We start from the raw sequence: 114,960 nt of genomic DNA, 5'->3' as shown, positions 1-114,960 counted from the left end.
ACCACGATCGTATAAGTGCCATCCGGGTTTTCGATGGACTGGCTGACGTTGAGGCTGGTCTGCTCGTCCCAGTAGTTGTTCGTGATCGTCCAGTCGTTGGTCACCGGCACGCTGAAGTACCGCGCCTTACCCGGGTCGATCGTCAGCACCAGCGCTTCATCGTCGGCGAGCTGGAAGTACCCGACGCTCTGTAGCTGGGTGGCCAGGAATGACGCGTTGTGGTCGGGATCGGAGAACACGTTCGGAGCCTTGGTCTGACCGGTGGTGGCATCTTTGGTGGCGACCCCCATGTACTTGTCCTCGCCACTGATCCCGAGCAGCAGCATGATGACCGCCGCCTCGACCGACTGCAGCAGGCGTGGCGCCGGCAAAGGCGGGATGATCGAAACCAGTGACGTCAGCAGTGGATTACCCGACACCAGTGGGCCGATGACCGGGATCGCGAAGCCCCCGACTTGGCTGAACAAGCTGTTCGGCGGGCCGCTCACTCGAAGGATCGACAGGCTCATCGGCTCTTCGGTATTCCAGTCCGCCAACGTGTTTCGCGTGGTGATCAGGCTGGTCCCCGGCGGCAGGTACAGGTGGTTGGTCTGGCCGGGCGCGGTCGGGGTGGAATCCACCGTGATGGTGAAGCTGCCGTCGGCGTTGAGAACGAGGTCCTTGCCGTTGATGTTGTCGGCGGTGTCGCCGTTGAGACCGGTCAGCACGCTGAAGTTGGTGTCGGCGGGCAGGGTGCCGTCGAACTTCCCGGTGATCACATACGAGGACGCGTTGTTGACGCCGACGAAGCGGTAGATGGTGTCGGGGTTGTCGTACCAGATCCGCGTGCCGGTGAAATTCTGCAGATACCAGTTGTGACTTGGCGCGACCTGCTGAAAGAACCTGGGCGCGTTGGAATTCAGCAGAAGAACTTCCATCGCCGCCTGGTTCGCGTACTCGGTGATGGCCTGGTCCAGCTGGGCCATGTTCTCTTTGTCCGGGCCACCGATCATGCTGAAGTTCTTCTGCGCGGCCAGCCACCACCCGACCTTCAACACTTCCTTGGCCAGCCGGACGAACGGTGAGTTCGCGATCTGGGTGACCGTCTGTTCGGCGTTGAGCTGATCGGTGGTGGACAACACCGACGTCGGCTCCGGGCTGCCCGGGTTTTCCAGAACGGTCACCTTCGCCGTTGCGGTGGATCCACCGTTGGGCGCGAAAAACGTTGCGAGACCGTGCCAATGGGTCTGGTTGCCCGGTTGGTCGTCGGCCACCACCGCGAAGGTGTCGGTGCCACCGCGGACAACGAACTGCGCGTCGGGGGTGTAGGTGAAGGTGCCGTCGTCGTGGATGTCGACGGTGCCGTGTTGCGGTTCGGCGGAGAGGGTGTAGGTGAGCGCATACCCGTTGGCCTGTTTGGCGTTGAGCGTGCCGGTGATGGTGCCGTCACCGGCTTGGACGTTCTGGGCGGCGTTGTAGGCCATCGTCGGCCGACGGGCGAAGAAGATGTTGCCGACGGTCGCGGCGGGCTGCTGTGTGGTCTGTTCGGCTTCGCGACGGGCGTAGCCGAGCACATCGGTGAGGGTGGCGGCATCGCGAGGGGCCGACGGGTTGGTTCGCGCCGTAGAAGCGACGCGCTTCGGCGCGCTGCGGGCCTTCTGGGGCCCGGCCTTGACGGATTGTCGCGCCGAGTGTGCGGTGGCATTCGACGCGCTGCCAGTGTCGGCGACTGCGACGGCCGGGCTGTTGGCCACCGCCACCCCGACCCCGAGAGCGAACGCCAGCGCCCCGACCCGGCCGACGTAGCGGGCGTATCGGCTGGATGTGGTGTGCGTCACACAGGGACTTTAAATTGTCGCCGCCATCCATTACTATCGAACACATGTTCGAATCTCTGGTTGCCATCGACGAAGGTGCCGACCAATCGGCACTGGTCGAACGCATCGGGCAGCTTGAACGGCTGAAAGCCGCCGCCTCAGCGGCGCAAGCCCGGCTGACGGCGGCGCTAGATGCTTCGCGGCGTGCCACCGAGGCAGCGTCGGGAATTCCAGCCGCCCGGCGAGGGCGTGGGTTGGCGACCGAAGTTGCACTGGCTCGAAGGGATTCCCCGGCCCGAGGTGGACAGCATCTGGGCTTCGCCAAGGCTCTGGTGAATGAGATGCCGCATACGTTGGCCGCCCTAGAATGTGGCGCATTGTCGGAGTGGCGAGCCACCCTCCTTGTGCGGGAATCAGCCTGTCTCGATGTCGAGGATCGCCGTCGGCTCGACGCGGAATTGTGTTCGGATACGAGCAAATTGGACGGTGTTGGGGATGCCGCATTGGTTGCGGACGCGAAGGCGATTGCTTATCGGCTTGATCCGCACGCGGTGGTAGATCGTGCGGCCAAGGCTGTAGGCGACCGAAACGTGACCATGCGACCGGCGCCGGACACTATGACGTATGTGACGGCGCTGCTGCCGGTGGCTCAGGGTGTCTCAGTCTATGCCGCGCTGAAGCGGCAGGCCGACATCTGCTGTGATGGGCGGTCGCGAGGCCAGGTTATGGCCGACACCATGGTGGAGCGGGTGACGGGGAGACCGGCGGACGAAGCCGTCCCAGTAGCAGTGAACGTGGTGATCTCGGACCAAGCGCTGCTCGGCGCGGAGCAGGCGGCGGCAGTCGTCGCAGGCTACGGGTCGGTACCCTCGGCAATCGCGCAGAAGATGATCCTGGACGCCGTCACCGACGAGCGGTCAAGGGCTACACTTCGCCGGCTCTACGCCGCCCCGTCCACCGGCGCGCTGGTTGCACTGGAGTCGCGATCACGGCTCTTTCCAAGAGGGTTGGCCGATTTCATTGAGTTTCGTGATCAGCGTTGCCGCACTCCGTACTGCGATGCGCCGGTTCGGCACCACGACCACGCGAGGCCGCATCGGCGTGGCGGTCGGACCAGCTCGGTCAACGGCCAGGGGCTGTGTGAAGCCTGCAACTACGCGAAGGAATCGGCCGGCTGGAATGCGGCCACGAAGGTCGATGAAAGCGGCCGCCACACAGCCGAATTTGTCACGCCGACCGGGGCGCACTATCACTCCACCGCGCCGCCGATGCCCGGCACACCACGAATGCCGATGACAGCCGCCGAGATTTACCTCAACGGCGCGCTGTTGCAGGTAATCGCTGCCTGACCTGGTTACCCGCGTCTGGCCATCTTCTCGGCGTCAGAGGAATAGAACTCCCATGGCGCCGTGGGCAATACGTCGCCGGTCTCTAGCAGCGTCTTGAGGTTAGCGAAGACGGTCGGCCAGCCCTGCCCGATCGACTCGCGGTCCGCCGCCGACTGCAGATTCGTATGTGTGACAGTCAGTTTGACGATGTCGCGGAACGGCTCGATGTCGAACGCGACGACGCTCTCCTCGGCTGTTGGATCGTCGCTGGGCTCGCCGAAGCCGAAGACCAATCTGCGCGGCCGGTCGACCTCCATGACGGTGCCTGCGACATCGACGACGCCCGACCCGTCGGCCCGGACGTGCTCGACGCGGCCGCCGACCCGCCAATCCGAGACTTGCGCGTGCCCCCAGAATTTCGCGGTCAGCTCCGCGTCGGTGAGGGCGTGCCACACCTGCTCGGGGGTGGCATGGATGTAGGTGGTGTAGACGTAGTCGGGAATGTCAGACATAGCGTGTCCCTCCGCGTGCTGCTTGATCATGTCCAGGGCCGCCAGGCGCGGCTCCTCGAATTTCCAGATCCAGCGGGTCTGGAGTTGGTGGATCGGTACCGGATTCAGGTAGTGGAGCTTGCGGCGGCCGTCGCGCACCGACGTCACGAGGTTGGCGGCCTCGAGAACATCGATGTGCTGGCTGACCGACTGCCTGCGCATGTCGAGCCCGTCGCAGAGCTCACCCAGAGTCAGCCCGGCCCGCTCATGAAGCATGTCGAGCAAGCGCCGCCGGCCGGGGTCGGCCAGCGCTTTGAAGACCGCGTCTGCATCCACGATCCAATTATGCAGGTATTTACCTGCCTATCGCAACGGTCCAGGTCAGCGACGCTGCGCCGCAGCCAGCCGGGCCTTGAACTCCGGCGACTCGATCGAGGTGGCCTGCGGGTCGAGTTCAATGTCTTTGGCCGCTTCGTGATGGTCGGTGTCCAGGAAGCCGGGGATGGCGGTGGCCCGCATGGACGCCTTGGTCGACAGCACGACCTCGCGCGGCGCCGCGGCGGGACCGGCGGCCAGCTCGAGTGCGGCGGCGACCGGATCGTCGGCGACGGTCAGTGCGAGACCGTGCCGAACGGCGGCCTCGGCGTCGAAGCGCATGCCGAACAACAACGCGGCGCGGGCGACCTGCGGGCCGACCGCGCGCTGCAACATCCAGGTGGCGCCCCCGCCGGGATGGATGCCGAGCTTCTGGAACCGGGGATCGAACAGAGCGTGCGGCCCGGCGATGCGGACATCGGCGGCGAGCGCCAGATTCAGCCCGGCGCCCACGGCGGCGCCGTTGACCGCTGCGACGGTCGGCAACGTGCAGCGGCCGACGGCCATGAAGCCGGCATAGATCCGCTCGAGCCCTTCCTTGGCGGCGGCACCGAGGGCGGACAGATCCGCGCCGGCGCAGAACGCCTTGCCCGCACCGGTGATCACCACGGCATGGGCCTCGGCCTCGGCGGCCTCGACCGCCTCTCGCAACTGCTGGGACATCGCGTCGGTGACGGCATTGCGCCGGTCGGGATCGTTGACGGTGATCAGCGCGACCCGCTCGCGGACTTCGTAAAGAACCAGGTCAGACATTCCGAGTCTCCATCTTCGGGAGGCTAGCAGTTAGGGTTTGACCATCATGGCGGCACCGCATCAGCAACCTGTCCGGGTAGCCGTCCTGGGACCCGTGCGAGCCTGGCACGGTTCGGCGCCTGCGGACGTGGGCGGACCGCGGCAGCGGTCCCTGCTGGCGCGGCTGGTGCTGGCCAAGGGGCAGGTGGTGTCGGTCGACCGCCTCATCGACGATCTGTGGCACGGCGAGCCGCCGCCGAAAGCGCTGTCCGCGCTTCAGGCCTACGTATCGCATCTGCGTCGGGTGCTCGAACCCGGGCGGGAGCGGCGCGCGCCCGCCGCGGTCATCGTCAGCGCCGCACCCGGCTACCGGCTGGCACTGCCCACCGATGCCGTCGACGCGTGGTGGTTCGACGATCAGGTGCGCGCGGCCCAGTCCGAAACCGGCCCGTCGCGGCGGGCGGAACTGCTCACCGCGGCCCTCGAGAAGTGGGCGGGTGAGCCGTACGCCGAGGTTTCCGATGCCGCATGGGCCATCGCCGAGATCGCCCGCCTCACCGAATTACGCCTCGCCGCAGTCGAATTGCGAGCCTCAGCCGAGCTGGAGCTGGGCCGTCACAGCGCCGTGATCGGCGAGCTGGAACACGTTGTCCGCGAACATCCCACCAGGGAGGGCGCAGCCGCCATCCTGGCCACCGCGTTGTACCGTGCCGGTCGTCAGGCGGCCGCGCTCGACGTCCTGCGGGACACGCGTAGTCACCTCGCCGACGAATTGGGCCTGGAACCGGGCCGGGCGTTGCGCGACCTGGAACGCGACATCCTCAGCCACGCGCCACATCTCGATGACGAACAACCCGCAGCGGTGCCGCTCCCGCAGCCGACCCAAGTGGCGAGTATCGCCGAACAGCCTGTGCCGCATGGCCGTTCCCGTGAACTCGCCGCGATCGACGACGCGGCCCGGGAGGCCCGTCTCGGCGGCTGCCGGCTGGTGTGGATCAGTGGCGAGGCGGGCGCCGGGAAGACCACCATCACCACCGCGGCAGCTGCCCGGTTGCGCGCCGCCGGTTGGGCCGTCGCGGCGGGCAGGTGTCCCGAGGTCGACGGTGCACCGGCGGGATGGGCGTGGACCGAGGTGTTGCGGCACTTCAGCGATTCTCTTGCCGCCGCCGACCCCCGCTACGTTCGTGCCCTCGCGCCTCTGCTGCACGAAGCCGAAGCCGGCGACGACGCCCAAAGTACCTTCTGGACAGCGCATGGCGTCGCCGATGTGATCGGTCGGTCGGCCGCCGCCCAGCCGGTCGCGATACTCCTGGACGATCTGCACCGCACCGACGGCCTCACATTGGAACTGCTCCGGTTGGTTGCCCACGAACTGCAGGACCGGCCGGTCCTCGTCGTCGCGACCTACCGGCCGTCGGAGTCGGGCACCGAACTGGCCGCGGCCCGCGCGGCACTCGCGGTCCGGACTGTCGCGCACCTGAGCATCGGTGGCTTGGACGGGGAGGCGACGACGGCGCTGGCCGCCGACTGCGGACTGACCGCCCTCACCGAGGAAGAATCGCGGCTGTTGCACGACCGCACCGGCGGCAACCCGCTCTTCGTACGGGAACTTGCGCGCCTGATGATGTCCGAGGGACTCGACACGGCGCGCGTGACGGTACCGGTCGGCGTGGGTGACGTGCTGCGGCGCAGGCTTGTTCGTCTGCCAGGAGCGACGGTGACGGCGCTGCGCCAGGCGGCCGTGCTCGGCCGGGACGTCGACATCGACCTGCTTGCCGATCTCGCGCAACGCGACCCCGACGACGTCCTCGATGCGCTGGAGCCCGCGGTGCTGATCGGTCTGCTCGAGGAGCCCGGCCCTGGCCGGGTCCGGTTCGCGCACGCCCTGGTGCGCGACACCCTCTACGAAGACACCTCCTTGCTGCGCCGGTCTCGACTACACGGCGCCGCCCTGGAGTTGCTGATGACGGCAGGCCGGACAACGGATCCCGCGGCCCTGGCGTATCACGCCGTCGCCGCGGCGACACCGGCCACCGCGGCGGCCGCCGCGGAACTGGCCATGGCCGCCGGCCGTGACGCCGACCGGGTCGGCGCACCCGTGGAAGCGGCCCGGCAATGGCAGGCCGCGGTCCGCATGCTGGCGTTGGCCAATCGCGCCGAGGCCGGGCCGCCCGATGTCGAGCAGACCGTCGAGGCCTACTGCGGGTGGGTGGCGGCCTCGGCCCGCGTCGGCGACGTCGTCGCTGCCCGCGACGCGCTGAAAGAGGCTCTGCCCCTTGCCGATGACTCCGACGATTTCACGGCACGGCTGCTGACGGCGTGGCATGCCCCCTTGATCTGGCGGGTCCGGATCAGTGACGACGCCGACGGCGACATCGTCGGGCCGCTGCAGCGAGTGCTGCGCGGAGAGCTGGCGCCGGACGTCCGGGTGCGGTTGCTCACCACGCTGTTCGCCGAACTCGAAGGCGCCGACCACGCTGCCGCGCTGGCCGCGAGCGCCGAGGCGCTCATGCTGGCTCGCGCCCTGTACGAACAGGATCCGCGGGCGCACGGCCGGGTGTTGTGCGCGGCACTGAACGCACGCGCGTACGCCGCCCTCGGCCCGGACCTAGCGCACGAACGCGAGCACCTGACCGATGAATTCCTTTCCGTCGCAGATGCATCCGCCGCCGTGGACTATCAGGCCGTTGCGCATTGGCTGGCCTTCCTGTCTGCCGCCGGGCGCTCGGATCTTGTTGCAGCGCTTGATCATGTCGACCTCGCGGTGGCCAGAGCAGGCACCGGCCAGCTCGCGTCTCTGTTGACCGTGCTTGAAGTGTTCATTGCTGAGCTCACGGTTCTGGCCGGCCGGGTCGACGAGGGCGAACGCCGCTACATCGCGGCCGCACGCCAGCTCGTCGAGCGCGGCACCGCCAACGGAGCTCAAATGAGCCTGGTCGGCCGGTTCACCGCGGGGTTGGCCCGTGGTGACCTGACGCCGCTGGCCGATGACCTGCTGGCCGTGCACACCTACGTCTCGACCACGATCGCCGACGGCGCGATCCTGGCACTGCTGGGCGCCGGCCGCGAAGCAGAAGCGCGCCAGATCTGGGCCAGCCGTGAGCCGGTGGAGCGGTCCTACTACTGGCTGGCCATGACGACGCTGCGTGCCCACGCGGCCGTCGCGCTCCGTGACACCGACGCCGCACGCGAGACTGCCGAAGAGCTGCAACCGTTTTCAGGCCGGATGGCCGGGCTGGACAACGGCAGCCTGCTGACCGGCGCCGTGGATGATGCCCTGGCGGCGATCGCCGAGTTGGTCGGCGACGAAGCCGACGCACGACGGTACCGGGCCGCCGCCACCACGCTGAAGGATCAGTTGGCGGTCGAGGCGGCCCGGCTCGTCGACCGAATCAGCCGCTGAACACCTCGTCTTCGAATTTGCGGTGCCGCCAAGCCAATACGGTCAGTAGCAGCCGCAGAACCGGGCTGACCTCCTTGGCCAAGGCGGCGCGTTCGTCGTCGGTGGCCGCCCCGACCGTCCGCGGCCCGTCGAACGTCAGCCGGCCCGTGCGCTGGGCGGTCTTCTCGACCTCCTGCCAGTCGGCGACCGACACATACTGGCGAATCACCGGGAAGATGTCGCGCTCCTCTTCGGCGATGTGCTCGGTGAGCAGATTGCGCAGATCGGCCAACTCGGCGCCCAGCAGTGCCGCAGTGCGCCGATCGCCGGCCACCCGGAAGGCGTTCGCCCGGTGGCCGATGATCTCTAGCCGCGGATCCAGCGCGGCATGGTCCTCGGTCAGCTCGGTGAGGTCGACGATGTCCTTCGCGCAGGCGTCGATCACCGGCCACAGCACCGTGTCCTCGACGGTGTGATGGTGGTGGATGGACTCGCACAGCAGGTCGGTGTAGCGGGCGATCGCCTGGGCCCGCCGGGTCGAGCAGCGCTGCCGGCCCTCACCGATCGCGGTCACCGCGGCGGCGAGGCGCCCGACGTCGGTGAGCATCGCCCGGTGGGCCAGCGTGATGCCGATCAGGTCGGGCTCGGGGTCGTGGGGCCGGCGGGGAGTGACGGTGACAGGTTGCGGTGTTTTCATGCGACGACCATGTCCGGTCGCACTTGCAGGGCACTTGCGATCGACTTGCGGTCCGTCGGTGGAGATTGTTTACACCGCGGAAATCTCCACCCGCGCGCACGACCGCCGGTTTACGTTTCAATGAATCCGCCAGTACGGGCGGCTGAAGGGAAGCACAGGTGGCCACGATCAACGCGGAGCCCTTCGCGCTGGACTTCGACGTGTCGAGCACCGCGCTGGTGATCATCGACATGCAGCGCGACTTCGTGCTGCCCGGTGGGTTCGGGGAGGCGTTGGGCAACGACACCTCGTTGCTGCTGGCCGCGGTGGAACCGATCGAACGGGTACTGGCGCGGGCCCGCGAGATCGGCATGCTCGTCATCCACACCCGCGAAGGGCACCGGCCCGATCTGTCCGACTGTCCGCCGGCCAAGCTGCACCGCGGCGGCAAGACGTTCATCGGCGAAGCCGGGCCGATGGGCCGCATCCTGGTCCGCGGCGAGCAGGGCCACGACATCATTCCCCAGCTGTATCCGATCGACGGCGAGCCGGTGATCGACAAGCCCGGCAAGGGCAGCTTCCACGCCACCGACCTGAGCCAGATCCTGGCCGACCGCGGCATCAAGACTCTGGTCGTCTGTGGGGTGACCACCGAGGTCTGCGTCCACACCACGGTCCGCGAAGCCAACGACCGCGGCTACGAATGTCTGGTGCTGAGCGACTGTGTCGCCTCGTACTTCCCGGAATTCCAGCGGGTGGCGCTCGAGATGATCAAGGCTCAGGGTGCCATCTTCGGGTGGGTCTCCGACGCCGACGAGTTCATCGCGGCGACGTCCTGACGCATGGGCATCGGTTCTCGGTTCTACCCCAACCTCTACAAGGACTCGGTGTCCTTGATGACGGTGTCGGCACGGGTGACGTCGATCCCCGGCATCGAGGCGGCGTCGGTGGTGATGGCCTCACCCACCAACGTCGACAACCTCGCCCAGGCCGGGCTCGGTCAGTTCGAGGTGCGGCCCAACGACCTGATCGTCGCGGTGTCGGGCAGTCAGGAGGCGTGCGACGAAGCACTCGCGGTCGCCGACAAGCTGCTGTCGGCGTCGCCCGGTGACGGCGGCGAAGAGACCGCGGCCGCGCCGATCACCAGCATCCAGATGGCCGTCGCAAAGGATCCCGCGCTCAACCTCGCGTTGATCTCGGTGCCCGGCGACTACGCCGCCGCCGAGGCGATGAAGGCGCTGCGGCTGGGTCTGGATGTCATGGTGTTCAGCGACAACGTCAGTCCGGACGCCGAATTGGCGCTCAAGGAGTACGCCCGCGAGACCGACCTGATGGTGATGGGGCCGGATTGCGGCACCGCGATCGTCAACGGCATCCCGCTGGGCTTCGCCAACGTCGTGCGGCGCGGCCCCATCGGGGTGGTCGGCGCATCCGGCACCGGAACCCAGGAGGTCACCGTCCGGATCCACCAGAACGGATCCGGGGTATCGCACGCGCTGGGCACCGGCGGCCACGACTTGGCCGACGCGATCGGCGGCATCTCGATGCTGCACGGTCTGGCCGCTCTCGACAGCGATCCGGCCACCACGGTGATCGTGCTGGTGTCCAAGCCGCCGTCGCCCACGGTGGCCGCGAAAGTCCTTGCCGCGGCCCAGGACAGCGACAAACCCGTCGTCGTCATCTTCTTGGGCGCCGATCCCGCCGCCATCACCCGCGACGGCGTGTACGGCGCGGCTACGCTGGCCCAGGCGGCGGATATGGCCGTGGAACTTGCTCGCGGCCAGCAGCCGAGCACCCCCGACTTCACCGTCTCACCCGAAATGGGCAGTGCCCTCACTGATCTCGCCGACGCGATGTCGCCACGCCAACGCTACGTTCGCGGCATCTTCTCCGGTGGCACGTTCTGCTACGAGGCGCAACTGATCCATCAGGCGCACGGCATCACAGTCCACTCCAACACGCCGGTGGCCGGTAACGCTGCGTTGCACGACATCCGGGTCAGCCAGGAACACACGATCGTCGACATGGGTGACGACGAATTCACCCGCGGTAAGCCGCATCCGATGATCGACCCGTCGCAGCGGGATTGCCGCGTGCGTGACGAGATCGCCGATCCGGCGACGGCTGTCGTGCTGTTCGATGTGGTGCTGGGATACGGTTCGGCCGATGATCCGACGGCACAACTGATGTCGATCATCTCCTCGGCGCGCGCTGAAGGAAGCACCGTCGCGTTCATCGGGCACGTATGCGGCACCGACCTGGATCCGCAGGACCGCGCCCACGCCGTTGTCGGCCTGCAGTCCGCCGGGGTGCTGGTCGCATCGAGCAACGCCGAGGCAGCCCTGTGGTCGGCCACCCTTCTCGCCGCGCGGGGAGGGAACTGATGAAAGAGCTTCTCCAGCAGGACCTCAACGTCGTCAACGTCGGTTTGCAGGGGTTCGCGTCGAATATCACCGCGGCCGGGGGGCAGGTCACAAATATCACGTGGGCGCCGCCGGCGGGCGCGGATTCCGCACTCGGCTGGACGCTGGCCACCCTCGTCGGTGACCCACGCATCGAGGCGGCGAACACGATCGCTTTCGATCGGTATCTGGCCGCGCAGCCCCTCCTGATCGATCTGGTCCGCGCCAACGAGGTGATCGACGGCCTCGGTCCGGGGGAGCGCCGCATACTGCACTCCGGGCCGCCGATCGACTGGGCCGAGATGTGTGGACCGCAGCGCGGTGCCATCGCCGGTGCGATCCTCTTCGAGGGCTGGGCCGACGATCTCGATGCTGCCGAAAAGCTCGCCGACAGTGGGGAAGTGGCCCTCGAACCGTGCCACGAGCACGGCGCGGTCGGACCGATGGCCGGCATCATCAGCCCGTCGATGCCGGTGTGGGTGGTGGAGAACACCGCGGCCGGCAACCGGGCATACAGCAATCTCAACGAGGGGCTGGGCAAGGTGCTGCGGTTCGGTGCCAACTCACCCGATGTGCTCGACCGGCTGCGCTGGCTGGGCGGCGACTTCTTCGCCACCATGCAGGTCGCGGTGCGCGGACTTGCCGATGCGGACCTCAAACCGCTGATGGCCCAGGCGCTGCACATGGGCGACGAACTGCACAACCGCAACGCTGCCGCATCCGGGTTGCTGTTCAAACGCCTGACCCTGTCGCTGCTGAACGCCGACCTGCCCTCCAATGCGGTGCGTCGCGCACTGGAGTTCGTCGCCGGTAACGACCACTTCTTCCTCAATATCTCGATGGCAGCGGCCAAGTCGATGACGGACGCCGCGGCCGATGTGCCGGGCAGCAGTATGGTCACCGTGATGGCCCGCAACGGCGTCAACTTCGGCATCAAGCTCAGCGGCACCGGCGGTCGATGGTTTCAAGCACCCGCCAATCCCGTTGACGGGTTGTACTTTCCGGGCTACTCCGTCGACGACGCGGCCGCCGACCTCGGTGACTCCGCGATCACCGAAACCAACGGGCTCGGCGGCTTCGCGATGGCGGCCTCACCGGCGATCGTCCAGTTCGTAGGTGGCACTCCCGCCGATGCGACCGCCAACAGCCGCCGGATGCTGTCGATCACGCTGGGCGCCAATCCCGCATTCACCCTGCCGCCGTTGAACTTCGGTGGCACCCCGGCCGGAATCGACGCCCGGCTGGTGGTCGATTCGGGTGTGCTGCCAATCATCAACACCGGCATCGCGCACCGGCAGGCCGGCGTCGGACAGATCGGGGCAGGTATCACCACCGCCCCGATGGAGTGCTTCAGCGAGGCGCTGGCGGCGTTGGCGTCAGCGCTTGATGGGACCACATGAGCACCGCGATCGTCGCATTCGGCGGCAACGCCTTGGTCACCGATGCCGACCACGACTCGATTCCTCAGCAGTACGACACGGTTGCCCGCACAGTCGGCCCGCTGATCGACATGGTGGAGCAGGGCTGGAAACTCGTTGTCTCCCATGGCAACGGGCCGCAGGTGGGGTTCATTCTGCGCCGTTCGGAACTCGCCCAGGACGAAGTCGATCCGGTTCCGGTGGACTACGCCGTCGCCGACACCCAGGGTGCGATCGGCTACATGTTCGTCAAGGCTTTGCGTAACGAGCTCGCCCGCCGCGGATTGACGACGCCGGTGGTTGCGGTGGTGACCCACTCAGTGGTCAGTCTCGACGACCCGGCGTTCGGCAATCCCACCAAGCCGGTCGGGTCGTTCCTGACGGAGGACCGCGCCAGGGCACTGGCGGACAGTCTGGGGTGGACCATCGCCGAGGATGCCGGTCGCGGTTGGCGGCGCACGGTGGCGTCGCCGCGGCCGACCACTATCCTCGAGACCGAGGTGATCCGTCGGCTGCTCGACGACGGAGTGATCGTCATCGCGGCCGGCGGTGGAGGCATCCCGGTCGCGCTCGAATCCGACGGCACGGTGGTCGGCGTTGAGGCCGTCGTGGACAAGGACATCGCCTCGGGTCTGCTGGCCCACGATTTAGGGGCAGAGATGCTCCTGATTCCGACAGGCGTGCCTCGGGTCGCCATCGGATTCGGGACGCCGCAGCAGCAGTGGCTCGACACGATTTCTGTGGCGCAGGCCCGCGAGTACATCGCCTCCGGCCAGTTCGGTGCCGGGTCGATGGAACCCAAGGTGCAGGCCGTCACCGACTTTGTGGCCGCGACGCCGGGCGCCGTCGGTGTCATCGGTGCCGCCGAGGAGATCCCGGCAATTCTGGCCGGGACGTCGGGAACTCGCATCGTCGGCGGTTCCCAAGTCGATGAGTGAAAAGGAGAGTGCCGCAGTGCTATTGGCCGTCAACGGAACGCTGATGCGGGGACTGAAATTGTCGCCGAACATGGCCGCCGCCGGTGCCACGTTCCTCAAAGAGGCGGTCACCGAACCGGTTTACCGGCTGTGGACGATCAACGACGAGCATCCCGCAATGATTCGCGTCACCGATGGCTCCGGGGTCGGGGTGGCCGTCGAGGTGTGGGAAGTGCCCGCGGCCGGTCTGGCCGGAATCCTGCTCAACGAGCCACCCGGTCTGTCGATCGGCAAGGTCAATCTCGACGACGGTTCGACGGTGCTCGGCGTGATCGGGGAGCCCGCACTGGTGGAGGGCCAGCGCGAGATCACCGAATTCGGCGGGTGGCGGGCGTACATCGCCGCCACCGGAGACGCGTGACGAGACGGCTATAGCGACCACCAGGCCCGGCCGCTACTATCCGCAAAGCGAAATGAGTTGATCGAGCCAAGGGCATTGTCATGGGTGAGCGCGAGTTCGCCATCGCCACCGCGGTGTTGCGCGCTACCGGCTATCTCACTGCGATGCGCATCTTCATCGGTGCGGCGTGCATCTGCTTGGGACTGCTCAGCTCGCTGGAGCAGATCCAATCCATCCAGCCTGTCGGCCCGCACGGCGCCGTCGCTCGCAGCATCCACCTGGCGCTGCTGATATCGGCTCTGCTGATCGGCGCGTGGTGGCTGGCGACTCCGTGGCCGGGATATCGGCGAGCCATCATGTTCGCCGTGTGGGGCGATGTCGCGCTGGCGGTGTCGGGCGCCACGCTCGCCGTGCCCGAAGCGCGGTTGGCGGCCACCGTCTACATGTGCCTGATCGGCGTTTTCGCCGCCGTGCTGCTCGGCTACAAGATGCTGTTCCTGCATTGCGGTTTCGCGACGGCGACGATCCTGGCGTTCACCTGGGTCGGGGTGCGGGTCGATGGGGCGCGATTAGCGGAGCTGTCGCTGTACTTCTTGCCCGCGCTGGCGACGGTCGTGGTGATGCCGACCATCGCCGCGATGGTCGTCGAGGGCACCCGTCGCAGCCTGAGCGTCACGGCTTACGCGGCGAATCGCGACTCCCTGACTGGTCTGCTGAACAGGCGCGGGCTGTACGCCGAGACCGGAACGACGTGGGCCCGCAGCCCCCGCGGTTCGGTGCTGGCCGTCGTGGTCATCGACCTCGACGGGTTCAAGCAGCTCAACGACCACCACGGGCACGGCACCGGTGATGCGACGCTGCGGGCGGTCGCCGACCAGCTGACGGCGCTGATCCGGACCAGAGATCTTGCCGCGCGCATCGGCGGCGACGAATTCGTGCTTGTGGCACGCCTTTTGGACGAGCATGACCTGGACAGCTTCGTCCGGCGCGTGCAGGCGCTGACACTGCGCAATTCGACGGGGCTCGCGCTGCGGTCGAGCGTGGGCGTCACATGGCAACACGTCGACGGTGTCGAGCTCGACCTCGACGCGATCCTGCACCGTGCCGACGAGGCGATGTACCGCGCCAAGCGGGTCGGCGGCGGCACGGCTGTGGTGGTGGAGCCGCCGCAGGCCGATGAACAGCAGACCGCTGTCTGAGGTCGGGATCAACCTCGCTCGCCGGCGCCCTCGCGCCGTCGGACACCGGCGAGCACGCCGGGCTCGGCACGGAACTGGAGGCGGCGCACCTGCCCGTCCTCGATGGTGAAGTCGAACGCGACCTTGACCTCGCCGCGGTGGATCCAGGCGGATCCCGGACGGTCTTCGACGAACACCGGGAACGCCGCTGCGGCTGCGCCGTTGAAGAAGGTGGCCACCTCGTCGCGGCCCTCCATATGGGCTGGCGTGCCGAGTGCGGCCGCGGCGGCGTCGGCGGACACCATCACATCAGGGGCGAGCAGCTGCAGCAGCCGGGTGAAATCACCTTCGCGCGCCGCGGTCATGAAGGCGTCGACGACCTCCCAGTCGGCGAGGGCATCCTCGGGCGAGGCCGGGCGTACCTTGCTTCGAGCCCGCGAGGCCAGCTTGCGAGCCGCAACGGGTGTCGTGTCGAGCATCGAGGCGATCAGGTCGAAGTCCACCCCGAAGCTGTCGTGCAAGACGAAGGCCACCCGCTCGGCGGGCGTCAGTCGATCGAGCACCACCTGGAGGGCGATGCCGACCGTGTCGGCCAGCACCACGTCGTCGGCGGGATCGGGGGCTGTGGCCTCGATATCGATCGACTCGGTCGGCACCGGGGTGCGTGCCCGCAGCCGGTCCAGGCACAGCCGCGAGGTCACCGTGGTGAGCCAGCCCGCCAGGTTGTCGATCGGTTCGTCGGTGGCGTGCAGTCGCAACCATGCTTGTTGCACGACGTCTTGAGCTGCGTCGGTGTCGCCCAGGATCCGGCCTGCGATGCGCTGGAGCCGGGGTCGCTCGGCCTCGAAGTCGTCGAGGAGCTGATCGTTGTCCACCAAGGCGGTCACACTTTCGTCGTTGGGTGCGTCAACATCTTGACGCGCCCGGACGGCCGGGTGTGACAGCGACAGGAGGAGTAACACCCGTGAAGACCATGACCTGCCAGGACCTGGGTGGCCCATGCGAATTCGTGCATCGAGGTGACAGTGCCGACGACATCATCAAGGCGCAGGACCAACACCTCAAGGACGTGGTGAAGGGCGGCGATGACGCTCACGTGCCGGCCCGCGAGGGCATGAAGGGCCGGTGGCGTCACCCGATCAAGTCGATGGGTTGGTACAACGACGTCAAGAAGCGGTTCGCTGAACTGCCCGAGGTCTGACGGCTAGCTGCCTCGATCCACCCCGTCGAACACCTGTAGTGCGTGCTGGAAGGGCGCCGGTGTAACGCCGAGTTGGTGGCCGAAGGGGTGGTCGAGCCAGAACACCACGAAGAGCAACAAGCCGAGAAGGATGGCGACCGCACTGGACAGCAGGATGTGGCCGCGCCTGCTGTCCATGCGGATGAAACCCAGTAAACCCAGGACGACGAGACCGCCGAAAAGCAAGCCGGTCCACAGCAAGCCGGGTATGCGCGGGCGGGCGTCCAGAATTCGGGTGTTGCGTTGCGACGTCAGGACTGTCAGCTGGCCGAGGAAATCGCCGCTGAGCGGGTTCGGCGCCGCCGGCTGGCTCTGGGTGCCGAGTACCCGGTACATGTCGGTGATCGCGCCCCGGGAGGTTTCCGCGGCGCGGTCGCGGCTTTGGGGATTCCATTCGTCCTGGACCGCCGTCGTATAGGTGCGCAGGAGTTCGCGCATCTTGCCTTGCTCGGCTGCCGGCATGCCGACGGTTTGGCGGTACATCGTTGCCAGGGTGGATGATTCGCTCGTCACGTTCATCTCGGCTGAGGAGAACTGCTCCCAGGCGACCACCACGGTGAATCCCAGCAGTGCCCCGTACACCAGGCTCACGGTAGTGAGGAACGGAGACAAGGACGCGTTGTAGCCGGTGCCGTGCTCGGGCACTCCTGTCCGGTTGGCCAGCCAGATACTTCCTACGGCCAGCGTAACGGACACTGCCACAACAACAATCAGGAACAGCCACAACCCCGGTAGGCCCATCCCGGCCACTGACTACCTCCTGTTGGAGTGCGCGCTTCCCTGTGCTTTAGTGCGTCCACTCTGCCCGGTTGAGCTGGTTTTTGATGTGCTGTCAGCGGTGGGAACCTTCTGAACAGCAGGCGATTTGGTCGCGACGCGGTTCGTCGAGGCCGCCGGGGGCTCGGGGGATGTGGCGGTCGCGGTCACCGGCTTCATCCTCTGACGGAAACTGTGTCCGGTTGCCTTCGTCGTGGTCGGCGGGGTCGGCTGCGGGACGGGGTCGGCGGCAACCTTCGCGGGTTGGCGGGCAGCCAACGGCAGCGGCGGCAGGGGCGGGAGCGGCGGCAGGAAGAAGTTCCACTCGTCAATGCCTAACTGCACCAGCGCATTCCAGCTGTCCCGCGCCACGTTGGTCAAACCTTGGATGAACGGCAGCGGGCCGAACAGCCAATCGGCGACGTTGAAGGTGATGCTCCGGGTGATCCGTTCACCGAAGTTGTAGAAGATCATGATCTGCCCGGACAGCCACCCCACGTACGGCACCCAGCCCACGGCGTAGGTCGCCAGCTCGAAGCCATAACGAACCCACGGCTCGACGGCGTTGTAGATGTTCTTGATGGCCGTGTTGGCGCTCGTCGTTCCCGGGATCGGGGTGACCGGCGGTGGCGTCGGGGGTGCCTGGCCGAGGCTGGGAATGATGACCCCGTGCCCGATGAGGTCGAACAGCGACGGGCCGTCGTATGGGTCATACGGCGTGGTCGGCAGCGCCGCCGCGGTCAACGTGACGGCGTGCGTTGCCACCGGTGGGGGAGCGGGAGGCGCAGTGGACGGAGCCCAGGCGACGGCTGTCAGTGCGGTGATCGCGATTGCTCGGGTCGCACAACCACTCAATGAAACTGTCATGACACCCACCCCCTTGACAGGCTTGATGACCAAATTACGCCTGAGTCGACCGCCGGACCACAATTTGCGAGAAACCGTCACTCTCCGCGCAGAACGGTGGAAATTGACTGCAGCGCAACAAGTTCAGTGCTGCGCCCTCACATCCACAGCGGGGAGTGGATCAGCCAGTTGAGGGTGTAGAGGCCGATGGGGATCTCGATCGGCAGAGCGACGATGAACAGGGCAGTAGCGACGACGCTCCCGACGCCCCCGACCACCGTTTGCACGGCGTTGACCACGGTCTGAACTGCGTTGTGGGCGGCGGCCGATACTGCCTGTTCGGCGTCGTGGACGGCAGCACCGACGTCGAAGGTCTGGATCGCGCTGCCCAGCATGACCAAGCGCCCAAGAACATCAACGAGGCTCGGTGGCAGCAGGTTCTTATGAGCGATCGGTGGGGCACTGCTCGCGGTTGCCGGCTTGGTGATCGCTGCCGCCGACGTGGGCTTGCGGTCCGCGACGCCGGTGACGGTGCTCGCGGCTATCAGCGCCGCCGAGGGTTTGGGTCGGGGTGCGGAGTGGGCAGTCGGGCCTGCGGAATGAGTCGTGGAGACGTTGTGCCGCGCTGAGGTCCCTGTGCCTGCGTCGGCGCTGGCTGCTGCCGAACACGCCAGAGCGGCCGCGCCAAGGCCGATGGTGAGTGCGCCCGCACCCAGCCAGGCTGAATATGTACTCACAGCAACCCCCCGATGCACCGCTCCATTGTCGTCGCCAGAATAGACCGCTGCATTCCCGAAATGGAGCAAATTGCTGTTCGGCACTGCGTCCGTCGCGGCACCCGCAGGTCCGAGCTCTGGCAAGATCGGATTCCGACACGAACGCGGAAGGTAGATGTTCGATTGGCAACACTGAGCGCTGAGACCGGAGACGGCGATCTGGTCGGGGGCGTCCCGCGCCGGCGGATCCTGATCGCCTCGATGGTGGGCACCACGATCGAGTTCTACGACTTCTACATCTACGCCACCGCGGCGGTCTCGGTGTTCCCGAGTCTGTTCTTCCCCAAGGGGAATTCGACCACAGCGCTGCTGGCGTCGCTGGCCACGTTCGGCCTGGCGTTCGTGGCCCGGCCGGTGGGCTCAGTGCTGTTCGGTTACTTCGGTGACCGCATCGGCCGCAAGGCCACGCTGGTGGGTTCACTGCTGATGATGGGCATCGCGACGTTCGCGATCGGTCTGCTTCCCACCTATCACCAGGTCGGTCTGCTGGCGCCGGCGCTGTTGGCTGTCCTGCGGTTCACCCAAGGCCTCGCCCTCGGTGGGGAGTGGAGTGGTGCAGCGCTGTTGGCCACCGAGACGGCGCAACCGGGCAAGCGGGCCTGGGCCGCGATGTGGCCCCAAATGGGTGCACCGCTGGGATTCCTGTTGGCCAACGGAGTGTTCCTGCTACTGATTCTTTCGCTGGGGCACAGCGCCGCCAGCCCGGACTTGAACGGTGCGTTCCTGACGTGGGGGTGGCGAATCCCGTTCCTGCTCAGTGCGGTGATGGTCGTGATCGGGCTTTATGTGCGGTTGCGAATCACGGAGACGCCGGTATTCGCCCGCGCCGTCGAACGCGGCGAAAAGGTCAAATGGCCACTGGCAGAGGTATTTCGGAGCAGCTGGCGCCAGCTGATCATCGGCACCTTCGTCATGCTGGCGACCTACACACTCTTCTATGTCGTCACGACCTGGGTGCTGAGCTATGGCACCGGAAAGCGGCCGCCGAGTGGATATGGTCTCGGCTTCAACTACATCGACTTCCTGCAGTGGCAACTGATCGCGGTGCTGTTCTTCGCCGCGATGCTGCCGGTGTCGGGTGCGCTGGCCGACCGCTTCGGCCGCCGAGCGACGCTTCTGGTGGTGACCGCCGGCATCGTCGTCTACGGGGTGCTCTTCGCGCCGCTGCTCGCCGCGGCGGCCCATTCGCCGTACATGATGCTGGTCTTCCTGATCATCGGAATGACATTGATGGGGTTGACGTTCGCGCCGATGAGCGCGGTCCTGCCCGAACTGTTCCCGACGAACGTGCGCTATACCGGTTCGGGGATCGCCTACAACGCGGCGAGCATTCTTGGTGCGGCGGTGGCTCCGTTTCTGGCGACCTGGCTCGCTACCCGATACGGCGTGGGCTGGGTCGGGATCTATCTCGCCGCTGCGGCGCTGCTGACGTTCGTGGCGCTGCTGGTGATGCGGGAGACCAAGAATGCCTCGCTGGATTCGGTGCCGGCTCCGGTGCTCGGCTGAGCACCCCGGACGTCACTTCTCGAGAGTGAACTGGTTGATGTCGATCGAGCCGTTGCGGAACAGGTCGGCGCAGCCGGTCAGATACTTCATGAACCTGTCGTAGACCTCTTGCGACTGCACCTGAATCGCGCGATCGCGGTTGGCCGCCAAGTTGGCAGCCCAATCTTCCAGCGTCCGAACATAATGCGGCTGCAATGACTGGGTCCGGGTCAAGCTGAACCCCGTCTTGGCGACATGTTCTTCGATCAGTGCGGCCGACGGCAACTGGCCGCCCGGAAAGATTTCGGTCACGATGAATTTGATGAACCGGCACATCTCGAAGGTCAGCCGCAAGCCTCGGCGGTGCATCTCGTACGGGTGAAAGCCGCAGATGGTGTGCAGCAGCATGACACCGCCGGTGGGCAGCGCGTCGTATGTCTTGTCGAAAAACGCGTCGTACTTGCTGTGGCCGTAGTGCTCCATGGATCCGATGGAGATGATGCGGTCGACCTTCTCGTCGAAGTCTTCCCAACCTTGCAGCCGTACGTCGACACTGCGTGTGGTCGGGATGCGGGCCAGCCGGGCCTCCGCGGCGTCGCGCTGCGCCCGGCTCAGCGTGAGGCCGATGACGTTGACGTCGTAGCGTTCGATGGCCCGCTGCATGCCGGCCCCCCAGCCACAGCCAACGTCGAGCAGTGTCATGCCGGGCTCGAGCCGCAACTTGGACAGCGCCAGGTCGAACTTGGCGATCTGGGCCTCGTCGACGGTCGTGTCGTCGTGCTGGTAATACCCGCAGGTGTAGCCCATGGTCGGGCCCAGGAAAAGGGCGTAGAACTCGTCGGAAATGTCATAGATCGACTGCATCAGGTCGAAGTCGGCTTCGAGCGCAGTCATCGTGACACCCCCCTGGTTGACGTTTGCTGGTTAGTTTGCCAACAATCGTAGACGACGGTTCCCGCGGGGGAGCTATCTGAGCGAGCGCCCCAATAGTCGTGTCAGCGCTTTGAGCTGCCGGGGCAGTCGGGGCTGGATAGTTAGTCCGCCGACTTAGCCTGAGCTCGGCAATCGGTTGCTCGGCTGCGACCGTGCTAGGTGACCCCGGGCATTGATTCCCGGCCGCGGACGTCGGGCGGAAGTTGGCGATGATCCTGCGCTAAAAGTTCGGGCCGCCGATGTGCAGCGCGGCGCCGGTGGGGATCACGGCCAACGCGGCGATGACGCAGAGGAAGATCCGAACGTGGTGCCGGTTCGTGGGTTGATCGATCTCTGGCCGGGTGATCGTGTACAGGATGCAGACCAAGGCGACGTTGAAGGTGATCAAGACCCACCACCGCGTCCAATCGACGGCAGTCATGAACAACGGCACCATGGCGGCGAGCCCCAGAACGGGGGCGGTCAACTTGCCGCGCAACTCAGCGAGAAGTGTCGAGAAGCGAACACCCGAAAACGATTGCGTCACCCAGATACTGACCGCGAAATACAGCACACCCACGATGAATGAGGCGAGCAGGGGGCCGACGCCGAAGGTGCCAACTTTGTGGAGCCCGTCGGTCAGGCGGGCATCCAGGATGGAGGGCTCGAGCTTGCACACCCAATCGTGGAAGTCCGTTGTGATCGGGATTCGACCGGCCAGGTAAGCCGTGCCGTCCGTCATGTTGGACGCGGCCGAGTATGGGTTGTCGATCTGCCTATGGGGAGTCTGGTGACACACCTGCGCCCCCACGTCGTGACGCGAGAATGCGGCGATGGCGAGTACCGCCAGGAGACCTGGCCCCACCGCGGCGACCGCGCACAGTCGCCGTTGCGCGGGCCCAAGAGCGGGCAGCACAGACAACGCCAGGAGGGCCCCCAGCGCGACTTCCAGCGGAATTCCCTCGTGGACAAGCGCCAGCACGGCAATCGTCACGCCGTACACCGCACTGACGATCAGCATTGAGCGATCCGAGCGGAGCCGCGTCAATGCAATGCACAACACCACCAGGGCGGACATCGCGTACAGCTCAGGTCTCGGCGTGTACACGGCGTAGGAAAACGCAAAAGGCAATACGGGCACGAGGATGGCCAGCATCACCCGTCGCGCCGATTTCTCACCGCTGGACAGGATCAGCGATATCAACACCGCGAGCGTTATCACCCAGACGACAGCGGGCGCCCACATCATCGTGTACGCGGCAGTGAAGTAGTCGGCGTCGGGCAGCATATGGATAAGCGCACCGCCGAGTCCGCGGCGCACAAACCCGAACTCGTAGTTGGGGACGTAGTAGGTCATCCAGTAGATCGCGGTCGGATAGAGAACCAGCGTCACGAACAGATGGCAGGCGGCCGCGGCAACGACGAATCCGGTTGCCGTCCATACGAATAACTTCGTGTGCTTCTCGACGACCACCTGGTTGCTCACGGTGCGATCACCGTCAGAATCCACGACGGCGATTTCACAGGGGTTGGGGAGAACCTCGGCCACGGAACTACCTCCCGGATGAAACACCCACACGAACAAGCGGAAACTCACCCGGCACCCCAAGCGCCGACACGGGACAATGTCCTTCAGCACCACCCGCGAAAGCTGCGAAACCCACCGATAAACAGCGCATCTGCCGGAAACCCACAGGAGACTCGAAGCCGGCAGCGTGCTAACCGCGCGCCGGCGTCTCAGCCGGGCTGCTGGCCGGTCGCCTCTCAGCTCGACGTGCTCGCCACCCGCAAACGCTTGACACCCGGTATTGAGGACCGCACAGTCGTAGCTCGTACGGGAACCGCTCCCAGCTTGGCTCGGCGAATGTCGAATTGACGGCACCCTGATCGTCATCACGATGACCACACACCCGAACGTGAGGACGACACCATGCGCTACTGCCTGCTGATGCACTACGAAGAGGGACCCTCGGTCGGCTTGACCGAGGCGGACATGGCTCCGGCCATGGCGGCTTTCGCCGCCTACGCCGACGACTTGTCCGCGGCCGGGGTGCTGATCACCACTGACGTCCTGGACGTAGTGGCCAACACCACGACCGTGACAGCGCGCGGAGGGGTGCCGGAAATCCAAGACGGTCCTTTCGCCGACACCAAGGAGAAGTTCGGCGGCATCTTCGTGATCGAAGTGTCTGACCTCGACGAGGCGCTGGCGTGGGCTCGACGGAATCCGGCAAACGGCTGGGGATCGATCGAGATCCGGCCCGTGGCAAGGACGTACGCCCCCGGCCGCGGGTGGTATCAGCCCTGAGCGCCCGGCCGTCGCGGGCGGCGCAGGCCGTCGCGTCGATCGCCCGCGATTCTTACGGACGGCTGCTGGCGGTGCTCGCCGCTCCCGGTCGTGACCTGGTGGCGGCCGAGGACGCACTGGCCGATGCCCTCGAGCGAGCACTCACGCGCTGGGAGACCGATGGTGTACCTGCCAAGCCGGAGGCCTGGGTACTGACGGTGGCACGAAACCGCCTGCGGGATCTATGGAAGTCGTCGGGGTATCGGCTGAACGCACCCCTGGAGGGCATCGATCCGGTTGCCGAGGAAATCGACGCTGCGGAAATTCCCGACCGCCGCCTGGAACTGATGCTGGTGTGCGCCCATCCCGCCATCGCCGCGGCGGTGCGGACGCCCTTGATGCTTCAGACCGTGCTCGGGATCGACTCGGCAGCGATCGCCGCAGCCTTCGCCGTCGAACCTGCGGCGATGGCGCAACGTCTGGTCCGGGCGAAGCGGCGTATCCGCGACACCGGCATACCGTTCGCGATGCCCGCGCGCGAAGATTTGGCGGCGCGACTGCCGGCGGTGCTGGAAACGGTGTACGGGGCGTACGCCATCGATCGCCGACGTGAACCCGGCGGTGCACCGCAGGAGTCGCTGTCAGCGGAGGCACTGCACCTCGCATTGACTCTGACCGAGTTGTTGCCCGACGAACCCGAAGTGCTGGGGCTCGCGGCGTTGGTGTGCCTTGCGGAGGCTCGACGTTCGGCTCGTGTGGACGCCGATGGCGTCTTCGTTCCGCTTGATGAACAAGATCCGTCGGTGTGGGATCGTTCGTTGCTTCATCGCGGAGAGGATCTGCTCGCGCGGGCACATCGATGCGGTCGGCCCGGTCGATTTCAGTACGAGGCGGCCATTCAATCCGCCCATTCGAGCCGTGCGTTCGGTGTGCCCGTCGATCCCCACGTGGTGCGAAAGTTGTATCGGGCGCTGGTCTTGGTCGCGCCGTCGCTCGGTGCCCGAGTGGCGCTAGCGGCCCTCGACGGCGAGATTGATGGCCCGCTGGCGGGTCTGCGGAGTCTTGATCGGCTCGACGCCAAAGATTTTCAGCCCGCCTGGGTGGTGCGCGGACACCTCTTGACGGCAGCCGGTCGCCTGGCCGAGGGCGGGGCGGCGTACCGGCGGTCCGCCGGTCTGACGACTGACCCCGCCGTGGTGGAGTATCTGGTTAAGCTCATGCAGGCTAACGACATTCGACCCTGACGTGTGTCCTGTACGCCGGTCGGTATTCGCACGATCAGCTCTGATACGCCTCCGGCGTGAAGCGGCCGGCGAATCCCCGCAGCGGCACGTCGGCGCTGGTCAACAGCCCTGGTTTGGCCGCGACGACGGATGTGATGACGTTCAGGGCAGGCATGCCGGTGACAGTCATGCCGATCGAAGCGAAGTTGTCCGGATTGGACAGGTCGACTCCCGGCTTCGGGAAAATCATGTGTTTGTTGTAGATGTTGGGGTCGCCCTTGATCTGAGTGATGTAGCAGCCCTTGATGTTCCAACTCGGGTCGGTGTGCGGCGTCATCTGCCACTCCAGGTGGGTCTCAACCCGCGGCACACCGTTGACCATGCCCTGGTATTTGATGTAGTTGCCGCCGAGCGAGCCCTTGGGCAGTACGTACCAGCCTAGGTCCACGTCCTGGGTGCAGGCACCCAGTTCATAGTCGAACTTGACCTCGTCGAGTTCAAGGCCGAAGCAGTCGGCCATCATCAGCACGCTGTCGGCGAAAACCTCGGTGTACTTTCGGAGCTTGCCCGGGATCGACGGGTCGTCCACTGGCAGCCCGTAGCCCACCTCGATCCAGGTGTCCTTGGAGTGGTGGCACGACACGTCGACGGACTCGATCGTGGTGACGTTCTCGATTTCGGCGACATCGGCCGAACAGACGACACCGAGGATCTGGTTCAGACCGGGATTCATGCCGGTGCCGTAGAACGTCGCCCCGCCCTTCTCGCACGCTTCGGCCAGCACCTGGGATACCGGCTTGCCCGAGGGGTGGGGATGATTGGTATCGCGATGCCAGCCGGTGATCCAGTCGGCGGTCGTCACGATGTTGATCCCCGCTTCGAGGATCTTCACATAGAGATCTTCGTCGGGGAACACGCCATGGAAGGTCAGGACATCCGGCTTGGCGGCGATGATCTCCTCGATGCTGCCGGTCGCGGTGACTCCGATCGGTCCGATACCCGCCAGCTCGCCGGCGTCGCGGCCGACCTTGTCCGGCGAGTAGCAGTGCACCCCAACCAATTCCAGGTCGGGCTGGGTCTGCAGGCGCTTGATCATTTCAGAACCGACGTTCCCGGTGGCAACTTGGAATACCCGAATGGGTGTGGTCATGCCGATGTGCCTTTCGATTGGGGTTACGGAGTTGAGGTTGTCTTGAAGCGGCTTGCGAAGCCGCGGAAGGTGATCACCGGCGGTTCGGTCATCGAGCTTCGGCGGCCTTCAATGCCGCGGCGCTGCCGCCTTTGCCGTCGGGGTAGAACTGAAGAGCCCATTGCCGAATCGCGGTGAAGCCCTGGTATTCGGATTGGGCTAGTGCAGGCGGGTCGGAGTAACGCTGGTGGGCCCAGATGTGGATGTCTTGGCGGAACTGACGAATGACTTCGAGGCCGAACTCCTCGGCACGGGCTGCGGCCCGTTCGGTCTCCTTGCCGGGGGTGCGGCCGATGTAGACCATGAATCGCACATCGGAAGTGCAGTCGTCGACAGGGGTGATCGCGGAGATCGTGCGGTTGTCGATCATGCCCCAGCTCTTGGTGACCGCGATGCCCAAGCCCCCGTTAATCGCCTCAACGCCGCTGCTGACGTCTTCGATGCGCTGGCCGTCGTCTCCCTCGAAGGTGATCGTGAAGTCCACGTACGACACGGGTTCGTCAAAGTCGTGGCGGGTGAAGATCGGGTTGATCGGTGTTCCGTGGACGTACTTGAAGTGCGCGAAATCAACGCCGTTCTCCAGGACGTATTGCGGATGCATTTCGTGGCCCTGCTCGAACAGGCGCTGCTGAGGGTAGTAGTCGGCCTCGCTGCTGCCGTCCTCGAAGGATGCGAAAACGTCTGGGGCATCAAAGAATGGCTCGCGGCCGTCGATGTCGTGCCAGATGTAGACGGAGCTGTTGCGTTCCACCACCGGGTAGGTGGTGATGCGGCGGCCGCGGTTGGGGCGGTCCTCGTAGGGGATACAGACATTGCGGCCCTGCTGATTCCACTGCCAGCCATGAAATGGGCACTGCAGTACCTCGCCGACGACCGAACCGCCGAAGCCCAGATGCGCGCCGAGGTGTTCGCAATACGCGTTCATCACGGTCAGCTGCCCGGAGTCGGCGCGCCAGGCGATCATCTCCTGGCCGAAGTACTTCATGCGGTGGACGGCGCCCACGGCAATCTCATCGGACCAGGCAACCTGAAACCAGCCGGTCGGCGTCATCGACAGCGGTGGCTTGGCCACAGCGGTCCTCCCTTCGGAAGCGGGCGGCGAAAGACCCGCCTCGAATCATAGGAGGCACTACGAAAAAATCATAGTGGTGCCAATGAAAATGTCGATCGCGGTCTAAGATGCTGATGATGACCGACCTGGTGGAGCCCGTCCGTCGCCCGAATCGGCGCGGTTTAGCCACCCGGGCCGCCATGCTCGACGCTGCACTTGCCGCACTCTCCTCCGGAGACCCCCGGGCGGTGTCGGCCAATCGCATCGCCAAGGACATCGGCGCGACGTGGGGAGCGGTGCAGTACCAGTTCGGCGATGTGGACGGCTTCTGGTCCGCAGTACTGCACCGAACCGCTGAACGCCGAGCCAAGGCCATGACCTTTGCGGCAGAAGATGATTCAACGCTGGAGGACCGTGTCGGGGCCATCATCGACACGCTCTACCACGGGTTGACGTCGCCGGATTCGCGGGCGATCGAGAACCTGCGGGCGGCGCTCCCGCAAGACCCGCGCGAGCTGGAAAGGCTGTACCCGCGCACCGCCGCTGAGTTGTCCTCATGGGCTGCCAGTTGGCTCAGCATCTGCCAAGGCGCGTTCGCCGGTCTTGATGTCGATCCCGAGCGCGTGCGCCATGTCGCGACACTCATCCCGGGCGCGATGCGCGGCCTGGTCTCGGAACGCCAATTGGGTTCGTACGCCGACCTGGACCTCGCCCGAGACACGTTGACCAAGGCATTAGCCGGCTACTTGAAGGGATGAGTGCCGCTGCTGCCCCCACGTAGCAGCAACGGTGCGTCTGCGTCGAGTTAGCCGATCGAGTCGGCGGCGTCTGCCGTGTACGGCGGGCCGAGGAATCGCCGCACCATGTGGTCTTCGGTGTCGGCATCGTCCATTGGCCAGTACCACAGCGCCAGGAATGTACGGATCAACCATTGTGCGGCAAGAGGATCGGGATTCTCGACACCGATCATCTCGGCGGCCAAGCGGGTAACCACAGGCGATGTGGTGAGCCATTCCTCGCCAGGAACCGGGGCCATCGATCGCATGATGATCGCTAACGGATCGGTCCGCATGCGCTGCAACGCGACCGTGGTGGCCGTGACGATGCGTTCGGCACCTGTCAGCCCGGCGATGGCGTCGCGGACCGACTCGAGTATGCGTTCGGCTTGCCGGCTCAGCACGGCGTCGCGGATGGCGGTCTTGCCCCCCGCATGGCGGTAGATGGTCGCGGGTGAACAGTGAACCTTGGCGGCCAGGGCGTCGATGGTGAAGCCGTCGTATCCGTTCCGGGACATCAGTTCGGCGGCTGCGGCGTAGATGCGTTCGGCAGCCTCGGCATGGCGATCCCGCCCGATCAGCCAGTCACCCGTCGCAGGTGCCCGCCGCGAATCCATCGCCCCGTTTTATCACCGTGAGAAGAACTGCGGTCATTTTCTCAGAGAATGCGCTGATTATGCGGGTGCCGTGAGAGGCCCGGGGCCCCGGCCGTGCCGGGCTCGGTTTCATGTTCGTCCCAGGTCGTTGACGCAACGTCCGAGCGACGTCCACCCTGACCTCATGACCGTCTTGGCGGACGCAACCGAATTCTTCACTGTCGCTTTGCAGGACCCGTACCCGCTGTATGACCGAATGCGCGACGAAGCGGGCGTGCAACGCATCGGCGACTCCAGCTTCTATGCGGTGTGCGGCTGGGATGCCGTCATGCAGGCCGTCAACCGCGTCGACGACTTTTCCTCCAACCTCACCGCGACGATGGTGTATCGCGACGGCGTCGTCACACCGTTCGATATGGGGCCTCTCGGCGGGCCTCAGAATGCATTGGCCACCGCAGACGACCCGTTGCACGACGCCCACCGCAAGCTGCTTGTGCCGCACCTGGCCGCCAAGCGAATACGCGTGATCGAAGAGTTCGCCGAAGCGACCGCGATCCAACTGTGGACTCAAGGAGTCATCGACGGGCAGATCGAGTGGATGAGTGCCATGGCGAATCGGCTCCCGATGATGGTTGTGGCTGACCTGCTGGGATTGCCGCAGGGCGATGTCGACAGATTGATTCGACTGGGCTACGCCACCACCACGCTGCTCGACGGCGTCGTGAGCCCGAGTGAGCTCGAGGCGGCCGGCATGGCAGCGATGGAGTTGTCGGGTTACGTCATGGAGCATTTTGCGCAGGCCGGGGAAAACCCTGCGCCGGGACTGATCGGTGACCTGGCAGCCCGCTACGCCTCCGGCGAGGTGGAACATATGCCGGCATTGGCGATCATGCTGACGTTGTTCAGTGCCGCTGGTGAATCCACTGCGTCGTTGCTGGGCAGCGCCGCGTGGATCTTGGCCACGCACAACGATATTCAGGAGCAGCTGCGCGCGCAGCCCGAACTGCTGGGTGCGTTCATCGAGGAGACGCTGCGGTATGAGTCGCCGTTTCGCGGCCACTACCGCCACGTCGTCCGGGACACCACTCTGGCAGGAGTCGACCTGCCCGCCGATTCGCGACTGCTGCTGATGTGGGGTGCTGCCAACCGGGACCCTAAACAGTTCGATAGACCCGACGAGTTCCGCTTGGACCGCAGCGGAGGCAAGGGGCACATCGCGTTCGGCAAGGGCGCTCACTTCTGCGTCGGTGCCGCACTGGCCCGCTTGGAAGCCAAGATCGTGTTGCAGACGCTGCTGCAGCAGACCACCTGGATCGAGGCCGTCGAGGTTGGTCAGTGGCTACCCAGCATCCTCGTGCGCCGACTTGATCGTCTGGAACTGGCCGTCCGATGACTCAACACGCCGACTTGGTCGCGTGTCACGAACTGACGCAGGCCAAGGCCAAATACTGCCGAACACTCGACACCAAGGACTGGAATGGCTTGGCGGCGTTGATGGTCGACGACGTCGAGTTCGGAATGAGCGACGGAGAGTCCGAACCGCACATGACGATCGGTCGGGACGAGACGTTGGCGCTGCTGCAATCTCTCGTCAGCGGCGCGAGGACCGCTCACCAGGTGCATGCACCGGAGATTGACCTCAATGAGGATGAGGCGCAGGTAATTTGGGCCGTGCAAGACCGCGCCGTATTCGACGACGGGACTTCGGTCACCGGCTACGGTCACTACACCGAGCGTTGGGTACACCAGGGTGACGCGTGGAGGCTCGCGTCGCTCCTACTGACCCATCTGATTACCGACGTTCATTAGAGACGCAACCTGAGGGCTCAACGGTGCCGGCAATGTGGGCGCATCGAGCGGATCCCCCGTTTTCCCAGGAACTCCGGGCGTATGTCGGGCGCCTAAACAGTTCTCGTGAGTACCAAAGCCGCTTCGTCGTAGGGGAACAGGCGGTAGAACAGTCGGGGTGCGGGTGTAACGAGGGGGGCGGCCTCGGACTTGCTCACAATCCGCGGGCTGGTTAACGCTATTGCTGTGCCCCGTTTGTGCAGGGCTATTGGGCCGCCGGCCAAGACGTTCTTGAGCCAGTCCGATTCAAGTCCGTAGCCGATCAGAATGACGTAACCGTCGCGGGTCTTGAACACCAAGAGCGGCGTTCGATAGCGCTTGCCGGACTTGCGTCCGGTGTGCTCGAGCGTCCCTAAGCAGGGGAGCCACGGAGTGAGGGAGCGAGCCATCGGGTTGGTGACGGCGCGATTGAAGTTTGCGACAGCACGAGGCACCCGCATGAACGTCCCTTCTTGTCCGCTGGCAGTCCTAGTCAGCCTGCGATGACTTTATTCGCTCGGCGTGCATGCTGTGCCGTCAAGATCAAGCTTGGGCCAATCCCATCCGGGCTCAACCAATTTGGAGCGTACTGCCCCCGCTGGCCGGTGAGCGGGCTGAGATAGCGGTAGGCATTGGTCGACTCGATGCCGAGTTCCTGGCGCCCGGCGCGTTGACGGTCAACCAAAGCGGGAATCTTCATCGAGACAACCAACGGACGCCGCGATCAGGTCTGGCGTTTTCTTGAAGTGCTCGGCCGTGCTCGATGCGTTCGCAGAACGCGCCGGCCGACGCGGTTGATTGGTCCGCTTAACTCGGTAGCGAAACTTTTCGAACCAACCGCCGTTGCGACATCCAGCTAATCTCCGGTGAATTCACAGCTGCGAGCAGGGAAAATGCGACCGCCCTCCCAGGCGTCCTCAGCGGGCTCTAAGCCACTGAGTGAGAGCGTGCAGCATGCAGAATCCGGGTCGAACGCGGCGGCGCGGGAGTGCCGGTGCCTAGCTGCAGGCAACGTTTTCCGGACGCCCAAGTAACTGCAGGCCAATTTCGCTCGGGTGCACTTCCCGTTTGTCGAGTCCCGCGGCCTGTTGGACGCCGTGGAGTCCCGGCTCAGTCAGCCGCGGAGGGACGCACCAAGTGCCCGTGCCCGGGCAGGCGCGGGATACGCCCACGTCGCCACACATGTGGGGCGCGATCGCAGTGGCCCGCTCGCTGCGGTCGAGGCCGGGGTCGGGATAACGACCACCGGTGTGAACACGAGGAAAGGATCGCCACGATGATGGTGAACCAACAGAAAGCGCGCCGCGCGTCCGGGTCCCGCCTCAAGGCCTTTGGGACGATCGTTGGCTTCGGCGCCGTGCTGGCCGCTGCGGCAATCACCCTGGCCCAGCACGACAACAGCGTCGACCGAGGCAACGTCCCCGGGGGAGTCGGTGTGCTAGTAGCGAGCGGTAACCACAATTCAACCTTCGATCCACCGAACGTACCGGGCATGAACATGGGCGGCACCGTTGTCTCGACGACACCGACCGACGTGCTGCCGGTCGAAAAAGCGGTCCCCCAAGTAAAAGCCGGTCACTAGCACGATCGCGACGAATACGAGCTTTGGTGCTGCCGAGGCATCGGCTTTCGTCGACGATGCACGGGTGCGTCGGTATCTCGGTGCCGGGGTTGGCTGTTGTGAGGTGGTTCGACTGGCGGGCCTTTATCTCGGCAGCCGAAAGTGATGGCCCCGACGTTCTGGGCAGCAAGGCGTGCGGCCGGGTGCAGACTCGGTTTTCAGCGTCCTCTCAGCGCCTTGGTGCGATGCTCGCGGCCCGGACGTTCAGCGCTGAACGCCCGGTATTGAGTGACGCGCCCGCTCGTGCGTTTACGACCGCGGGCATGGCTCGGCTGATTTCACACGGTGACCGGCATACAGGTGCGGTCGCGACAAGGGTGACGGAGGAACATGAAGATCATCGGTCGAGTGCTGGTGGCGATGATCGCTGCCGTCGCGGCGTTGTTCGTCGGGACAGGTACCTCGCACGCAGGTTTGGACAACGAGCTGAGTCTGGTTGACGGCGGTGGCCGCACGATGACGATTCAGCAGTGGGACACCTTCCTCAATGGTGTGTTCCCCCTGGACCGCAACCGGCTCACCCGTGAGTGGTTCCACTCCGGCAAGGCCGTCTACAGCGTGGTCGGCCCGGCAGCGGATAAGTTCGCGGGCACCTTGGAGCTGGGCTACCAGGTCGGCTTCCCGTGGTCGCTGGGTGTGGGTATCAACTTCAGCTACACCACCCCCAACATCCTGCTCGACGACGTGAGCATCTCGCCGACGAACTTCAACCCGCTCGCCCAGGTGATCACCCCGAACCTGTTCCCGGGTGTGTCGATCTCCGCCGACCTGGGCAACGGCCCCGGTATCCAGGAAGTCGCCACTTTCTCCGTGGACGTCTCGGGCCCCAACGGCTCGGTGGCCGTGGCCAACGCCCACGGCACCGTCACCGGCGCCGCCGGCGGCGTGCTGCTGCGGCCCTTCGCCCGCCTGATCTCCAAGGCCGGCGACAGCGTCACCACCTACGGCGAACCCTGGAACATGAACTGACCTTGATAGGGGACCCGGGCCGTTCAGCGAACTCTCAGCACCGTGCTGTCATCCTCAGCAGCGTCGGAAGCGACGAGTCGGGGCCGGCTCAACGCCTCGGACCTCTAGTGGGTCAGCCGACGGAGGCCGGCGCGCCGTAGTGGAGATCTGCTCTCGTTGACCCCGTGCGGATACTCTGCCCTAGCAGTGGCGCGCCGGCCGTCCGGCGTTGCGGTACCTACGTTGGTGCGATGCGGTCGGAGGGGCCACGTGAGATGAAGATTCTGCTTGTCGAAGATGAACCGCATGTGGCATCCAGCCTGAAGCTCGGGCTCGGCGCGGAGGGATTCATTGTCGTGCATGTCGCGACGGGCACCGAAGGCTTGTGGGAGGCGACCGAAAACCATTTCGATGTCATCGTTTTGGACATCATGGTGCCGGAGTTGAGTGGGTATGAGGTGCTTCGCCGACTGCGTGCCCGCAGCGTGTGGACCCCTGTGTTGATGCTGACCGCCAAGGACGGCGAATACGATCAGGCTGACGCTTTCGAGTTGGGGGCCGATGACTATCTGGTCAAACCGTTTTCTTTCGTGGTCCTGGTTGCTCGGCTGCATGCACTGGCTCGCCGTGGCGCGCCCGAGCGGCCCGTTGTGATGACCGCCGGCGATCTCACACTCGACCCCGTACGCCATGTGGTCGAACGTGCCGGCGTTCCAATTGATTTGAGCCCTAGGGAATTTAGCCTGCTCGCCTACCTGATGCGCAATAAGGATGCGGTGTGCACCAAAGCCGAGATTCTTCACAGAGTGTGGGACCCGCATTACGAAGGGCCCGACAATATCGTCGAGGTCTATGTGCGTTATCTTCGCCGCAAGATCGACATTCCCTTCGGCACCAACACCATTGAGACCATTCGGGGGGTGGGCTACCGGTTGGAATCCGGCGTCATCGCGGCGGGCAACTGAACCCTCACCACCGTGCCGCCACCCGGTCGGCCGGTGATAGATATCTGTCCGTGGTGCGCGGCGACGATTTCGGCCACGATGGACAACCCCAATCCGCTTCCACCGCCGCCACGAGACCGAGAGCTGTCCAGGCGCACGAATCTGTCGAACACGCGTTGACGGTCCTTGGCGGGGATCCCGGGTCCGTCGTCGGCGACAGTGAGGATCGCTGCGCCGTTTACGCTACGGACTTCGACATCGAACTGCGAGGTCGCGTGACGCGCGGCGTTGTCGAGCAAATTGCGCACCACCCGCGACAACGCGGCCGCATCCCCGTTCACGTCGACGGGGTCCGCGGTGATGTGGACCGCATGTCGGCAGTTGCGGCGCAGCCGGATCACTTCACCGGTGGCGACCTCGTCGAGCCGGGTCGGTTCGCGAGGGAATGTCAGTCCGCGCTCGTCGGCGCGCGCCAACAACAACAAGTCCTCGACGAGCGCGCGCATCCGTTGCGCCTCGGGAACCAGTGTGTCCTTGGCCAAGTCGACATCGAGCAGTTCGGGATGCGCGACGGCGACATCGAGAGCCGAGATGATCGCCGTCAACGGGCTCCGCAACTCATGAGAGGCATCACCGACAAACTGACGCTGCGCCACATGGCCGGCCTCGATGCGATCCAGCATGTGATTCATGGTGACCGCCAAAGCGGAAATCTCGTCGCGACCTGGAGGCACGGGAACACGCTCGGCCAGGTCGGCGCTGCTGATCGCCGCGACACGCGCGCGCATCGCATCCACCGATCGCAGCGATCGCCGAACGAGGCGATACGTTGCGCCAGCCGCTACGGCGACGACCACCGGGGCAGCCAGCAGCAGCACAATGATTGCGGTACGAACGGTGGACTCCGCGGCGTCATCACCGCCGGCGACCACGACGTCGAAAGCCCCCTTGGGCGTGGTGATCGACTGGGCGCTGATCCGCATATCGGCGTCGGGGGAGTTTGTTGGCGCCATCCCCGTCCGCAAGGTGGCGCTCACCTCATTCAGCGGGACCAACGGGGTGTCGGAGACGCTGTCCGACCGGCGCAGCACTGTGCCGTCAGGAGCGATGACCTGCACCGCGTCGATACGTTGATCGGTTGCCAGCAACGGGTCGTCGAGATCGGCCGGTGCATCCTCGATCAGACCGGCCGACACATCGCGCACTCGCGCCGCCGCGGCGGCGTCCACGCCAGCGATCAGCGAACGATAGAAAACCCCGGTCAAAGCTGCCCCGGTCAGTGTGAACGCAACGAAGACGACGGTACCGGCGACGAGGGCAGAGCGGGCAGCGATGCTCCACTGCGGCATCCGCAGTCGCAGTCGTGCGGGCGCCAACGGCTGCGACAACTCAGACGATGGGATGACGGCGCCGTTCACTCCATCACTGTATTGGCCCGATTGCGTCGCCGTCCGGCAGTAAGACCGCACCGCCAAGCCACCGGGCAACAGTGGCGGTCCGGGAATCAAGCAACCGTTGGTGTCACCGGTGTGGGCCAAGGGTTCCACGATCGCGTGATCGATTGCGGCGCCATCATGCTCCGGCGGCAGTGATGATCGCGTCAGTGGCGAAACCCGCCACGACTCCGATGAAGACGCCCCAGGCCGTCAACAATTTGAGGTTGGCGTTCCGGGCCACGGCGAGAAGTTCGATGACGACGTACAGGATGGAGCCGGCCGCCAGGCCGAGAAACGCGACCGACACTGTTTCGCTGACAAAGCGCTGCCCGACAAGGGTGCCGATGAAAGTCGGCCCACCTCCGATGAGGCCCAACACCATCAACAAACCCCACGACGGCCGCTGTCCCGCCAGGGGCGCGACGATACCGAACCCTTCGGTCGCGTTATGCAAGGCGAACCCGACGACGAGCAGCACCGCCAGGGATAACTCGCCGCTTGCCGCCGAGTTGCCGATCGCCAAGCCTTCGGCGAAATTATGCAGCCCGATCCCGCTGGCAATCATCAGTGCCAGACGGCGTGTGTGCGTCGCCGTCGCGGTGCCGGGGGTGTCGGTGGCGGAGGCTTGAACGCTGCTGGGAGCAGCCGCCTTTCGGCCTCGCAACCCGTCCACCCAGGCCAGCCCCAGAAGACCGATGCCAAAAGTCGCTGCCAACAGCGCGCCCATCACCAACACATCGGCGACCCGGCCAGCTGCCAGCGCTCGGTCGACGGGCTCCCACGCATGAGCCAGCACGTCCCACAGCAGGAAGACCAGAATGCCGATCGCGACCGCGTTGAGCCCGGCCTTCAGCGTTGGCATCGGCGTGCGTAAGCGCCCGATTGGCAGGCCAATGAAAATCGTGAACCCGGCGAAGGCGCCGAGTAGGGCGATCTGGCTGGCGGACATGCTCCCCGCTTCGAACGATCAATTACGACTGATGAACCCACCGATAATGGTGAGCCTCACCTAAGCACATCGGCTCCAGCCCGGCCACTGCCTCTCAGCGAGTACTCAGCGACCGCCACCTACGGTCCGTGACGTGACGGAGACGACCAGGACTGGCACGCCGAAGACCGGGCGCACCCTGCTCAGCAAGGTCCCCGAAGTCACCCTGTGGTTCTGGCTGATCAAGGTTCTCTGCACCACCGTCGGCGAAAGCTTCGCCGATTGGATCAACATGACGCTCGGCGTCGGATTGATCGCTACCGCACTGATCTTCACCGTCGTGCTCGCCATCGTCCTCGCCTGGCAGGTCAGGCTGAGTCGCTACGTGCCGTTCGTGTATTGGCTGACTGTCGTGGTGCTGTCGGTGACCGGCACGCTCTACACCGACATTCTCACCGACCAGTTGGGTGTCCCACTTGCGTTGAGCACCAGCGTCTTTGCAGTGGCACTGGGTGTTGTGTTCGCCGTGTGGTATTCGCGGGAGCGGACGCTGTCGATCCACAGCATCGTGACACGACCCCGAGAGCTCTTCTACTGGCTTGCAGTGCTGATCACCTTCGCCCTTGGGACGGCTGTCGGTGACTGGACGCTGCAGATCACCGGTTGGAGCCCCGGCTTTGCAGTACTACTGCCCGCAAGCCTGATCGTCGCGATCGCCCTCGGTTGGCGTCTAGGCGCCAACGCGGTGCTGTCCTTCTGGCTGGCCTACATCCTCACGCGGCCGCTGGGCGCGAACCTCGGTGACTGGCTGGGCTTGCCATGGTCTCAGGGAGGCCTCGGCATCGGCACCGCCGTCACCAGCGCCGCCTTCCTTGCCGCAATCCTGGCGATGGTTGGCTATCTCACGTTCAGTCGCATCGACGTGGTGGAGACCTACGACCGCAGCCATGCACCGATCGTCACCACCACCCCTGGTCGAGAACGTGTCCTACTTGGCTACTACCTGATCGTGGCGGCGGCCACCGCAGCAGTGCTCACCTGGGCCGGCTCTCAACCACATGAAACCACCGGCAGTGACGAAGAGCCAGACGCCCCGACCGTGAGTGCCCCGGCGCTGCCCGGGAATCCGGAACCCGCAACTGCCCGCTTTCCGGCACCCGAGATCGCGCGACTGCGCTCGATCGTAGACTCCACACTCGCAAAAGTTAGAGCCGGCGACCAAAGCGGCGCGAAAACCACGATCACTGAGCTCGAAACCGCTTGGGACGCCGACGAATCAACGCTGCGACCTATGAACGAGTCCGCATGGAGTCGCCTCGACACCCAGATCGACCAAGCCCTGCACGCTGTGAGGGCAGCTAAGCCTGACCCGGCGAGTGAAATCGCCAGCCTTAACGCCCTGACCAATTCGCTTCGCTGACTTTTCTTTACGTAGTCGGTCACTGTCCCGCTCATGGGGCATGGCCTGTGCGATGGATAGCACCCCGGGCGATCAGCTCGAGTGTGACGGCGACGGCACACGTCTGGGACAGCAGTATGGACAGCAGAATCAAGATTTGAACCGCACCGGCCTGGATTGCCGAACCCGTGCTCAGCAGCACGCCGACGAAGGCGCCGGGAAGCGTCACCAGACCCACCGTCCTGGTCTGATCCAGGTTCGGCAGGAGTGCGTCGGCAGCCGTAGGACCGATCATCTCCATTCGAGCCAGCCGATCGGTGAATCCCAAGCTGAGTAGCGCTTCCACCTCGCCAGCACGCGTGCCGAGAGTGTCCAGTGCACGGCGTGCGGCCACCGCGACCGCGGTCATGGTACTTCCCAGAAGGATTCCGACTATGGGCACCAGAGCGACGCCCGTAAGCGGCACTAGCCCCGACCACAGCAGCAGGGGTAGCACCACGGTCATGCCGGTCGCGAGTGCGGCCGTGAGAAGCCACGAGCGATTGGACTGGCTGCGTCGCGCCGCAGTGACCGCCGCCGCGACGAACATCACCGCGAGCACGCCCACTGACGTCCCCAGATTGCGCAGCGCAGCCGTGAGAATCGCGGCCACAGCGGCCAGTTGCACGACTGCACGAGTTGCTGCACGCGGCACTGTCCACGCTGAGCCCAGGGCTGTCGACCAATAGATCGCCGCGGCGCCGATCACCATCACCACGCAGACGACGATCAGCGTCGGGCCCACGATGTGTTGCGACAGCTGCACTCCATCCATTCTGTCGGATGGTCTGCTCTAGCTGGTCATGCGCCCACCGGGGCGGCAGCTGAAGTGGCGGGAGTTGCCCAGGTGTGGCACCTATCAGCCCGCTGTGCCCGCCACTATCGTCGAGCTGGAAAATGGCTGGGCGCAAAGGGGTCCTGGTGACACCAGGACGCTCACACCGCTTCCCGACTCCTGTAGCGCCATCAGTCTGCTCGGTCCTCTGCCCGTTCTCGCCCACTCCCAGCGCATGCTCTTCTACTCTCAATTCATCTCAGTCAGCTTGTCCCCGTACACCTCTCACTGATTTCTCAGCGCGAAATCCTCTGGGGCGGTTACCCATTGAGGTGGTCATCCTGCTGGGACGGTGATGACTTCACCGTTGGGGCGCTGCGGTTGCCCCGTGCGGCGGTTCAACGGCAACGGCAACGGCAACGGCAACGGCTCTAGGGGATGGCGGCGGATGTCGAGCGCTTGGTAGCCCACCAGTACCACCAACGCGGCGATGAGCACCGCGGAGGCTCCCGCATTACCCCAGTTCAGTCCGCCATGATCGCGGCTCTTGCTCAAGACATTGCCCACCTCAGCGCCCCAGGGGCGGGTCAGGATGAAGGCGATCCAGAACACCAGCACGCCGTTGATGCTGGTGAAGTAGTGCGCGGCCAACAGCGCCAGCATCGCCGCCGTCAGCACGAGCACGGCCGGTCGCAGTCCCAGGCCCAACCCGCCCGCGAGGTAGTCGCCGGTGGATGTGCCGAGGCTGTTGGAGAAGACGACCGCGATCCAGAACAGCACCTCACCGGTGCGGGTGGCGACGTTCTCGACGTTGAGGGTTTGGCCGCTGCGCCACCAGACCAGCATCACCACAGCGAGGCCACTGCCCAGGATCAATACGCCGGTGGCCTGCCCCAGGTGCGAGGTGTAGTTGATGTAGTCCGAGATCGTGGTGCCCGCGGTACTGGTGAGGATCACCACGGTCCAGAACAGAGCCGGGTGGAAACGCCTGGCGCGCAATTGGATTGTCACGGCCACGAGGAAGACGGCGAGTAGCAACACCGCGGAGCGAAGGGTGCCCAAACCGAGTGTCTGGGAGAAGTAGTCACCAGCCGTCTCGCCGAGCGTGGTGGCCAGGATTTTGAGTGCCCAGAACAGCGCGGTGATATGTGGCAGTTTGCGCAACACGTACTGGCCGGGCATTAGGGGCCCGCCTGGGTAGACCTCAGACGTGCCGGTCATGTCGATTTCCCTTCGACCTGATGATGGTCTGAAGTGTCTCAGGCTGGCGCGCGAGCGACACGCACAAGATCGGCGCGCCGCCTGTTGACACAGCGACTTCCCAGGTAGGTGATATGGCGGGCGCGGAAGGTCATCCGGAAGTGCATCGGCAGTGGAATCTGGTTGGTGCAGTGTTGATTTCGCGGCACCGATCGTGTCTCACGCAGACTCCAACGACCGAGGGCGTCCCACGAGCACGACGAGTTCGGCAAGCTGGCAGGTCGCGCGGATCGGGGCGTTCGCCAACCGTCGGCCTCCTCGGCAGACTCGATCGGCCTCGAAACCTTGGTCATGTCATTGGGGGACCAGCTGTTCACCGACAACTTCGGTCCGGCTCTTCAGCACAGCGACATGCCACCCCTGACCAGCGCCCCCGGCAGTGTGGTGTTTCAGGACATCGGAATGGGGTGTCTCAAGACATCGGAATAGGTGGTGGGCCAGTTTCGGCTGGTGTCGAAGGCTCGGTTGGTCATCACCGCGGTGCTTGTTGAGGGCCGCTCACAGTCGCAGGTCGCCCGGGATTACGGGGTATCGCAGGGCTGGATCTCCCGGCTCATCGCCCGCTACACCGAAGAAGGCGAGGCAGCGTTCAAACCTCGCTCACGCCGGCCCCACAGCAGCCCCACCCGACTACCGCAGGCCACCATCGATCTGATCATCGAATTGCGCGCCACCCTGGCCGGCAAAGGCCTCGACAACGGTCCGCACACCATCGCCTGGCACCTACAACACCACCACCAACTGATCGTGTCGGCAGCCTCGATCAGCCGACACCTCCACGCCGCCGGCCTGGTCGAACCCAACCCGCGTAAACGACCCAAGACTTCCTACATCCGCTTCGCCGCCGAACAACCCAACGAACGCTGGCAAGCCGACTTCACCCACTGGTGGCTCACCGATGGCACCCACACCGAGATCCTGTGCTGGATCGACGACCACTCCCGCTACGCCCTATCCGTGACCGCCCACCGCCGCGTCACCGGGCCCATCGTCCTCGACGAATTCCGCAAAGCCGTTGCCCGCCATGGCATCCCATACTCAACACTGACCGACAACGGCATGGTGTTCACCACCCGCCTCGCCGGCGGCAAAGGCGGACGCAACCACTTCGAAGCCGAGCTGCGCCACCTGCAAGTCCGCCAAATCAACTCCACCCCCAACCACCCCACCACCTGCGGGAAAGTCGAGCGCTTCCACCAAACCCTCAAAAAAGCACTCACCAAGCAACCACCCGCGGCCAGCATCACCGAGCTGCAAACCCAGATCGACGCCTTCGTCGACGAGTACAACCACCGCCGCCCACACCGATCACTACCCCACCGGGCCACCCCCGCCACCATCTACACCAGCCGACCCAAAGCCAACCCAGCAAGCCGCATCGACACCCACAACCGCGTGCGCACCGACCGCGTCGACCAAGCCGGGTCAGTCACCCTGCGCGTCAACGGCCGCCTGCACCACATCGGCATCGGACGCCACCACTACCGAACCCGCGTCCTGATCCTGGCCCAAGACCACCACATCACCGTCATCAACGCCGCCACCGGAGAAGTACTGCGCGACCTCATCCTCGACCCCACCAGGGACTACCAACCCACCGGAGCCCCCAAAGGCCCCAAACGGAAAAAGCCCTGAACCCAAAGCAGGCTCAGAGCTATTCCGATGTCTCGAGACATCACACACAGCGCCCCCGGCAGGAATCGAACCTGCGACCTAGGGATTTGGAATCTGGGGGTCCGATAGGTTCCGGAAATGGGTTCGTTTGTGCTGGTAGACAGCGGTTTCTAGTTCTGTCTGATTCGGCCTCGAACTGGCTGAATCCGGTCGATTCTTGGTCATAATCGCCGAATAAACGGCAACATCATCGGGACAGTTTTGAGCCGGGATGTAGCGACAGGCCGGCCGCGGAGAGCCACGCCGTGGCGGCTCCCGTCCGCTGGCGCTCCCGTCCGCCACCACGGACCGGATGATCCCTACCGGATCGAAGCTGTGGGAACGTTCTCTACTGTTGTCGAGCGCTGGTCGAGTCGCCATCGATATCAGCTCTGTGGCCGATCTGGCACCCGAAAGTTACGGAATGCTGCTCGTACAGCTACCCGGTTGCTGTCAGTGTCGATGCGTGACATCTCAGAAGACCGTGAAGACCGATAGTCGGCTGGCCGCTCGGTGCGCCGCTGTCGCCTCCATCGGTGCGGCGATCATCCACTTTGCTGTCGCACCGATGCACTGGAAAGATTGGATGCCTTCGGGGGTTTTCTTCGCGTCTATCGCTGTGTTCCAGCTCCTTTGGGGACTGCTCGCGTGGGCACGACCGATGATGTTGTTGCTCATTGCTGGCGTGCTCGGCAATGCGGGTTCAGCCGCTCTGTGGGTCCTGTCCCGGACTGCGGGCGCGCCGTTGGGTCCCAATGCAGGTGAGCCTGAAGCCGTGGAAGCCGCCGGAATCTGTGTGCTTCTACTGCAGAGTTACGTAGTCATGGGTGCGGGATGGGCGTTGCTTCGACGCTATCGGGCAGAGGAGGTTTCGGGCTTCGGGCGGGCTCTGGTGTTGTTAGGCGCCAATTCCGTCATGGCTGCAGCGGTCACGGTCGGCCTGGCGTCAAGCCTTCAGGGCCACCATCATCATCACGGCGCCGAGGTCGAGGCAGAAGCCGAAGAGGAGTCGGCCCACGACGGACATATGGCAGGCCATCAGCACGGTGAGGATCCCGTTGCTCCGACCGACGCCGGGCTGACGCAACCTTCTCCTGCAACGGCACCCGGCGAGTCGGGGCGACCGCTGACGGACATGAGACTGAGCATTGACGGTGACCAGTCCCCGGAGTCGCCTGCGCCACCGGAAGCCGGGGGGAGCCAGCCGAGTTTGGGGTCGCCTGCTTCGGAGACGGGGCTTGAAGGCGAGGGTCACCAGCATCACCACGGCGACTGACGCCGCGACACGCTACGGGATGGGTGTCCTCTCAGTGCTTGTGCTCGAAGAGCACGAGGGTATGCACCAGAGAGCCATCGACGAAGTAGGCCCGGCAGTCGAAGTGGTCGTGAAGTGTAGAGCCGACTTCGGTGGGCGCACTAGACGCTCCCTACGATGATGCGTGATCTGTGGGCGCTTTCAAGAGCTCTTCGAGGGTCAATGAGAACTTGTCTCGATCGTCGACGGCCGGGCTGCTCGCCTCAAAGTAACGGCCATGGTGCTGACGGGGTCAACGACGCTCCGGCGCTCGCGTAAAGCTGACCGCGGAGCGGCCGTTGGGGCGGGGCCCCGACGTTGCGATCGGGACTGACGACCTGGTGTTGAATAGCTCCGACCCGCGTGACAACCCGATTTGCGCAAATCGGGCGCGGAACCTCGGGGCAAGACCTGCCGATATCTCCGGTGGCCGGGCGGGCCACAGCATGATTGCGTTGCCCATCCCCGCAGGCGTCGTCGAACCAGTAATCGGCCTTCGGCCGGAGATCGCGGCGTAGTCGGTATCAAGCGGAGGTCATTGCCGCATTCGACGGTCGATACCCGATCGTCTGAAGCTCCCGAGGCTCCGCCCGGAGAAATCGGTCTGAGGCCACTGGGTTGAGAATGCCGACCCGTCTTTAATCATGGGTGCGAGCTATCGTCTCAATTGCGGCGCGCAGCTTGGCTTTCACCTCGTCGGCCACCGTCTGCAACCCCGATTCGCCGGTCACCTGAACCAGGAGCTGCGGGTCCATCGCTTCGACCAGTACCTGCGTGTTGTCGGCCGGATCGGTCCGCACGATGACGTTGCACGGCAAAAGCAACCCGATTTGGCGATCGATGTTGACAGCGCGGTGGGCAAGCGGAGGATTGCATGCCCCCAGAATCAGGTAATCCTCCATGTCCTCACCGAGTTTCGCCTTCAGCGTGGACTTCATATCGATCTCAGTGAGAATCCCGAAGCCTTGGTTTGCCAGTGCCTCACGGGTGCGGGTCACCGCATCGGAAAACGAGGACTGCAGCGAGGTGGAGATCGCGATGGTCATCCAATACCCTTCCGGCCTACGTCGGCGTTGTGGTCAGCTCCACAGTACGACGGGCGAGTAACAGTGCAGAAAGCGACCAAGTCTGGGTGGATCGTACGTATGTAGTCGAACGGTAGATAATGCGATGCATTGAGCGTGCTGGTGCATGTGCTTGGTCACCTTCAGATTGTCGTCTGCGCCAGCTTGAACGGATCTCCGGTCGGCAGCCTGACGGAACGAGCGCGAGCGGCTCCCGGGCGGGTGCACGGCCAGTGGGCGATGAAGCGCCTCGCGACGCACCAGGATTTCACAGCGGCCATATCGGTCGGCGCGCTGTCACATCGGTCAGGCGCAGGCTGGATAGGTTGGGCCACTCCTCTTCGGAAAAGCCTACGTCAACTCGGCACCGGCCTCTTTGACGGCTTCACCTACGATGCGGGATAGTACAACGGTCGAGCGACGAGGGTGCAAAGTCTGCCGGCTCGTTTGCGTGCGGGCGGGCCGCCGGGATATTCGTCACGGTGACGCCTGCCGGTCGCTGCAGCGGTTGCCGTGAAGTGAGCTTGGAGGGTCAGTGCGCGTCCGTGGGAAAGGCTTTGTGCAGTGGTGGCAGGTTAGTGCGCTAATCGCGGTCGTGATTGTCGTGTCCGGGGCCATGGTGTTTGCAGCACGTGAGCAACGAGCCGGCGATCCGGATCACGTCGACTGTAAGCAGGTCAAATGTGTGGCGCTGACCTTTGACGACGGGCCCACACCATTCACTGATCGACTGTTGAAGGTGTTAACCGCTGACGGCGCCAAGGCGACATTTTTTCTCATCGGGAACAAGGTGGCTGCAGATCCCGCCGCCGCGCGGCGGATTACCGACGCCGGCATGGAGATCGGCAACCACACCTGGGAACACCCGAATATGAGCACAATCCCCGTGGGAGACATCGCCTCTCAGATTCGTAGAGGAAGCGAAGCAATCGCTGCGGCAACCGGGCGGGCGCCACAGATATACCGTCCGGCGGGTGGCCTGTCATCGGACGCGGTGCGCGCCGAAGCGGGCAGGCAGGGTCTGGCCGAGATCCTGTGGGACGTCATCCCCTTTGACTGGATCAACGATTCCAATACCGCAGCCACGATCTACATGCTGAAGACTCAGATCAAGCCCGGCTCGGTGGTGCTCCTTCACGACACCTATTCCAGCACTGTCGACTTGGTCTATCAGTTCTTGCCGGTGCTTATCGCCAACGGCTATCACATGGTGACCGTGGACCATCTGCTCGGCCCACGGGCAGCGGGCAGCAGCTATGGGAGTCGCGTCAACGGGCCGCCGGCCAACGATATCGTGGACCTGCCCGCACGCCGGATTCCTCCGCTGCCAGGTACACCTTCCCCCAAGCCGGCTCCCAATCTACCGATCACCGACATCCCGAACCAAAGCCCCGGGGGCCCGGCGCAGCAGTAGTCCGTTCGCGGTTGAACAACCAGCGCGGAGCTGGCACGGTCAAAATCTCCGGATTGGCGGAGCTGACCGACGCGGCCACAGCGACGTCGGGCCACGCGGCTCTATCTCGCCCCGTGCGGGTCCGCGCGCCGACGCTCGGCGCTCGACGGTACGAACACCATCTAGGCGCACCCTTAACGCTGGACGGCTGTACGGTGACGAGAGGCGTCGGGCACTACAAGCAGTCGCGATCGATGGCGCGCTTCACGGCCGGGAGGTGTGGTGCTCGTTATCAGTTGGGGTGTGGTCGCTGCCGTGACCGCCGTGGCCGGAACCCATCGAACCCATCGAACCCATCATGAAGAACATCATTGCGGGGCAGACCAACACGGCCAGCCCGATCAGGACGGTGGTGGCGGATGCTCCGAACGCGATCGCTGCGACGACCGCGGCGGCAACGATTGCGAGATACCCCCAAAAATATTTCGGCATGGTCGGATCCTTTCCTGAAGGTGCTGTGATTATCCAGCGTGCGCTTCCGCCGCGGTATGTACTACGGGTCACGGGTCCCCTGGTGCAGGGACCAAAGTCATTGGCCAAGCCAGCCGGTCCATAAGTTACTACGATGTGCCTTAGTAGGTGACGATGCAACGCCCGAGGGGTCGTAAGCGGATGGAATCGATCGGTATCGCTGTCGCACACGGCCGGCGCGGGGCGGCGTCCATCGCGAGGACAACTGCTCTATCGCTGACTCTGGAGTGGAAGGACCCGCCGCAGCTCGAAGCGGCCGGTCTTTTGCGGTTTGCCGGGATTGTGGAGCGCCGTGGCGGCGGGGCGGTATAGGACATGTCCGGCGTGCAGCACTACCGCCGAATAGCCGATACTCTGGCCCGTCATGGTTTTGGCGCATTCATCGGGGTCGCGGGATTGCAGCGTTGGGTACCGCTGCATCACGGATTGTTGGGCCATGAGCGCCGCGGGCAGCCGTACTCAACTCCAGAGCACTTGCGCTTGGCGCTCGAAGAGCTCGGCCCGACCTATATCAAGTTGGGGCAGGTGTTGTCGACACGCCCGGATCTGCTGCCAGACAACTACCGTCAGGAGTTGGTGGCCTTACAAGACGATGCGAAACCGGTGGCTGCGACACAAATCAGCGAGGTGATCCATTGCGAATTGGGTGGACCTCCGTCAGAAGTGTTCGCGTCTTTCGAACTGAAGCCGTTGGCCAGTGCATCGCTCGGACAGGCGCACGCGGCGACGTTGCGCGACGGCACCGAAGTAGTGGTGAAGGTCCGCCGTCCTCATGTTGTCGAGCAGGTTGCCGAGGACTTGGAGACGCTACGTAACTTGGCTGCGCGAGCGAGCCGGCGTTCGGATCTGGCCGCCGACTACGATTTGGTCGGTATCGCCGAGGAGTTCGCGCACACATTGCGCGCTGAGCTGGATTATTTGCAGGAAGGGCGCAACGCTGAGCGGTTCGCCGCCAACTTCCTCAACGATCCAACAGTGAGGGTACCGCGAATCTATTGGGAGACAACCACTTCCCGGGTCTTGACCCTTGAACGAATGCATGGCATCAAAGTCAACGATGTAGCGGCGCTGGACGCCGCCGGCATCGATCGGGCGGCGTTGGCCTCCCGGGCAGCCCGAATCGCAACACAGATGATATTTCAAGACGGGTTCTTCCATGCTGATCCGCACCCGGGGAATCTCTTCGTTGAGAATGACGGCGGAATCGCCTTGATCGATTTCGGGATGGTCGGCGAAGTTGACGAGCAGCTGCGTGACCGGTTGGGCGCGTTACTGCTTGGGGTCATCAGGCGCGATCCCGGTGCGGTGGCGGCAGCAGTCAGTTCGTTGAGTGCGGGTCGGCGCGCGGATGTGTCTGCGCTGAGGGCAGATCTGTCCCCGATCATCAAGCGTTACACCGACGCGGATCTGGGGCAGATTCCGATCGCGGAAGCGACCCAGGACGTTCTTGGGGTGGCGCGGCGTCATCATCTCGTGCTGCCGCGCGAACTAGCGCTGTTGTGCAAGACCCTGGTGATGGCGGAAGGCCTGGCTGAGGAGCTCGATCCGAAGTTCCAGTTCGCTGAGGTCATCGCTCCCCAGGCCGAGCGTTTGATCGCCGCCCGGTACAGCCCCGAGCATCTTGCACGCCAGCTGCGGAGCGCGGGCGCCGACGCCCTGGAATTCCTCGCGGATGTTCCCGACCGCCTTACCGAACTGCGGCAGGCCGTACAAGCCGGCCCGGACCTGCATCTGCGTGCTGAGGAACTCGAACCGCTCATTAGCCGGCTCGAGGCCACCGGCCGACGGCTGGCATTGGCGGTCATCCTCGCCGCAGCAATCCGCTCCCTCGCCGACCTCAGATGGCTCAGGCGGGCGATGTCAATACCCCGAAAGGCGGGGCGCGAGTAGTGGCCCGGGGCGCAGAATACCGAGACCGGCCGCGACGGCTCGGCGCCGACGATCGGCACGTACGCATGCGCATGATGGTGCCGCATGCCGCGGAGGTGGCAACTACAAGGGTCGGAAGGAACAGAATCTTGTCGGACAGACAAACTGAGGCGGGACGTTCGCCCGCCACCGGTGGCGAGGCGAGACGATGACCACGACGGTAGTGCTGGATGTGCACGGGTTGACGTGGGCCAGTTCTGCGACAGTTATCGAGTCGACCCTGCTGCGCCGCCCGGGGGTGTCCGCGGTGCAGGCCAATGCCGTCAGTCAAACCGCCACTGTGGTGTACGACCCTTCGATCACCTCAGTCGCCGCGTTGTCAGAGTGGGTGCGTGACTGCGGATTTCACTGTTCAGGGCGGTCAGTCCCGGATCACGTATGCGATCCCATGTCGGAACCTACCGATCGGCCGACACAGCACGTGGCAGGGGTTGAGCATGGACCGCACGCCCATGGTGCGACACCCCAACGGGCCCCGCAGGAGGTGATGGGCCACGGCGGGCACGCCGGGATGTCGATGGATGCCATGGTCCGCGACATGCGTAACCGCTTTCTCGTCGCGCTCGTGTTGTCCATCCCAATCATGCTCTGGTCACCGATGGGCCGCGACATGTTCGGCTTCACCGTTGCCGCTCCATTCGGGATGCGCGACGACGTATTCACTTTGTTGCTGAGTCTGCCCGTGGTCTTCTACTCCGGCTGGATCTTCTTTGATGGCGCGTGGCGGGCCTTGCGAGCCCGCACGCTGGACATGATGGTGCTGGTTGCCGTCGCTGTCGGGGCGGGCTGGCTCTATAGCGTCGGCGTGACATTGACCGGCGGGGGCGATGTGTTCTACGAAGCAGCCGCCGTGCTGACAACCTTTGTGCTGCTGGGACATTGGTTCGAAATGCGCGCCCGTGGCGGCGCCAACGAGGCGATCCGCACCCTGTTGGAGTTGGCTCCCCCAATGGCCGTTGTGGTGCGTGAGGGCGAGACCGTCGAGATCCCGACGGCTGACGTCCTTGCAGGCGACCTGCTGCTCATTCGTCCCGGCGCCAAGATTCCCGTCGACGGCACCGTCGAAGACGGCATCTCCGAGGTCGACGAGTCGATGGTGACCGGGGAGAGTCTTCCGGTGCACAAGTCCGAAGGGTCAGCAGTGATCGGTGCGTCGATCAACACCACCGGGACACTCCGGGTTCGCGCCACCAAGGTCGGATCCGACACGGTCTTGGCTCAGATCGTGGCGATGGTCCAGGAGGCGCAGAACTCGAAGGCACCCGGGCAGCGTCTGGCCGACAGAGCAGCGTTCTGGCTTGTTTTGGTGGCACTGGTTGGGGGGACGGCCACCTTCCTGGTGTGGTGGGCCGTCGGCGCAGGGGTTCAGGCGGCGCTACTGTTCGCTATCACGGTGGTGGTCATCACCTGCCCGGACGCACTGGGCCTGGCTACGCCCACGGCGATCATGGTGGGCACGGGTTTGGGTGCAAAGCGGGGCGTCTTGTTCAAGAACGCCACTGCGCTGGAGACCTCTGCGCGCATTGACACCGTTGTCATGGACAAGACAGGCACGTTGACCAAAGGTGAACCGGAGGTCACCGACCTGGTTGTCCAGGGCATGTCCGAGGAGGAGCTGCTGGCTCTGGTCGCTGCGGTGGAAACTGAGTCCGAACATCCCCTGGCCGCTGCGATCGTGCGCTACGCCGTTGACCGTGGCATCAGCCCGGCCCAACTGACGAGCTTCCGCAATGTGCCTGGTCAGGGAGCTATCGCTACGGTGGCCGGCCGAAAGGTAGCGGTGGGGAACCGCAAATTGATGCTCGAGGAGGAGGTGGATTTCGCCGATATGATGGTCCGCCGCGACGAGTTGGCCGCTACCGGACGCACCGCGGTGCTGGTGTCCGTCGACGGTCACGGAGTCGGAGTGGTCGCCTTGGCTGACGCGGCGCGGGAGACCTCTGCCGCAGCCGTCACCGCACTGCATGAGTTGGATGTGCAGGTCGTCATGCTCAGCGGCGATAATCAAGCGACCGCCGCCCGCATCGCCGATCAGCTCGGCATCGACACCGTCATCGCGGAAGTGCTGCCTGGGGACAAGGCGGCCAAGATCGCGCAGCTGCAACAGCAGGGCAAGAAAGCGGCCATGGTCGGCGATGGCGTCAATGACGCGCCCGCGCTGGCCCAAGCCGATCTGGGCGTCGCGATCGGAGCGGGCACTGACGTCGCTATAGAGACTGCTGACCTGGTGCTAATGCGTTCCGACCCCCTGGACGTACCGATCGCCCTGCGGATCGGCCGCGGTACGTTGCGCAAGATGCGGCAGAACCTCGGCTGGGCCGTGGGCTACAACGTTATCGCGCTACCAATCGCGGCAGGGGTCTTTCAGCCGCTGTTCGGGCTGGTCTTGAGACCGGAAATCGCGGCGTTGTCGATGTCAGGATCGAGTTTGATCGTGGCGGTCAACGCGCTGATGCTTAAGCGCCTCAAACTGCCCTCCCCGCCACCCGCGGATTCAGCTGGGGCACCGGAGCATGTCGAAATGCGGACGTGATGTCGTAATCGAGCTTGGCTCTGCGGTTGGCTTCAAGTCTATTTCGCCCGACAGCCGAAACTGTTGTACATCAACGCTTCCCGGGTGCGCGGTGGAATGCACAGTACCTACCCTGTTCCCTGTCGAATCTCAATCGACCGGCCGGCGCCGAGTGGAGACATCGCCGCGTGCTAAGTATGCCTACCGACGACCGGCAGGGGATGCCCGACGGGGCCACCGAGGGGTCCTCTGCCGCAGCATCTACTGTCTGGCTGCGGACATGGTCCGCACTGCCGCGCACGGCCGAAGTGGCCAAAGACCCCTGTGCGCAGGGCGATAGGCCCTGCGTACAAGGGTTCGGGTGTCGCACACTGGAAACGAGAACCGTCGAAGGAGTGATCATGATGTTCTGGTACGACCACAATATGGGTTGGTGGGGCTATGCAGGCATGGGAATTGGGATGATTCTCTTCTGGGCGTTGCTGATCGTTGGCATCGTTGCGTTGATCCGTTACCTCAGCGATAGTTCGCGAGACGCCTCGGCTGCACCGCCGCCTACGGCATCGTCACCCGAGCAGTTGCTGGCCGACCGCTTCGCCCGCGGAGAGATCGACGAAGCGGAATTTCAGCAGCGGCGAGCGGTGTTGCGCGATCACATCCGCCACTAGGCAGCTAGCGTGAGTGGCCAAACGGATCGTCGGCCATGCCAACACCCCTGAGCAGCAGAGACTTTGGTCCTCACACTCATCTGAATGCTCGCAACTGCTGAGCGAAGGGCCGCCCCCCGGCGACGCTTGGACAGGCGTGCCAGCGCGGCGTCAAACTTGCCGACGCTGGCTGTGAGGCACGGGCTGTCAGCCGCAGCAGCAGCCGCCCGGTGGATCGGCCAACGGCAGATGCGGCGTTTGAGACGCGTGATCCGATCCTTGAACGGCGTACCCTGCATCGACGATGCTCGTGGTGATCGCAGAAAGGTCGGCATCGCCGTCTACAGTCACCGTGCCGGTGGCGAGATCGACACTGGCACCTTTCACCCCAGCCACTGATGAAAGCGCGTGCTCAATGGTGCTGACGCAGTGTCCACAAGTCATTCCTGCAACCTGAACTACAACGGTCATCTTTACCTCCTCGCCGTCAGTATATACCCTCTGGGGGTATAAGCGGATTGGGTTAACGGGCTCTTGATGACCCGTTCGTTTCACCCCCAGGCGCTTGCGCGGTCGACAGGATGGTATGGCTGACAACGCAGTTTCCTGAAGCTCCGCCGGTGTGACCAGCCCGAGGCCGATCTGTTACCGGTTTGCGCCCGGGGATGCTGTGACCCTTGTTCTCTTTGAGATTGATGTGATGTACGTTGCGATTACGTACGGAGTTTCTCCATACATCGCTGAGTCGACCGGCGGCCACGCGGGTCATCAGGACGCATCAGGAGGGATCGATGTGGCGCACGGGTAGATGGGTTGCCGTGACCGTGATGTCAGGATGCCTCACGGCCGGCGGGACCGGCGTCGCGACGGCGACCCACCTGCCATCAGAATCCGGTCCCTCGAGTGTGACCGCATTGGTAGCCCAAGTGGCCGAGGCCGATCAACGGCTCGCAGACCTAGGTGCCCAGATTCAAAGCCGCACCGAGGCCGTGAATCAAGCAATCGACGAGGTCGGTCGGGCTCGAGACGCCGCCGCGGCCGCCCAGAGCGACGTGCAAAAGCGCGAGCGTTCGGTAGCGCAGGCAACCCAGGCCATTCGCGGGGCGCAGGAACGCTTTGACGCCTTCGCCGTCGCAGTTTACGTTCACGGTCCGTCCGAGACCTACCTGCTGCCAGCGAGCCCCGAGGATATTCTGGCCACCGCCTCGGCTGGCGAGGTCCTGTCGCGAAGCTTCCAGCAGACGATGGCTGATTTGCAGCGCGCGCGTCTCGAAGCGGTCAATCAGGAATCAGCGGCACGCGCGGCTCAGCGCGATGCGGAGCGGGCTGCCGATGACGCTCGACGGGCCCAGGACCGTGCCGTCGCGGCTCTCGCCGAAGCCAAAACTACCTTCGCTGCCCAGCAGAACGAAGTCACTCACGTTGTGCAGCAGCGCAATTCCGCACAAGCTGAGCTGACTTCCTTACGGGCGGTGAGCGGCACGCCATCATCTACAACAGACAGACAGGCCGTTGCGGATCAGTGGGACCGCGCGAGTGCGCCGATGGGCTCGATTGCCTCGCACGATGTTGGCCAGTGGGACACCACCTTGCCGATGGTGCCCAGTGCCAATATCACCGGGGATCCGTTAGTCATCATCAATTCGGTGCTGCAGGTGTCGGCGAACTCGGCGAAAGCCACCGCCGACTTAGGGCGAAAGTTCCTAGTGAAACTCGGTATCCTCCAAGAGCCCGCCGCGGCGGCCGACCCAGGTATAACCAACGGGCGAATTCCAACGCTGTATGGCCGGCAAGCCTCCGAATACGTTGTACGCCGCGCCATGTCACAAATTGGCGTGCCCTACTCGTGGGGCGGGGGCAACGCCAACGGCCCATCACGGGGGATTGATGATGGCGCAGGCACCGTCGGTTTCGACTGTTCCGGACTAATGCTCTATGCCTTCGCCGGGGTCGGTATCAAGTTACCCCACTACTCCGGCAGCCAGTACAACGCGGGGCGCAAGGTGCCCTCATCACAAATGCGCCGAGGCGACCTGATCTTCTACGGTCCCAACGCCAGCCAGCATGAGGCGATGTATCTCGGCGACGGAATGATGCTCGAAGCTCCCTATACCGGATCGAGCGTCAAGGTCTCCCCAGTTCGCACCAGCGGCATGACACCGTATGTCACCCGGATGATCGAGTACTGACGCCGCCGATCGCGCGAGCTGGTGCACCGGCGGGTCATCGGCATCTAGGGTGGCCCAATCCGCGACCGTGACCACCCCTGAACTCGAATATCCGCACGAACGTTCGGCGTCCTGGCGGTCAGGGGTCGAAGAGGCCAGATGCCCTGACTCGGAGGGCCGAAGGCCTCTACCTACGTGGCCACGATGGGGCGACAGTGTGCAGGGACAGACCGACAGCCACCGGGATGTTCGCACTGGAGGTGGCACTGTGGCAAAGCAACTGTGGGCCGCTCATCGGGCCAAAGGTGGGTCGCTCCTGGCCCTGGCAACGCGGACGGTCTGGGACAGAGGAGGTTTTCATGTCCGGTAGCGACATCGCTGTGGTGCTGATAGCGGTTTTCGTCGTTATTGCATTGGCCTGCTACTTCTTTGCACCCCGCCGTGTCCATAACGCCGAGATGAGCGGGGGAGTGCAGCGTGCGTTGGTAACCGTGCGCGGTGGTTACACCCCGAGTGTCGTTCGGGTCCACCAGGGTCTTCCGGTGGAAATCGAATTTGACCGCCAGGAATCGGGGGACTGCACATCGCGGGTGGTGTTTCCTGACCTGCAGCTCTCGGCCACACTGCCAGCCAATGAGCGGACCGTTGTGCGGTTCACCCCTGAACGCGCGGGCACGTTCGGCTTCGCGTGCGGCATGAACATGATCCACGGCACGTTGGTCGTCAGTCCGAATGACGGTGATGACGGGGTGCGCCACGAGCGCTCGGCGGCGCCGGGAGTCGGAGCGACGCCACGGCCGGCGGAAGACGTCGAAGCCGCGCAGCGCGCCGCACAACACGCCGAAATCGCCGACCTGACCCGGAGGGTCGTGGTCGGCGCCCTGTTAACCGCGCCTGTTCTGTATGCGGTGATGGCCGCATCATTTGACGCCCGGTGGGTGCCGGCGCTGCTACTCAATCACTGGGTGCAGCTGGCGTTGACGACCCCCGTGATGTTCTACGTTGGCTGGCCCATTCATCGCACCGGATGGTTGGCGCTTGCCCACCGCAGCGCCGATATGAATAGCCTGATCACCCTGGGGACCGCGGCGGCGTACGGTTACAGCCTGCTGGTTACCGCGGCTCCGGCAGCACTGCCAGCCAACCTCCGCGAGGTGTATTTCGAAGCCGTTGGTGTCATCATCACTCTGATCATGGTGGGTCGACTGCTGGAGGCCCGCGCGAAAGCCGGTACCGGAGAAGCTATCCGCGCTCTCTTGGGCCTTCAGGCCCGCACTGCGCGGGTTCTGCGCGACGGGACCGAGGCTGAGATCCCTGTCGGAGAGGTCGTCGTCGGGGATGAGATCCTCATCCGGCCTGGAGAAAAGATTCCTGTCGATGCCACTGTCGTAACCGGCGAGTCCGCAGTCGATGAATCGATGGTGACCGGCGAGTCGATGCCGGTCACAAAACACCCCGGTGACACCGTGATCGGTGCGACGGTCAATACCACTGGCTCATTGCGCGTCTGCGCCAGAAAAGTTGGGGCTGACACCATGCTGGCCCAGATCATCCGGATGGTGCAGCAAGCCCAAGCATCTCGGGCGCCCATTCAGCGGTTGGCGGACGCGATCTCGGCTTACTTCGTGCCGGTGGTGATCGCCATCGCCATCGCCACTTTCGCCGTGTGGTTTGTGGCCGGCCCAGCTCCGGCGCTCACCTTGGCGCTGGTGTCGGCGGTGGCCGTGTTGATCATCGCCTGCCCGTGCGCGCTGGGGCTGGCCACACCATTGTCGATCATGGTGGCTACTGGTAAGGGCGCGCAGGCCGGCATTCTGATCCGTTCAGCTGAGGCTCTGGAGACCGCGCATCGTCTCGACACGATTGTCCTGGACAAGACCGGCACCATCACGGCCGGCAAGCCCGCTCTGACGGATGTCGTAGCGATTCACCCCTTCAGTGACCGCGACCTGCTCTCCCTGGTGGCCTCCGCAGAGGCCGACAGCGAGCATCCAGTGGCCGGCGCGATCGTGGCAGGGGCGCGGATGCGCGGGGTGGACGTCCCTGCTGCTGAGGAGTTCGTCTCCATCACCGGCAAAGGTGTCCGTGCCACCGTTTCCGGTCACGTGGTACTTGTCGGAACCGCGGCACTGCTGGACGAAAACGGCGTCACATCAAGCGAACTCGGTCAGATCGGTGCCAGCCTTGCCGCCTCGGGCAAGACGCCCATCTTGGCCGCCGTCGACGGCCGACCCGCTGCTGTGCTCGCGGTGGCTGACACGGTCAAATCGGATTCGGTTGCCGCGATTGCCGCGCTGGATGCCATGGGGCTGCAGGTGGTGATGATCACTGGAGACAACGCGCGCACCGCGGCGGCGATCGCGCGCCAGGTCGGAGTCCGCGAGGTGTTGGCCGAAGTGCTGCCCGAGCACAAGGCCGACGAAGTCCGCCGGCTCCAAGCCGACGGCCGCCGTGTCGGAATGGTCGGTGACGGCATAAATGACGCACCCGCCCTGGCCCAAGCCGACGTCGGCCTGGCCATCGGGACCGGTACCGACGTCGCAATAGAGGCCGCCGATATCACGTTGATTTCCGGGTCGCTGGCCGGCGTGGTTACCGCTATCGGGCTTTCTCGCGCCACAATGCGCAACATTCGGCAGAACCTGTTCTTCGCTTTGATCTATAACGCGGTCGGCATCCCGGTGGCTGCCGGTGTGCTCTATCCACTCCTCGGTGTAATGCTGTCGCCGATGATCGCCGCTGCGGCCATGGCCTTGTCTTCCCTGTCGGTCGTCAGCAACGCAAACCGCTTGCGCCGCTTCCACATCGCGGCACTCCCCGCAGCCCAGGCTCCCGCCGTCGAACCCGCCGTGCACATCAGCGGTAGTCCACCGCAATGCCCCGATCACGTCGACGCACACCATGGTGCGACGGCGGATCTACCATCTACACCCTGACAGAATGCGTTGAGACGAACAGGGATCACATCCGTTCACCTGCACTGGTACCGATGCGGACGACACGTCGGATCCCGACGATCGGGATCACCGGGCCACGTTGACTGAGGTGTCAACCGCCGCGATTATTATGCGCGGCGCGATCCCAGACAAGCGCTAAACCAGCGACCGCACGGTGACCCGCCGGGATTGCCGACGCCAGACTGCGCTACGGCAGCCCGCGCCGCCCCCCGGCGTACCGAGCAACGACTCGGTGTCGTCACGGGCGGTGGTCAGCGTGCGGAAATAATTCGCGTGAAGCGGCCAGGGTGGCGGCCAGCGGGGATGGGCCGAGCCGACCGGCACGTAGGGCTTCAGCCTGGACAAGCCTGGCTGTTCGGTCGGTCGTCAGGGTCTGCAATGCGGCCATCGGTGTGTAGGGCGTGAATGAATGAGTCGTTCTATCGTGCCGTTCCACCAAGTGGCGCGGCAGGGATTTTCCATGTCCCTAAATCGCCCATGGACCATGCCGTTGCCGAGGCGGCGATGACTGTGCTGTCGAACGGTGCTTGTCGCGTTCGGCCGCTGGTGCAGGTCGGTTCACTGCGCGGAATCGCGGACGCCTCATGGCGTGTGCGGCATGCGTCAAGGACGTTTGCTTTGGCCCGTGGGACCGGCATGCAGGTGCACGGAGACAACGCAATTGGCCCTGGAGCCGTCAACTCACGCGTCCGAATAGTCCCTCTAGTCACCCCGATCGCCGACGGGTGTGGTGTGCACGGTCAAGCGGGGTGGTGCGCGCTCAATAAGGCGGCCACGCTATCGAGCACGGCCGCCGTCAGGACACCGAGGCGAGCTCGGTGACCCTGCGTGCTATCTGGCCGACATGTCATGGCGGGCAGATCCTCGTCGTCGTGGCGGGCGCTGAGCTGGCTGAGTGGAACATGGCGCAGGCAAGTCACTTCAGCGACGTTGAGCGCGCCACTGTATTGCGGGTGAGACGACCAAGCCAGTACCGGTGTCACCAGAAACTTCGATTCGGGGTCGGTCATCGACGGCAGAATACCGAGGGTATAGACACTGTCGGACTGTAAACCGATCTCTTCGGCCGCTTCGCGCAGTGCGGTCGCCACCGGACCGTTGTCGGCTGCGTCTTGCCCACCGCCAGGGAACGTGAGCCGGCCCGGGTAGTCGGTCAGGTCGGCGGCACGTTCGGTGAGCGTCACCTGCAGCCCAGCGGTGCCCTCGGTAAGGAGGACCAGCACCGCCGCCGGTCGCAGCGTCACCGGGTCGTGCAGGCGCTGACCCAACGCGTGGTAACGCTGGTGCAGCGTGTCGGCCAGCGACACCGCCCAGGGCGGCAGGGGCGCCAGCGGTGCTGCGGGAGAAGCGTTTCGGTGCTGTGCAGACCGTGTGGCGCTTGGGGCTTGAGCCCAGCTGATGGAGGCGGAGCCGATGTGCATGGTGGCGATGCCGGGGCCGATATCGGGGGCGGCGACGAGGCGCGTCTGTTGACCCAAGCCAGGGTGACCGAACAGAGCGCGGGCGGGATGGTGCGGCTCGGGGTGCCCGGCATGATTCCATTCGGCGGGATTGTTGGCCACGGCGACCAGCGCCTGACCCGAGCTGACCAGATGCGCGATCTGACCGGTGAAGGGAGTGAGCCGTTCACTCATCGCCGGCGCCAGGATGAGATTCGCGCCCGCCTCCGCCAGGGTGTGCACGGCCTGCGGGTTGAGTAGGTCGCGGCAGATGGCGATCACCAGGTGCCAGCCGTCAGCGCTGACGTGGATCCGCAGTTCGGGGAATCCTTGCGGTTGGATGTCTTCGTTGATCGGGTGTTCGGCGGGGGAGTGTTTATCGTGGGTCATCGGGCGTCGATGTCCGCGAACCCAAGCGGTCGCGGTGTTGCGTCGACGCGCTGGTGCTGCGCCCAGATGGTGATAACTTCCGGCTATCAGTAGCTGTGGACCGCCTTCGCGGCGGGTCCACAGCCGAAGGGAGCGGGCCAACGACGGGGTTAGGCACAATTCCGGCAACACCACGATGGAGGCTCCGGCGTGAACCGCCTGCCCGATCAAAGCATCGATAAGTCGGTGTTGTCGACGTGGATTGAGTGGTCCGACTGGGAATGCCGCATCAGTCGGGTCGCTCGGCAACCGGAACTCCTCCAGGCTTCGGTTGGGGTGACACGTCGCAACGATGGTGTCCGGGGTGATGATGCCCTGCAGGGCGTGGAAATGGGTGTAGTCGAAGACAACCTGGAACTGCGTGGCCCATTCGCCGGCCAGCCGAATATGGCGCGTTTCATCGAGTCGGTTGGCCAGGCGCCAAGGTGGGGCTGTCGGGCGCATTTCGATGATCTTCCGAATATCGGGTCCGCCCAACGGTATCGGGTCGCCGACGGCAGGCCGGTACGGGCTTCGCCGTCGAAACGAGGCGGCCAGGCTGCCGCGAAAACACTCGTCGAGCAGCTGGGCCAAACCACGGGCGATCGAAACGGCGGCGACGTCATCGACTGCCAGGGCATTGACCAGGGCGGCGCGCAGCGGGGCGCCCAGGGGGGTTTGCGCCTCTGTCGAGGCGATGGCCCGCACTGGGGCGATGGCCGAGATGACGCGGCTACGGATGTCAGGGTCAGCGGCCTGTGCCCAGAGCACCGAATGCTCGTCGCGACACAGCTGTAGCAGATGAGTCAGCGCTACTAGCGGGTCGGTCTCATCGCGCAGCCGTTCCCGCATGTAGTGCAGGCGCTCGCCGGGGGAGTGCAGCCGGGCCACACATGGTGCGCACGGGGTCGACTCGATGGGGGCTTTGAAGTTCACCAACGTGGACTCAGTATCGGCTGCGCAAGCAGGGTTCACGACGGTATCGGCTGGCGAGAAACCCCGATCGTGTTCGCGTTGACCACATCAGGCGCCTCCTGTGAACCACCCTGACGTCTCGGCGTGGAGTACCGGCACCTTGTGGTGTCAGGTGTTCTCCGCCGACGCTCTACTAGCAAGGTTAGTACACAGCGAAGATACATTGCGGTACCCGAAGCGATCACGCTTGATTGGGTCGGTGCCTGTGGCGGCACTTCTGCCCCAGTAGGGTGGTCCTACGGCGTTGCCGTCGCTGTTAGCCAGGATCTCTAAGACTCTATCGCTTGCTATTGACTGCGCTAGTACTGACATGTGGAGTACATCTGAATGGTGGGAGAGAACTCGCCGAACAGGACTCACCCTGGCAACTGGCCGCGTTGTCGGATGACCGATCTCGGCAGCGCGGTGGCCGTGCAGGCGCGGTGGAGCGTGCTCGAGGGCGCAGGTCAGGCGCACCGGCGCACGTCACGTCATCGAAGCCGCATCGAGCTGCAACTGCGCGCCGCCACGTCGCTCGTCCGCTGTTGTGTCTCGCAAACCTGAACCCCAAGGCGGTAGCAGTCGGGGCCGGCCCGCGGGCGCCGGCATGCCAGGGCTGGGCCGCGTCAGACCTATGCGGATGGTGTTCGTTGCGCTGGCGTGGGGATCATGTTTCGTTCTGCTGGAGTGGGGCGCACGCGGCGGCTCGGTACTGTGGTTTGTCACCTGGCGCGCGTGCATTGCTGGGGCGGTACTTCTTGGGCTGACGCTGGTCAGGGGTCGCGGCGTGAGACCCGTGACGACCTCCAGCTGGACTTTGTGGATGTTGATCGTCGCGCTGGCCGTCCTCAATGTCGTGGTGTCCTTCGCGGCGATGGCGGGCAGCCTGACGGGGACGACTACGGGGATGGCAGCGGTGCTTGCCAACGGGCAAGCGCTGCTGGTGGTTCTGCCGGCGTGGTGGCTCTTTGGCGAGCGGCCCAGCGTTCTCGAGCTCGTCGCGGTCGCAATCGGATTTGGGGGGCTGCTGCTGATCGCGGTTCCTGCGGGTAGCGGGCGAGGCGCTTGGCTGGCGCTGCTGGCAGCTGGCGGCGTCACCGCGGGGGCGCTGCTGGCACGACGACTGGCCGGCGTCGACATTCTGGCGTTGGGTGCCTGGCAATTCCTGATCGGCGCAGCGATGCTCGCCGGTGTGGCCACCGCGATCGACGGGCCTCCGCGCGCGAACTGGTCGATCAACTTCGTCGTCGCCGTCCTTGTGCTGGCCGTGGGTGGAACAGCGCTTCCTTATGTGGCCTGGTTCGCCGAGTTGAGGCGTGCCCCGATCACCGCGGTGACGTCGTGGACGCTTTTGGTGCCCGTGGTCGGCGTGGGAATGAGTGTGCTGATTCTGCGCGAGCCCGTCACCCCTGAACAATTCATCGGGGATGCAACCGTCGTCGCGGCATTGGCCATCGTCGCGCGGTCGGGACGTCAGAAGCAAAACGATGTCACTCCGCCATCCGCCCAGTGACCTACGCCCGCTGACGAATACCGCTGAGCGCCAATGATGCTCGAGCCATCCGCCAGACCCGCACCGGCCTGCGCGTACTAGACGCGGCGTTCGACCGAAGGCCTGTCACGCGACGACCGGTATGAATCAGGGACGGCGCCCGGCTGCAAGGTCGTTCATCAGCTGTTGGTAGGTGTCGGAATCGATTTTCCCGGCCACTCGCTGCCGAACGACGAGAGCTTCAGCAACCATCCCTCGGCACCGCGCCACGGCAGCAGCTTCGCTGCGTCGGTGCTTGGCGCGCACGCGTAGCAGCAGAGCCGACGCGATCAGTGCGGCTAGCACCGCACCACCGATGACAGCGGAAAGCCATGGACTTGCAACGACGAGACTATCTGTCATCGTCACCGCACTCACCTCAATCCCTTGCCGAAGCGGCAGGTAGTCCACCTTCATGGTTGCTAACCATCATTCGCACTCTCTAATTGCTCGGGTAGGGACATAGGTCCCCGCCACGACGGATGAATGTCGTCGCTGACGCCAATGCGGGGGGATGACGATGTAGCGGGAACGTCGCAAGGATCCCGACGTCAGCAACACATGCGCACCAGGCGGTCACCGCAGTCAACTAGTGCGAGAACATATGCGATGGAGGGACCTTCGGCGACGGATCGGGGCCGCAAGACCCCTGTAAGCGCCCACAATCGGGATAAGAATTTGATCGCACAGTACGAGGGTTCGACGACTAATCCCGGAGCCAATGATGAACAAGTTGAGTATCAGTCGAGTCAGCGCCGCGTTGGCGGTGTTGAGCTCCACCACCTACTTCATCTGCTTTGTCTGGAACGCTGTGGCGCACTCGCCGTTTAGCGACACTGCGTTCGCGGCCGCCTTCCCCGGTTTCAGCTGGAGCCTCATCGGTTTCGCGACTGGTTTGGGCTGGAGCATTCTCTACAGCGGTTACGTCGGCGTGGTCTTCGTCGTGGCTTACAACTTTTGCTGTCGGGTAATTCCGACACCTCACTCAGAAGGACAGCGCAGCGGCTGATTCCGACCGGGTATTCCGATCGTGGACCAACGTTCGGCAATGCGGGAGGCCGCCGGGACCGGCGCCAAGCAACAGAAACTCCGTATGGGTAGTTACTAAGTAGTTCAGTGCAACTTCCTTTGGGCGGTGTGGTGGTAGTTTGCGTTCAACGGCTCGTCTTCGTAGTAGGGAAGTCGACCATCATGACTCGACAACAGACATCGTCAGCCCATGGTCACCTTCATCGTGGCGCTGGTCTCGTGCGGAGCTGTGGCATGGCCGGCGTGCTCGGGGCATTCGTATTCCTGTCCGCCGTGGTCACACTTCACCTTGTTCGCCGCGACATCAGTCCGGTCGACGGCTTCGTCAGCGATTACGCCAACGGCTGGACCAGGTCGTTGTTCACCGTCGCCGTTCTTGGCCACGGCGTAGGGAACGTAGCCCTTGCTGTTGGACTGGGCGTCGACCTCGGTACGAGCCGCAGCGCCCGCTGGGGTGCGTTTGCCTTCGGCGCCGCCGGAATTGGTCTGCTCATCGCCGGGGTTTTTCGCACCGACCCGGCTTACGCTCCGCCGTCAGTGAGCGGGCAGGTGCACAGTGGCGCGGTCAGCATATCGTTCCTCGTGGAACTGGCGGCTCTCCTAGTCTTCGCCGGGGTCTTTCGGCTTCACCCGGATTGGCGAGCATATGCGCGACCCACGCTCGTGCTGGCGATCCTCGCCGGAGCGACCACGTTGTGGATGCTCGTGGCGGTCGAGATGCACTGGGTGCCGGGGATTGCCGAGCGCACCGCCCTAGGCGTGTTCCTTATATGGGAATTCTTGGCCGCCTACCGCTTGGTCTTTCGGCGACCGGCGTCCGATCAACCCGCCATCGTTGTGGCTGCCCAACGGACCGCCGGCTCGCGGCTCGCGCCTGCTGTACACCCCGGTTCGGGGAGCACCGGTGGGGTGGGGAATGGTCGGCCGTGATAAGACCCGATGGTGTGCGAGCACGAGGTGCATCGTCATCGGATACCGGATCACCACGTGCTGGCAGCCGCCGTCGGCCCATCGACGGCGCGAAAGTCGCCGTGCCGAGCCCGCTGCGGCTGCGCCCTCGCCAAGGCCGACGGGTGCTTGCGGTCCCTCATTCTCATCGTTCGTGCAGGACCTAGGTCACAGCATGATGGGACGTCAGGTTCTACGGGCGAGATACGTAGATGCGGCATCCTGGGCGCGACGGAACTGATGGAAGGACAGGCAAATGAAGGTGATGCAGAGAACGTCGTTGTATATCGGCGTCATAGTGACTGCGGTGATAATTGCAGTCATTCTGGGCGCACCAGCGTCAGTGGCCCTGATCGCGCTGGCCGTGCTGGTGTGTCCGCTCATGATGTTCGTCATGGGGGAGGACACGCGCACAGCGCCGGCGCTGAAAGCCGCGAGACCCACAGGCGTCGCGATACTGGCGGTAACTTGTCGCCAGTGACCCCGCCAATGAACCCAAGGTAACCACGATGGCTGACGGAGCCTATGGCTTGTGGCCACTGGTGATATTGAACACCCTGCTGTTCACTGTATTTGGGCTAAGTTTCTTTCATCCGCGAACCAAGCGGGACTGGCGGGCTATGAGCGCTTACACCGCATTTCTGGTCGCGTTGTTTACAGAGATGTACGGGGTTCCCCTGACCGTGTATGTCCTGGGCAGCTGGCTCGGTTCCCGGTATCCGCTGTTACGCGATACGCACGCTGGCGGGCACCTGTGGAACGACCTGATTGGTTGGACGGGTGATCCGCATTTGAGCCCTTTTCATCTGGCTAGCTATCTGGCAATAGGCGGCGGCTTCTGGCTCATCGCTGTCGGGTGGCGCCACCTGCACACCGCCGCTCAATCCGATCGCCTGGCCACTACGGGACCGTATGCGTACGTACGCCATCCGCAATACGATGGTTTTCTGATGGTGATGGTCGGCTTCCTGTTGCAGTGGCCGACGCTACCCACCCTCATCATGTTCCCGATATTGGTTTACGTTTACGCACGGCTGGCACGCAGCGAAGAGCGGAGCGTGGCAAGGTGGTTCGGGGCCGAATGGACCGAATATGCGCAGCGCACACCGGCGTTCATTCCACGGTTGCATCCGCTGACTCGCAATCGGCCAAAGCTACCGTCGGTGTAGGGGATTGCGGGCTACCGTGCGGTGTACGCGATCGTGGCGTCTCGCCCGCCCGAATGTTCGTTCTGGTGGCGTCTCGCTGGCCGCGCCCCCGTGTGGTCACGGATGGCCATCCGAGGGCTCGTGCGAACTCAGATGCTGATTAGGGCGGACGGTCCGCGCCGGCAAATCCGTGGACAGGGAACTCTAAGCAGTGAGGTTCGCGGACCAGCGTTCTTCAATGCGGGCGAAACGCCAGACAGTCGCGGCGACGAGCCAGGAGACGATGAAGAGCCCGACGACGATGTAGCCGACGTAGTCGAGGTTGACGTTAGCGATCGCCGCTAAAGGGCCGGAGTCGATGTGGCTGCGGACGGCGACGACGCCGATCAGTTCAACGGTGCCGATGATCAACGCAATTGCTACCGACAGTGAGGTGATAGTCAGGTTGTAGAAAATCTTGCGGACCGGTTTCGCGAATGCCCAGCCGTAGGCGTAATTCATAAAGACGCCGTCTGTGGTGTCCATCAGGCACATTCCAGCGGCGAACAAAATCGGCAACACCAAGATAGCGTAGAACGGCAAGTCGAACACGGCCGCTCCGCCGGCCAGCACTAGCAGGCCGACTTCGGTGGCGGTGTCGAAGCCCAGCCCGAACAGCACTCCGATGGGGTAAATATGCCACGGCTTGGACACGGACTTGGTCAGCCCTCCCAGGAAGCGGTTCATGAATCCGCGGGAGCTTAGGTGCCTTTCCAAAGCAACCTCGTCGTAGCGGCCCCGACGCAGTTCGCGGGCCACTTTGACGATGCCTATTAGAGCAACAAGATTGAGGATTCCGATGATCCAGAGGAACACCCCCGAGATGGATGGGCCGATCATCCCCGTGACGGTGTGCAGGGGCGATGCCTTGTCCTCGACCGGGCCCATTAGCGCTCGCGCACCTACCGATAGGAGGAAGGCAAGGCTGAACACGATGGTGGAGTGGCCCAAGGAGAACCAGAATCCAACCGACAGCGGTTTGTGTGCGACCTTTGCTTCGATATTGTCGGTGATCAGTTTGCGGGTGGTGTTGTCGACAGCGGCGATGTGGTCGGCGTCGAAGGCATGACGTAAACCGAAGGTGTAGGCAAGGATTCCGACTCCGACCGTGAAGACTGGATGGTTGCCGCCGAGGCGATAGTGGTGTGGGACGACCAAGGCGAACAGCGCCCCGAACCCGATCGCGTGTAGCGCAATGATCAATGAGTACATCGCGGCGAGTGACCGTTTATCTTCGCGTGACAAACTTCGCCGGAATTGCAGTAACCGAGGCGTTGATCGCACGGGACGAGATTCTGATGCGGTCACGAAGAAGCTCTCCTCGATCTCCGCGCTTCGCGCAAGTGTCTGGAACGGACAGTGGATCAGCCTATGCGCCATCTGATTATCTGTCTAGGTGAAAAGGTAAACTGCGTCGTTCGGACGTCGGCAGTCCACGGGCGACCGAACCGTACAACTGATCGGCACTTGCCGGCGAACCCAACTACATCGACTCCCGGCGGTGTGTCGTCGGCACGATGCTGGCACCGCCGAGTCGCCACCCACCTGAAGACAACAATTCGATCCGCAGCGGACTGAGGCCTTGCGGCCGCAGGTGTTCCATCGTCGGGAGGCACACCCAAGACCTAAGATCATCGGTGGATTTGATCGATCCACCGCAGTACTAATCAGAGGATTGCGAGTACGCGATTGTCGCCTCAATGGGAACACTTGGCAGCCGGCACCCTCGTGGCACCCGGGACGGTCGTCAACCTCGCCAAGGACTTCGACCCCGGCCTGCGTGATCGTCACATCAGAAAGGACGAACACGATGCCGCGCTTCTCGACGCCAAAAGGGTGCTGATGGACCTTCAGGACAAGTTCCTCGCCTCCGCGGACCGCGCATTGCTCATCATCCTTCAAGCGATCGATGCCGCCGGCAAAGACAGCACCATCAAGCATGTGATGAGTGGACTCAACCCCGAAGGGGTTCACGTCTACAACTTCACCGCCCCTTCTGCACACGAGCGCGCTCACGATTACCTTTGGCGCCACCAGCGAGTCCTTCCGGAATTAGGTCGGATCGCGGTATTCAACCGATCTCACTACGAGAATGTGCTCATCACGCGGGTGCATCCGGAGACTCTATGGCCGCAATCGGCAGTGCCGCAAGAAGATAATATCTGGCACAACCGATTTCGGTCGATCAATGCCTGGGAGCGCCATCTGACCGATAACGGCACCACGATCATCAAACTCTTCCTCAACCTGTCACGGGCAGAGCAGAGCCGTCGATTTCTAGCACGGATTCAAAATCCTGAAAAGAACTGGAAATTCTCCGTCGCCGACCTCCAAGAACGCGCATTCTGGGACGACTATCAAGTCGCTTTCGAGGAGATGCTGACACACACCAGCACTCGCTGGGCGCCATGGTATGTGATTCCGTCTGATCGGAAGTGGTTCGGCCACCTGTGCACTTCGGCTGTTCTCGTGAATGTTTTGCGTGGGCTCAATCCCCACTATCCAGCAGTGGATCCGCGGACCAAAGCGCAACTGGCGCATGCAGAACAGCAACTGCTTGACGGCAACTGACAAGAGTTCGGCACAGTGAGCGAGCGCCCTACACCCAATCTTGACTATCGATTACGGCGTCGGAATCACATGACTCCGGCGTAGGAGTGCAGGCCGGCTGTCACCAGGTTGATGAAGAAGAGATTGAAGACCATCGCGACGAAGCCGACGACGTTGATCCAGGCGGCTTTCTTGTCGCGCCAGCCCGCCGTCGAGCGGGCGTGCAGGTATGCGGCGTAGACCACCCAGGCGATGAACGACACCGTCTCCTTGGGGTCCCAGCCCCAGTACCGGCCCCAGGCCTCCTCGGCCCAGATGGCGCCGAAGATCACGCCGAAGCCGAAGATGGGGAACGCGAAAATCGTGGTGCGGTAAGCGATTCGGTCCAGGGTCTGGGCGTCGGGCAGCCGCTGCACGATCTGCGCCAGCCGGCCTTCCCGGTCGGGGTCGGACAGCGGTGACATCTTCAGCAGGAACAGGATGCTCGCCACACCGGCGACCAGGAAGACACCCGAGCCGAGGCTGACCACCGACACGTGGATGGGCAGCCAGTATGACTGCAGTGCCGGCATGACCGGGGCGGCGTTGGTGTAGAGCCAACGGCCCGAGACCGTCAGCAGGATGAGCACAGGAACGAGTACGAAGACCCACAGTGCGCGGTATTGCGGTCTGCGCAAGACGATCGAGGCTGCGATCAGACCGCAGAAGCTCGTGAGGTTGATGAACTCGTACATGTTGCCCCAGGGCACGCGGGCGGTGGCCAGCCCGCGCAACACGATGCAGACGAACAACAGCGCGATGCCGACGTAGACCAGCGACAGGCCGGCCTTGCCGATGCGTTCGTCGGTGGAGCGTTTCTGGTTCTCGACGACGACGCCGGGGCGGTCGCTGTCGGCGGTGACTCCGGCGGAGACGAGCTCGCGGGCCTCGACCTTGCGGCCGCGGCTGTAGGCGAGCTCCACGGCCAGCAGCAGCAGCGCACCGACGAGCACGACGACCGACGACGTGAACGCCCAGTCCGAATAGCGGGCCAACCCGATGTCGATGTTTGCCGAATTCACTTGCTCTCCATATCTCGTCGACTGTCGACGGATCTACGCCCTCGATCAGTACGGGCTCGCATTAGATTACCAATCGTGCACAGCGGGCTTGGCAGGACTCACGCAGATTCGGTCGGTATCGGCCTCGTCGCGAAGACTGGCAACGTGTGAACTAAGTACTAGTCGCTATAGTAATAGGAGCTTCCTGACTCCGAAAGGTTGAGCTTGTGAGTCCGATTCGTCGTGCGAACCCCCCTGCTCGGTCCTCGCGCGTTACGCAGAAGTCGATCTACACCCCGGAGTACCGGCGGCTACGCCGACGACGGATGGCCGGGTGGGCTTTAGTTGTTGTCGGCGCAGTCATGGGAATTGCGCACATGATCACCCATCTTGGTCGACTACACCTGCTCGGCTACCAAGATCTCCTCATTGGTTATCCGATGGCCGCACTATTGGTGTTCGTTGGATTCGCACTGGTTGGGTTCGTGGCAAAGGCGTGACCACGGAAGCGCGGTGATCCGCCTGCGCGCGTGCTCGCCTTCGCGCTGGTGACGAGCGACCGAATTGCCTTTCATCGAAGCGCTTTCGCGAGCCGGCATGCCGTCGTGCTTGCGAGAGCCTGCACCGCTTGTTGAGTGCCGAGAAGGCTAACTGCGACTTCGCGGCAGTTGGGCGATGTTCCTGGATGAAGGCGGCTGCCGCCGTCGAAGCGCACCCGTGTCGGTCCCGAGTGATCGGCCGCGACCGAAAATGGGGTGGTTCACTAGCGAGGTCCGCCTCGTGCGGCGTTTGCGCCAAGCTTCACCTGTGGCCCTAGTCGATAGCCCACGCCGCGGACGCTGAATACAAACTCGGGTCGTTCGGGATCGTCGCCGAGCCTTCGTCTGAGTTGTCGGACGTGCATCGTCACCGATTCGAGATTGGCTTTCCCGTGAGGGCCCCACACCGCCCGTACCAAATCCTCGCGAGTAGTCACCGCCCCGCCCCGCTTGGCCAATTCGACCAGAATGTCGAACTGGATTCTGGTCAGGTCAATATGCTCATCCGCGACCTGGACTTCGCGCTGCGCAACATCAATAGTCAATGAACCACACGTGTACCGCCGATGCGGCGCGCGATCAACGAGTGGCGAATCGGTCGCGGCGGCCATGTGTCTGCGGATGACAGCGCGCATTCGAGCCGCTAGTTCCCGACTGCTGTGGTGTCCCGTGAGCACGTCATCAGCGCCTGCAGTGAAGCCTGCAACGACGACCGCCTCACCGCCGCGCCTGCAGCAGATGGTGATGTGGGCATCAGATACGGCGCGGGCCTTCCGGCACACCTCCAAGACGGCCGCATCGACGGAGTCGACGTCGAGAACGATGAAGTGTGGTTGCGCGCGCTCGATCATGTCAACGACGCGGAAGCAGTCGTCGACTAACGCGATCGTGACTTCGTCGCGCCGAAAGTGATCGACAATCACTTCCATCCAACCGGCATGATTGCCGATCAACGCAACCGCCAATGCGGCCGGCGCAGGCATCACCAAGTTCTCCACCACCCATCAATACTGGACTACTACGTAGATGAAAAGCCATTCTCTTAGAAGCGTGTCGCGCATAGGAGTGGCGTCGCGCCAGGGTGAACCAAATCTGTGGATGCATGCCGTTCATCGCGACCTAGCGGGTGCTAGGCATCCGACCAGCTCGACGCTGTGGTCGACAAGGCAGATGTTACTGAAGTGATACGGCGGACCGTCGTAACTGACGATAGACGCTGTTAACGTACAGCGTGAAGGTCAACACTACGTACTGAGTAGGTACGTAATGATTCGGACTGCTGGACGGCAGCCGAGTTCGATCGGCGTCATGGAAGGTGCGCCGCGATCGGCAGCCGTTTGCCGGGGCGGTAGGGATGGTGATCAATGAGGCTCGATCGTCGACTCGTAGTCGCGATTTGTCTCGCGCTGGCTCTGCTAGGACTTCAGATTCCATCGATGGCTGCGGCAGACTCAGCAGACGAGACTTGGGACCCGACCCTGCCCCGGGTGAGCAGTGCCGGTGCACCCGGTGATCCGGTGGCGATTGCGAACGCGTCTTCGCGCGCCAGTGCGATGGCGGCACAGACCACCGTGGAGCTCGGACGCTCATTTCTGCGCAGTCTAGGGGTGGGCGGCGCCGATGCCGGTGTCGCGCCCACCAGCGTGAGCCGGGTCTCGGGCAGCCAGGCGATCGAGTACGTGATCCGCCGGGCGGCCACCCAGATCGGGGTTCCCTACTCGTGGGGAGGCGGCAGCCTTACTGGGCCTAGCAGCGGTGTTGACTCGGGTGCCAGCACCATCGGTTTCGATTGTTCGGGCTTGACGCGCTACGCGTTCGCCGGCGTGGGCATCCTGTTACCTCGATGGTCAGGAGACCAGTACAACGCCGGCCGCAAAGTCCCGCCGACGCAAGCCAAGCGAGGAGATCTACTGTTTTGGGGCCCGGGGGGCAGCCAGCACGAAGCGATATACCTTGGGGGCGGCCAAATGCTCGAAGCTCAACAGACCGGAGTGCCGGTCAAGGTGTCACCGGTGAGGACGGCAGGGATGACACCTTATGTGACCCGCATCATCGAGACACCCGCTTAACGGGGCGCTCACGCCGACCCCATTGGCTGCCGGCTCAGGTCGTCATTGGGTCCAGAACACTGCCAGCGCCTCTCCCTAATACCATGGCACGTTGTCGGTCTGTTCCGCCCCGTTGGGCTGGAAACCACACTGCCGTCAGCATGCACCTCCCAACGTTCCCAACCGGTTGCGCCGGCTGGCGCGGTCACGGCAATGCCAGGCCGGTGCGGGGTCTTACTAAATCTGCCAGTCTTGGGCACCGTCGGGTTGGTTGTAGATGCCGACGGAGTTCTTAACGATCACTGGGTCCCCACTGCCGAAGTTGTCGTAAAACCACTGGGCATTGGTTGGGCTCAAGTTGATGCAGCCGTGGCTGACGTTGCGCTTACCCTGATCGGCGACCGACCACGGCGCACTGTGCACGAAAATGCCGCTGTTGTCGATGCGCACTGCGTCCTGGACATTCAGTTTGTAACCTTCGGGCGAGTTGACCGGCACGCCATATGTCGACGAGTCCATGACGATATCGGCGAACTTTTCCAGTACGTAATACGTGCCATTCTTCGTCTCATGCTTCCCGTCGGGTTTTCCCATCGACACCGGGAAAGTCCTTTCCGCATTCCCATTGCGGGTAATCGTCATCTGGTGAGTTTTGTCATCGACGACCGCAACCAGCGAGTCACCTGTGCGGAAGCTCGACCGCGCGCCGCTGGCATCGATGTTGACCACAGTATTGGCCGGCCAGAAGTTAATCGGTCGCCACCGCACCTGCGTACTGCTCATCCAGTAGAACTTGCCCGGAACGGGCGGCACTGACGAAATATGGATGGCCCGTTCGGCCATCGGTCGATCGGCGATGGGACGCGCGAAGTTGATGATGATCGGCTTCGCCACGCCGACGACGGCGCCGTTGGACGGATTGAAAGAGGGAGGAGCAAACACCGGCTGACCGTCGAAGGGTGTCGGGTTCTGCCCCGCGGGTACATCCACAGCATCCACCGGCTGATCTGCCGGCGGGGGAGTGAAAGGGTTTGGTAAGTCGACATACTCGGCAGGAGGCGAAGTTTGCGTGCCAGAGGGTGGTGAGACAAGAACATCTAGCGGTGGAGGCGCGACTGCGCCCGGATCGTTAGGCCCTGGCGGGGAAACTGCGGGATCGGCCAGCGCAGCGGGACTGCCGGTCGCGACTGCTGTCGCCATGGCCGCAACGATTGCTGCGAGCAACGGCATTCTCTTTTGTGGGCCCACTGCCCGCCTCCCATCACACGCCTTGATTCACCGACAGCGGCTCGGGTTGCCGCGTCCCACGAGCCTACAGCTACGTACCTGTCCAGTAGACGTTCTCGTGTTTGTGTGCTGCCCCAACATTGCTGCCCGCGACGGGGCGGGTCGAAGCCACAACCTGATGGCCTGGGCCACTGAGCGGGCGACGGCGATCGAGATCAGCGATAGGGTCCAGGCTTTGCAGGAGGCCGGTAAGAAGCGCGCCGTTGCGGCGGCACAGCTGTCAGCGACTTCAGCCGCTACTGCGCGCTCCGCCGCAGAACAGGCGACAACGGAACGTGCGGAGCTGCAGTCGAAGCAGGGCGACCTGCGGCGTCAGATCCTCGCGGTGCAGTCGCAATACGACTCGCTGACGCCTGATCAACGCATCGCGCTAGCTGGCCCGCCGCCACGGGATCCGCGCGTACGCGCGATGCCCGACCCGTCCGCGTCCGTTTAGGCTCAATCCTCGTGGGGAGTCTGTAACTATCGCCACACCGAGCGCCCAGGCCTCGACAGTGGTCGAGCGGCACTGACGCAGATCGGCTCGCCATACTCTGGGGCGCCCGCGGCCTCAATGCCTTCGATTGTTCAGGATTGATCAATTGAGCTTCCCAGCAGACCGGCAGATCGCTACCTCACTGCAGCCAGGCGATGGCCGAAGGCGGGCAGCCGGTCGCGCTTTCCGACATCGATCCCGGCGACATCGTCAGTTCTATGATGGCGCCTCACTTGCCGGGAATTAAATCGGGAACGGTTTGAGGGTGCATTCATCGACCCACTGAATCCCGGCGCGGAAATCGCCCGTTTCAACGACTCCCATACATAACGTGCGACGCCCGTGAGACCCTGAACCGAGTGCTGAGAAGGGAGTAGACGCGTGGGTTGCGGGCCCGGCGCCATCGATGAGCTCTATCTACTATGTAACATAGTAATCGCGGGCGGCAGGCGGTCGCGGCCCCGTTGAGGTGGACACCAATCGGATGCAGGGAGACGGTGTTGGTCATCGATCGTCGACTCAAAGTCTTCATGCTCGCTGCGGTCCTGCTGATCACTGCGGTGCTCGGAACCGTCCTGAGCATCAACCTCGGACGGTGCGGCACCGACTGCGCGCAGTCCTCGGCCACCAAAGCGACGACCGGTGACAAGACGCCGCCGGCGGGGCCAGCGGTACTAGCCATCACACCGGAGCCGGGTGCCGATGATGTCGATCCGTTGGCGCCGGTGAGCGTGACGGCGGCATCGGGCACGCTGATTGACGTCGTGATGGTCAACGAGCAGGGTAACCGCATCGTCGGCATCATGACTCCTGACAGCACGGTCTGGAAGCCTGGCGTGCCGCTTGGCTTTGGGCGCACCTACACTGTCACCGCGAGGGCGTCAGGGATCAACGGTCCGCCGACACAGCTGGTTTCGAGGTTCTCCACGCTGATTCCGCACAATCAAACCAAGGTGTCCTTGACCACAACAGCCGGAACCCTGTTGCGCGACGGTGCGGTCTACGGTATCGGCACCGTGGTGGTCGCCCGTTTCGACGAGCCGATCATCGACAAGGCGGCCGCCGAGCGGCGGTTGGCGGTAACCACGTCGCCTCCGGTGCGTGGCTCCTGGTACTGGCTTGACGATCAGAACGCGCATTGGCGGCCGCCGCAATATTTTTCACCCGGAACGGATGTCAGTGTAGAGGCGAATATCTACGGCGCCCCCTTGGGGCAGGGGCTGTATGGGCAAGAGGACGCTCGGGTCAAGTTCAAGATCGGTGATGCTCACGTTGCGATCGCTGACGACCTGACCAAACAGGTCAGCGTGTACAACAATGGCCAACTGGTTCGCGCTATGCCGACCTCCATGGGGATGGGGGGCAGCGAAACTGTTAACGGCCAGACGATTTCGTTTTGGACCCAGCGCGGCATCTACACAGTGATGGACAAAGCCGACCGAGTGGTGATGGATTCATCGACGTACGGCCTGCCGATCAATTCGCGGCTGGGCTATCGTGAAACCATTTCGTTGGCAACACGGATCAGTACCGACGGGATCTATCTGCACCAGCTCGATAGCACCGTGTGGGCGCAAGGAAACACCAACGTGTCTCACGGTTGTCTGAACCTGAGCGAAGACAATGCGCGGTGGTTCTTTGACTTCTCGGTGCCAGGTGACATCGTCGAAGTCCGCAATACCGGCGGCGAGCCGCTGCAAGTGTGGCAGAACGGCGACTGGAGTATGCCGTGGGACCAGTGGCTGCAGGGCAGCGCACTGTCGTGAAGAAGCTGCGGACAATGACGGGCCTAGCGACTCCCAGAATTAAGTACTATGTGGCCTAGTACTAGGCTGAACCGATGGTGTTCGATAGGTCTGCGGAGCGCGGCGAGATGATGACGCGTCGCACGCTCCGGATGCGGCAGCTGGTCGTCGCGTCGGTGGTGGCGGCGGTCGTTGCCGTAGCGGTTGGTGTGCCCAGCGCGCTGATAACGAATCCGCTATTTGTGCGCATGACACCCGTTGCGTGGTGGAGCTATGTAGTTTGGGCGCTGACTGCAGTGCTCAGCGGCATGCTCGCGGCGACCTATGTCAATCACCGAACAACCGGATCCGCCACACCTGGCCGTGCCGGGCTGCTCGCCAGCGTCGGCTCGGTGCTGGCTGTGGGTTGCCCGGTGTGCAACAAGCTGGTTGTGGCTGCCATCGGCGTCAGCGGGGCACTGAATCTATGGGCGCCTATTCAGCCCGCGATCGCGTTCGCTTCGCTAGCTTTGCTGGTGTGGGCGTTGTGGCGACGGTGGGCGATGTTGCGTTCATGTCCAGCGCGAGGTGACGGCGCGCTATTGCTTCCGGTGGCCGTGGCGCCTGCGGCCGAGCGAAACGGCTAGTGCCCCGCGCTCGATCGGTGGCGATGTTGATCGCCGCGCTGGCGGTGACTGGCGCTGGCATCCTTACGGATGTTGACCCGACAGCGGGCCCGGGCGGGCGTCGACTGATGGCAGACAAACTCGAGAGCAGGGCAGACCCTGCGGTGACCGAGGCGGGTGCCCCACCTTGTCCGGTGGCTGTGTCCGGTGTCTCGCCGGTAGCGACTCTGTCAGCGGCGACAGCCCGTTGTCTGGGCTCGGTACAGCCGTTGGATGTGGGGGCCGTTGTTGCCGGTAGGCCAACGCTGCTCCACCTCTGGGCGTCGTCGCGGTGCGCTCCGTGCCGCGAAGAAATGCCGGTACTCGACCAGTACAAAGACACACCGGGTGCGGTTCGCATCATCGGCATCAATGTCCGCGACCGCCCGTCCTCGGCGGCAGCCTTCGTGCGGGATCTCAAGATCGGCTATCCCTCGCTCACCGACGCCGAAGCGGTTGCGGGCGCGTTGGGTGCACCGCAACTGCTGCCACTGAGCTACCTTGTCGATACCGACGGATCCGTGCGCCGCCTTCCGATGACCGTCTTTCGTGGTGTCGAGGAAGTCGCGGCGACGGTCGCCAAGACGCGTGAGGGGAGGCACACCTCGTGACGGCGGCGCGCAAGGGAACCAGCCGGGCTTCGCGGCAAGTTGCAGCGCGCCCACCCCGGCCGCTGCCTGGCCTGGGTGAGTTGGAGGCGGCGATCATGGACGTGGTCTGGGCCACCGACGACGCGGTACGGGTCCGTGACGTCCTCGATGAGCTCGAACCCGTCCGCAAACCCGCCTATACGACGGTGATGACGGTGATGGACAACCTTTACCGTAAAGGATGGTTGAGCCGTGAACTCGACGGCCGAGCCTACAGCTACGAGGCCACGCGAGATCGCCTTCAAGCGGCCACTGATGCGCTGCGTGAATTGTTGGCGGACAGTGGTGACCCAACGGCCGCACTACTGCACTTTGCGCGCAGTGCCACCGCCGCCGAGTCACGGGCACTGACCAGAGGGTTGAAAGAACGGAGCCGACGGCGGTGACCGCGGTCATGTGGTGGACTATCGGTGGTATTGGAATTGGCGTCCTCGCGCCACGGATGTTATGGGCCCTGGTCCGTCGCGGTGCCGACGCCGCGGTGCTCCTGGCCGCGTGGGGGGTGCTGGTCTGTGGCACGCTCACCGCGGTGGCGTTGCCCGGGCTCGCGGAATTGTTTCATCGCTGCTGGTTGGAGTTGCATGCCGGGCCGCCCGGACCGGTCGACACCCTCGCCGGCATCGTCAGTGCCGCAGCATTGGGAATGGCCGCGGCACGCGGCGGCTGGCAGGCGGCCAACGCTGGCCGGCATCGACGTAGTTTGCACAGCAAACACGCCGAGCTTGCCTGGTTGCTGACAGGGCACGGTCCGCGACCCGGCGCGGTACTCTGGGTGCCGGCCAGCGAGCCGTTGGCCTACAGCTTGACTGGCGATCCACCGCTCGTGGTGATGAGCACCGGATTGCGGCATTGTCTGGACCGCGCCTCCGTGCGCGCGGTGGAAGCCCATGAGCGAGCGCATGTGAGCCGACACCACCATCTGCTGATCGCCGCCGCACAGACCCTCGCCGCCGGGCTTGGATGGCTTCCACTGATGCGCTGCTCGCCCTCGTTGGTGCGCACATTGATCGAACTGGATGCCGACGCCCAGGCGGCCCGCAGGCACGGCTGCGATGGACTGCGTCGGGCATTGCAAACCTTGAAGAGCGCGCCTGCACCGTCGCCGGCACTTGGAATCACCGGCGATTGCACGCAGCTGCGACTTGAGCGGCTCAACGCGGGCCGCCCGTCGCAAAGCCGATTTACCCGCTCCGGGGCGGCCTGGGGTGCCGCTCTGGCAATGGGCATGGTCACGCTGCTGACATTCGCCGCGCTCACCGCGCTGGCGTCGTGTACGGCGTGAGCCGATTCGCGGCGATGTCTCCCGACCGCATTTAGCGACATAAAATTTCGACCGTTTCGACGTTTTCAATCGCGAAATAACACTTGAGAGAACCTCATTCGGGGGATCTACAGTCCTTTGGTGTCCTGACGGCGCGCTATTCACCGAGATGTAGCGACGCTCAGCTCTCGATGACTCGAGTCACGTATGGTGTCATGCCGCCTGTTCGCACCGGTGAAATCTTGACCGGCACCCCGGTTTGTTGGGCCTCAAGCATCTGGCCACCGCCAAGGTAAAGGGCTTCGTGTTGGCTGCCACCGGGACCCCAAAACAACAAGTCGCCGCGTCTGGCCTCCGATGGCGGTACGTGGCGGCCTGCGTTGTACTGGTCACCAGAGAACCGGGGGAGGAGGACACCGACCCCAGCGAACGCGTAGCGCGTCAGACCTGAACAGTCGAAGCCGACTGTGCCTGCGCCTGAGTCGATGCCGCGGCTTGGGCCCGTCAAGCTCCCGCCTCCCCAGGAGTAGGGCACGCCCATCTGGGAACCGGCGCGACGGATCACGTACTCGATCGCCTGAGTGCCGGACACCCGACCCGCGGGGACGGCAGTCTTCGGTGTGCTTCCGATACCGAGGCTGTTAAGAAACTTTCGACCGAGATCCAGCGTGGTCTGGGTGGCGAGATTCGTTGCCTGCAGTGAGGCATTGGCGATCGCGATTGGGTCGCCGGGCGCGCCTGCACTGAGCACCTTCGGCAGGAGCGGATCCCACAGTCCGTTGTCGGCGCGGGCCAGCCCGGGCAGGGTCAGGCCTATAAGCAATCCAAAGACGCCAATGATGATGCCCAAGCGGGACAAAGGCCCTCACCACCCGTCGGTCCAGAGAATCGTGGATTTACGTACTACTTACGTACCGCGGTCCACGGTAAGTCACTCTAGCCACATAAGTAAACTCAAATCACAAATTCCACTTTTGTAACTTTAGAATGCGCACGTTATCGATACTGCATGTCCGACCGGAAGCACAGCCTCGTTGTTGTCGCTCGGAGATTCAGACCCCTCGGAGTAAAGCGACTGTGGCCGACTTCTTCACAGCGTGTGCACTGGTGGGGCGGTCTACACGCAGATCTCGCGAAGCGACGCAGCCCTATATCAAGGAGAGCAGGCCAGCCCCCGCGGGAATCTGAAGAGACACGCGGTGGCCGCGACAGCACACGCCGATTATCTGTGCGCGTTGATAATGCGGTGTTGAATGCGGGCCCGCAGCCGGGACATCACCTTCGGCACGGGGGCTGCTGGTGCTGCTCGCATTCCGCGCAAGAAGCTAGTACTGAGCTAGATAGTTGACGCGACGGGCCCCCGTCAACCGGCTCGCGGCGAACGCTAACCGCTCCGGCATGGGTGCAACCGGGAAGTAGCTGTTCGCCTATCCCACCCCGTGAGTGATTGGCGATCCGCGGTGGGGTGCCTCTGCGGTCCACTTGGCAGCTCGCGCGGCGCGTTCTGCGCGGTGATGAAGGAAGCGTCGGAACGCATGCGGCCGATGCCGGCTGTGCGCGGTGGGCAACCGCTTGACTGTCGCTGTGCGCTGCCGGCGCAGTGCAAATTCGTTCACAGTTGCGTAGGCAATGGCCATCGAAGGATGGAGAAGCCAGTGAGTCGAAGGCTAACCGCCGTGGGAGCAGCAGAGCGTTGGTGGCGAACCCGGCAGCGCAAGCCGCACCACGGCTTTCATCCGCGTCATACCGAAGACAACGGTGCCAAGCGTTGTAGGCTTGACCGCAAAACACTGGAGGGTAATACGGTGCGGGTACGTGGTTTTGGTGAACTGGAAGCCGTGGTCATGGATCGAGTGTGGAATCACGATCCCTATATGGTCACAGTACGTGAAATTTTCGAGGAGCTTTCCGAGCAGCGTGCCATCGCCTATACGACGGTGATGTCAACCATGGACAATTTGCACACCAAGGGATGGCTTGGGCGCGAACGTGACGGCCGGGCCTACCGCTATTGGGCGACGCTGACGCGCGAGGAACACACCGCACGGTTGATGCGTGAGGCGCTCGATGGCGGGGGCCGCTCAGAACTAGTGCTCAGCTATTTCATCGAGCAGATCGGTCCGAAGGAATCGGAGCGATTGCGGAATGCGCTGCGGCGACTGGCAACACGTTCGAGCACCGCGAAGCGATCAACTCCTGCGACGCGGTCCGGCCAGGCGAAGCGGCGGTGAGTATCGGCGCGTGCCTGCTGATCTACAGCGTGGCAGTGCTCATCATCGGTCCGTCAATGCTGCGTTCGCTCACTCGCAGCGGCCACGCTCCGAAATGCGGCGTAGCGGCTTGGCTGATCGCGATCGGCAGCGTCCTGGTCACCTGGCTGACGATCGTCTTGCTGCTCATCATCGACGCGATCGCGCACTGGCAACGGCGCGGTTCGCTCGTCGTGTCATGCATCAAATTCCTGTGCGAGATCGCGGCAGGCAATCGAGGATTTGCGCCGCAAGCAATACTCCTGGCGCTCATCAGCGCCGCGGTGGTCGGCATCGCTGTTTTCGGAGTCCGGTTCACGCGCACGGTCGCGCGCCTTCGTATTCATGCCCACGGTCACGCGCACGCGGTTCGACTGGTCGGCCGGCCAACCACCGAACGGGACGTTTACGTTGTCGACGCCGCCGAGCGCGTGGCGTACTGCGTTGAGGGCAAACCTGACACAATTGTGGTTACGACCGCGACCGTGGCAGCTCTCGCCTCGCCTGAGTTGCGCGCCGTAGTGGCCCATGAGCGTGCGCATCTCGACGGCCACCACCTTCGGATAGTCACGGTGTTGCGCGGCTTGGCTGCGGCCTTCCCTCATCTTGCCCTGATCACGCAAGGTGTCGACGAGGTCTCACGGCTTTTGGAAATGTGCGCCGACGATGTGGCGGCGCGGCGTTACGGGCATGCTCCACTTCTCACCGGATTGCTCGCTCTGGCTGGGGGTGCTCCCGCCTCGGCGCTCGGCGCCGCAGACATCGCAGTGTTGAATCGCGCTGAACGCCTGGCTCTTCCGCCTGCCCAGCGTGTCCGGGTTCGCGCCCAAGCCGCCCTTACCAGCGCTTCGACCCTGATTGCTGTCGCGCCAGTGGGAACACTGGTGCTCGGCGCGTCCGGCATGTTGATGTGTGGTGGCTAGCGGCCAAGATTGCTCGCGGTTTCTCGCGAGGACTCGACGATCACGGAGGGCGCGACGGCACGGGTGCGGCGTACGAAGGCTCGGCAATGTTCGTTTCCGGACCGGCTTGTTAGCGATTGCAAGAAGGCACTCCTCGTGCGCAATCGATGGCGACGGAGGTCCTGAGGTAATCGTCCGTCGGGCGCGGCATGTCGCGTCGCAGGCATAGTGAGATAGCGCACCCGGCACATTGCCGGCACTGCTGGGGGATTCGGACTGCAGCCGACTAACCCTTTGACCGGCGTATTGGCGGCCTCAGCGACGAGGCCGCGCTGCATACGCGGGGCTCACACCCTTCAGGACCGGTGTCGATGTGCAGCGGAAACCGCTCAACCAGGGAGGCCGGCACGAAGAACTTGGGATCGCCATGACGCACCCGCCGGATTGAATAGCGTGCGCGACCATCTCGCCAACGCAGGGCAACAGCAGGTGGCGCGGCCGAATCGATGATCAGCCCATACCCGAAGCCAGCACCCGCACGGTTGATCGGATCGACCGCGCGGCACTGCGCCCAGCCGGCGTAGTGCCGCGCAGGGGGACATCACCGAACGCACGCCCCGACCGAGGCCGAACTTGCCCGCGCGACCATCGCGGCCTACCCGTGGCGAGCGGCGCCTGCACGAACGAGCATCATCCTCCTCTGCTTGGTTGGCATACGGTTACGCCTCGCCCACCACAGTATTGATTAGTACGGCCGGTAATCGTAGGTACGAAAACGGCCGGTGAGATTCATGTTTACCGAGGCCCGATCTGATCAGTGCTGGTAAGTTGTCCCGCTAGTCTGACCCACGTGGGTCACAAGGCCCCGACCGGAAATGCCGGCCGGGGTGACCGGACCCCGTGAACTGGTCCACGGCGAACGAGAGTCGTTCATCGGTGGGTACAGGCGGCAGCGTAGCGGGTCGGGGGTTGGTAGCCCAGTGATGAGTGCCGGCGATGATGGTTGTAGTCGTGTTTCCAGTCGCTGATGACGACGCGGGCCTGGGTCAGAGACCAGAAGCTGTTGATGTTGAGGCACTCGTCGCGGATGCGGGAGTTGAACGATTCGACGTAGCCGTTTCGCCAAGGCTCGCCGGGCGGGATGAAGTGCAGCCCGACTTGACCCTCGGCCCAATCAGCCATTGCGCCACAGGCTAATTCGGGTCCGTTGTCGCAGCGCAGCACGCTCGGATACGCACCTCGGCCAGCGGCGACGCGGTCTAGTTCGTCGATGAGGTGATCGCCGGTGATGCTGCGCTCGACCATCCCGCCGAGACATTCGCGGGTGTGCTCGTCGATGATCGACACGATCTTGATCGGCCGCCCGTCGGTGGTGACGTCGAACTGGAAGTCCACCGCCCACACTCGGTCGGGCCTATCGGCTACCACAGTCGGCGGTGCGGTGGAAGTGCTGTGACGCTTACGCTTGCGTCGCTGCGGTACCCGCAGACCCTCTTCTCGCCAAAGACGCTGGATCTTCTTATGATTCACCGCCCAGCCTTCGCCGCGGGCATCATGGTAGGCCGGCCGGAACCCACGCCGCGGGTGCTTCTTGGCGTAGGCCCGTAGCCAGTCCCGCAGGGCGGCGTCGGGATCGGCGGGAGTCGCTGCGGCGGGTTCGTGGCGTTGGGTGGCGCGGTGTTGCCCGGCGACGCGGCAGGCGAACCGTTCACTGACCCCCAGCACCCGCTGGAGGTGACGAACGGCTGCCCGCCGGCGTTCCGGGCCTAGAAGTTTCCCTGGGCGACCTCCCGCAGCGCGTCCTTCTCCAGCTCGGCATTGGCCAGTAGCCGCTTGAGGGTGGCGTTCTCGCGTTCGAGATCCTTGAGGCGTTTGGCGTCCTCGGCCTTCAGGCCGCCGAACTGGTTGCGCCAGCGGTGATAGGTGGCCTCGGATACCCCGAGCTCGCGGCACACCGCCGCGGTGTCCTTGCCCTCGGCCAACAGCCGATCGGCCGCGGTCAGCTTGCGCACAATCTGCTCGGGACTGTGCCGTTTCCTCGTCGCCATGATCTTATCGAGCCTTCCTGCCCACAACGTGGGCCGCAAGACTCTCATACGCCATGGATCAACCAATCGGGGTCAGGCCAGGGGGGACAGACGTCGCGGCTGGATGCGCTGGTCGCGCCGCTGGGTCTTCTTGGTGATCACGGTCGCGGTGATCGGCGTTGAATTGGCATCGGTATGGGGTCAGTTAGCACGCGCGTGGCACAGCGTTTATACCGCGAAGTGGTGGTGGGTTCTTGCTGCGATGTTGGCCGCACTGGCCTCGGTGCACAGCTTCGCTCAGATTCAACGCACTCTGCTGCGTGCTGCCGGCGTCGCTGTGAAGCAATGGCGTTCGGAAGCAGCGTTTTACGCGGGAAATGCATTGAGCACCACGCTGCCTGGTGGGCCGGTGATCTCAACGTCGTTCCTGTATCGCCAGCAGCGCATGTGGGGTGCATCACCGGTCGTCGCCTCCTGGCAGCTGGTCATGGCCGGAGCGCTGCAGATCAGCGGGCTGGCGCTGCTGGGATTGGGCGGTGCGTTTGTGGTCGGGGCAAAAAGCAACCCGTTCTCCCTCGTGTTCACTCTGAGCGGTCTCCTCGCCCTCATCGTGTTAGCCCAAACCGTTGCGGCACACCCTGATCTCATGGACGGAGTTGGGCAGCGTGTCCTCTCCTGGATCAACGCAGCGCGCGGCAGACCGTCCGACACCGGGCTGCAACGCTGGCGCGAAATAATCGGACAACTCAAAGCGGTCAACATCGGTCGCGGCAGACTCGGGGTCGCGTTTGGGTGGTCCCTACTCAACTGGGCCACTGACGTGGCGTGTCTGCTGTTCGCGGCGTGGGCCGCTGGTGGGGCACCGTCTCTGGCCGGCCTGATCGTTTCCTACGCCGCAGCGCGAGCGGCTGGGGCAGTTCCGTTGATGCCCGGCGGCTTGCTCGTGGTCGAAGCGGTGTTGGTGCCCGGTTTGGCGTCTAGCGGCATGTCGCTACACCACGCAATCTCAACAATGCTGATCTACCGGCTGATCAGTTGGATCTTCTTGGCCGCGATCGGCTGGCTATTATTTTTCTTCCTCTTTCGCACCGAGAGCAAAATCGACCCGGATGCCGCGCAGCGCAACGGAACTGATCTCTAAATGGGCCCAGGGTGGCCCGACATTGGTGTGGCGGCCCGATTTCGGATGCTGGTGGAACGGAAGTGTTACCGTCGCCCTGTGACGGGAAATACTGTGTCGCCGGTCAAGATTGGGGTCTTAGGCGCAGCTCGTATCACGCCGATGTCGCTCATCAATCCGGCTAAACGAAACATTGAGGTTGTGGTGGCAACCGTTGCTGCGCGCGATGTCGCGCGGGCCAAGGCTTTCGCCGCCAAGCACGCCATAGCTCGGGTACACGACAGTTACGAGGCGCTGATCGCTGACCCGGACCTCGACGCGGTTTACGTTCCTCTACCCAATAGCTTGCACGGGCGGTGGACGCGCGCCGCGCTCGCCGCCGGGAAACATGTGTTATGCGAGAAGCCGTTTGCTGCGAATGCTGCTGAAGCCCGTGTGGTCGCGGACTTAGCTGAGCAATCTGGTCGCACCGTAATGGAAGCATTTCACTATCGGTATCACCCGTTGGCGTTGCGAATCGAGCAGATCATTGCGAGCAACGAGTTGGGATGACGGCGCTCATCGAAAGTCCCCAGGTGTGCTCGCCGAAATTCCTCACCTGTGAGCAGCGGTCAGTGTAGTTGTTGGCGGGTGCCGGTGGTGGTTCGGCGCAGGGTTTCCGCGGCGGCCTGGTGGTCGCGTAGCCGGTAGGACTCGCCGTCGAGGTTGATGACCACGGAGCGGTGCAGCAGGCGGTCGAGCATGGCGGCGGCCACGGTGGTATCGCCGAGGATCTCGCCCCAAGCACCCACCCCGCGGTTGGTGGTGATGACGATGCTGGTCTTCAAATACCGTTGGGAGACAACCTGAAACAACGCCGAAGCGGCTTCGGCGGGCAACGGAAGGTAGCCGAGTTCATCGATCACCAGCAGCGTCGGGCCAGCGAAGAACCGCATGGTGGTGGCCCAGCGTCCCTCGATCGCGGCGCGGTGACACCGTGCGGCCAGATCGGCGGCGGTGGTGAAGTAGGTCCGGTAGCCGGCATGGGCGGCAGCCCTTGCCAACCCGACGGACAGATGCGTCTTTCCGGTGCCGGGCGGGCCGATGAGCAGAATGTTGGTCGCGGTTTCCAGGTAGCGGCAGGTGCCCAGTTCGTCGATCAGCTTGCGGTCGATCCCGGCGGCAGCATCGACATCGAAATCAGCGAGGGTGGCCGGGGTGGGCAGGCAGGCGAACCGCAACCGGCCGGCCAACCGTCGGGCAGTGCTGGCCTCGACCTCCACGGCCAGCAGTCGCTCCAACGCCACGGTCAGTGACAGCCCCTCGGCGGTGGCCTGATCCAGCACCGTCGGTAGGGCTTCAGCGGCCGCGGCCAGTTTGAGCTCGGCCAGATGCGAGCGCAGCTGCTGATAGCGGCTCGCCGCCGACGATGGTGATTCCTCGGTCGTGGTGGTGGTCTTACCGGTGCGTGGAGTGGGGGTCATTTGATGGTCCTGTTCTGGGCGGCACGCTCGTAAGCGGACAGATCGATGACGGTGGAATCGGTTGACGGAGTGGAATTTTCACTTGCGGTGGTGGATGGCTGCTTGAGCGCAAGCAGTTGCGCGGCAGCGGCTTTGGCAGCCGGACCCGGTGGGATGCGTTCCTTGCGGCGGTGTGGCCGTCCGGTCGCCGCGGTGGCCATTGCCACGGCATCCAGGGCGATGACATGACCGCTGTCACGCACCATCACCCCGAGCCCATCAGCAGCCATCCGATGGCGGGCGATCACGATCCCGCTCATGGTGGCGATGTCGCAGAACTGCCCGCCGACCGGATGTGACACCACCACATTGGCGGCGGCCAGTTCCGGGGGCACCGAGTAACGGTTACCGCGGTAGGACACCATCGCTTGGCGCGAGGCGGTGCGTGCCTCGGCCACGATCACCGGATACGCCTGCGCCGGCACCGGAGCCAGTGGCTCCGTTTCGGCCACCACGGCGACCGAGGATCGGCCATCAGCGGTGGCCCGCAATCGGGTGTCACCCCGCACTCGGGCGAAGCGATCCAGGCTCGTTTGCGCAGCCTCGACGGTCATGTCGTCGGCCAGGGTGCGCCACCAGCGTTGCGCGGCGGTGTGGTTGACCTTTTCCACCACCCCCTTGCGGTTGCCGCGCCGAGCCGGGCAGACCGCCACCGAGACGCCGTAGTGCTTGGCCACCCCAGCGAACGACGCGGTCACCCGCCCGCTGCCCGGATCGCAGACCGTGGCCATCGGTCAAACCGCCACACCCGAGTGCACCCGCCCAGGCCGCGGGTCACCCGATCCAGCCCGGCAACCAGGTGCGGCTGGTCCTCGCTCGGCGTCAGATAGCCACGCCACTTCCCGGAATGCGCCAGCGATCCGACCAGCAGGTGCGCGGTCTTGCCCCAACCCCACGATGCCGGTGGATCGGGCAATTCCAGCCAATCCCATTGGGTTTCATCACCCGGCGCATGTGGGATCACCGCGTTCGGACGCTGCGTGGCGGTCCGGCACGCCTCACAGACGGGCCGCAGATCCCGGGTTCGGATGTTGCGCGTCAGGCTCTGATACGACAGGCCGAACCCCAGCTCCTCGAGTTCGTCGTAGAGGGTGCGGGCCCACAGGTGCGGGTCCTCGGTCAGCCTCGCGACCACGTAGTCGACGAACGGATCGAACGGATCAGGGTCGGGCCGGGCACGGACCCCGGGCTTGCCGTCACCGGCCAGATACTTACGGACCGTCTTGCGGTCGAAGCCGGTGTGACGGGCGATCGCCGAGATCGTCCAACCACGCTTGGCCAGGGCATGTACTTCCACATCGTCCTCCCATGTGAGCATGAGAAAGCGGGCCTCCTTCGGGCAGTGCTGCAGGCGTCAGACACCAGCAGCATCGAAGGAGGCCCGCCCTTCTCGGCGGAGCCACACGGGTGGGGAATTTCAGTGAGCGTCAGTGGGGAATTTCAGTGAGCGCGGTCAGGGAAAGCTGCAGCGGGTGGAGGCGACCCTGTGTTACCCGTTGCCCCTGTTTTCCGACATTCGCTACAGCTATGCGCTGGCCGGTGGTGCAACGATGGACGCCGGTTGTTATGCAGTCGATCTGGCGCGGAAATTCGGCGGCGAGACGCCCACGGTTGTAGCCGCGCGGGCAAGATTGCGCGGCAGGAACATCGACCGGGCGATGACGGCCGAATTGCGGTTTCCCGGCGGACACACTGGCCTGATCCACTGCTCGGTGTGGTCCTCGAACCTGCTGAACATCAGCGCGAAGGTGATTGGAGATCGCGGTGAACTCTATGTGCTCAACCCGGTGATGCCCCAGTTCTTTCATCGGCTTTCGGTCCGGTCAGCGGGCAGTCGGCGGGTCGAGCGCTTCTCGCGCCGAGCGTCGTACGCGTATCAACTCGACGCCTTCGCCGCAGCTGTGCTGCGCGGAGAACCGGTGAAAACTTCTGCGCAAGAAGCAATTGAGAACATGACCGTGATCGATGCGATCTATCGTGCTGCTGGGCTGCCAGTTCGCCAGCCCAGCTGAACCGATGATGCACAACGTGGTAGCGGTGTTCGACCACAGTCCTGAAGAGCTGTCGGCGGATCCGTTGATGGCGCAGTCTGAGTCGCTAGTAGTTCTTGGCCTGCGCGGTGCCAGGCACTCGAGCGCTGGCACGCCTGTGGCCATTCAGTTGCAACGCGACGACTCAACACCGTCGGCGTGCGATCATTGGTGCGATGCCTGAATTGTCGCCGCGCAGACCCTCGACACGCGACGAGGAGTTGCTGTGCGCCTTGGGGTCGGGGTTCGCGCCGATCGCCGACGACGACCCGGATCGGGTAATCCGCATTCGCGACGAAGTGGCAGCCGGATTTGCGGCGCTGAGCGACATCACTGATGCGGTGTCGGTCTTCGGCTCCGCCCGCACGCCTCCCGATCACCCTCAATATCAACTCGCGCGCACGGTAGCGTCGCGGTTGGGGATGCTGGGTTTCGACATCATCACTGGCGGCGGCCCTGGGATTATGGAGGCCGCCAACCGAGGCGCGCGTGAGGCCGGGGTGCGCTCGATCGGCCTCAACATCGAGCTTGCACACGAGCAGGCCGTCAATCCGTATGTAGACCTTTCACTGCACTTCCATTACTTCTTCGTCCGCAAGCTCATGTTCATCCGTTATGCGTGCGCGTTCGTAGTCTTTCCAGGTGGCTTCGGAACACTCGACGAGCTTTTCGAGGCGTTGACTCTCATTCAGACCGACAAGGTCAGGCATTTCCCGGTCCTGCTCGTGGGGGTGGAGCACTGGAGCGGCTTGGAGCGGTGGATTCGAACGCAGCTGCTCGAGCCCGGCATGGTTTCGGTGGATGACGTTGAATTGCTGGTTCTTGCCGACGATCCAGAGGAGATTGGCCGCATCATCGATCGTTGCCGACATCGCCAGCGGCACATGTACGAGGCATCGGAATAGCGATATAGGTCGATTCTCAACACCGGCTGATTAATCCTTCAGAGCCCAAGTCTCTTGTCTGTGTTTGGTTTGCGACGACGAAATGCCCGACCGATTGTTGGTGCGGCGTATTCTCGCTCGGGCTCGCTGAGTTGGCACTCGCCGGTCACGGACCTCATGGATGCGGTGTGACGTCGAAGAGTGCCCCGGCACCGGCCGCGACGGCTGGCAACGCCACTGTGAAAGTGGTGCCTTGACCGGGCCCACGGCTGGTCACTTGAATGTGACCGCCGTGGGCTTCTGTGAGTGCTTTTGCAATCGCCAGCCCGATGCCGGAGCCTCCTCGCTCACGGTCTCGGGCAGCATCGGCGCGATAGAACCGCTCGAAGACATGCGGTAGATGCTCAGCCGCTATCCCGTCGCCATCGTCGGCAACCGTGAATACCACTTGATCAGTGACTAGGTCGGCCGTGAGGATCACGTGACCGCCGGCTGGCGTGTGACGCAGTGCGTTGTCCAGAAGGTTGCCCAGAACCTGTGCCAGCCGCTGCCGATCCGCCCAAAGGCGTTTCGCTAGAACGACGTTGGTGATCAAGGAAACCCTCTTGGCGGCGTAACGATCGCCCATCGCGGCGCTGACTGCTGTGGCGACCTCACCGGCGTCGACCCACCCCGGCGTGATGACAGCGTGAGCCTCTTCGGCTTGAGCCAGAGCGGCGGCGTCGGCCGAGAAGCGCACCAGACGGCCTGTCTGCTCGCGCAGCGTCGCTATCGTCGTCTCATCAAGGGTTTTCACTCCGTCCTCCACGGCTTCCAGGTAGGCTTCCAACACCGCCACGGGTGTGCGGATCTCATGGGCCAGGTCTGCGAACAATTGCCGACGGGTTGATTCCACGGCTTGGAGCCGTTCGGCCATCTGGTTGAAGGCGACTGCCAGCTCATCGAACTCATTGCCAAGGCGTGGAGAGCCCACTCTAATGTTGTAACGCCCTTCGGCTATCGCCGAGGCTGCCGCTGACACCTCGCTGATCGATTGCTGTAGACGGCGACTCAGTATGGCGGTGACGATAAACGCGGTCAGTGCGGACACCGTGATGGCGACTGCGATCGAGAGTGCGGTGGCGTTCTGGTAGGCCTGCTCGGCATGGAATTGCTCATTTGAATTATGCGTGACGCCGGCCTGATGCAGATGTTCACGGAACAGCGGTGGCCCGACAACCAAAGCTACCACCCACGTTGTGACTCCACCGGCGACGAGCACCATTGCCTGGGCGAGCAGCAGGCGACGGCCCATCCCAAAGCCGTTGGCTACGCTCATTGCCGCGTCCCCATGCGATAGCCCACACCGCGCACGGTGTGTACAAATTTCGGGTCGCCCGGGTCGTCACCGAGTTTGCGCCGCAGGTGGCCAACGTGGACATCGACAAGGTGGTCGTTGCCTATCCAGGGATCACCCCATACCGCCTCGATAAGCTGGCGGCGGCTCCACACCACACCGGGGCGAGATGACAACGTGCCGAGAATGTCAAATTCGGTGCGTGTCAACGGGATCGGCGTCTCATCCAGGAAAACCTCGCGACCGGCGACATCGATCGATAGCGGACCGAATACGAACAGAGCGGTAGGCTCGTGCCGTCCAGAAGAGTCGGACGTGCGTGCTGTCCGTGGCCTACGCAGCATTGCCTTGATCCGCGCAACCAGCTCACGCGGACTGAATGGCTTGGTCACATAGTCATCGGCCCCCATCGACAAGCCGACGATTGTGTCGACCTCAGTATCGCGGGCAGTCAACATCACGACGTAAGCGTCGGAAAATGTTCGCAGCTGACGGCACACCTCTAATCCATCGATCCCCGGCAAGCCCAGATCCAAGACCACGACGTCGGGATCGACATCGCGAACGGCCCGCAACGCGGCGGTACCGGAGTGGCACACCGTCACCTCGAATCGCTCGCGTTCAAGATAGCTAGCCACCACCTCGGCCAAGGGCTTCTCGTCATCGATCACCAAGGCTCGGTAGCCGAAGTCGTCACCGCTTGGCGCCGACGCAGGTATGGACTCCATGCTTTCATCGTGCCGTGCCTGGGCGCAGGTTTGGCGTCTTGAGCAAATCTTCACACAACCAACACCGAACCTGTGGTGAGCAGGCCGCAATGTGGAGTTGGGACCTTCGGGTCGACAGGAGCGGGCGGGGCCGCTCGTTCACCGAACCCGAGAGGAAGGAGAAGTCCGATGATGTTTTGGTTGAATCACGACTTGAGCGGATGGGGATACGCAGGCATGGCAATCGGAGTGGTGGCGTTCTGGATCCTCGTCCTCGTCGCAACCGTGGCACTGATCCGGTCCAGGGTCGGCAATATTGAAGTTGGCTCGCCGCACTCGCCGTCGTCTGATGCCGAACCAGTGGGGCGGAGTCTGGCTAATCGATTCGCCCGCGGCGAGATCGACCAAGTCGAATACCAACAGCGACTGGAGGTACTCCGAGGGGTCACGCCAGGACAAGCTCTGGGTGAATCGGGTAAACCCTCCGGGTTGTGAACGAGGTCCTGACCGCTGTAGCAGGCTCGGGAGAGACTCGGTGGCAACGCTTCGCAACACCGCGGCCACTTCCGATTACGGCGGCGTGTGGGTATCAGCCTCTGGCACCCCGGTACACGTGATGATTCGCCGGCACGACGATCGCAGCAGTGATTCGGGCGAATGATCCGCTGCCTCCATCCCCGCCCGCCAGCGCTACGTTCGGATCGACCGACCGTGGCTCTACTAAGGCCCTTAGTAGTAGGCCGAAAGTCCCTTGGGCGGCCAGGAATTCTTTGGCAATCTTGCTCTGATGAGGCACCGACCGATACGCGGGCTGAAAGGGGTTGAGATGAGTGCGGCAACCCGCCAGGCGGAACCCACCGTGCCAGGGGGCCGTCACGGCGATTGCCACCGCCGCAACGTTGCACGCGTCCGACGGGCGTTGCGACATCACTGCCGCAACGCTGGATGCCCCCACACGGCGGTTCTGTAGTCGGGTGTGGTGGTGGTATTGGCCCACTGAGGAGCAAGCATTGATCATCGACTTGACTAAGTCCCCGCTCGGCCGAGGTGTGCCCGCGGGTCAAGCGAACAAACTAAACGGGAACACAACTACGAAGGAAAGCCCAATGGACATCCACTCTGATCACTTGTTCGACGATCCGACCAGTCAGGCTGCCGCCGGCGCCGAGTACCGAGTCGTCGCCAGCTACCGGGACTACGACCAAGCCCAGCGCGCGGTCGACTATCTTTCCGACTCGGAGTTTCCCGTCGAAAATCTTCGCGTCGTCGGTCATGGAGTCAGCACGGTGGAAGCCATCACCGGCCGCATGACCAACGCGCGCGCGGCTCTTACCGGTGCGGCCACCGGCGCGTGGTGGGGCTTATTCATCGGCCTGCTTTTGGGCATGTTCTCTGCTGCACACGCCTGGTTGGCCGTCCTGCTCGCAGCCCTGCTCATCGGGGCGGTGTGGGGTGCGGTCTTCGGGTTCGTCGGCCACTGGGCCACTCACGGTCGCCGTGATTTCACTTCGGTGTCCACCCTGGCTGCCGAGCGCTACGACATCGTATGCACGCCGGCCCTGACGGCAAAGGCCGCCGATCTGCTCACCGCTGGCCCTCGCTGACCCGTCGGGGCTGTGGGCGATCGCGGCGAGGAATCAATTACGTCGCCCTGCACGTGCAAGGAGGCACCGATGACCAAATGGACCGCGGGGTTGAATAATTGGCCCCCGGCGGGGCAGAGATCCTCGCCTGGCCGGCATCCCATCCATTGTGGTGAGTCGTCGTGACCGGCCGGAAAAAGCCCGACCGGCGAGAACTGCCGTGCGTGCGGCCCCATGCCGCGGTCGCTCTCGACGGGGACAGAGTAGCTACCGGCACCGCCCGAGCACATAGCGTGGCCGGCAAGACGGTGTTCAGACAGGTGTTTCTCGACCTGGATGCGATGCGGTCGAGGCTCGGTCTCAAGGCTCGCAGAAGCGCGGATAGATACCGCGATGATTGGGCGGTGGGATTGCCAGCATGTCCCCAAGCGAAGTGGTCGGCGCAGAAATGACGAGCTCGGTGCCAACACCCACGGCAACCCCACCGGTCATGGAGGCGCCTGATCGACTCACAGGTGAGCTGGACTCGATCGCGGTCATTCTGGCCGCGAAGTTTCCGACGTGCCCGCCCGCTCGTGTGCGAGATGTTGTGTACGAAACCTATCGACGTCTCGCCGCAGCGGCGCGTGTCCGCGTTCATCTAATTCCGTTGACTGCCAACTTGTCCAGGTCACAACTGGAACGGGAGATGCGCGCGTCGCAGCATACGGCGTCTCAGCGTTAGGGCCGGCTGCAATGAGCACGGTGATTCTTCTCGTGGCGATCGGGTTGGCTGTGGTGTTTGACGTCACGAACGGATTCCATGATTCCGCGAATTCAGTTGCCGCGCTGGTGGCCACTCGCGCGGCCACTCCGGGGCAGGCCTTGGTGCTGGCCACCGTCGGCAACTTCGCGGGCCCGCTCCTGATGGGCACGGCAGTGGCTGACACCGTAGGTGGTGTCGTCACCGTCGCGCCGAACGAGACACTCCCGGCGGTCGGCGCGGCTCTTACCGCTGCGATCGGGTGGAATCTGGTGACATGGTGGTTTGGTCTGCCGTCCAGTTCGTCGCATGCGCTGATCGGCGGACTTATCGGCGCTGCGGTTGCCGCGGGCGGGTTCGTTGGCGTCCGATGGGGAGGTATCGACCACGGCAAGCCCGATGGAGTGCTCGGCGTGCTGGCCGGTCTTGCCATCTCTCCCGTGCTTGGTGTGCTTGCCGGCGCCCTAGGCATGGCGGTCGCAGGACGGGCGCTGCGGCGGGCTCGCCGCGAGTTCAATTCCGTTGTGCGGCGCGGGGAGTGGCTGACTGCGTCAGCGCTCGCGCTCAGCCACGGCGCCAACGATGCGCAGAAGACCATGGGTGTGATCACCTTGTTGCTGCTCGCGACCGGCCACCTGTCGGTCTTCTCGGTGCCGATCTGGGTGCGATTGATGGCTGCGGCATCGCTGACCGTCGGAACCGCGTTCGGCGGCTGGAGAATCGTGCGTACCGTTGGTAGCGGTGTCTACCGGATAGCCCCGTTGGACGGACTTGTCAGTCAAGGTGGTTCTGCGGCAGTGATATTGGCTGGAGCGGCGTTGGGCGCCCCAGTCAGCACCACGCATGTCGTGGCCTCCAGTGTGGTGGGTGTCGGAATAGCGCAACGCGCCCAGCACGTGCGCTGGACGGTAGTACGCGAGATCGGCGCCGCGTGGATGATCACGCTGCCGATCAGCGCCCTGTTGGGCGCTGCGGCCTTTCTACTCTGGAGGGAATTCATATGAGACATCCACGAGCGTGGTTTCTGCCCGAGAATCACGACGTACTGGGTACCCTCAGAGCGCAGCTCGACATCGTGGAGACGGTCGTCACTGTTCTGCAAGAGTGGTGCATGGGCGCCTCCGACGAGCAGGTCGTCGTCCAAATGCGTTCTCTCCTGGCAACCGAACACGAAGTCCGGCGAAAGCTACAGACCCAGGTTCGGTCCAGTTTCAGCACGCCCCTTGCCGCAGAGGACCTGTTCGAACTCGGCGAACGGCTGGGCGCGGTCGCCGAGCGCGCCTACGGTCTGGCGCGTGAAGGGGGACTGTCTCGTACTGCTCCAGACCCGCATCTCTGCCGGCAAGTGCAGGTGATCGCGGCAGCGATGACACCGCTCGGCGCTGCCATTCGGGCACTTCCGAAGGGCGCCGCCGCACCGTTGGCCGATGACGCGTTGGAACAACTGGTCCGCGCCGAACACGCCTACCGCGAGGCGATCGCCGACCTGGAAGCCGAGACCGACCTACGCCGCGAGCTACGCCGGCGCGAGCAGTATCGCCGCTGCGAGATTCTTGCCGAGGAGATCCAGCATCTGGCGCGGCGCACCTGGTATGCGGTCTACAAATCGCAGTAGGACAGGGCCCGCGCCAGAGCGTATCTCTATCACCTCGTCGCGCAGGGACTCCGCGACCGCGATGCGGTTGCGCCATCAGCGTCTCACGTGGCTGGGTGAAACCCACGGGCCGAAAGCCCCGCTCGCCGGCGGGAGCTTTAACGCTGCTACGGAGAGGTCTCAAGAAAGTCGCGGATAAGACCGGCCAGCGCCATCGGTTGATCCTCGCTGACGAACGGCCCGGAGTCGTCAAGAAATTCGAGCCGCGCATTGGGAAGATTGTCGGCAAGTTGGTGGGCATACCGGACGGGGAAGAACCGGTGGCGCTCACGCGCCCAGACAATCAGGGTGGGACGGGAGAAAGAAGCTAAGCCACGCCCTGCCTCCTCGGTGAACCGGGTACTGATCGCTCGGACCAGGCCAGCGAAGTCACGACGGACCCCGCTTATGCGCCGCAGCGGCTCGGTATAGGAGCGCATGATCTCGGCAGGAATCGGCCGTTCGGTGAGTCGGCCGAACGCGATCGGCAGCCGTTGAATGAGCGGTGAGCGAAGGCTTTGCGCCAGCAAATACAAACCGACCGGAGTGCGACCGAGTATCTGGAGGTGCTTGATGGGTAGCGGCAGAAAGTTGTCGAACGCGTCGCACGGCGTCAGCACCAGCCGGCCCAGGCGGTGCGGATGCCGGACGGCCACCGCTTGGGCGATCGCGCCGCCGGTGTCGTTCGCCACCAGCACCACGTCGGTCAACTCCAGCGCTTCGAGGAAATCGTCGATGAGCGTGGCGAGCCCGAAGAGGGTGAAGTCTGTACCGTCACGCATCGGCAGTCGATGCGATCCCAGCGGCCAGTCTGGGGTAATACAGCGATATTCACCAACGAGTTCAGGGACGACATTGCGCCATACGTCGCCGTTCGCGATGATGCCGTGTAGGAAGACTATTGGTGTGCCAGAACCCTTCTCGCGAAATTCCACCGGCCCGGCGGTCAAATCGGCTCGGTGCAAGTCGCCCAGTTGGACAGAAATCGCCATAGTTACCCCTGAGGTACCGATCGTGAATGTTATTGCGAGACATAGATAGTAATCGCGTGCCATCCGCTTGCTCCGAGCGGAAATGACGGCCGCATGCTGCCGTCTTGCCATTCGCCGGACAGGCTCAACGCACGGGCTTGAATGGTATGAACGCCGGCTGCCAGATCAAGTGTGGTCCGCCAGCGTCGCCACGATGAAGGAGCAAGCGCGCAGGCAAGATCAGCGGATTGCCACGGGCGGTCGTCGGAGCGCACCTCAACACCGCCGACACCGTGGGGGGGCGCCCACGCGACCCCGGCGATGGTGACCGAGCGATCTGCTCTCGCTTCGTTTGCGGGGATATCGATCCGCGCATGCGGTGTGATCCAGGCCGGGGCGTGTGGCCACCCGCGGGGCGACCAGTAGTCGGTGTGTGGGCCTGCCACCAGCTCCAGTTCGGTCAGCCACTTCACGCCGGTGTACTGGCCGTAGATACCCGGTACGAACACTCGCGCCGGGAAGCCGTGCGCGGCCGGTAATGGTTTGCCGTTCAACCCGATCGCAACATAGCCGCTCCACTCGCCGGACCGCAGTGGTTGCACAGGCAGTGATGCGGTAAAGCCATCGACAGCCCGAGTTACCAGCGTGGTCGCGCGGACCGCCGGGTCGGCACGCTCGAGCACGGCTCGCAGCGGCACGCCGAGCCAGCGACCGTTTCCGACCCGATGCCCGCCGACCGGATTGTGAATGCACACCATGACGGCGTCGAATTCGTCAGCTTGCGAACATAATTCGGTCAACGACAACTGGTGGGGACGCGCCACCAATCCGGTCACTGCGAGCCGCCACTGGCCGGGATCGATCAGTGGCGCACCGAGGTTGACGTCAGTGACGTAGAAATCGTCGATTGGGGTGATTACCGGCGTGAGGCCGGGGAGGGGCTCCGCGCCGTCGTCGGGCATCGCGCTGGTCTGACGGGACTGGGCGGCGCCTTCGATGATCCTGCGGTGCTGACGGTGGCGGCGCGCCAAGAGTGCACGCGCCGCCAGCAGCGCGCCGCCGGCGACCAACGCCGTCGTCACTTCACTTCGAACGCTAGCCGGAGCGCGGCGCAGGCCGACGGCTGTCGCGACGGCACTGCTCGCCGCGGCGGCGATGGTGGTGGCCCACGACCGCGGAGGGCGCCTCAAGGCCAAGGCCGCCGTCGCCGCTGACAGTGTGGCCACGGCGGGCGCACGAACGCTGGCCGGCAGACCGGCCAGCGCGCTAGCAGCGCCGATCGCGGCCACACCCACGCCGATACGGATCGCGGCCTTGTCCCGGCTGCCGAAGAGTTCCACCGCGCGTTCGACTGCCGGTCGGGGGCTCCAGTCGACAGCCGCCCGACCGACGGTGTCGATGAGTGAGGTCCCGCCTGCTGCGGCCACGACCTCACCGACACCGAGTCCCGCGAGCCCGGCCACCGCAGTGCCGCGCCAGCCAGGGCGGCGGCTCCGTCTGGTGGATGTCCGCACCGCTCCTCCGCTCTGATCATATCTGTATTGCCAATGATACAGTAGTGTATCGTGGACGAATGGGAAAGTCGAGTCGCCGAGGCGGCTCTGCAGATTCTCGCGGAGCAAGGACTGGCGGCCGTGACCGTGGCAAGCCTCGCGAGGCGTTTGAAGGCGTCACGGATGACCCTGCACCGCAACGGAATTACCCGAGAACGGGTGATCGAGCTACTCAGCCTGCGAGCGGCCGACGAATATCAGCGTGCTGTCTGGCCGACGCTGGTGTCGGCAGGCACCGGCTTGGATCGCCTGGACCGAGTCCTACGCCATACATGCCGGGTCGCCGACGCGTGGCGGTTCCTGCTGGTCGGCTTGTTCGCTGAGGATGGTGGCATCTTTCATGAACCGGTCGACGCTACGGGGGAGGAGCGTTCCCGCGCGGTGGCGACCCGGAGTGTCTTCGTCGACCCGCTCGCGCGGTTGCTGCGTGACGGGGAACTGGACGGCACACTCGTCCAGTTCGACGATTTCGATCAGACCGCCACAGTGCTGTTCAACCAGGTCGGCTGGACCTACCTCGCGCTGCGAGTCGGGCAGCGATGGTCGCACGAAAGCGCGGAGGAAGCCGTCGTCGCAATGGCTTTGGCGGCGCTGACCGCGGCACCACGCCACTGATCCATCGAGGACGGACACGCGCGGGCCGCGCCGGGCAAACATCACCTCGGCGCAACACCGCAGTTATCTGCCGTATTGCCGCCAAGGTGCGGATAAACCGCACCGAGTGGTCAGGTCTGCTCGGGGATCATTTCGATGGCGCCGCTTGGACATTCGGCAACGCATACCCCGCAGCCTTTGCAGTAGTCGTAGTCGATGGAGTAACGGTCTTCGGCGTCGAGCTTGATAACGGCGTTGTCGGGGCAGACACCGAAGCAGTTGTCGCAGTTGAAGCAGTTGCCGCAGGACAGGCAGCGGCGGGCCTCGAACAGTGCGGTGGTTTCGTCGAGCCCGCCCTCTACCTCGTCGAAGGTGGTGATCCGGCGAGCCGGGTCCAGCTTGGGGCGGATGGTCGCGGGCGCGTCGCTGTAGTACCAGGTGTTGAGCAGGTTGTAACTGGCGATCTCGGGTTTGGTGGCCGGCTGGTAGAGCTGACCACGCAGCCAAGAGTCGATGGCGCGGGCAGCTTTCTTGCCGTGTCCGATAGCCGAGGTGGCGGTGCGGTCACCGGGCACCATGTCGCCGCCGGCGAAGATGCCCGAGTGGCCGGTCATCAGGTTCGGGTCAACTATGACCTCGCCGTCGCGCTGCTCGACACCGTTCAAATTGGACAGCAGGGAAAGATCGGATGTCTGTCCGAGCGCGAGGATGACGGTGTCGGCGGCGAGTTCTTCGAACTCGCCCGTGGGCTGCGGCAGCCCGGAGTCGTCGAGCCGCATCTTCTCCACGGTGATGGCGCCGCGGTCGGCGTGGGCGATGGTGGCGAGCCATCTCATCCTGACGCCTTCGTCTTGAGCGTCGGTGATTTCGGTGTCATATGCCGGCATGCGGTCGCGGCCGCGCCGGTAGACGACGAGCGCATCGGTCGCGCCCAGTCGTTTCGCGGTGCGCGCGGCATCCATTGCCGTGTTCCCGCCGCCGTAGATGACGACCCGGCGGCCGAGCCGCGGCCGGTGCGGCCCTTCGGTGTCGTGCAGCACCGAGACGGCGTTGAGGATTCGGGCCGAGTCGCCGGCAGGTATGTATGCGCGTTTGCCGATCGAGGCACCGACGGCGAGGAACGCGGCCTGGAAACCACCGGCGCGCACGGCGGCGTCGATGTCGCTGACCTGGTGGCCGAGTTCCAGCGTGACGCCCAGGTCCAAGACCCGCTGGATTTCGGCATCGACGATGTCACGGGGGAGCCGGTAGCGGGGGATGCCGTAGCGCATCATGCCGCCGGGCGCCTCGCCGGCGTCGAATATCGTGACCGCGTGGCCGAGCAGTCGCAGGTGATAGGCGGCCGACAGGCCGGCCGGGCCCGCGCCGATCACCAGCACCGATTTGCCAGTGGCGGCCGCGGACGCCTCAACGGTCCATCCCCGCTTGATGGCCTCGTCCCCGAGAAAGCGTTCCACGGAGTTGATGCCCACCGCCTCGTCGAGCTGGCCGCGGTTGCAGGCCGTCTCGCACGGCCGGTAACAGACTCGTCCCATCACTGCCGGGAACGGGTTGTCGGCCATGATTCGCCGCCACGCGCCCTCGTATCCGCCCTCTTCGGCCTGGTAGAGCCAGTTCTGGATGTTTTCCCCGGCGGGACAGGCGTTGTTGCACGGTGGCAGTAGAGAGCGATAGACCGGCCGTTCGGTCCGCCAGGAGCCGGTTTTGTTCGCCAGGCTCGATCCGACGTCGAGGATGATCGCGAACGGTCTATCCATCACGGCTCTCCCAGCAGGTCGAACTTGCGGATGTTGCGGTCGGCGATGCTTTGGATCCGCGCGATGATGTCGGTGCGCGGATGCTTGCCGAACAGGTGCCTATAGCGGCCTTGAATGCTCAGGTAGTCCTCGACGGGCAGCTGCCGGCGGATCTTCGACGTGCTGATGATTTCTCCGTGTTCGGCTTCAAAGACGGGGAAGAGCCCGGTTTCCTTCGCTAGCCGAGCAATCCGTATGGTGTCCCGGGAGGCGCTGTCCCAGCCCAGTGGGCACGGCACGAAAATGTGGATGTAGCGGGCACCGCGAAAATCCATCGCCCGACGCACCTTGTACTCGAGGTCGTGTAGCTCTGCGACGGTCGCGGTTGCGACATAAGGGATTTCGTGGGCCAGCGCGATCGCTGGTAGGTTTTTGCCCTGTCCGAAAGCGTTGCCGGGATCCGGCCCGACCGCTGGGGTGGTGGTGGTGCGTGCGGCCGGGGGGGTCGCGCCGGATCGTTGCACCCCGGTGTTCATGTATGCCTCGTTGTCGTAGCACAGGTAGAGGACGTCGTCGTTGCGCTCGAACATTCCTGACAAGCAGGCGAATCCGATGTCTATGGTGCCGCCATCGCCACCCTGGCCAACTACGCGCACGTCGGTGCGGCCCTTGGCCTTCATCGCCGCGGCGACCCCCGTGGCTACCGCGGGTGCGTTGCCGAACAACGAATGCAGCCACGGGATCTGCCACGAAGTCTCGGGATACGGCGTCGAAAACACTTCTAGGCAACCGGTCGCGTTCACGGCGATCAGCTGATTGTCGGTGGCGCGCATGGCGGCGTCGAGAGCGTAGCGGGCGCCCAGCGCCTCCCCGCACCCCCGGCAGGCGCGATGCCCGGAGTTGAGCGAGTTGGTGCGTTCGGTGCTTGCCTGCACAGACGTCTGCCCGGGTTCGAGCAAGCGGTTGCCGACAACGAAGCTCCCGGTTTGATAGAACTTGATGGGCTGCATGGGCATTGGCGTTGCTCACCTGCTCTGGGGACTGATCGCGCCGAGGTCGGCGAGCATGTTTTCGGCATGTGGGCCGGACCGGCGTGTGGTCATCATCCGCTGCAGTTCACGGTCGATTAGCGACCGGTTGAGATCCAGGAAGGACACCTGCTCCAGCGTGTCGACCAGGGCGTCGGAGAACACGTTGAACAGAGACTGCTTGGTGATCGCACGTCCGCCCAGTCCCGCGACCACTGTGTGTACCCGGGTTTCGGTGTCGGACAGGGCCATCTGCACGTCGGTTGAGACAATTCCGCCGACGCCAGCGGCGAATGCTTTCTCGACGACCACAACCTGTTTGGCGTGAGCGGCTAAAGAACGGACCGCGTCCACCGGAAACGGGCGGTAGCTGGTGATACCGAGTGCGCCGATTCGCGCGTTGGTCTCCCGTAGTTCATCGACGGTGTCGCAGATAGTGCCCAGTACGGAGCCCAGCGCGACCACGATCGTGTCGGCGTCCTCGGTGCGGTAGGGATGGATGAGCCCGCCGGAGTCGCGTCCAAACGTTTCGGCGAAACGGTCGGCGATATCGGGAATCGTCTCGATCGCCTGCAGGTGCTTGAGGTGCGTGAGGTAGCGGACCTCGGTGAAGGCGTCGGGGCCGACCATCGCTCCGATGGATACCGGGTCGGCGGGGTCGAGCACTTGACGCGGCTCGTAGTCGGGCAGGAACGCGTCTACCTGTTCTTGGCTGGGCAACTCGACCCGCTCGACGGCGTGGGTGAGCACGAATCCGTCCATGCATATCATCACTGGCACCGACAGTTCCTCGGCGATGCGGAACGCTTGGCAGTGTAGGTCGGCTGCTTCCTGGTTGGTGCGGGCGTAGAGCTGGATCCAACCGGAGTCGCGGTGCGACATCGAGTCGCTGTGGTCGTTCCAGATGTTGATCGGCGCGCCGATCGCTCGGTTGGCCACCGTCATCACGATTGGAAGGCCCAGTCCCGCGGCGTTGTAAACGGCTTCGGACATGTAAAGCAATCCTTGGCTGGCGGTCGCCGTGTAGGCGCGCGCTCCGGCGGCGGAGGCGCCGATTGCGACCGACATCGCGGCGAACTCCGACTCGACGTTGACGAACTCGCAGGGCTTGAGCTCGCCCTGCTTGACCAGCTTGGAAAGTGTTTCCACGATGTGGGTTTGCGGAGAGATCGGATAGGCACAGATCACCTCCGGTCGGCACAGGGCTACGGTTTGCGCAACCGCCTGGGACCCCTCAATCTGGCGCAACATCGGTCAACCCCCTCACTTCGGTTCGGGCATAGTCGAAGGCGCTGCGGACGGCCGCGACGTTGCCGTCTGCGACTGTTCCGGTGAACCGCTCGCGGATCGCAGCGACCATCGAATCCTTTGAGACCTGTCCCGTGAGTGCTGCGAATGCGCCGAGCAAAACCACATTGGGCACCGGTCGGCCCAGGTGCTCGCGGGCGAGGTCGGTGGCCGGCACCGCCAGCACCCGCTCGGGTCGAAACTGTTCGACAAAGTCGCCGAGGCCGAGTTGCGTGAGGGTACGCATCGAGTTGATCAGTAGGTAGCCAGACGGTGCCACACCGTCAAACACAGCAACCTGGTGCAAGAGTGTCGCATCCTGCACGATCAGCGCGTCTGGGCGAGTCACCGGTTCGCGTAAACGGATCTCTTTGTCGTCGATGCGGCAGAATGCCGCGACCGGCGCGCCGGTGCGCTCAGAACCGAAGCTCGGAAAGGCCTGGGCGTACTTGCCGTCTAGGAATGCCGCAACTGACAGCAGCCCCGCTGCAGTGACTACGCCTTGACCGCCACGCCCGTGAATTCGCACCTCGAACATCGACAACCTTCCGCCGGTGTGTGTTACCCACTCTCGTCTCCCCCACGAAACACTTCCAGGGACCAAAGCCCTCGCAACGCTGTTACCTTTGGCGGGCGCCGTGAGCGTTGCCAAACGAGAGGCCTCTGGGGCGCGCACACCGCCACGGCCTGAGCTCGACTCCATCGTGCAATTTCGACCGGCTCGTCTTGGGCCGTCACGTCGTCGGCCTCGAGTTGCCGCCGCCGGTCCGTCGGTCGTCGCGCGTCAGCCGACCAACTTCCCTGAATTCCCCTGGCCAGCATAAGAAGTCTCGACCCGTCGGAGGATTGCTCACCTGGTTACTGCGAGATCATAGGCCGGACAGAGGGTTCGACGAGCTTGTCGATAGTCACTGCCGAGCAGTTCAGGGGGTAAACGTCCCCACCGCGAGCCCCAGATAGCGCTGATTCCCGGGCAAGCTTGCTCCGAGTGTCAGAAGGCGCCTGTGTGTCTTGGCTGAGTCAGATGTGTGGTGTCCGCGGATACGAACGGCTTTGCATGAAATATGCTACGCACCAATGCATCCGATCCGGTCTGCTTGCCAAGCGGATGTCACATCGCATCGGGCGTCGAGCACAGCCCGTCCCGCCTTGAGCGATGTAGTGAAAGATCTCCTTGGCCTGCGCAATGCCGATCACATCGTTGCTACCTACATGGTAGTCCCTGGCAGCGGCGAGCCCCCCAAGGCTGTTTCGCGAGCTGGTAGGCGAGTATCGAATCCATAACACCGGCGTTCCTCACAGTGACCTACGGAGTAAGGCCGTACCAACTGCTACAGTGGGCGACATTGTGAGGTACGACGACGCCCCCACGAAAACCTGGCTGCGCTTGAGCCTGGCGCTGGCGATCGCCTCCTGGGCACTGCTTGTCGCCGCGGGAGCGCCAGGGGCGTTGAACACCTCGGGTGATCACAGGCCTCATGCGTTGGCATCGGTGCTGGCTGACCGAGACGCCGCTGCGGTGGATCACTCGCATATCGAACGTGGTTCAGCAGTCGAACCGCCGGAGACCATCACTGTCGCTCGAGTACCACGAGCCGCAACTACTTCGGCGGCCTTGGCGCTGATCGCGACCTTTGGCGCCATTGGTCTGCGAGGGCCGCGCCTGCTCTCGGCGGCGGTGCGTGCACCGCCGTGGCGATTCGCCCATGTCGTATCGGGTCGCGATATGTTGACCCGATTCTGCATCGCACGGCGCTGATCTCGGCACCGCCAGTCTGAGCGCGCGAAAGGCGCCCGGCCGGCCGACTGTTGCCCGAATCGCCCAACGCCGCGCTGCTGTGTCGCGGCTCCAATGCAGAAGCGACCTTCATATGAAACATCCCTTATCGATCCACCCATTCAACCTTCACTCGACGCATCTTCGCGGCCTCCGCCGAAACCATAGGCCGGGGACCATGGTGGGACACACACCGGTGTTGCGGATATCGCCACCGTGCAGCACGGGCGAGTGCGGGTTTTGGGCCAAGCTGGAAGGATTCAATCCCGGCGGTATGAAAGACCGACCCGCCATGTACATGGTCGAGCGCGGCAGGGCGCGCGGTGAACTGAAACCGGGAGATCGCATTATCGAATCAACCAGTGGCACATTAGGTTTGGGCTTAGCGCTTGCCGGTACCGTATATGGGCATCCAGTTACCCTAGTCGCTGATCCGGGAATGGAGCCGATGATGCACCGGATGCTGTCGGCTTACGGCGCCGACGTCGACGTGGTGAGCGAACCCCACTCTCGGGGTGGCTGGCAGCAGGCCCGTCGTGACCGCGTAGGCGAGTTGCTCGTTGAATACCCGAATTCCTGGTATCCCGATCAATACAACAATCCCGATAACGTGGAGGCCTACCGTGGCCTGGCGCTGGAGTTGAAGGCTCAGCTGGGGCGCATCGACGTTCTGGTGTGTTCGGTTGGCACTGGAGGCCACTCCGCAGGAGTGGCGCGCACCCTGCGCGAGTCCAATCCTCTGATGCGGCTGATCGGGGTCGATACCGTCGGATCGACGATCTTCGGCCAGCCGGCAGCGACGCGCCTAATGCGCGGATTGGGCTCGAGCATCTACCCCCGCAACGTCGATTACGACGCTTTCGACGAGGTGCATTGGGTGGCGCCCGGCGAGGCGGTGTGGATGTGCCGAAGGCTCGCGGCAACTCACTACGCCAGCGGTGGGTGGAGCGTCGGAGCAGTCGCACTCGTCGCCGGATGGATCGCCCGAACGCACCCCGTCGACACGACGGTCGCCGCGGTCTTCCCTGACGGTCCGCAACGCTACTTCGACACCGTGTATAACGACGACTATTGCCGCCAGCACGACCTTCTCGCTGCGGATCCACCCGACGAGCCGGCCACCCTCAACACTCCGGCCGACGGCGTCGTGCACTCCTGGACTCGGTGTCTTAACGTGGTCGATCCGGTCCGGAGCGAGCGATGAGGGGTGTCGTCAGGCAGTTCTGCAGTTTCGGCTGGCCTACGCGAGTGTTGATGGTCAACCAGTTTGGCATCAACCTAGGGTTTTACATGCTTATGCCCTATTTGGCGGGTTACCTGGCCGGCCCGTTGGGGCTGGCAGCGTGGGCGGTCGGTTTGGTCTTGGGAGTGCGGAACTTCTCTCAGCAGGGCATGTTCATAGTCGGCGGTACGCTGGCCGACCGGCTTGGCTACAAGCCGCTGATTGTCGCCGGCTGTCTATTGCGCACTGCGGGATTCGGACTACTGGTTGTGGTGGATTCTTTGCCCGCTGCTCTGGTCGCCTCGGCAGCAACAGGTTTCGCAGGAGCGTTGTTCAATCCGGCCGTGCGTGCGTACGTTGCCACCGATTCACAGCAGCGCAGGGTTGAGGCGTTTGCCGTGTTCAATGTGTTCTACCAGGGCGGAATTCTGTTGGGACCTCTGGCAGGGCTTGCCCTGATGGTAGTCGACTTCCGCGTCGCCGCTGCGGTCGCTGCAGCGGTGTTTGCGCTGCTGACGATTGCCCAACTGTTCGCCTTACCGCCGCAACGTGGCGACGCCCGGGCCGTGCAGAGCACGTCGATTGTCGATGACTGGAAGATAGTCACGGCCAATCGGCCGTTCCTCTGGTTCGCTGTAACGATGATCGGGTCTTACGTCTTGAGCTTTCAGGTGTATCTGGCACTCCCTCTTCATGCGGCACTGGTGGCGCCAGAACACCAATCATCTTTGATTGCAGCAGTCTTCGTTGTCTCAGGCCTCGTGGCCGTTGGTGGTCAACTACGAATCACGCGTTGGTTCGCAGCCCGGTGGGGCTCAGGACGATCACTGGTAATCGGCTTGCTCATACTTTCAGCTTCGTTTCTTCCGCTGCTGCTGATCCCCAACAGCGGCCGCTTCGGTGGCGCAGCGGCCGTTGTCGTGTTGCTGGCGACGGCGGCCTTACTAGCGATCGGGTCAGCAGCTGTCTTCCCGTTCGAGATGGAAATGGTGGTGTCTTTGGCGGGCAATAACCTGGTTGCGACCCACTACGGGTTTTACAACACCATCGTGGGAGTGGGCATTCTGATCGGCAATCTGACAACTGGTGCAGTTATGCAGGCCACCCGCGACGCTGGGGCATCCGAATTGCTCTGGGGCACACTGGCGGTCATCGGTTTGGCGGCGGCACTAGGATTGCGTCGACTGGACCGACGTGGGCTTCTCAGGCCACAGCCTTCGTCACCGGCGGTGGCCCGGTGAGCATTGCGGCAGACTCCTCGCGCGCCGCGGGCTAGCGAGCTAATTGCATGGTGCAGAAAATGATTCGAAGTGGCGAAAAATGCAGCTTTCGACATCGTGCGCGGCCGCCCTGCCCCATCGTGTCGGCGCTGACCGATCAGGTGAGCATTTCCCTAAACGCCGCCTGAATGAGGCAGAGGAGTGCTGCGCGGCGGTATACCGCGCTGGTCTTCGATCGACAATCACCTGCGACGACCATGAGACAGCACCAGTCCCGCCGCCGCTGTCAGGATCCCCAGCCACCCAAGCCCCGCGAGCAGCGGCCCGGTCTGGTCGAAGTGCTGTGTCAAGCCGGTGTCGAACAACACCTTGGTCCAGCCGTATCCTGGCAACGCCTGTGCCCACGCCGCTGGGATGGGGCGCAGCATCGGGCTTTGTGCAATACCGAGATCGAGGAAGGGAACAAGAAACGCGATAAAGACGCCGGCAACCCGGCCGACCAGCGGGCCGATGATCACACCGATCAAGGCGTAGGTCGTCCCGAGCCCCAGGTTGGCTGCGGCAAAACCCACCCACTGGCGGGCGTTGAACACGGTGGCAGTCACCGCGAGCGTGGCTGCACAGATCACCATGACGGCCGCCGCAACCACACTCAGCCGCGCGGCCACAGCCACACCAGTTCGATAACCGGCGACGCGAAGCCGTCGGTCGCCTTCCGCCGTGTCGACCACCACGAACATGCCGGCCAACGCAGCCAGCGCCCCAACGGCTATCGGGGCCATGGTCCCGGCGTGCACTTCGGGGAACCAGAATGACCTGCTCGAGCTGATCCCATTGTCAGTGACCGCCACGATCAGCGTGCGCGCCGGGGTCGTGGCCTTGGCCAGCAGCACGAACACCGCGGGTACGACCACCAGAAGAACCAGCAGCACCGGGTTGCGGCGAAGGTCGACCAAGCCGAGCCTCAACGCCGTGGTGAACTGGCTCGAGGCCGGGCGACTGCGGCCGCCGGTGCGTGAGCTCGCCGCCAACACCCCAGCACACACGACCCCTGCGCCGATCACCCAACCCGCTGCGATGCCCAGATCGCCGAGTCGTCCGCCATGATGCGAAGGCAGATCCACCATCCACAATGTGACGAAATGCGTTGGAAAAAAACGCGATACGGGCTTGTCGCCGCCGCTGCCACCGGGCCCGAAAAATACATCGACCATCCAGATGAGCAAAATGACGACAGCACCATTTACGGGATTGGCGATTACCACACCGACCACTGCGCCGATCGCGAGGTAGATCAGTGCGAACATCAAGGTGCCCACGACCACTCGACCGGGATCCTCGATGCCGGTACGCAGCGCGAGCGCGATCAGCGCTACCGCGGACACCAGCCCGGCCAACAGCAGCCCGGTACCAGCCCGCGCCGCGATGAGCCGCACTGGTGGTAATCCGGCGATAAGCATCCGCCGGTCGGCCGCGCGCGCTGAACGCACCTGGAAATACATGGCCAGGCTGGACAGGAATCCGGCCGCCCAGCCCGCGGTGACGGTTTCCAATGCGGGTCCGATCTTGCCGCCCAACAATTCCATCGCGTCGGCCAATGAGCGCGCGGCGACCACCACAAACACCAAAGGAACCAGCACGAGCACGACCAGGTTGACGGGATTGCGCACATAGTCGGCGATGAAGCTGCGCGTCAGAAGGAGCCCCGGCCGCGGCGATTCATGCTCACCGGCGGTCATGGCGCTGTCGTGCTCGCTGCGCAAAGCCGGCCCTCACACAATTCGACGATGCGGTCGAAACGTTGCCGATCGGCGACGAAGTGACTAATGATCAACACCGCCTTGCCATCGGCGCGGCGTTGGCCCACAAGATCCCAAAACTTCAGGTAGGTGTCCCAGTCGAAGCCGGCGTAGGGCTCATCCAGCAGCAGCACCGGCGGATCGGCCAGCATCGCCAGTGTGAGGTTTAGTTTCGCCAACGTTCCACCCGAAAGCCGATCGGCTCTCGTCGCTGCGTAGCGCTCGAAACCTAACGCCGCGTAGAGGTCTCGGCGTGCACGGCGCTCCGCCTCACGGGTCATTCGGTAGGCGCGGGAAAACAGTTCGATGTGCTCATCGCAGGTCAGTCGCTCGTACACCACCGGTTGTTGCGGGCAGTAACCCAGCACTCCGTTATGTATCACTCTGCCTGCATCGGCGGCTAGCTCACCTACCAAGACCTTCATGATCGTCGATTTGCCCGAGCCGTTTTCGCCGACCAGACCGACGACCTCTCCGGCTCTCAGTGTCAAATCCACGCCCTTGAGCACGCTATGTCGTTGTGACAGTGGCCAAATCCCCCGTCGGAATGACTTTTCGACACCTTCGGCGGTGAGCACCAGTCGGGGAGAAGGGTCAGATGAAACTCTGTTGTACGGGTTAGGCACGTTGTCGTCCATTGTGACTCCCTTCGTCGATCCTCGGTGCCTGCCGATCTGAAACCCGTCGGCGTGACCGGGGCCATCAGCGGAAGGTGTACTGGCGGTGGAATCGGTCAGTTCCTTCTGTTGCCTGCCTACGCTGGGCCGGGCGCCGGTCAGTAGGGTATGAAGTCATAAACATGCCCATAAGTTGAGATATGTTCCCGCCCAGACGTCCTGGTATATACTTCGCACGACGCGTTCGGATCTGATGCTGGCCTTGGGGCCGCGCCACCGTCTGCAGCCCCAATCGGTGCCGAAGCCGTCAGGCCCGGCCGATTAGTGCGGTAATGCGAATGCCCGACCCGCGCGGTTCAGGACAGGACTGCCACCACCGTCGCCGCGATCCACACAGCGGCCACAGCTGACAGCAACCACCGAAACTCCGAGTGCAGCAGGAGGTTTACCACCGCCATGACACCGATCGAGGACGCGCCAGCAACCGCCAGAATGATGACCGCGGTCAAGCCGCCGCTGCGCACATTAAGTGCAAGGTAAACCGTCAGGATTCCCGTTGCCGCCGCGTAGCCGCCCAGAACGGTGAACACGAGTCGCAACCAACCCGTGAGTCGGGGCACAGCAGTGTCGAGGTCAGAGGCGCTTCGCTCGAGATAGCGGAGATCCTCCGGCAGCAGCGCGGGACGCGCGAACACGAAGAATCCGCCGATGCCAATGAGGATGCAACCGCCAAAAGCGAATAGCCACGCAGCCGTCGTCAATACACGCTCCTCTTGGTGCGGGCTTTGGTACGCGTATGGCGCCTAAACGGCTCATCCCGCCGTCCGTGGGTGGTCCTGAACGCCGCGCCGCTCCGATGAGAGTGAACAGTCGGAAGAGGGTTGCACTGCGCAGGCGGAGGACCAATGCGTGGGCGTGCGCTCGATCCGCAAGCCGGGCCGAATAGGTGCGCGAGATCCGCCCGTCGGCTCCCGCCGAGCCTGCATCGACGATGACCAACATTGGAAACACCAGCAGCATTGGACATGTCGGCCCCTTTGCCGTCGGCGGAGTCCGTCAGCGCGAGGTCTGCACAGCTTGTTCAGGGCCGCGGCGCGCTCGTCGACGTGGGGGGATGGTGCGGGTCGGTACTCGTCCCGCCGGGAGCCATCTCGCCAGGACTCGGGCCGCCAGGACCCGTTCCCATCCCGCCGGGTCCCATCATCCCGCCGGGTCCCATCATCCCGCCGGGTCCCATCATCCCGCCGGGTCCCATCGGCATTTGGCCACCAGCACCTGTCATTGGACACATTCCCGCTGGACCAGCTCTGTCACCGTCGTAGCTACGCTGCCAGCCCGAGTGCCTCCCGAGGAAGAACCCAGAGAAGAACAGAACCGCGACGATGAAAACGATGCCCGCGACGATGCCAACCCAAGCCAACACAGCCGTCAGACGACCGCGATGGTTTGCCCCAGCCGAGGACGCAATCTCGGTGCGATCTCCGGAGGCCGGAGCTGTGGGCGAGGACCCTGCAGATGATTCGACCATGCCGTGAATAATGCGCCCTTCGGATTCACCGGTTGCCTGTTTCCTCTGAATTCCCAGGGTGCGCACAGCGAATACTAGCTTGCATAGTACTGAGAGCGAGTTTGCAATAACAGCGGCTCGAAGGCGACGGTCACCAGCATCACCTCGGCAATCTCCCGCTCAGTGGTCGTGCTCGAAGAGCACGAGGGTATGCACCAGAGAGCCATCGACGAAATAGGCCCTGCAGTCGAAGTGGTCCTGAAGTGTAGAGCCGACTTCGGTGGGCGCGTTCACCACACCCGAGACGTTCAATACAGTGATTCGCGATTTATCGACGCCTTTAAGTGGCTCTTCCAAGGTGAGGGAAAACTGATCACGACCATCGACGTCAAGGCTGCTCGCCTCGGTGTGTACCTGGGAAAGATGGGCCGTAGAGGCGGACACGACTCGCTTTAGTACTTCGGATTGACAGCGATCCTCAGCTGACTGCTCAGCGATGGGGCCGGTGTTGTCGGAGCTCCATAGCCGCAGTGTCCCTGTAGAAATGGCGATGGCGACGACGACCGCGCCTACCAGCATCAGAACGGCCGTCATCACGAGCCGGCTTGGGTGAGCGTTTTGACCTCCGAGGATGCGCCGCATCGTATTCGTACCCGCCGTTTCGGTTAGGGATCTATGTGCGGACGATACCCAAGCACCGCCGCCCCCTCGGTTGGCGAGCATATTCGAGGAGCGTTGATGGGTGAAACGCGCGGCCGACTACAGCTGATGCGACCGAATGTGCAACCCGGCCATGGGCACCGGCGCTGCGTAGTAAGGCAAGTCCCTACCAACCGAAACTCTTTATCGAATCTTTACTGAACCACTAGGCCACCCCTATCGAACGGGGGGAGGCTCGAAGGCGGATCGAAATGTTCGACCGATGAAAGGGATATGTTGTGAGGAAGACAAGGACTGTGGTGACCGGAGTGGCCGCGCTGGCCGCGCTGGCCTCAATTAGCGCATGTAGCAATTCAGCGACCAAGGAGGCATCGTCGTCGACGGCACCGTCTACGGCCCAGAGTTCGTCGGCAGCGCCGGCAGCCGCGCACAACCAAGCCGACATGATGTTCGCGCAGATGATGATTCCGCATCACCAACAAGCGATCCAAATGAGCGACATGATCTTCGCCAAACAAGGCATCGATCCCCGAGTCATCGACCTGGCAAAGCAGATCAAGGCCGCCCAAGGCCCGGAGATTGATCAGATGCAGGGTTGGTTGAAGCAATGGGGCATGCCCGGAATGAACGGCATGCCCGGAATGAACGGTATGCCGGGCATGGACAACATGCCGGGAATGAGTGGTACCCCCGGGACTTCGCCGTCCGATCATGGCAGCATGCACAGCTCCGACACCCCTACGGCATCACCGACCACCACCGCGACTATGCCGATGCCCAGCGGTTCGATGATGCCGAGCGGTTCGATGATGCCGAGCGGTTCGATGATGCCCAGCGGTTCGATGATGCCGAGCGGTTCGATGATGCCTGGGATGGGTGATATGCCCGGCATGGACGGAATGATGTCACCGGCTGACATGCAGGCGCTGCAAAACGCCCAAGGCGTCGAGGCCAGCAAGCTGTATCTCACTCAGATGATCAAGCATCATCAGGGTGCAATTACCATGGCGCAGAACGAGATCAAGAACGGCCAATTCCCCGACGCCGTTGCCATGGCCAAGTCGATTGCAACCAGTCAGCAAAAGGAAATCGACACCATGAACCAGATCCTGAGCTCGCTATAAGAGACCCCCATGGCACAGACGCATACCTATGACGTGCGCGTGCTGCCATGACCGGGTTCGCGGCTGGCCACGCTGAGGTGGCCGCCGCGAACCTCGGCAAGTGCTTCGACCATGGCTAAGGTAGAAGTGCTCGAAGACGGGCGGTAAACGTTCCGCCGCAATGCCTTCGCATCGTCGACGGCGCGAGCACCACTTCGAGTACAACTCGGGCGGCCGGATGTTCAGATGCCCACTGCTGGCATGTGGTGCAGCGGATTTCGAGCATGTCCTCGCCACTCGCGCCAATCGTAAACGGCCGGCCACGTACCGTCATTTCGTAGTGGTCGCGCTTGGGAGCGCTCGCGACCACTACGGCCGGGATTCGTCGTCGTCAACCACTAGGGCGATAGCCGAGGTGAATGCTGTCCGGTGTCGTCTGCGCGATGAGATCTACGTCTTCATCGCGCCGTCCAGCGAAGCTGCATTCGGATCTTGAGCGAATCTTCACAAAACCAACACCAAACCCCTGTGGGGCCAGCGCAGGGTAGGACATGAGACCTCTAGAGACGGGATTGGTGATGAGTCCACGGCCCCTTACACCGGCAACCCTGACACGGCGCGGATTTCTTGCGGCCAGTGTCCTCGGTGGCGCGGCGTTGGTGGCATGTAGCCGTTCGACCCCCGCTGGTGCGCCGAGCAGCCCGAGCATGTCGGATGCCATCACCGCGGCCGAGGCGGCCCGTCCGCATACCGGCAAGACGGTCACGGCGCGCTTGATGCCGGGGACGGCCGACATCGACCTCGGCGGCACCAAGGCGCGCACCCTGGCCTACAACAACCAGGTTCCCGGTCCGTTGATTCGGGCCAATGTCGGGGACGAGATTGCGGTCACCGTCGACAATGGCCTCGATCACCCGACGTCGGTGCACTGGCATGGCATTGCCTTGCGCAACGATATGGATGGTGCCGAACCGGCCAGCCGCACCATCGGGCCCGGTTCCAGCTTCAAATACCGGTTCAGCTCCCCGTATCCGGGAACATACTGGGCCCACCCGCACGCCGGCATGGACACCGACTACGGCTTGTACGTGCCGGTCATCATCGATGATCCAGCCGAGCCTGGCCGCTATGACGCCGAGTGGATCGTGATGCTCGACGACTGGACCTCCGGAGTGGGAACCAGTCCCGACGAGATCTATAAGGGACTGCGTTCCATGAGCTCTGGCGGTGGCTCCATGCCCGGGATGCCCGGCATGGGACAGATGCCGGCGACTCCCGGCGTGGGCGGGGCGGGGCCTAGCGATCTGCTCGGCGGTGACGGCGGCGACGTCAGCTATCCGTACTACCTCATCAACGGCCGCATTCCTGCTGCACCGACAACCTTCAACGCAAAACCCGGACAGCGCATCCGAATTCGCCTCATCAACGCCGCCGCCGACACCGCATTTCGGGTCGCACTCGCCGGGCACCGGATGACCGTCACCCATACCGACGGCTTCCCGGTAATGCCCACCGACGTCGACGCCCTGCTGCTGGGCATGGGGGAGCGCTACGACGTCGTCGTGACCGCCGCCTCCGGTGTGTTTCCTCTCGTCGCCGCTGCGGAAGGGAAGAACGCCGTCGCCCGCGCCCTACTCACCACGGGCGCTGGCAGCACCCCCGACGCCGCGTTCCGGCCCCCTGAACTCACCGGTCGAGTCGGCACCGTGGATACCTTCGTTGCGACACCTCAAGTCCAGCTCGCAACCTCCAGCGAGATTGATCTCCAGGCGCGCTTGTCGGGCACGATGATGCAGTACGACTGGATGATCAACGGCCGCCCGTTCGATCACACCGTTCCGCTGACGATCCGTCAGGGCCAGCGCGCCACCTTGACGTTCACCAACGCCACCATGATGTGGCATCCGATGCACCTGCACGGCCACACATTTCAGGTCGTCAAACCGGACGGCAGCCCCGGCCCCCGCAAGGACACCCTCATCGTCAAACCGATGCAGACGGTGACCGTCCGGCTTCTCGCCGACAACCCCGGAGTGTGGATGCTGCACTGCCACAACGGATACCACATGGAAGCCGGCATGATGACCACCCTCAACTACACCGGCTGAGTCTTGCTCAGCCGCGCCCTGTAACACAACGAGAGAAAAGGAGAAATCCCATGATGTTCTGGTCCGACCACGACATGAGCGGATGGGGATACACAGGCATGGCAATCGGAATGGTCCTGTTTTGGATCCTCGTCATCGTCGCGATCATCGCGCTCGTACGCTCCAGCACCGGTAACACGACGACTCGCACCGTCGTTCAATCACCGCCCTACACCGAGTCGCCCGAGCAGGTTCTCGCTGCCCGATTCGCACGCGGCGAAATCGACGAAGCCGAATACCAACAGCGCCTCGCAGTCCTGCGCGGCAACATCTCTCGCTGATTTCACCGACATCGGGGATGGCTGACCCATGCCGAAACCACGCCTGACCTACGGAACAGTGCTGCGCGAGATACGACGACAACACTTCGCCGTGCTCTCCACCAGCAGCCCGACAGGCCAGCCAGCGTCCGCCGGTATCACCTACGGCGTCTCCGACTCCGACAGCACGATTTATGTGATGACGCGCCGCCATCTCCAGAAAGCCCGCAACATCGCCGCGAATCCACACGTCTCGCTCGTCATACCGACGCCCCGACGGCTGCTATGGTTCGTTCCCCCCGCCACGATCCAATTGACCGGCCACGCCGAAATCATCAGCTGGACCGATCAGGAAGGAACCCGCGTCTTCTCCCAGTTCTGGCTGGGGCGACAGATCCTGGACAACTACCGCAGTCTCCACGCCCGCGGAGACACCCGAATAGCGTTCCTGCGAATCGAGCTCGACCCCTCGATCCACACGTACATGATCGATACGCCAGTGTGGCGGGTGCGCAACAACATGGAAGCCGGCGCATCAACGGTCATCAGATCGCGATGATGGCGAAGTCCGGCGATTGGGCACACGGACGATCCCGGTAGCCGAGGTCACCTGTAAGTTATAACTTCACCTACTCGATAAGTGAAGTTAGACTCTGGTGGTGACTTCACTTAGGCCGATCACGAGCGAGGACGTTCGTTGGGAGCCGCAGGGCAGGCGGCATGCGGGACGAGCGCTACCGAAGTACGGCACCTATCACCCCGCTGTGCCCGCCAGTATCGCCGACGTGGCTCTCGACTTGCCGCCCTCGGTGCTGGCCGGCGCTGAGGCAGCCAGTCGCGAGATCGCTCGGTTCGATGCAGAACTCGGCGGTGAAATCGCACCGTTCGCATCCGTGTTGCTGCGATCTGAATCCGCCGCGAGTTCTCAGATCGAAAACCTCACCGCCTCAGCGCGCCAAATCGGCGAGGCCGAGTTACCCGGCGGAAAGGCCAAACAGAACGCCGCCATGGTCGTCGCCAACACCGCTGCGATGCAAGCAGCAGTGGCTCTGTCCGACACGGTGGACGCCGACGCGATCCGCGCGATGCACCGCGCCCTGATGATCAACGATCCCCGCCACACGCCGGGCGAGTTCCGCACTGAGCCGGTGTGGATCGGAAGCGGGGCCACCCCAATCGGTGCGACGTTCGTAGGCCCGCGCCACGAATTGATTCCTGGGGCGATCAGCGATCTGATCGCGTTCACACGCCGGGACGACATGCTCGCACTGCCACAGATCGCGGTGAGTCACGCACAGTTCGAAACCATCCACCCCTTCACCGACGGCAACGGCCGCACGGGGCGCGCACTGGTGCAGGCGATGCTGCGCAATAAGGGTTTGACGCGTCAGGTGACGGTGCCAGTCTCAGCCGGGCTGCTGGCCGACACCGACGCGTACTTCGCGGCCCTCACGAGTTATCGCGACGGCGACGCCGCGCCGATTGTCGACAGCTTCTCCAGCGCCACCGTTCGTGCGATCGCCAACGGGCGACAACTGATCGCCGACCTTCGCGAGATTCGGGAAAGCTGGAACGGTGTGATCACCGCGCGGTCGGACTCCGCGGTGTGGAAAGTCGCCGACTTGTTGACCCGCCGCCCGGTCGTCAACGCGGTCCTGGTGGCGCAAGAACTCGGCATCGAATCGACCAATGCCCACCGGTACCTCAACCCGCTCACGAAAGCGGGCATCCTCATCGAAACTACCAACGGACCGCGCAATAGAGTCTGGCGTTCCCCGGACGTACTCGTCGCGCTCGACGCATTCGCCGAACGCGCCGGCCGACGTGGCTGACCAAGCTCCTTACTTCAATCACTCACGGCATTCCTCTCATCTATCAACCGTTCATTCCCATCCATACCCATCACCCCTCGTCTACTCTTGCTAACTAGCAAAACCGTTGCGCCACTGCATTTCTCAGCTAATTCATACTCAGAAACCTCTTGGCACATTTGCACAAGGGGTGCGAGACTGGTTGTGGCGCAGTAAGCGCCGATTCCTCCGGTTTTGAGCGGGCCTATTGATGCTGACAATTTCGAAGCTCAAACGGTCATCGGTGAGCTACTACATCGACACCGCCAAGGCTGCGGGGCGCGCCAGCTCTGACCTCCAGCGGGCCAGCGGTGGCCTAGGGGAGTACTACTCCGAACACGAGACGCGCACCCCAATGTGGTTGTGCGCGGGCGACACCCATACCGCGGCGCGCTTAGTGGGATTGACCGATGTTCAGCGCGCCGGAGGAGAAGCCGATTCTGTGGTCGTGGCGCGGTGGCTTGACGACGGTATCGCACCCAACGGTGCGCGTGGACGCGCCTTCGGTAACCGCGGTGTGCACGGCTTTGATCTGACCTTCGCCGCGCCGAAAAGCGTGTCGTTGTTGCGCGCGCTGCGCGCCGACGATGTGGTCCAAAAGGCCATCGCTGCGGCGCATTCGACCGCGATTGCGGAGGCAATGGAGTACCTGGCCGCCCATGCCGGCTATACCCGCGTGCACAACAGCGTCACGGGGGAGAAGGACCTGGTGAAGTTGCCGGGATTGGTGGCGGTGGCGTATCAGCATGAGACGTCGCGGTGCGGTGATCCACACCTCCATACCCATGTCATTCTGCCGAATCGGCAGGCCCGCAGCGATGGGGCGCTGGTGTCGATTGACGGGACGTCGCTGTATCACGAAGCCCGTGCAGCGGGAGTCATCTACCAAGCCACGTTGCGTCGCCAACTACATCAATCGCTGGGAATCGAATGGGCGCCGGTGGATCCGGGAACCGGGATGGCCGAGGCCGCCGGCGTTGATCGCGACACCATCACTGCGTGGTCCCGGCGCTCGTCGCAGTTGCGGGAGTGGGCGGCGCACAACCTCGTTTCGGTGGACGGCCCGTTGAGCGCGGCGCAGCTTGCGGCGGCACAGAAAGCGACGCGTCCCGCCAAACCGGAAGAGCTTGCGTGGAGCGAATTACAGCGGCAGTGGAGCGAAGACGCGCGGGGTCTTGTTCTGGACCGCGCCGCGTTTCTGGAAGCGCGGGCGGCGCGGCGCGCCGCGGGGCGGAGCGCGTTCGACGGCGCGAGTTTGGCTGCGGCCGCAGAGAAAATCGAAAAGGCGGTGTTCACCCGCGCGGACCTGGTCGAGATCGTCGGCGCGCACCTTCCCGTCGACGGGGACCAGTCGCCGCGCGCCGCGGTTGAAGCGGCCGTCGACGAGGTCGGGATGCGGTTGACCGCGCCGCGCGCGGCGCACGAGCGCGAGGGGCGTGAGCGCTTCACCCTGGCGCGGATCTTGGCAGAGGAAGGCGCGTTACTGCGCCTGGTCGACGCGACGAACGATCGCGCGAGGCTATGGGTGCGTGACGACGACACCGCCGGGCTGTCGCCGGATCAGAGGGCTGCAGTGCGGAACATCGGCGACTCGCCCTGGCTTGTGCAACCGCTTTCTGCGC

103 protein-coding genes and 3 pseudogenes (2 of these 106 running past the window's edge) are annotated in these 114,960 nt (G+C 64.0%); 62 read left to right on the top strand and 44 right to left on the bottom strand.

Annotated features, from left to right (window positions below; all coding sequences use genetic code 11):
• A protein-coding gene (locus K0O64_RS20585) for an Ig-like domain-containing protein (protein ID WP_220045712.1) crosses the window boundary here: on the bottom strand, positions 1-1,817 show its 5' portion. It extends 259 nt beyond the left edge of the window; 1,817 of the gene's 2,076 nt are visible here — the first part of the coding sequence; its start codon is at positions 1,815-1,817; its stop codon lies beyond the left edge, outside the window.
• A 44-nt stretch (positions 1,818-1,861) separates the two neighbouring features.
• Between K0O64_RS20585 and K0O64_RS20580 the strand changes: the two genes are divergently transcribed.
• On the top strand, positions 1,862-3,145 hold the full coding sequence (locus K0O64_RS20580; protein WP_071942865.1) for an HNH endonuclease: 1,284 nt from the start codon (positions 1,862-1,864) through the stop codon (positions 3,143-3,145).
• A gap of 5 nt (positions 3,146-3,150) precedes the next feature.
• Here K0O64_RS20580 and K0O64_RS20575 read toward each other — a convergent pair whose 3' ends face one another.
• The gene (locus K0O64_RS20575; protein WP_071942867.1) at positions 3,151-3,951 is read right to left on the bottom strand and encodes an ArsR/SmtB family transcription factor; all 801 of its coding nucleotides are present in this window, start codon (positions 3,949-3,951) and stop codon (positions 3,151-3,153) included.
• Positions 3,952-3,996: 45 nt separating this feature from the next.
• Complete coding sequence (locus K0O64_RS20570) at positions 3,997-4,743, bottom strand: enoyl-CoA hydratase (protein WP_071942869.1); 747 nt, start codon at positions 4,741-4,743, stop codon at positions 3,997-3,999.
• A gap of 46 nt (positions 4,744-4,789) precedes the next feature.
• On the opposite strand from K0O64_RS20570, the gene K0O64_RS20565 reads away from it, so the two are divergent.
• Positions 4,790-8,125 carry an ATP-binding protein gene (locus tag K0O64_RS20565; RefSeq protein WP_220045711.1) on the top strand — a complete coding sequence of 1,112 codons (3,336 nt, stop codon included), beginning with the start codon at positions 4,790-4,792 and terminating at the stop codon, positions 8,123-8,125.
• Here K0O64_RS20565 and K0O64_RS20560 read toward each other — a convergent pair.
• Positions 8,115-8,801 carry a hemerythrin domain-containing protein gene (locus tag K0O64_RS20560; RefSeq protein WP_220045710.1) on the bottom strand — a complete coding sequence of 229 codons (687 nt, stop codon included), beginning with the start codon at positions 8,799-8,801 and terminating at the stop codon, positions 8,115-8,117. The genes K0O64_RS20565 and K0O64_RS20560 overlap by 11 nt on opposite strands.
• Positions 8,802-8,959: 158 nt before the next feature.
• Here K0O64_RS20560 and K0O64_RS20555 point away from each other — a divergent pair, with 158 nt between their 5' ends.
• The 6 genes from K0O64_RS20555 (at position 8,960) to K0O64_RS20530 (ending at position 15,116) form a co-directional block, all read left to right on the top strand.
• On the top strand, positions 8,960-9,619 hold the full coding sequence (locus K0O64_RS20555) for a cysteine hydrolase family protein (protein WP_071942875.1): 660 nt from the start codon (positions 8,960-8,962) through the stop codon (positions 9,617-9,619).
• A 3-nt stretch (positions 9,620-9,622) separates the two neighbouring features.
• Complete coding sequence (gene fdrA / locus K0O64_RS20550) at positions 9,623-11,164, top strand: acyl-CoA synthetase FdrA (RefSeq protein ID WP_220045709.1); 1,542 nt, start codon at positions 9,623-9,625, stop codon at positions 11,162-11,164.
• Entirely contained in the window at positions 11,164-12,582 is a 1,419-nt protein-coding gene (locus K0O64_RS20545; protein WP_096311936.1) for a YlbE family protein, read from the top strand. The genes fdrA and K0O64_RS20545 overlap by 1 nt, the downstream gene beginning before the upstream one ends.
• Positions 12,579-13,538: a carbamate kinase gene (locus tag K0O64_RS20540; RefSeq protein ID WP_071942881.1), complete on the top strand. Its 960-nt coding sequence runs from the start codon at positions 12,579-12,581 to the stop codon at positions 13,536-13,538. The genes K0O64_RS20545 and K0O64_RS20540 overlap by 4 nt, the downstream gene beginning before the upstream one ends.
• Positions 13,531-13,938: an allophanate hydrolase-related protein gene (locus tag K0O64_RS20535; protein ID WP_071942883.1), complete on the top strand. Its 408-nt coding sequence runs from the start codon at positions 13,531-13,533 to the stop codon at positions 13,936-13,938. Before K0O64_RS20540 ends, K0O64_RS20535 begins: the two co-directional genes overlap by 8 nt.
• Before the next feature lie 80 nt (positions 13,939-14,018).
• Positions 14,019-15,116, top strand: a complete 1,098-nt coding sequence (locus tag K0O64_RS20530; protein WP_071942885.1) for a GGDEF domain-containing protein — start codon at positions 14,019-14,021, stop codon at positions 15,114-15,116.
• An 8-nt stretch (positions 15,117-15,124) separates the two neighbouring features.
• On the opposite strand, the gene K0O64_RS20525 is transcribed toward K0O64_RS20530, so the two are convergent.
• On the bottom strand, positions 15,125-15,982 hold the full coding sequence (locus K0O64_RS20525; RefSeq protein WP_225933501.1) for a sigma-70 family RNA polymerase sigma factor: 858 nt from the start codon (positions 15,980-15,982) through the stop codon (positions 15,125-15,127).
• 86 nt (positions 15,983-16,068) lie between these two features.
• Between K0O64_RS20525 and K0O64_RS20520 the strand changes: the two genes are divergently transcribed.
• Complete coding sequence (locus K0O64_RS20520) at positions 16,069-16,296, top strand: hypothetical protein (RefSeq protein ID WP_225933767.1); 228 nt, start codon at positions 16,069-16,071, stop codon at positions 16,294-16,296.
• A gap of 3 nt (positions 16,297-16,299) precedes the next feature.
• Here K0O64_RS20520 and K0O64_RS20515 read toward each other — a convergent pair whose 3' ends face one another.
• The 3 genes from K0O64_RS20515 to K0O64_RS20505 all read right to left on the bottom strand — a co-directional run bounded on the left by K0O64_RS20515 (position 16,300) and on the right by K0O64_RS20505 (position 18,674).
• Positions 16,300-17,085, bottom strand: coding sequence for a bestrophin-like domain (locus K0O64_RS20515; protein ID WP_096311935.1), 786 nt, complete (start codon positions 17,083-17,085; stop codon positions 16,300-16,302).
• A gap of 3 nt (positions 17,086-17,088) precedes the next feature.
• On the bottom strand, positions 17,089-17,958 hold the full coding sequence (locus K0O64_RS20510) for a hypothetical protein (RefSeq protein ID WP_125477468.1): 870 nt from the start codon (positions 17,956-17,958) through the stop codon (positions 17,089-17,091).
• 137 nt (positions 17,959-18,095) lie between these two features.
• A complete protein-coding gene (locus K0O64_RS20505) occupies positions 18,096-18,674 on the bottom strand; it encodes a hypothetical protein (protein WP_125477467.1) in 579 nt (192 codons plus the stop codon).
• A 171-nt stretch (positions 18,675-18,845) separates the two neighbouring features.
• On the opposite strand from K0O64_RS20505, the gene K0O64_RS20500 reads away from it, so the two are divergent.
• Entirely contained in the window at positions 18,846-20,219 is a 1,374-nt protein-coding gene (locus K0O64_RS20500) for an MFS transporter (RefSeq protein WP_225933766.1), read from the top strand.
• Positions 20,220-20,231: 12 nt separating this feature from the next.
• Here the strand turns inward: K0O64_RS20500 and K0O64_RS20495 are convergent, their stop codons facing one another.
• Together K0O64_RS20495 and K0O64_RS20490 are read right to left on the bottom strand one after the other, a co-directional pair.
• On the bottom strand, positions 20,232-21,092 hold the full coding sequence (locus tag K0O64_RS20495) for a cyclopropane mycolic acid synthase family methyltransferase (protein ID WP_174714138.1): 861 nt from the start codon (positions 21,090-21,092) through the stop codon (positions 20,232-20,234).
• Between the two features lie 259 nt (positions 21,093-21,351).
• Positions 21,352-23,016: an Rv1490 family membrane protein gene (locus tag K0O64_RS20490; protein ID WP_125477466.1), complete on the bottom strand. Its 1,665-nt coding sequence runs from the start codon at positions 23,014-23,016 to the stop codon at positions 21,352-21,354.
• A 24-nt stretch (positions 23,017-23,040) separates the two neighbouring features.
• Between K0O64_RS20490 and K0O64_RS20485 the strand changes: the two genes are divergently transcribed.
• Both K0O64_RS20485 and K0O64_RS20480 read left to right on the top strand, forming a co-directional pair.
• Complete coding sequence (locus K0O64_RS20485; RefSeq protein ID WP_096311930.1) at positions 23,041-23,418, top strand: YciI family protein; 378 nt, start codon at positions 23,041-23,043, stop codon at positions 23,416-23,418.
• 62 nt (positions 23,419-23,480) lie between these two features.
• Positions 23,481-24,641: an RNA polymerase sigma factor gene (locus K0O64_RS20480; protein WP_096312953.1), complete on the top strand. Its 1,161-nt coding sequence runs from the start codon at positions 23,481-23,483 to the stop codon at positions 24,639-24,641.
• A 34-nt stretch (positions 24,642-24,675) separates the two neighbouring features.
• On the opposite strand, the gene K0O64_RS20475 is transcribed toward K0O64_RS20480, so the two are convergent.
• Positions 24,676-25,770: an NAD(P)H-dependent amine dehydrogenase family protein gene (locus tag K0O64_RS20475; protein WP_096311929.1), complete on the bottom strand. Its 1,095-nt coding sequence runs from the start codon at positions 25,768-25,770 to the stop codon at positions 24,676-24,678.
• Between the two features lie 88 nt (positions 25,771-25,858).
• Positions 25,859-26,881 (bottom strand): Rieske 2Fe-2S domain-containing protein, encoded by a 1,023-nt coding sequence (locus K0O64_RS20470; protein WP_096311928.1) that lies wholly within the window; start codon positions 26,879-26,881, stop codon positions 25,859-25,861.
• A gap of 116 nt (positions 26,882-26,997) precedes the next feature.
• On the opposite strand from K0O64_RS20470, the gene K0O64_RS20465 reads away from it, so the two are divergent.
• Positions 26,998-27,618, top strand: a complete 621-nt coding sequence (locus K0O64_RS20465; RefSeq protein ID WP_096312952.1) for a TetR/AcrR family transcriptional regulator — start codon at positions 26,998-27,000, stop codon at positions 27,616-27,618.
• Positions 27,619-27,665: 47 nt separating this feature from the next.
• On the opposite strand, the gene K0O64_RS20460 is transcribed toward K0O64_RS20465, so the two are convergent.
• Positions 27,666-28,253: a TetR/AcrR family transcriptional regulator gene (locus tag K0O64_RS20460; protein ID WP_071942903.1), complete on the bottom strand. Its 588-nt coding sequence runs from the start codon at positions 28,251-28,253 to the stop codon at positions 27,666-27,668.
• A 163-nt stretch (positions 28,254-28,416) separates the two neighbouring features.
• Between K0O64_RS20460 and K0O64_RS20455 the strand changes: the two genes are divergently transcribed.
• Together K0O64_RS20455 and K0O64_RS20450 are read left to right on the top strand one after the other, a co-directional pair.
• Positions 28,417-29,625, top strand: a complete 1,209-nt coding sequence (locus tag K0O64_RS20455) for a cytochrome P450 (protein WP_096311927.1) — start codon at positions 28,417-28,419, stop codon at positions 29,623-29,625.
• Positions 29,622-30,041: a nuclear transport factor 2 family protein gene (locus tag K0O64_RS20450; RefSeq protein ID WP_096311926.1), complete on the top strand. Its 420-nt coding sequence runs from the start codon at positions 29,622-29,624 to the stop codon at positions 30,039-30,041. Before K0O64_RS20455 ends, K0O64_RS20450 begins: the two co-directional genes overlap by 4 nt.
• Before the next feature lie 92 nt (positions 30,042-30,133).
• On the opposite strand, the gene K0O64_RS20445 is transcribed toward K0O64_RS20450, so the two are convergent.
• Both K0O64_RS20445 and K0O64_RS20440 read right to left on the bottom strand, forming a co-directional pair.
• On the bottom strand, positions 30,134-30,520 hold the full coding sequence (locus tag K0O64_RS20445) for a nitroreductase family deazaflavin-dependent oxidoreductase (protein ID WP_096311925.1): 387 nt from the start codon (positions 30,518-30,520) through the stop codon (positions 30,134-30,136).
• A gap of 32 nt (positions 30,521-30,552) precedes the next feature.
• On the bottom strand, positions 30,553-30,759 hold the full coding sequence (locus K0O64_RS20440; RefSeq protein WP_125477465.1) for a hypothetical protein: 207 nt from the start codon (positions 30,757-30,759) through the stop codon (positions 30,553-30,555).
• A gap of 579 nt (positions 30,760-31,338) precedes the next feature.
• Here K0O64_RS20440 and K0O64_RS20435 point away from each other — a divergent pair.
• The 3 genes from K0O64_RS20435 to K0O64_RS20425 all read left to right on the top strand — a co-directional run bounded on the left by K0O64_RS20435 (position 31,339) and on the right by K0O64_RS20425 (position 33,593).
• On the top strand, positions 31,339-31,641 hold the full coding sequence (locus K0O64_RS20435; protein ID WP_220045708.1) for a hypothetical protein: 303 nt from the start codon (positions 31,339-31,341) through the stop codon (positions 31,639-31,641).
• A 369-nt stretch (positions 31,642-32,010) separates the two neighbouring features.
• Positions 32,011-32,649 carry a porin MspA gene (gene mspA / locus K0O64_RS20430; protein ID WP_096311923.1) on the top strand — a complete coding sequence of 213 codons (639 nt, stop codon included), beginning with the start codon at positions 32,011-32,013 and terminating at the stop codon, positions 32,647-32,649.
• 254 nt (positions 32,650-32,903) lie between these two features.
• Positions 32,904-33,593, top strand: coding sequence for a response regulator transcription factor (locus K0O64_RS20425; protein WP_096311922.1), 690 nt, complete (start codon positions 32,904-32,906; stop codon positions 33,591-33,593).
• Here K0O64_RS20425 and K0O64_RS20420 read toward each other — a convergent pair.
• Positions 33,554-34,921: a HAMP domain-containing sensor histidine kinase gene (locus K0O64_RS20420; RefSeq protein ID WP_096312951.1), complete on the bottom strand. Its 1,368-nt coding sequence runs from the start codon at positions 34,919-34,921 to the stop codon at positions 33,554-33,556. The genes K0O64_RS20425 and K0O64_RS20420 overlap by 40 nt on opposite strands.
• Positions 34,922-35,144: 223 nt before the next feature.
• Positions 35,145-35,957 carry a ZIP family metal transporter gene (locus tag K0O64_RS20415; RefSeq protein WP_071942917.1) on the bottom strand — a complete coding sequence of 271 codons (813 nt, stop codon included), beginning with the start codon at positions 35,955-35,957 and terminating at the stop codon, positions 35,145-35,147.
• 133 nt (positions 35,958-36,090) lie between these two features.
• Between K0O64_RS20415 and K0O64_RS20410 the strand changes: the two genes are divergently transcribed.
• Positions 36,091-37,356, top strand: coding sequence for a COG4705 family protein (locus tag K0O64_RS20410; protein ID WP_071942919.1), 1,266 nt, complete (start codon positions 36,091-36,093; stop codon positions 37,354-37,356).
• A 31-nt stretch (positions 37,357-37,387) separates the two neighbouring features.
• Here the strand turns inward: K0O64_RS20410 and K0O64_RS20405 are convergent, their stop codons facing one another.
• Complete coding sequence (locus K0O64_RS20405) at positions 37,388-38,134, bottom strand: ABC transporter permease (protein ID WP_425574763.1); 747 nt, start codon at positions 38,132-38,134, stop codon at positions 37,388-37,390.
• Positions 38,135-38,485: 351 nt separating this feature from the next.
• Positions 38,486-39,370, bottom strand: a complete 885-nt coding sequence (locus K0O64_RS20400) for a COG4705 family protein (RefSeq protein ID WP_225933500.1) — start codon at positions 39,368-39,370, stop codon at positions 38,486-38,488.
• Between the two features lie 330 nt (positions 39,371-39,700).
• On the opposite strand from K0O64_RS20400, the gene K0O64_RS20395 reads away from it, so the two are divergent.
• The 3 genes from K0O64_RS20395 to K0O64_RS20385 all read left to right on the top strand — a co-directional run bounded on the left by K0O64_RS20395 (position 39,701) and on the right by K0O64_RS20385 (position 42,338).
• Positions 39,701-39,838 carry a hypothetical protein gene (locus K0O64_RS20395; RefSeq protein WP_164520114.1) on the top strand — a complete coding sequence of 46 codons (138 nt, stop codon included), beginning with the start codon at positions 39,701-39,703 and terminating at the stop codon, positions 39,836-39,838.
• Between the two features lie 21 nt (positions 39,839-39,859).
• A complete protein-coding gene (locus tag K0O64_RS20390; protein ID WP_096312749.1) occupies positions 39,860-41,044 on the top strand; it encodes an IS481 family transposase in 1,185 nt (394 codons plus the stop codon).
• Positions 41,045-41,528: 484 nt separating this feature from the next.
• Entirely contained in the window at positions 41,529-42,338 is an 810-nt protein-coding gene (locus K0O64_RS20385) for a hypothetical protein (protein ID WP_096311920.1), read from the top strand.
• 656 nt (positions 42,339-42,994) lie between these two features.
• On the opposite strand, the gene K0O64_RS20380 is transcribed toward K0O64_RS20385, so the two are convergent.
• Positions 42,995-43,402, bottom strand: coding sequence for a DUF302 domain-containing protein (locus tag K0O64_RS20380; RefSeq protein ID WP_096311919.1), 408 nt, complete (start codon positions 43,400-43,402; stop codon positions 42,995-42,997).
• A gap of 613 nt (positions 43,403-44,015) precedes the next feature.
• Between K0O64_RS20380 and K0O64_RS20375 the strand changes: the two genes are divergently transcribed.
• On the top strand, positions 44,016-44,834 hold the full coding sequence (locus K0O64_RS20375) for a polysaccharide deacetylase family protein (protein ID WP_225933498.1): 819 nt from the start codon (positions 44,016-44,018) through the stop codon (positions 44,832-44,834).
• Between the two features lie 243 nt (positions 44,835-45,077).
• Here K0O64_RS20375 and K0O64_RS20370 read toward each other — a convergent pair whose 3' ends face one another.
• The gene (locus tag K0O64_RS20370; protein ID WP_096311917.1) at positions 45,078-45,305 is read right to left on the bottom strand and encodes a hypothetical protein; all 228 of its coding nucleotides are present in this window, start codon (positions 45,303-45,305) and stop codon (positions 45,078-45,080) included.
• 354 nt (positions 45,306-45,659) lie between these two features.
• Here K0O64_RS20370 and K0O64_RS20365 point away from each other — a divergent pair, with 354 nt between their 5' ends.
• The 3 genes from K0O64_RS20365 to K0O64_RS20355 all read left to right on the top strand — a co-directional run bounded on the left by K0O64_RS20365 (position 45,660) and on the right by K0O64_RS20355 (position 50,453).
• On the top strand, positions 45,660-47,234 hold the full coding sequence (locus K0O64_RS20365; protein WP_220045707.1) for an ABC1 kinase family protein: 1,575 nt from the start codon (positions 45,660-45,662) through the stop codon (positions 47,232-47,234).
• 187 nt (positions 47,235-47,421) lie between these two features.
• Positions 47,422-49,806 carry a heavy metal translocating P-type ATPase gene (locus K0O64_RS20360; RefSeq protein WP_096311915.1) on the top strand — a complete coding sequence of 795 codons (2,385 nt, stop codon included), beginning with the start codon at positions 47,422-47,424 and terminating at the stop codon, positions 49,804-49,806.
• Positions 49,807-50,186: 380 nt separating this feature from the next.
• The gene (locus tag K0O64_RS20355; RefSeq protein ID WP_096312950.1) at positions 50,187-50,453 is read left to right on the top strand and encodes an SHOCT domain-containing protein; all 267 of its coding nucleotides are present in this window, start codon (positions 50,187-50,189) and stop codon (positions 50,451-50,453) included.
• A 186-nt stretch (positions 50,454-50,639) separates the two neighbouring features.
• Here the strand turns inward: K0O64_RS20355 and K0O64_RS20350 are convergent, their stop codons facing one another.
• Positions 50,640-50,903, bottom strand: a complete 264-nt coding sequence (locus K0O64_RS20350) for a heavy-metal-associated domain-containing protein (protein WP_096312949.1) — start codon at positions 50,901-50,903, stop codon at positions 50,640-50,642.
• Between the two features lie 320 nt (positions 50,904-51,223).
• Between K0O64_RS20350 and ripA the strand changes: the two genes are divergently transcribed.
• On the top strand, positions 51,224-52,621 hold the full coding sequence (ripA, locus tag K0O64_RS20345) for an NlpC/P60 family peptidoglycan endopeptidase RipA (RefSeq protein WP_096311914.1): 1,398 nt from the start codon (positions 51,224-51,226) through the stop codon (positions 52,619-52,621).
• Between the two features lie 338 nt (positions 52,622-52,959).
• Positions 52,960-55,536: a heavy metal translocating P-type ATPase gene (locus K0O64_RS20340; protein ID WP_096311913.1), complete on the top strand. Its 2,577-nt coding sequence runs from the start codon at positions 52,960-52,962 to the stop codon at positions 55,534-55,536.
• A gap of 761 nt (positions 55,537-56,297) precedes the next feature.
• On the opposite strand, the gene K0O64_RS20335 is transcribed toward K0O64_RS20340, so the two are convergent.
• Positions 56,298-58,340 (bottom strand): NUDIX domain-containing protein, encoded by a 2,043-nt coding sequence (locus K0O64_RS20335; protein WP_225933497.1) that lies wholly within the window; start codon positions 58,338-58,340, stop codon positions 56,298-56,300.
• A gap of 423 nt (positions 58,341-58,763) precedes the next feature.
• Between K0O64_RS20335 and K0O64_RS20330 the strand changes: the two genes are divergently transcribed.
• On the top strand, positions 58,764-58,922 hold the full coding sequence (locus tag K0O64_RS20330) for a hypothetical protein (RefSeq protein ID WP_164520113.1): 159 nt from the start codon (positions 58,764-58,766) through the stop codon (positions 58,920-58,922).
• A gap of 43 nt (positions 58,923-58,965) precedes the next feature.
• Complete coding sequence (locus K0O64_RS20325) at positions 58,966-59,871, top strand: DMT family transporter (RefSeq protein WP_321189713.1); 906 nt, start codon at positions 58,966-58,968, stop codon at positions 59,869-59,871.
• 126 nt (positions 59,872-59,997) lie between these two features.
• Here K0O64_RS20325 and K0O64_RS20320 read toward each other — a convergent pair whose 3' ends face one another.
• On the bottom strand, positions 59,998-60,306 hold the full coding sequence (locus K0O64_RS20320; protein WP_096311912.1) for a hypothetical protein: 309 nt from the start codon (positions 60,304-60,306) through the stop codon (positions 59,998-60,000).
• 307 nt (positions 60,307-60,613) lie between these two features.
• On the opposite strand from K0O64_RS20320, the gene K0O64_RS20315 reads away from it, so the two are divergent.
• From K0O64_RS20315 to K0O64_RS20300, 4 genes are all read left to right on the top strand, one after another.
• The gene (locus tag K0O64_RS20315; RefSeq protein ID WP_096312946.1) at positions 60,614-60,898 is read left to right on the top strand and encodes a hypothetical protein; all 285 of its coding nucleotides are present in this window, start codon (positions 60,614-60,616) and stop codon (positions 60,896-60,898) included.
• A gap of 254 nt (positions 60,899-61,152) precedes the next feature.
• Positions 61,153-61,848 (top strand): DUF998 domain-containing protein, encoded by a 696-nt coding sequence (locus K0O64_RS20310; RefSeq protein ID WP_164520112.1) that lies wholly within the window; start codon positions 61,153-61,155, stop codon positions 61,846-61,848.
• Positions 61,849-62,122: 274 nt separating this feature from the next.
• Positions 62,123-62,347 carry a hypothetical protein gene (locus K0O64_RS20305; protein WP_096311910.1) on the top strand — a complete coding sequence of 75 codons (225 nt, stop codon included), beginning with the start codon at positions 62,123-62,125 and terminating at the stop codon, positions 62,345-62,347.
• Between the two features lie 28 nt (positions 62,348-62,375).
• Positions 62,376-63,035 (top strand): methyltransferase family protein, encoded by a 660-nt coding sequence (locus K0O64_RS20300; RefSeq protein ID WP_096311909.1) that lies wholly within the window; start codon positions 62,376-62,378, stop codon positions 63,033-63,035.
• A gap of 183 nt (positions 63,036-63,218) precedes the next feature.
• Here the strand turns inward: K0O64_RS20300 and nicT are convergent, their stop codons facing one another.
• Positions 63,219-64,337 (bottom strand): Nickel transporter NicT, encoded by a 1,119-nt coding sequence (gene nicT / locus K0O64_RS20295; protein WP_486348150.1) that lies wholly within the window; start codon positions 64,335-64,337, stop codon positions 63,219-63,221.
• Between the two features lie 426 nt (positions 64,338-64,763).
• Here nicT and K0O64_RS20290 point away from each other — a divergent pair, with 426 nt between their 5' ends.
• Entirely contained in the window at positions 64,764-65,624 is an 861-nt protein-coding gene (locus K0O64_RS20290) for a PPK2 family polyphosphate kinase (RefSeq protein ID WP_225933496.1), read from the top strand.
• 65 nt (positions 65,625-65,689) lie between these two features.
• Here K0O64_RS20290 and ccsB read toward each other — a convergent pair whose 3' ends face one another.
• Both ccsB and K0O64_RS20280 read right to left on the bottom strand, forming a co-directional pair.
• Positions 65,690-66,664: a c-type cytochrome biogenesis protein CcsB gene (ccsB, locus tag K0O64_RS20285; RefSeq protein WP_096311906.1), complete on the bottom strand. Its 975-nt coding sequence runs from the start codon at positions 66,662-66,664 to the stop codon at positions 65,690-65,692.
• 742 nt (positions 66,665-67,406) lie between these two features.
• Positions 67,407-68,183, bottom strand: a complete 777-nt coding sequence (locus K0O64_RS20280; protein WP_096311905.1) for a winged helix-turn-helix domain-containing protein — start codon at positions 68,181-68,183, stop codon at positions 67,407-67,409.
• Positions 68,184-68,546: 363 nt separating this feature from the next.
• On the opposite strand from K0O64_RS20280, the gene ripB (K0O64_RS20275) reads away from it, so the two are divergent.
• Complete coding sequence (gene ripB / locus K0O64_RS20275; protein WP_220045706.1) at positions 68,547-69,251, top strand: NlpC/P60 family peptidoglycan endopeptidase RipB; 705 nt, start codon at positions 68,547-68,549, stop codon at positions 69,249-69,251.
• A 216-nt stretch (positions 69,252-69,467) separates the two neighbouring features.
• Here the strand turns inward: ripB (K0O64_RS20275) and K0O64_RS20270 are convergent, their stop codons facing one another.
• Positions 69,468-70,460 (bottom strand): L,D-transpeptidase, encoded by a 993-nt coding sequence (locus K0O64_RS20270; RefSeq protein WP_096311903.1) that lies wholly within the window; start codon positions 70,458-70,460, stop codon positions 69,468-69,470.
• Positions 70,461-70,635: 175 nt separating this feature from the next.
• On the opposite strand from K0O64_RS20270, the gene K0O64_RS20265 reads away from it, so the two are divergent.
• From K0O64_RS20265 to K0O64_RS20240, 6 genes are all read left to right on the top strand, one after another.
• Positions 70,636-70,953 carry a hypothetical protein gene (locus K0O64_RS20265; RefSeq protein WP_096311902.1) on the top strand — a complete coding sequence of 106 codons (318 nt, stop codon included), beginning with the start codon at positions 70,636-70,638 and terminating at the stop codon, positions 70,951-70,953.
• A 569-nt stretch (positions 70,954-71,522) separates the two neighbouring features.
• A complete protein-coding gene (locus K0O64_RS20260; RefSeq protein ID WP_096312944.1) occupies positions 71,523-72,758 on the top strand; it encodes a L,D-transpeptidase in 1,236 nt (411 codons plus the stop codon).
• A gap of 110 nt (positions 72,759-72,868) precedes the next feature.
• Positions 72,869-73,363 carry a hypothetical protein gene (locus tag K0O64_RS20255; RefSeq protein WP_096312943.1) on the top strand — a complete coding sequence of 165 codons (495 nt, stop codon included), beginning with the start codon at positions 72,869-72,871 and terminating at the stop codon, positions 73,361-73,363.
• Positions 73,364-73,386: 23 nt separating this feature from the next.
• The gene (locus K0O64_RS20250; protein WP_096311901.1) at positions 73,387-73,992 is read left to right on the top strand and encodes a TlpA family protein disulfide reductase; all 606 of its coding nucleotides are present in this window, start codon (positions 73,387-73,389) and stop codon (positions 73,990-73,992) included.
• Positions 73,993-74,054: 62 nt separating this feature from the next.
• Positions 74,055-74,417, top strand: a complete 363-nt coding sequence (locus K0O64_RS20245; protein WP_164520222.1) for a BlaI/MecI/CopY family transcriptional regulator — start codon at positions 74,055-74,057, stop codon at positions 74,415-74,417.
• Positions 74,414-75,313, top strand: a complete 900-nt coding sequence (locus tag K0O64_RS20240) for a M56 family metallopeptidase (protein WP_225933493.1) — start codon at positions 74,414-74,416, stop codon at positions 75,311-75,313. Before K0O64_RS20245 ends, K0O64_RS20240 begins: the two co-directional genes overlap by 4 nt.
• Positions 75,314-75,473: 160 nt before the next feature.
• On the opposite strand, the gene ripB (K0O64_RS20235) is transcribed toward K0O64_RS20240, so the two are convergent.
• Positions 75,474-76,130 carry an NlpC/P60 family peptidoglycan endopeptidase RipB gene (ripB, locus tag K0O64_RS20235; protein ID WP_225933764.1) on the bottom strand — a complete coding sequence of 219 codons (657 nt, stop codon included), beginning with the start codon at positions 76,128-76,130 and terminating at the stop codon, positions 75,474-75,476.
• A gap of 967 nt (positions 76,131-77,097) precedes the next feature.
• On the opposite strand from ripB (K0O64_RS20235), the gene K0O64_RS20230 reads away from it, so the two are divergent.
• Positions 77,098-77,523 carry a BlaI/MecI/CopY family transcriptional regulator gene (locus tag K0O64_RS20230; protein WP_096311898.1) on the top strand — a complete coding sequence of 142 codons (426 nt, stop codon included), beginning with the start codon at positions 77,098-77,100 and terminating at the stop codon, positions 77,521-77,523.
• Positions 77,520-78,464 (top strand): M56 family metallopeptidase, encoded by a 945-nt coding sequence (locus K0O64_RS20225; protein ID WP_096311897.1) that lies wholly within the window; start codon positions 77,520-77,522, stop codon positions 78,462-78,464. Before K0O64_RS20230 ends, K0O64_RS20225 begins: the two co-directional genes overlap by 4 nt.
• 909 nt (positions 78,465-79,373) lie before the next feature.
• Here K0O64_RS20225 and K0O64_RS20220 read toward each other — a convergent pair.
• Positions 79,374-80,491, bottom strand: a protein-coding gene (locus K0O64_RS20220; protein WP_220045705.1) for an IS3 family transposase whose coding sequence is annotated in 2 segments (ribosomal slippage) — positions 79,374-80,224 and positions 80,224-80,491 — 1,119 coding nt in all. Because the reading frame shifts where the segments join, the coding sequence is not laid out codon by codon here.
• Here K0O64_RS20220 and K0O64_RS20215 point away from each other — a divergent pair.
• A complete protein-coding gene (locus tag K0O64_RS20215) occupies positions 80,490-81,611 on the top strand; it encodes a lysylphosphatidylglycerol synthase transmembrane domain-containing protein (protein ID WP_425574781.1) in 1,122 nt (373 codons plus the stop codon). The genes K0O64_RS20220 and K0O64_RS20215 overlap by 2 nt on opposite strands.
• Positions 81,612-81,656: 45 nt before the next feature.
• Positions 81,657-82,139, top strand: a pseudogene (locus K0O64_RS20210) (Gfo/Idh/MocA family protein); the annotation flags it as partial.
• 62 nt (positions 82,140-82,201) lie between these two features.
• Here the strand turns inward: K0O64_RS20210 and istB are convergent.
• Positions 82,202-83,053 carry an IS21-like element helper ATPase IstB gene (gene istB, locus K0O64_RS20205; RefSeq protein ID WP_220045611.1) on the bottom strand — a complete coding sequence of 284 codons (852 nt, stop codon included), beginning with the start codon at positions 83,051-83,053 and terminating at the stop codon, positions 82,202-82,204.
• Positions 83,050-84,410, bottom strand: a pseudogene (locus tag K0O64_RS20200) (IS21/IS408/IS1162 family transposase). Before K0O64_RS20200 ends, istB begins: the two are co-directional and overlap by 4 nt.
• Positions 84,411-84,549: 139 nt before the next feature.
• Between K0O64_RS20200 and K0O64_RS20195 the strand changes: the two are divergent.
• Both K0O64_RS20195 and K0O64_RS20190 read left to right on the top strand, forming a co-directional pair.
• Positions 84,550-85,104: pseudogene (locus K0O64_RS20195) on the top strand (Gfo/Idh/MocA family protein); the annotation flags it as partial.
• 194 nt (positions 85,105-85,298) lie between these two features.
• On the top strand, positions 85,299-86,027 hold the full coding sequence (locus K0O64_RS20190; RefSeq protein ID WP_096311893.1) for an LOG family protein: 729 nt from the start codon (positions 85,299-85,301) through the stop codon (positions 86,025-86,027).
• Positions 86,028-86,181: 154 nt separating this feature from the next.
• Here K0O64_RS20190 and K0O64_RS20185 read toward each other — a convergent pair whose 3' ends face one another.
• A complete protein-coding gene (locus K0O64_RS20185; RefSeq protein ID WP_164520111.1) occupies positions 86,182-87,324 on the bottom strand; it encodes a sensor histidine kinase in 1,143 nt (380 codons plus the stop codon).
• Entirely contained in the window at positions 87,321-88,070 is a 750-nt protein-coding gene (locus tag K0O64_RS20180) for a response regulator (protein ID WP_096311891.1), read from the bottom strand. The genes K0O64_RS20185 and K0O64_RS20180 overlap by 4 nt, the downstream gene beginning before the upstream one ends.
• A gap of 1,085 nt (positions 88,071-89,155) precedes the next feature.
• Here K0O64_RS20180 and K0O64_RS20175 point away from each other — a divergent pair.
• The 4 genes from K0O64_RS20175 (at position 89,156) to K0O64_RS20165 (ending at position 91,989) form a co-directional block, all read left to right on the top strand.
• Positions 89,156-89,653 (top strand): YflT domain-containing protein, encoded by a 498-nt coding sequence (locus K0O64_RS20175; protein ID WP_096311889.1) that lies wholly within the window; start codon positions 89,156-89,158, stop codon positions 89,651-89,653.
• Positions 89,654-90,050: 397 nt separating this feature from the next.
• Positions 90,051-90,356 carry a three-helix bundle dimerization domain-containing protein gene (locus K0O64_RS30385; protein WP_434085465.1) on the top strand — a complete coding sequence of 102 codons (306 nt, stop codon included), beginning with the start codon at positions 90,051-90,053 and terminating at the stop codon, positions 90,354-90,356.
• Positions 90,357-90,367: 11 nt separating this feature from the next.
• Complete coding sequence (locus tag K0O64_RS20170) at positions 90,368-91,378, top strand: inorganic phosphate transporter (RefSeq protein ID WP_096311888.1); 1,011 nt, start codon at positions 90,368-90,370, stop codon at positions 91,376-91,378.
• Entirely contained in the window at positions 91,375-91,989 is a 615-nt protein-coding gene (locus K0O64_RS20165) for a hypothetical protein (protein WP_125477464.1), read from the top strand. Before K0O64_RS20170 ends, K0O64_RS20165 begins: the two co-directional genes overlap by 4 nt.
• Before the next feature lie 146 nt (positions 91,990-92,135).
• Here the strand turns inward: K0O64_RS20165 and K0O64_RS20160 are convergent, their stop codons facing one another.
• Positions 92,136-92,999 (bottom strand): alpha/beta fold hydrolase, encoded by an 864-nt coding sequence (locus K0O64_RS20160; RefSeq protein ID WP_164520110.1) that lies wholly within the window; start codon positions 92,997-92,999, stop codon positions 92,136-92,138.
• A gap of 29 nt (positions 93,000-93,028) precedes the next feature.
• The gene (locus tag K0O64_RS20155) at positions 93,029-94,492 is read right to left on the bottom strand and encodes a molybdopterin-dependent oxidoreductase (protein ID WP_125477463.1); all 1,464 of its coding nucleotides are present in this window, start codon (positions 94,490-94,492) and stop codon (positions 93,029-93,031) included.
• 51 nt (positions 94,493-94,543) lie between these two features.
• Between K0O64_RS20155 and K0O64_RS20150 the strand changes: the two genes are divergently transcribed.
• Positions 94,544-95,146 carry a TetR/AcrR family transcriptional regulator gene (locus K0O64_RS20150; RefSeq protein WP_096311884.1) on the top strand — a complete coding sequence of 201 codons (603 nt, stop codon included), beginning with the start codon at positions 94,544-94,546 and terminating at the stop codon, positions 95,144-95,146.
• A 110-nt stretch (positions 95,147-95,256) separates the two neighbouring features.
• Here K0O64_RS20150 and K0O64_RS20145 read toward each other — a convergent pair whose 3' ends face one another.
• Genes K0O64_RS20145 through K0O64_RS20130 form a run of 4 tightly spaced genes read right to left on the bottom strand, consistent with a single transcriptional unit; the run spans position 95,257 to position 99,714 of the window.
• Positions 95,257-96,882 carry an NAD(P)-binding protein gene (locus tag K0O64_RS20145; RefSeq protein ID WP_174714137.1) on the bottom strand — a complete coding sequence of 542 codons (1,626 nt, stop codon included), beginning with the start codon at positions 96,880-96,882 and terminating at the stop codon, positions 95,257-95,259.
• On the bottom strand, positions 96,882-97,871 hold the full coding sequence (locus K0O64_RS20140) for a thiamine pyrophosphate-dependent enzyme (RefSeq protein WP_217353536.1): 990 nt from the start codon (positions 97,869-97,871) through the stop codon (positions 96,882-96,884). The genes K0O64_RS20145 and K0O64_RS20140 overlap by 1 nt, the downstream gene beginning before the upstream one ends.
• Positions 97,872-97,886: 15 nt before the next feature.
• A complete protein-coding gene (locus K0O64_RS20135) occupies positions 97,887-99,140 on the bottom strand; it encodes a pyruvate ferredoxin oxidoreductase (protein ID WP_096311881.1) in 1,254 nt (417 codons plus the stop codon).
• Positions 99,124-99,714 carry a 2-oxoacid:acceptor oxidoreductase family protein gene (locus K0O64_RS20130; protein ID WP_096311880.1) on the bottom strand — a complete coding sequence of 197 codons (591 nt, stop codon included), beginning with the start codon at positions 99,712-99,714 and terminating at the stop codon, positions 99,124-99,126. Before K0O64_RS20130 ends, K0O64_RS20135 begins: the two co-directional genes overlap by 17 nt.
• A 798-nt stretch (positions 99,715-100,512) precedes the next feature.
• On the opposite strand from K0O64_RS20130, the gene lpqS reads away from it, so the two are divergent.
• The 3 genes from lpqS (at position 100,513) to K0O64_RS20120 (ending at position 103,416) form a co-directional block, all read left to right on the top strand.
• On the top strand, positions 100,513-100,935 hold the full coding sequence (gene lpqS, locus K0O64_RS30430) for a putative copper homeostasis (lipo)protein LpqS (protein ID WP_491562390.1): 423 nt from the start codon (positions 100,513-100,515) through the stop codon (positions 100,933-100,935).
• Positions 100,936-101,047: 112 nt separating this feature from the next.
• A complete protein-coding gene (locus tag K0O64_RS20125; RefSeq protein WP_096311879.1) occupies positions 101,048-102,157 on the top strand; it encodes a PLP-dependent cysteine synthase family protein in 1,110 nt (369 codons plus the stop codon).
• Positions 102,154-103,416: an MFS transporter gene (locus K0O64_RS20120; RefSeq protein WP_096311878.1), complete on the top strand. Its 1,263-nt coding sequence runs from the start codon at positions 102,154-102,156 to the stop codon at positions 103,414-103,416. Before K0O64_RS20125 ends, K0O64_RS20120 begins: the two co-directional genes overlap by 4 nt.
• A gap of 221 nt (positions 103,417-103,637) precedes the next feature.
• Here K0O64_RS20120 and K0O64_RS20115 read toward each other — a convergent pair whose 3' ends face one another.
• The 4 genes from K0O64_RS20115 to K0O64_RS20100 form a co-directional block, all read right to left on the bottom strand.
• Entirely contained in the window at positions 103,638-105,134 is a 1,497-nt protein-coding gene (locus K0O64_RS20115; RefSeq protein ID WP_096312941.1) for an ABC transporter permease, read from the bottom strand.
• On the bottom strand, positions 105,131-105,832 hold the full coding sequence (locus K0O64_RS20110; protein ID WP_096311877.1) for an ATP-binding cassette domain-containing protein: 702 nt from the start codon (positions 105,830-105,832) through the stop codon (positions 105,131-105,133). Before K0O64_RS20110 ends, K0O64_RS20115 begins: the two co-directional genes overlap by 4 nt.
• Positions 105,833-106,167: 335 nt before the next feature.
• On the bottom strand, positions 106,168-106,572 hold the full coding sequence (locus tag K0O64_RS20105; RefSeq protein WP_096311876.1) for a hypothetical protein: 405 nt from the start codon (positions 106,570-106,572) through the stop codon (positions 106,168-106,170).
• 926 nt (positions 106,573-107,498) lie between these two features.
• Complete coding sequence (locus K0O64_RS20100; RefSeq protein WP_225933492.1) at positions 107,499-107,912, bottom strand: hypothetical protein; 414 nt, start codon at positions 107,910-107,912, stop codon at positions 107,499-107,501.
• 362 nt (positions 107,913-108,274) lie between these two features.
• Here K0O64_RS20100 and K0O64_RS20095 point away from each other — a divergent pair, with 362 nt between their 5' ends.
• The 6 genes from K0O64_RS20095 to mobF all read left to right on the top strand — a co-directional run.
• A complete protein-coding gene (locus K0O64_RS20095; RefSeq protein ID WP_225933491.1) occupies positions 108,275-109,102 on the top strand; it encodes a DUF305 domain-containing protein in 828 nt (275 codons plus the stop codon).
• A 557-nt stretch (positions 109,103-109,659) separates the two neighbouring features.
• A complete protein-coding gene (locus tag K0O64_RS20090; RefSeq protein ID WP_096311872.1) occupies positions 109,660-111,189 on the top strand; it encodes a multicopper oxidase family protein in 1,530 nt (509 codons plus the stop codon).
• A gap of 50 nt (positions 111,190-111,239) precedes the next feature.
• On the top strand, positions 111,240-111,509 hold the full coding sequence (locus K0O64_RS20085; RefSeq protein WP_096311871.1) for an SHOCT domain-containing protein: 270 nt from the start codon (positions 111,240-111,242) through the stop codon (positions 111,507-111,509).
• Positions 111,510-111,537: 28 nt separating this feature from the next.
• Positions 111,538-112,047, top strand: coding sequence for a pyridoxamine 5'-phosphate oxidase family protein (locus K0O64_RS20080; RefSeq protein WP_096311870.1), 510 nt, complete (start codon positions 111,538-111,540; stop codon positions 112,045-112,047).
• Positions 112,048-112,147: 100 nt separating this feature from the next.
• Complete coding sequence (locus K0O64_RS20075; protein WP_096312939.1) at positions 112,148-113,320, top strand: Fic family protein; 1,173 nt, start codon at positions 112,148-112,150, stop codon at positions 113,318-113,320.
• Positions 113,321-113,549: 229 nt separating this feature from the next.
• Positions 113,550-114,960, top strand: partial view of a MobF family relaxase gene (gene mobF, locus K0O64_RS20070; RefSeq protein WP_096311869.1) — the 5' portion only. It continues 1,394 nt past the right edge of the window; 1,411 of the gene's 2,805 nt are visible here — the first part of the coding sequence; the start codon lies at positions 113,550-113,552; its stop codon lies beyond the right edge, outside the window.

This window comes from Mycolicibacterium pallens, assembly GCF_019456675.1.
Taxonomy (GTDB): Bacteria; Actinomycetota; Actinomycetes; order Mycobacteriales; family Mycobacteriaceae; genus Mycobacterium; species Mycobacterium crocinum.
This window is presented reverse-complemented; position numbering and strand designations above follow the sequence as displayed.

What these genes read in the sequence shown, in the direction of transcription:
- K0O64_RS20580 (WP_071942865.1), top strand. Translation starts at nt 1,862, where the DNA reads ATGTTCGAATCTCTGGTTGCCATCGACGAAGGTGCCGACCAATCGGCA.
- K0O64_RS20570 (WP_071942869.1), bottom strand. Translation starts at nt 4,743, where the DNA reads ATGTCTGACCTGGTTCTTTACGAAGTCCGCGAGCGGGTCGCGCTGATC.
- K0O64_RS20565 (WP_220045711.1), top strand. Translation starts at nt 4,790, where the DNA reads ATGGCGGCACCGCATCAGCAACCTGTCCGGGTAGCCGTCCTGGGACCC.
- K0O64_RS20560 (WP_220045710.1), bottom strand. Translation starts at nt 8,801, where the DNA reads ATGAAAACACCGCAACCTGTCACCGTCACTCCCCGCCGGCCCCACGAC.
- fdrA (WP_220045709.1), top strand. Translation starts at nt 9,623, where the DNA reads ATGGGCATCGGTTCTCGGTTCTACCCCAACCTCTACAAGGACTCGGTG.
- K0O64_RS20545 (WP_096311936.1), top strand. Translation starts at nt 11,164, where the DNA reads ATGAAAGAGCTTCTCCAGCAGGACCTCAACGTCGTCAACGTCGGTTTG.
- K0O64_RS20540 (WP_071942881.1), top strand. Translation starts at nt 12,579, where the DNA reads ATGAGCACCGCGATCGTCGCATTCGGCGGCAACGCCTTGGTCACCGAT.
- K0O64_RS20535 (WP_071942883.1), top strand. Translation starts at nt 13,531, where the DNA reads ATGAGTGAAAAGGAGAGTGCCGCAGTGCTATTGGCCGTCAACGGAACG.
- K0O64_RS20530 (WP_071942885.1), top strand. Translation starts at nt 14,019, where the DNA reads ATGGGTGAGCGCGAGTTCGCCATCGCCACCGCGGTGTTGCGCGCTACC.
- K0O64_RS20520 (WP_225933767.1), top strand. Translation starts at nt 16,069, where the DNA reads ATGACCTGCCAGGACCTGGGTGGCCCATGCGAATTCGTGCATCGAGGT.
- K0O64_RS20510 (WP_125477468.1), bottom strand. Translation starts at nt 17,958, where the DNA reads ATGACAGTTTCATTGAGTGGTTGTGCGACCCGAGCAATCGCGATCACC.
- K0O64_RS20495 (WP_174714138.1), bottom strand. Translation starts at nt 21,092, where the DNA reads ATGACTGCGCTCGAAGCCGACTTCGACCTGATGCAGTCGATCTATGAC.
- K0O64_RS20485 (WP_096311930.1), top strand. Translation starts at nt 23,041, where the DNA reads ATGCGCTACTGCCTGCTGATGCACTACGAAGAGGGACCCTCGGTCGGC.
- K0O64_RS20475 (WP_096311929.1), bottom strand. Translation starts at nt 25,770, where the DNA reads ATGACCACACCCATTCGGGTATTCCAAGTTGCCACCGGGAACGTCGGT.
- K0O64_RS20465 (WP_096312952.1), top strand. Translation starts at nt 26,998, where the DNA reads ATGACCGACCTGGTGGAGCCCGTCCGTCGCCCGAATCGGCGCGGTTTA.
- K0O64_RS20460 (WP_071942903.1), bottom strand. Translation starts at nt 28,253, where the DNA reads ATGGATTCGCGGCGGGCACCTGCGACGGGTGACTGGCTGATCGGGCGG.
- K0O64_RS20455 (WP_096311927.1), top strand. Translation starts at nt 28,417, where the DNA reads ATGACCGTCTTGGCGGACGCAACCGAATTCTTCACTGTCGCTTTGCAG.
- K0O64_RS20450 (WP_096311926.1), top strand. Translation starts at nt 29,622, where the DNA reads ATGACTCAACACGCCGACTTGGTCGCGTGTCACGAACTGACGCAGGCC.
- K0O64_RS20445 (WP_096311925.1), bottom strand. Translation starts at nt 30,520, where the DNA reads ATGCGGGTGCCTCGTGCTGTCGCAAACTTCAATCGCGCCGTCACCAAC.
- K0O64_RS20440 (WP_125477465.1), bottom strand. Translation starts at nt 30,759, where the DNA reads ATGAAGATTCCCGCTTTGGTTGACCGTCAACGCGCCGGGCGCCAGGAA.
- K0O64_RS20435 (WP_220045708.1), top strand. Translation starts at nt 31,339, where the DNA reads ATGGTGAACCAACAGAAAGCGCGCCGCGCGTCCGGGTCCCGCCTCAAG.
- mspA (WP_096311923.1), top strand. Translation starts at nt 32,011, where the DNA reads ATGAAGATCATCGGTCGAGTGCTGGTGGCGATGATCGCTGCCGTCGCG.
- K0O64_RS20425 (WP_096311922.1), top strand. Translation starts at nt 32,904, where the DNA reads ATGAAGATTCTGCTTGTCGAAGATGAACCGCATGTGGCATCCAGCCTG.
- K0O64_RS20420 (WP_096312951.1), bottom strand. Translation starts at nt 34,921, where the DNA reads ATGCCGCAGTGGAGCATCGCTGCCCGCTCTGCCCTCGTCGCCGGTACC.
- K0O64_RS20415 (WP_071942917.1), bottom strand. Translation starts at nt 35,957, where the DNA reads ATGTCCGCCAGCCAGATCGCCCTACTCGGCGCCTTCGCCGGGTTCACG.
- K0O64_RS20400 (WP_225933500.1), bottom strand. Translation starts at nt 39,370, where the DNA reads ATGACCGGCACGTCTGAGGTCTACCCAGGCGGGCCCCTAATGCCCGGC.
- K0O64_RS20395 (WP_164520114.1), top strand. Translation starts at nt 39,701, where the DNA reads ATGTCATTGGGGGACCAGCTGTTCACCGACAACTTCGGTCCGGCTCTT.
- K0O64_RS20380 (WP_096311919.1), bottom strand. Translation starts at nt 43,402, where the DNA reads ATGACCATCGCGATCTCCACCTCGCTGCAGTCCTCGTTTTCCGATGCG.
- K0O64_RS20370 (WP_096311917.1), bottom strand. Translation starts at nt 45,305, where the DNA reads ATGCCGAAATATTTTTGGGGGTATCTCGCAATCGTTGCCGCCGCGGTC.
- K0O64_RS20365 (WP_220045707.1), top strand. Translation starts at nt 45,660, where the DNA reads ATGTCCGGCGTGCAGCACTACCGCCGAATAGCCGATACTCTGGCCCGT.
- K0O64_RS20360 (WP_096311915.1), top strand. Translation starts at nt 47,422, where the DNA reads ATGACCACGACGGTAGTGCTGGATGTGCACGGGTTGACGTGGGCCAGT.
- K0O64_RS20355 (WP_096312950.1), top strand. Translation starts at nt 50,187, where the DNA reads ATGATGTTCTGGTACGACCACAATATGGGTTGGTGGGGCTATGCAGGC.
- K0O64_RS20350 (WP_096312949.1), bottom strand. Translation starts at nt 50,903, where the DNA reads ATGACCGTTGTAGTTCAGGTTGCAGGAATGACTTGTGGACACTGCGTC.
- ripA (WP_096311914.1), top strand. Translation starts at nt 51,224, where the DNA reads ATGTGGCGCACGGGTAGATGGGTTGCCGTGACCGTGATGTCAGGATGC.
- K0O64_RS20340 (WP_096311913.1), top strand. Translation starts at nt 52,960, where the DNA reads ATGTCCGGTAGCGACATCGCTGTGGTGCTGATAGCGGTTTTCGTCGTT.
- K0O64_RS20330 (WP_164520113.1), top strand. Translation starts at nt 58,764, where the DNA reads ATGACCGATCTCGGCAGCGCGGTGGCCGTGCAGGCGCGGTGGAGCGTG.
- K0O64_RS20325 (WP_321189713.1), top strand. Translation starts at nt 58,966, where the DNA reads ATGCCAGGGCTGGGCCGCGTCAGACCTATGCGGATGGTGTTCGTTGCG.
- K0O64_RS20320 (WP_096311912.1), bottom strand. Translation starts at nt 60,306, where the DNA reads ATGAAGGTGGACTACCTGCCGCTTCGGCAAGGGATTGAGGTGAGTGCG.
- K0O64_RS20315 (WP_096312946.1), top strand. Translation starts at nt 60,614, where the DNA reads ATGAACAAGTTGAGTATCAGTCGAGTCAGCGCCGCGTTGGCGGTGTTG.
- K0O64_RS20310 (WP_164520112.1), top strand. Translation starts at nt 61,153, where the DNA reads ATGGCCGGCGTGCTCGGGGCATTCGTATTCCTGTCCGCCGTGGTCACA.
- K0O64_RS20305 (WP_096311910.1), top strand. Translation starts at nt 62,123, where the DNA reads ATGAAGGTGATGCAGAGAACGTCGTTGTATATCGGCGTCATAGTGACT.
- K0O64_RS20300 (WP_096311909.1), top strand. Translation starts at nt 62,376, where the DNA reads ATGGCTGACGGAGCCTATGGCTTGTGGCCACTGGTGATATTGAACACC.
- ripB (WP_220045706.1), top strand. Translation starts at nt 68,547, where the DNA reads ATGAGGCTCGATCGTCGACTCGTAGTCGCGATTTGTCTCGCGCTGGCT.
- K0O64_RS20270 (WP_096311903.1), bottom strand. Translation starts at nt 70,460, where the DNA reads ATGCCGTTGCTCGCAGCAATCGTTGCGGCCATGGCGACAGCAGTCGCG.
- K0O64_RS20265 (WP_096311902.1), top strand. Translation starts at nt 70,636, where the DNA reads ATGGCCTGGGCCACTGAGCGGGCGACGGCGATCGAGATCAGCGATAGG.
- K0O64_RS20260 (WP_096312944.1), top strand. Translation starts at nt 71,523, where the DNA reads ATGCTCGCTGCGGTCCTGCTGATCACTGCGGTGCTCGGAACCGTCCTG.
- K0O64_RS20255 (WP_096312943.1), top strand. Translation starts at nt 72,869, where the DNA reads ATGACGCGTCGCACGCTCCGGATGCGGCAGCTGGTCGTCGCGTCGGTG.
- K0O64_RS20250 (WP_096311901.1), top strand. Translation starts at nt 73,387, where the DNA reads ATGTTGATCGCCGCGCTGGCGGTGACTGGCGCTGGCATCCTTACGGAT.
- K0O64_RS20215 (WP_425574781.1), top strand. Translation starts at nt 80,490, where the DNA reads ATGATCTTATCGAGCCTTCCTGCCCACAACGTGGGCCGCAAGACTCTC.
- istB (WP_220045611.1), bottom strand. Translation starts at nt 83,053, where the DNA reads ATGACCCCCACTCCACGCACCGGTAAGACCACCACCACGACCGAGGAA.
- K0O64_RS20190 (WP_096311893.1), top strand. Translation starts at nt 85,299, where the DNA reads ATGCCTGAATTGTCGCCGCGCAGACCCTCGACACGCGACGAGGAGTTG.
- K0O64_RS20185 (WP_164520111.1), bottom strand. Translation starts at nt 87,324, where the DNA reads ATGAGCGTAGCCAACGGCTTTGGGATGGGCCGTCGCCTGCTGCTCGCC.
- K0O64_RS20180 (WP_096311891.1), bottom strand. Translation starts at nt 88,070, where the DNA reads ATGGAGTCCATACCTGCGTCGGCGCCAAGCGGTGACGACTTCGGCTAC.
- K0O64_RS20175 (WP_096311889.1), top strand. Translation starts at nt 89,156, where the DNA reads ATGGACATCCACTCTGATCACTTGTTCGACGATCCGACCAGTCAGGCT.
- K0O64_RS30385 (WP_434085465.1), top strand. Translation starts at nt 90,051, where the DNA reads ATGTCCCCAAGCGAAGTGGTCGGCGCAGAAATGACGAGCTCGGTGCCA.
- K0O64_RS20170 (WP_096311888.1), top strand. Translation starts at nt 90,368, where the DNA reads ATGAGCACGGTGATTCTTCTCGTGGCGATCGGGTTGGCTGTGGTGTTT.
- K0O64_RS20165 (WP_125477464.1), top strand. Translation starts at nt 91,375, where the DNA reads ATGAGACATCCACGAGCGTGGTTTCTGCCCGAGAATCACGACGTACTG.
- K0O64_RS20160 (WP_164520110.1), bottom strand. Translation starts at nt 92,999, where the DNA reads ATGGCGATTTCTGTCCAACTGGGCGACTTGCACCGAGCCGATTTGACC.
- K0O64_RS20145 (WP_174714137.1), bottom strand. Translation starts at nt 96,882, where the DNA reads ATGGATAGACCGTTCGCGATCATCCTCGACGTCGGATCGAGCCTGGCG.
- K0O64_RS20140 (WP_217353536.1), bottom strand. Translation starts at nt 97,871, where the DNA reads ATGCAGCCCATCAAGTTCTATCAAACCGGGAGCTTCGTTGTCGGCAAC.
- K0O64_RS20135 (WP_096311881.1), bottom strand. Translation starts at nt 99,140, where the DNA reads ATGTTGCGCCAGATTGAGGGGTCCCAGGCGGTTGCGCAAACCGTAGCC.
- K0O64_RS20130 (WP_096311880.1), bottom strand. Translation starts at nt 99,714, where the DNA reads ATGTTCGAGGTGCGAATTCACGGGCGTGGCGGTCAAGGCGTAGTCACT.
- K0O64_RS20125 (WP_096311879.1), top strand. Translation starts at nt 101,048, where the DNA reads ATGAAACATCCCTTATCGATCCACCCATTCAACCTTCACTCGACGCAT.
- K0O64_RS20120 (WP_096311878.1), top strand. Translation starts at nt 102,154, where the DNA reads ATGAGGGGTGTCGTCAGGCAGTTCTGCAGTTTCGGCTGGCCTACGCGA.
- K0O64_RS20115 (WP_096312941.1), bottom strand. Translation starts at nt 105,134, where the DNA reads ATGACCGCCGGTGAGCATGAATCGCCGCGGCCGGGGCTCCTTCTGACG.
- K0O64_RS20110 (WP_096311877.1), bottom strand. Translation starts at nt 105,832, where the DNA reads ATGGACGACAACGTGCCTAACCCGTACAACAGAGTTTCATCTGACCCT.
- K0O64_RS20100 (WP_225933492.1), bottom strand. Translation starts at nt 107,912, where the DNA reads ATGACGGCCGTTCTGATGCTGGTAGGCGCGGTCGTCGTCGCCATCGCC.
- K0O64_RS20090 (WP_096311872.1), top strand. Translation starts at nt 109,660, where the DNA reads ATGAGTCCACGGCCCCTTACACCGGCAACCCTGACACGGCGCGGATTT.
- K0O64_RS20085 (WP_096311871.1), top strand. Translation starts at nt 111,240, where the DNA reads ATGATGTTCTGGTCCGACCACGACATGAGCGGATGGGGATACACAGGC.
- K0O64_RS20080 (WP_096311870.1), top strand. Translation starts at nt 111,538, where the DNA reads ATGCCGAAACCACGCCTGACCTACGGAACAGTGCTGCGCGAGATACGA.